This window comes from Nitrospiraceae bacterium (genome assembly GCA_020632595.1).
Lineage (GTDB): Bacteria > Nitrospirota > Nitrospiria > Nitrospirales > UBA8639 > Nitrospira_E.
In genome coordinates, this window is sequence record JACKFF010000003.1 from 1 (window position 1) to 115,343 (window position 115,343).

The 115,343-nt window shown below is 49.8% G+C and carries 95 protein-coding genes, 1 tRNA gene and 2 pseudogenes; 37 read left to right on the forward strand and 61 right to left on the reverse strand.

What is annotated here, in order from left to right; translation table 11 throughout:
- Positions 1-16: 16 nt before the first annotated feature.
- Positions 17-958, reverse strand: a complete 942-nt coding sequence (locus tag H6750_07470; protein MCB9774152.1) for an IS110 family transposase — start codon at positions 956-958, stop codon at positions 17-19.
- Positions 959-1,318: 360 nt separating this feature from the next.
- On the opposite strand from H6750_07470, the gene H6750_07475 reads away from it, so the two are divergent.
- Complete coding sequence (locus H6750_07475; GenBank protein MCB9774153.1) at positions 1,319-2,428, forward strand: DNA-3-methyladenine glycosylase; 1,110 nt, start codon at positions 1,319-1,321, stop codon at positions 2,426-2,428.
- A 294-nt stretch (positions 2,429-2,722) separates the two neighbouring features.
- Positions 2,723-3,202 (forward strand): urate hydroxylase PuuD, encoded by a 480-nt coding sequence (locus H6750_07480; protein MCB9774154.1) that lies wholly within the window; start codon positions 2,723-2,725, stop codon positions 3,200-3,202.
- Between the two features lie 274 nt (positions 3,203-3,476).
- On the opposite strand, the gene H6750_07485 is transcribed toward H6750_07480, so the two are convergent.
- The gene (locus tag H6750_07485; protein MCB9774155.1) at positions 3,477-3,713 is read right to left on the reverse strand and encodes an Lrp/AsnC ligand binding domain-containing protein; all 237 of its coding nucleotides are present in this window, start codon (positions 3,711-3,713) and stop codon (positions 3,477-3,479) included.
- A gap of 257 nt (positions 3,714-3,970) precedes the next feature.
- Between H6750_07485 and H6750_07490 the strand changes: the two genes are divergently transcribed.
- The 7 genes from H6750_07490 to H6750_07520 all read left to right on the forward strand — a co-directional run bounded on the left by H6750_07490 (position 3,971) and on the right by H6750_07520 (position 9,286).
- A complete protein-coding gene (locus H6750_07490) occupies positions 3,971-4,897 on the forward strand; it encodes a cobalamin-binding protein (GenBank protein ID MCB9774156.1) in 927 nt (308 codons plus the stop codon).
- A gap of 146 nt (positions 4,898-5,043) precedes the next feature.
- Positions 5,044-5,547, forward strand: a complete 504-nt coding sequence (locus H6750_07495; GenBank protein ID MCB9774157.1) for a transcriptional repressor — start codon at positions 5,044-5,046, stop codon at positions 5,545-5,547.
- The gene (locus H6750_07500; GenBank protein MCB9774158.1) at positions 5,531-5,959 is read left to right on the forward strand and encodes a rubrerythrin; all 429 of its coding nucleotides are present in this window, start codon (positions 5,531-5,533) and stop codon (positions 5,957-5,959) included. Before H6750_07495 ends, H6750_07500 begins: the two co-directional genes overlap by 17 nt.
- 94 nt (positions 5,960-6,053) lie before the next feature.
- Entirely contained in the window at positions 6,054-7,328 is a 1,275-nt protein-coding gene (locus H6750_07505) for a hypothetical protein (GenBank protein MCB9774159.1), read from the forward strand.
- Positions 7,325-7,906, forward strand: coding sequence for a DUF3501 family protein (locus tag H6750_07510; GenBank protein ID MCB9774160.1), 582 nt, complete (start codon positions 7,325-7,327; stop codon positions 7,904-7,906). The genes H6750_07505 and H6750_07510 overlap by 4 nt, the downstream gene beginning before the upstream one ends.
- A 171-nt stretch (positions 7,907-8,077) precedes the next feature.
- Positions 8,078-8,398 carry an iron-sulfur cluster insertion protein ErpA gene (gene erpA / locus H6750_07515; GenBank protein ID MCB9774161.1) on the forward strand — a complete coding sequence of 107 codons (321 nt, stop codon included), beginning with the start codon at positions 8,078-8,080 and terminating at the stop codon, positions 8,396-8,398.
- A 93-nt stretch (positions 8,399-8,491) separates the two neighbouring features.
- Positions 8,492-9,286 carry a 6-carboxytetrahydropterin synthase gene (locus H6750_07520; protein ID MCB9774162.1) on the forward strand — a complete coding sequence of 265 codons (795 nt, stop codon included), beginning with the start codon at positions 8,492-8,494 and terminating at the stop codon, positions 9,284-9,286.
- Between the two features lie 125 nt (positions 9,287-9,411).
- Here H6750_07520 and H6750_07525 read toward each other — a convergent pair whose 3' ends face one another.
- Complete coding sequence (locus tag H6750_07525) at positions 9,412-9,750, reverse strand: thioredoxin family protein (GenBank protein ID MCB9774163.1); 339 nt, start codon at positions 9,748-9,750, stop codon at positions 9,412-9,414.
- A 78-nt stretch (positions 9,751-9,828) separates the two neighbouring features.
- Complete coding sequence (locus H6750_07530) at positions 9,829-10,302, reverse strand: peroxiredoxin (protein MCB9774164.1); 474 nt, start codon at positions 10,300-10,302, stop codon at positions 9,829-9,831.
- A gap of 394 nt (positions 10,303-10,696) precedes the next feature.
- Here H6750_07530 and H6750_07535 point away from each other — a divergent pair, with 394 nt between their 5' ends.
- Complete coding sequence (locus tag H6750_07535; GenBank protein ID MCB9774165.1) at positions 10,697-13,096, forward strand: PBP1A family penicillin-binding protein; 2,400 nt, start codon at positions 10,697-10,699, stop codon at positions 13,094-13,096.
- Positions 13,097-13,137: 41 nt separating this feature from the next.
- Here H6750_07535 and iscX read toward each other — a convergent pair whose 3' ends face one another.
- The 7 genes from iscX to H6750_07570 all read right to left on the reverse strand — a co-directional run bounded on the left by iscX (position 13,138) and on the right by H6750_07570 (position 18,655).
- Entirely contained in the window at positions 13,138-13,356 is a 219-nt protein-coding gene (gene iscX / locus H6750_07540) for a Fe-S cluster assembly protein IscX (protein MCB9774166.1), read from the reverse strand.
- Between the two features lie 59 nt (positions 13,357-13,415).
- A complete protein-coding gene (gene dnaK / locus H6750_07545) occupies positions 13,416-15,233 on the reverse strand; it encodes a molecular chaperone DnaK (GenBank protein MCB9774167.1) in 1,818 nt (605 codons plus the stop codon).
- A 26-nt stretch (positions 15,234-15,259) separates the two neighbouring features.
- On the reverse strand, positions 15,260-15,982 hold the full coding sequence (hscB, locus tag H6750_07550; GenBank protein MCB9774168.1) for a Fe-S protein assembly co-chaperone HscB: 723 nt from the start codon (positions 15,980-15,982) through the stop codon (positions 15,260-15,262).
- An 85-nt stretch (positions 15,983-16,067) separates the two neighbouring features.
- Positions 16,068-16,421 carry an iron-sulfur cluster assembly accessory protein gene (locus H6750_07555; GenBank protein MCB9774169.1) on the reverse strand — a complete coding sequence of 118 codons (354 nt, stop codon included), beginning with the start codon at positions 16,419-16,421 and terminating at the stop codon, positions 16,068-16,070.
- Between the two features lie 42 nt (positions 16,422-16,463).
- Positions 16,464-16,880: a Fe-S cluster assembly scaffold IscU gene (gene iscU / locus H6750_07560; GenBank protein MCB9774170.1), complete on the reverse strand. Its 417-nt coding sequence runs from the start codon at positions 16,878-16,880 to the stop codon at positions 16,464-16,466.
- A 78-nt stretch (positions 16,881-16,958) separates the two neighbouring features.
- A complete protein-coding gene (locus H6750_07565) occupies positions 16,959-18,173 on the reverse strand; it encodes an IscS subfamily cysteine desulfurase (GenBank protein MCB9774171.1) in 1,215 nt (404 codons plus the stop codon).
- On the reverse strand, positions 18,170-18,655 hold the full coding sequence (locus H6750_07570; protein ID MCB9774172.1) for an Rrf2 family transcriptional regulator: 486 nt from the start codon (positions 18,653-18,655) through the stop codon (positions 18,170-18,172). The genes H6750_07565 and H6750_07570 overlap by 4 nt, the downstream gene beginning before the upstream one ends.
- A 204-nt stretch (positions 18,656-18,859) precedes the next feature.
- On the opposite strand from H6750_07570, the gene H6750_07575 reads away from it, so the two are divergent.
- Together H6750_07575 and H6750_07580 are read left to right on the forward strand one after the other, a co-directional pair.
- On the forward strand, positions 18,860-19,273 hold the full coding sequence (locus tag H6750_07575) for a 2Fe-2S iron-sulfur cluster binding domain-containing protein (protein MCB9774173.1): 414 nt from the start codon (positions 18,860-18,862) through the stop codon (positions 19,271-19,273).
- A 217-nt stretch (positions 19,274-19,490) separates the two neighbouring features.
- A complete protein-coding gene (locus tag H6750_07580; protein ID MCB9774174.1) occupies positions 19,491-21,299 on the forward strand; it encodes a ShlB/FhaC/HecB family hemolysin secretion/activation protein in 1,809 nt (602 codons plus the stop codon).
- Between the two features lie 97 nt (positions 21,300-21,396).
- Here H6750_07580 and H6750_07585 read toward each other — a convergent pair whose 3' ends face one another.
- Both H6750_07585 and H6750_07590 read right to left on the reverse strand, forming a co-directional pair.
- Entirely contained in the window at positions 21,397-21,996 is a 600-nt protein-coding gene (locus tag H6750_07585) for an OmpA family protein (GenBank protein ID MCB9774175.1), read from the reverse strand.
- Between the two features lie 605 nt (positions 21,997-22,601).
- Complete coding sequence (locus tag H6750_07590) at positions 22,602-23,444, reverse strand: DUF928 domain-containing protein (GenBank protein ID MCB9774176.1); 843 nt, start codon at positions 23,442-23,444, stop codon at positions 22,602-22,604.
- A 543-nt stretch (positions 23,445-23,987) separates the two neighbouring features.
- On the opposite strand from H6750_07590, the gene H6750_07595 reads away from it, so the two are divergent.
- Entirely contained in the window at positions 23,988-26,228 is a 2,241-nt protein-coding gene (locus tag H6750_07595) for a CHAT domain-containing protein (protein MCB9774177.1), read from the forward strand.
- A 1,255-nt stretch (positions 26,229-27,483) separates the two neighbouring features.
- Here the strand turns inward: H6750_07595 and H6750_07600 are convergent.
- Both H6750_07600 and H6750_07605 read right to left on the reverse strand, forming a co-directional pair.
- Positions 27,484-30,462 (reverse strand): filamentous hemagglutinin N-terminal domain-containing protein, encoded by a 2,979-nt coding sequence (locus tag H6750_07600; GenBank protein MCB9774178.1) that lies wholly within the window; start codon positions 30,460-30,462, stop codon positions 27,484-27,486.
- 536 nt (positions 30,463-30,998) lie between these two features.
- Complete coding sequence (locus H6750_07605) at positions 30,999-32,873, reverse strand: S8 family serine peptidase (protein MCB9774179.1); 1,875 nt, start codon at positions 32,871-32,873, stop codon at positions 30,999-31,001.
- Between the two features lie 553 nt (positions 32,874-33,426).
- Here H6750_07605 and H6750_07610 point away from each other — a divergent pair.
- On the forward strand, positions 33,427-34,329 hold the full coding sequence (locus tag H6750_07610; GenBank protein ID MCB9774180.1) for an IS1595 family transposase: 903 nt from the start codon (positions 33,427-33,429) through the stop codon (positions 34,327-34,329).
- 198 nt (positions 34,330-34,527) lie between these two features.
- On the opposite strand, the gene H6750_07615 is transcribed toward H6750_07610, so the two are convergent.
- From H6750_07615 to H6750_07670, 12 genes and pseudogenes are all read right to left on the reverse strand, one after another.
- A complete protein-coding gene (locus H6750_07615; protein MCB9774181.1) occupies positions 34,528-35,325 on the reverse strand; it encodes a DUF3800 domain-containing protein in 798 nt (265 codons plus the stop codon).
- Positions 35,326-35,652: 327 nt separating this feature from the next.
- Positions 35,653-35,775, reverse strand: a pseudogene (locus H6750_07620) (hypothetical protein).
- 5 nt (positions 35,776-35,780) lie between these two features.
- The gene (locus H6750_07625; protein ID MCB9774182.1) at positions 35,781-36,086 is read right to left on the reverse strand and encodes a HigA family addiction module antidote protein; all 306 of its coding nucleotides are present in this window, start codon (positions 36,084-36,086) and stop codon (positions 35,781-35,783) included.
- A 172-nt stretch (positions 36,087-36,258) separates the two neighbouring features.
- The gene (locus H6750_07630) at positions 36,259-37,824 is read right to left on the reverse strand and encodes a sigma-54-dependent Fis family transcriptional regulator (GenBank protein ID MCB9774183.1); all 1,566 of its coding nucleotides are present in this window, start codon (positions 37,822-37,824) and stop codon (positions 36,259-36,261) included.
- 170 nt (positions 37,825-37,994) lie between these two features.
- On the reverse strand, positions 37,995-39,965 hold the full coding sequence (locus H6750_07635; GenBank protein ID MCB9774184.1) for an adenylate/guanylate cyclase domain-containing protein: 1,971 nt from the start codon (positions 39,963-39,965) through the stop codon (positions 37,995-37,997).
- A 155-nt stretch (positions 39,966-40,120) separates the two neighbouring features.
- Entirely contained in the window at positions 40,121-41,401 is a 1,281-nt protein-coding gene (locus H6750_07640) for a GAF domain-containing protein (protein MCB9774185.1), read from the reverse strand.
- Between the two features lie 372 nt (positions 41,402-41,773).
- Positions 41,774-44,134 (reverse strand): CHASE2 domain-containing protein, encoded by a 2,361-nt coding sequence (locus tag H6750_07645; protein ID MCB9774186.1) that lies wholly within the window; start codon positions 44,132-44,134, stop codon positions 41,774-41,776.
- Positions 44,135-44,310: 176 nt separating this feature from the next.
- Positions 44,311-45,639, reverse strand: a complete 1,329-nt coding sequence (locus H6750_07650; GenBank protein ID MCB9774187.1) for a GAF domain-containing sensor histidine kinase — start codon at positions 45,637-45,639, stop codon at positions 44,311-44,313.
- A gap of 310 nt (positions 45,640-45,949) precedes the next feature.
- Positions 45,950-46,486, reverse strand: a complete 537-nt coding sequence (locus H6750_07655) for a hypothetical protein (protein ID MCB9774188.1) — start codon at positions 46,484-46,486, stop codon at positions 45,950-45,952.
- Between the two features lie 233 nt (positions 46,487-46,719).
- Positions 46,720-46,917, reverse strand: coding sequence for a hypothetical protein (locus tag H6750_07660; GenBank protein ID MCB9774189.1), 198 nt, complete (start codon positions 46,915-46,917; stop codon positions 46,720-46,722).
- Between the two features lie 1,033 nt (positions 46,918-47,950).
- On the reverse strand, positions 47,951-48,883 hold the full coding sequence (locus tag H6750_07665) for a 3',5'-cyclic-nucleotide phosphodiesterase (protein MCB9774190.1): 933 nt from the start codon (positions 48,881-48,883) through the stop codon (positions 47,951-47,953).
- 144 nt (positions 48,884-49,027) lie between these two features.
- The gene (locus tag H6750_07670) at positions 49,028-49,696 is read right to left on the reverse strand and encodes a Crp/Fnr family transcriptional regulator (protein MCB9774191.1); all 669 of its coding nucleotides are present in this window, start codon (positions 49,694-49,696) and stop codon (positions 49,028-49,030) included.
- A 1,097-nt stretch (positions 49,697-50,793) separates the two neighbouring features.
- Between H6750_07670 and H6750_07675 the strand changes: the two genes are divergently transcribed.
- From H6750_07675 to H6750_07720, 10 genes are all read left to right on the forward strand, one after another.
- Positions 50,794-51,297: a hypothetical protein gene (locus H6750_07675; GenBank protein ID MCB9774192.1), complete on the forward strand. Its 504-nt coding sequence runs from the start codon at positions 50,794-50,796 to the stop codon at positions 51,295-51,297.
- A 234-nt stretch (positions 51,298-51,531) separates the two neighbouring features.
- Positions 51,532-54,990 carry an AAA family ATPase gene (locus tag H6750_07680; GenBank protein ID MCB9774193.1) on the forward strand — a complete coding sequence of 1,153 codons (3,459 nt, stop codon included), beginning with the start codon at positions 51,532-51,534 and terminating at the stop codon, positions 54,988-54,990.
- An 89-nt stretch (positions 54,991-55,079) separates the two neighbouring features.
- A complete protein-coding gene (locus tag H6750_07685; protein MCB9774194.1) occupies positions 55,080-55,955 on the forward strand; it encodes a DUF3237 domain-containing protein in 876 nt (291 codons plus the stop codon).
- 136 nt (positions 55,956-56,091) lie between these two features.
- Positions 56,092-57,009, forward strand: coding sequence for an encapsulin (locus tag H6750_07690; protein MCB9774195.1), 918 nt, complete (start codon positions 56,092-56,094; stop codon positions 57,007-57,009).
- A 35-nt stretch (positions 57,010-57,044) separates the two neighbouring features.
- On the forward strand, positions 57,045-57,485 hold the full coding sequence (locus tag H6750_07695; protein ID MCB9774196.1) for a hypothetical protein: 441 nt from the start codon (positions 57,045-57,047) through the stop codon (positions 57,483-57,485).
- 269 nt (positions 57,486-57,754) lie between these two features.
- Entirely contained in the window at positions 57,755-59,824 is a 2,070-nt protein-coding gene (locus tag H6750_07700; GenBank protein ID MCB9774197.1) for an FAD-dependent oxidoreductase, read from the forward strand.
- Positions 59,825-59,849: 25 nt separating this feature from the next.
- A complete protein-coding gene (locus tag H6750_07705) occupies positions 59,850-60,887 on the forward strand; it encodes a polyprenyl synthetase family protein (protein ID MCB9774198.1) in 1,038 nt (345 codons plus the stop codon).
- Between the two features lie 62 nt (positions 60,888-60,949).
- Complete coding sequence (locus H6750_07710; protein ID MCB9774199.1) at positions 60,950-62,317, forward strand: outer membrane protein transport protein; 1,368 nt, start codon at positions 60,950-60,952, stop codon at positions 62,315-62,317.
- 216 nt (positions 62,318-62,533) lie between these two features.
- Positions 62,534-63,097 carry an isopentenyl-diphosphate Delta-isomerase gene (idi, locus tag H6750_07715; GenBank protein MCB9774200.1) on the forward strand — a complete coding sequence of 188 codons (564 nt, stop codon included), beginning with the start codon at positions 62,534-62,536 and terminating at the stop codon, positions 63,095-63,097.
- Between the two features lie 607 nt (positions 63,098-63,704).
- The gene (locus H6750_07720) at positions 63,705-64,013 is read left to right on the forward strand and encodes an STAS domain-containing protein (GenBank protein ID MCB9774201.1); all 309 of its coding nucleotides are present in this window, start codon (positions 63,705-63,707) and stop codon (positions 64,011-64,013) included.
- 537 nt (positions 64,014-64,550) lie between these two features.
- On the opposite strand, the gene H6750_07725 is transcribed toward H6750_07720, so the two are convergent.
- The 8 genes from H6750_07725 to H6750_07760 form a co-directional block, all read right to left on the reverse strand.
- Positions 64,551-64,626 (reverse strand) — tRNA-Asn (locus H6750_07725).
- A gap of 105 nt (positions 64,627-64,731) precedes the next feature.
- Complete coding sequence (locus H6750_07730) at positions 64,732-64,995, reverse strand: hypothetical protein (protein MCB9774202.1); 264 nt, start codon at positions 64,993-64,995, stop codon at positions 64,732-64,734.
- A gap of 116 nt (positions 64,996-65,111) precedes the next feature.
- A complete protein-coding gene (locus H6750_07735; protein MCB9774203.1) occupies positions 65,112-65,390 on the reverse strand; it encodes a pyruvate ferredoxin oxidoreductase in 279 nt (92 codons plus the stop codon).
- Positions 65,391-65,426: 36 nt separating this feature from the next.
- Positions 65,427-66,131 (reverse strand): 2-oxoacid:acceptor oxidoreductase family protein, encoded by a 705-nt coding sequence (locus H6750_07740; protein ID MCB9774204.1) that lies wholly within the window; start codon positions 66,129-66,131, stop codon positions 65,427-65,429.
- A gap of 29 nt (positions 66,132-66,160) precedes the next feature.
- A complete protein-coding gene (locus H6750_07745) occupies positions 66,161-67,069 on the reverse strand; it encodes a ferredoxin oxidoreductase (protein ID MCB9774205.1) in 909 nt (302 codons plus the stop codon).
- A 67-nt stretch (positions 67,070-67,136) separates the two neighbouring features.
- Positions 67,137-68,348: a ferredoxin oxidoreductase gene (locus H6750_07750; protein MCB9774206.1), complete on the reverse strand. Its 1,212-nt coding sequence runs from the start codon at positions 68,346-68,348 to the stop codon at positions 67,137-67,139.
- Between the two features lie 146 nt (positions 68,349-68,494).
- Positions 68,495-69,052: a carbon monoxide dehydrogenase gene (locus H6750_07755; GenBank protein ID MCB9774207.1), complete on the reverse strand. Its 558-nt coding sequence runs from the start codon at positions 69,050-69,052 to the stop codon at positions 68,495-68,497.
- A 428-nt stretch (positions 69,053-69,480) separates the two neighbouring features.
- Entirely contained in the window at positions 69,481-69,915 is a 435-nt protein-coding gene (locus H6750_07760) for a hypothetical protein (protein MCB9774208.1), read from the reverse strand.
- 137 nt (positions 69,916-70,052) lie between these two features.
- Between H6750_07760 and H6750_07765 the strand changes: the two genes are divergently transcribed.
- From H6750_07765 to H6750_07800, 8 genes are all read left to right on the forward strand, one after another.
- The gene (locus H6750_07765; protein ID MCB9774209.1) at positions 70,053-70,877 is read left to right on the forward strand and encodes a 3'(2'),5'-bisphosphate nucleotidase CysQ; all 825 of its coding nucleotides are present in this window, start codon (positions 70,053-70,055) and stop codon (positions 70,875-70,877) included.
- A gap of 79 nt (positions 70,878-70,956) precedes the next feature.
- Positions 70,957-72,273: a methylenetetrahydrofolate--tRNA-(uracil(54)-C(5))-methyltransferase (FADH(2)-oxidizing) TrmFO gene (gene trmFO, locus H6750_07770; protein ID MCB9774210.1), complete on the forward strand. Its 1,317-nt coding sequence runs from the start codon at positions 70,957-70,959 to the stop codon at positions 72,271-72,273.
- Positions 72,246-73,220 carry a tyrosine recombinase XerC gene (locus H6750_07775; protein MCB9774211.1) on the forward strand — a complete coding sequence of 325 codons (975 nt, stop codon included), beginning with the start codon at positions 72,246-72,248 and terminating at the stop codon, positions 73,218-73,220. The genes trmFO and H6750_07775 overlap by 28 nt, the downstream gene beginning before the upstream one ends.
- Positions 73,217-73,753 carry an ATP-dependent protease subunit HslV gene (gene hslV, locus H6750_07780; GenBank protein ID MCB9774212.1) on the forward strand — a complete coding sequence of 179 codons (537 nt, stop codon included), beginning with the start codon at positions 73,217-73,219 and terminating at the stop codon, positions 73,751-73,753. Before H6750_07775 ends, hslV begins: the two co-directional genes overlap by 4 nt.
- A gap of 3 nt (positions 73,754-73,756) precedes the next feature.
- On the forward strand, positions 73,757-75,160 hold the full coding sequence (gene hslU, locus H6750_07785; protein ID MCB9774213.1) for an ATP-dependent protease ATPase subunit HslU: 1,404 nt from the start codon (positions 73,757-73,759) through the stop codon (positions 75,158-75,160).
- Positions 75,161-75,244: 84 nt separating this feature from the next.
- Entirely contained in the window at positions 75,245-76,138 is an 894-nt protein-coding gene (gene argB / locus H6750_07790; protein ID MCB9774214.1) for an acetylglutamate kinase, read from the forward strand.
- Between the two features lie 5 nt (positions 76,139-76,143).
- Positions 76,144-76,797, forward strand: coding sequence for an isochorismatase family protein (locus H6750_07795; GenBank protein MCB9774215.1), 654 nt, complete (start codon positions 76,144-76,146; stop codon positions 76,795-76,797).
- A 190-nt stretch (positions 76,798-76,987) separates the two neighbouring features.
- Positions 76,988-77,455: a transposase gene (locus tag H6750_07800; protein MCB9774216.1), complete on the forward strand. Its 468-nt coding sequence runs from the start codon at positions 76,988-76,990 to the stop codon at positions 77,453-77,455.
- A 368-nt stretch (positions 77,456-77,823) separates the two neighbouring features.
- Here the strand turns inward: H6750_07800 and H6750_07805 are convergent, their stop codons facing one another.
- The 3 genes from H6750_07805 to H6750_07815 form a co-directional block, all read right to left on the reverse strand.
- Positions 77,824-78,651, reverse strand: coding sequence for a HAMP domain-containing histidine kinase (locus H6750_07805; protein ID MCB9774217.1), 828 nt, complete (start codon positions 78,649-78,651; stop codon positions 77,824-77,826).
- Positions 78,652-79,383: 732 nt separating this feature from the next.
- The gene (locus tag H6750_07810) at positions 79,384-81,525 is read right to left on the reverse strand and encodes a V-type H(+)-translocating pyrophosphatase (protein ID MCB9774218.1); all 2,142 of its coding nucleotides are present in this window, start codon (positions 81,523-81,525) and stop codon (positions 79,384-79,386) included.
- A 467-nt stretch (positions 81,526-81,992) separates the two neighbouring features.
- Positions 81,993-82,616: a pseudouridine synthase gene (locus H6750_07815; protein ID MCB9774219.1), complete on the reverse strand. Its 624-nt coding sequence runs from the start codon at positions 82,614-82,616 to the stop codon at positions 81,993-81,995.
- A 737-nt stretch (positions 82,617-83,353) separates the two neighbouring features.
- On the opposite strand from H6750_07815, the gene hflK reads away from it, so the two are divergent.
- From hflK to H6750_07830, 3 genes are all read left to right on the forward strand, one after another.
- Positions 83,354-84,394 carry an FtsH protease activity modulator HflK gene (gene hflK / locus H6750_07820; GenBank protein MCB9774220.1) on the forward strand — a complete coding sequence of 347 codons (1,041 nt, stop codon included), beginning with the start codon at positions 83,354-83,356 and terminating at the stop codon, positions 84,392-84,394.
- Complete coding sequence (gene hflC, locus H6750_07825) at positions 84,391-85,248, forward strand: protease modulator HflC (protein MCB9774221.1); 858 nt, start codon at positions 84,391-84,393, stop codon at positions 85,246-85,248. Before hflK ends, hflC begins: the two co-directional genes overlap by 4 nt.
- Positions 85,249-85,314: 66 nt before the next feature.
- Positions 85,315-85,977 carry a pentapeptide repeat-containing protein gene (locus H6750_07830; protein ID MCB9774222.1) on the forward strand — a complete coding sequence of 221 codons (663 nt, stop codon included), beginning with the start codon at positions 85,315-85,317 and terminating at the stop codon, positions 85,975-85,977.
- 798 nt (positions 85,978-86,775) lie between these two features.
- On the opposite strand, the gene H6750_07835 is transcribed toward H6750_07830, so the two are convergent.
- The 3 genes from H6750_07835 to H6750_07845 form a co-directional block, all read right to left on the reverse strand.
- On the reverse strand, positions 86,776-87,705 hold the full coding sequence (locus H6750_07835; GenBank protein MCB9774223.1) for a GTP-binding protein: 930 nt from the start codon (positions 87,703-87,705) through the stop codon (positions 86,776-86,778).
- Positions 87,706-87,758: 53 nt separating this feature from the next.
- Entirely contained in the window at positions 87,759-88,517 is a 759-nt protein-coding gene (locus H6750_07840; GenBank protein MCB9774224.1) for an SIMPL domain-containing protein, read from the reverse strand.
- Positions 88,518-88,772: 255 nt separating this feature from the next.
- A complete protein-coding gene (locus tag H6750_07845) occupies positions 88,773-90,002 on the reverse strand; it encodes a TraB/GumN family protein (protein MCB9774225.1) in 1,230 nt (409 codons plus the stop codon).
- A gap of 126 nt (positions 90,003-90,128) precedes the next feature.
- Between H6750_07845 and H6750_07850 the strand changes: the two genes are divergently transcribed.
- Entirely contained in the window at positions 90,129-90,332 is a 204-nt protein-coding gene (locus H6750_07850; GenBank protein MCB9774226.1) for a hypothetical protein, read from the forward strand.
- Between the two features lie 35 nt (positions 90,333-90,367).
- Here H6750_07850 and H6750_07855 read toward each other — a convergent pair whose 3' ends face one another.
- The 3 genes from H6750_07855 to H6750_07865 all read right to left on the reverse strand — a co-directional run bounded on the left by H6750_07855 (position 90,368) and on the right by H6750_07865 (position 93,025).
- Positions 90,368-90,679: a hypothetical protein gene (locus H6750_07855; GenBank protein ID MCB9774227.1), complete on the reverse strand. Its 312-nt coding sequence runs from the start codon at positions 90,677-90,679 to the stop codon at positions 90,368-90,370.
- 52 nt (positions 90,680-90,731) lie between these two features.
- A complete protein-coding gene (locus H6750_07860; protein MCB9774228.1) occupies positions 90,732-92,516 on the reverse strand; it encodes an aminopeptidase P family protein in 1,785 nt (594 codons plus the stop codon).
- 173 nt (positions 92,517-92,689) lie between these two features.
- Positions 92,690-93,025, reverse strand: a complete 336-nt coding sequence (locus H6750_07865; protein MCB9774229.1) for an STAS domain-containing protein — start codon at positions 93,023-93,025, stop codon at positions 92,690-92,692.
- Between the two features lie 410 nt (positions 93,026-93,435).
- On the opposite strand from H6750_07865, the gene recQ reads away from it, so the two are divergent.
- Positions 93,436-95,619, forward strand: coding sequence for a DNA helicase RecQ (gene recQ, locus H6750_07870; GenBank protein ID MCB9774230.1), 2,184 nt, complete (start codon positions 93,436-93,438; stop codon positions 95,617-95,619).
- A 241-nt stretch (positions 95,620-95,860) separates the two neighbouring features.
- Here the strand turns inward: recQ and H6750_07875 are convergent, their stop codons facing one another.
- From H6750_07875 to H6750_07955, 17 genes and pseudogenes are all read right to left on the reverse strand, one after another.
- Positions 95,861-96,637, reverse strand: a complete 777-nt coding sequence (locus tag H6750_07875) for a hypothetical protein (GenBank protein MCB9774231.1) — start codon at positions 96,635-96,637, stop codon at positions 95,861-95,863.
- 544 nt (positions 96,638-97,181) lie between these two features.
- Positions 97,182-97,694 carry a hypothetical protein gene (locus H6750_07880; GenBank protein ID MCB9774232.1) on the reverse strand — a complete coding sequence of 171 codons (513 nt, stop codon included), beginning with the start codon at positions 97,692-97,694 and terminating at the stop codon, positions 97,182-97,184.
- Positions 97,695-97,849: 155 nt separating this feature from the next.
- The gene (locus H6750_07885; GenBank protein MCB9774233.1) at positions 97,850-97,990 is read right to left on the reverse strand and encodes a DUF5615 family PIN-like protein; all 141 of its coding nucleotides are present in this window, start codon (positions 97,988-97,990) and stop codon (positions 97,850-97,852) included.
- Positions 97,956-98,210: pseudogene (locus H6750_07890) on the reverse strand (DUF433 domain-containing protein). The gene H6750_07885 and the pseudogene H6750_07890 overlap by 35 nt, the downstream one beginning before the upstream one ends.
- 378 nt (positions 98,211-98,588) lie before the next feature.
- Positions 98,589-99,077, reverse strand: coding sequence for a peptidylprolyl isomerase (locus H6750_07895; protein ID MCB9774234.1), 489 nt, complete (start codon positions 99,075-99,077; stop codon positions 98,589-98,591).
- 67 nt (positions 99,078-99,144) lie between these two features.
- Positions 99,145-99,846, reverse strand: coding sequence for a ribonuclease H-like domain-containing protein (locus tag H6750_07900; GenBank protein MCB9774235.1), 702 nt, complete (start codon positions 99,844-99,846; stop codon positions 99,145-99,147).
- Positions 99,847-99,960: 114 nt separating this feature from the next.
- On the reverse strand, positions 99,961-100,266 hold the full coding sequence (locus H6750_07905; GenBank protein ID MCB9774236.1) for a hypothetical protein: 306 nt from the start codon (positions 100,264-100,266) through the stop codon (positions 99,961-99,963).
- 158 nt (positions 100,267-100,424) lie between these two features.
- Positions 100,425-100,955 (reverse strand): hypothetical protein, encoded by a 531-nt coding sequence (locus H6750_07910; GenBank protein MCB9774237.1) that lies wholly within the window; start codon positions 100,953-100,955, stop codon positions 100,425-100,427.
- Between the two features lie 802 nt (positions 100,956-101,757).
- Positions 101,758-102,627, reverse strand: a complete 870-nt coding sequence (gene sucD, locus H6750_07915) for a succinate--CoA ligase subunit alpha (protein ID MCB9774238.1) — start codon at positions 102,625-102,627, stop codon at positions 101,758-101,760.
- Positions 102,628-102,677: 50 nt separating this feature from the next.
- Complete coding sequence (gene sucC / locus H6750_07920) at positions 102,678-103,853, reverse strand: ADP-forming succinate--CoA ligase subunit beta (GenBank protein ID MCB9774239.1); 1,176 nt, start codon at positions 103,851-103,853, stop codon at positions 102,678-102,680.
- Between the two features lie 83 nt (positions 103,854-103,936).
- Complete coding sequence (locus H6750_07925) at positions 103,937-105,514, reverse strand: FAD-binding protein (protein ID MCB9774240.1); 1,578 nt, start codon at positions 105,512-105,514, stop codon at positions 103,937-103,939.
- A 21-nt stretch (positions 105,515-105,535) separates the two neighbouring features.
- Positions 105,536-106,252, reverse strand: coding sequence for a (2Fe-2S)-binding protein (locus tag H6750_07930; GenBank protein MCB9774241.1), 717 nt, complete (start codon positions 106,250-106,252; stop codon positions 105,536-105,538).
- Positions 106,253-106,329: 77 nt separating this feature from the next.
- The gene (locus H6750_07935; GenBank protein MCB9774242.1) at positions 106,330-108,576 is read right to left on the reverse strand and encodes an aconitate hydratase; all 2,247 of its coding nucleotides are present in this window, start codon (positions 108,574-108,576) and stop codon (positions 106,330-106,332) included.
- A gap of 76 nt (positions 108,577-108,652) precedes the next feature.
- Positions 108,653-110,479, reverse strand: a complete 1,827-nt coding sequence (locus tag H6750_07940; protein ID MCB9774243.1) for an ATP citrate lyase — start codon at positions 110,477-110,479, stop codon at positions 108,653-108,655.
- Positions 110,480-110,514: 35 nt separating this feature from the next.
- Positions 110,515-111,711, reverse strand: coding sequence for an ATP citrate lyase (locus H6750_07945; protein MCB9774244.1), 1,197 nt, complete (start codon positions 111,709-111,711; stop codon positions 110,515-110,517).
- 417 nt (positions 111,712-112,128) lie between these two features.
- Entirely contained in the window at positions 112,129-112,806 is a 678-nt protein-coding gene (locus H6750_07950) for a methyltransferase domain-containing protein (protein MCB9774245.1), read from the reverse strand.
- A 112-nt stretch (positions 112,807-112,918) separates the two neighbouring features.
- The gene (locus tag H6750_07955; protein ID MCB9774246.1) at positions 112,919-115,153 is read right to left on the reverse strand and encodes an NADP-dependent isocitrate dehydrogenase; all 2,235 of its coding nucleotides are present in this window, start codon (positions 115,151-115,153) and stop codon (positions 112,919-112,921) included.
- Positions 115,154-115,343: the final 190 nt, after the last annotated feature.

The following is a 115,343-nucleotide window of genomic DNA, read 5'->3' on the forward strand; positions in this document are numbered from 1 at the left end:
TTCAATGTCAACTCGCCTAACTACGTATCTCTACCCACTTCGTCTTATGCTGGACCATTGCATTCAGAATTGTCAGCAACTTTCGCATGCAGGCGACCAGCGCCACTGTTTTCCGTTGGCCCGCCATGAGGAGCCGGGAATAGAAGACCGCAATTACCGGATTGCATTTGGTGGCCACGAGTGTCGCCCTATACAGTGCCGTGCGCACAGGGGCCCGTCCGCCCCAACCCGTTCGATGCCCGCGCCGGGTGCCACTGTCCTGATTAAAAGGCGCGATTCCTACGAGGGCCGCAATTGGCCGACGGGACAAGGTCCCCAACTCCGGCAGATCGGCCAGCAGGGTCCGACTCAGCACAGGGCCCACGCCGGGCACACTCTGCAGAAGGTCTTCGTGCTCCTGCCAGACGGGACTTTGCCGGATCGTCGTGGTGAACTCGGTATCCAGGGTAGCCAATTGGCGCTCCAACCAACCGAGATGCTTCTGCATGCTCTGGCGAATGGGTGGTGGGGCCAGGTGCCGGCGATGTTTCTCATCGGTGATCATCGCCACCAGTTGTCGCCGACGGGCCAGCAAGGCGGCCAACGCCGCCGTGGCTTGATCGGGCTGGGCCCGCAGGGCGGGTGGCACGCGAGCCGCAAAGAGAGCCAGCAGGCGGGCGTCCATCGCATCGGTCTTGGCCAACTGCCCCGTCGCTTTGGCAAAGGCGCGCACCTGCCGCGGATTGACCACAATGATCGGCAACCCCGCGTCCACCAACAGGCGCACCACGAGCTGTTCATATCCGCCCGTGGCCTCCACCACGATCCGAGTAGGCCGCACGCGATGCAGCTGCGTGAGCAGGGGCTGCAGGCCGGCCTCCGTATTGTCGACGGGCACAATCGGCTCGGTGGGCGAGAGCGCCACATCCCGTTTGGCTTTCGCCACATCAATGCCTACACAGGACGGTGTCAGTTCCATCAGGACCTCCTCCCGGTTCATGCCTCCCGCGAACGCGCCCAGCCTTGTCGATACGGGCTTCAATGGTCCAGGCAACTGTACGGGCTGAGATGGAGGCGGAGCCTGACGCACCAAGCTTACAACCGGTCTTCTCTGACCAAAGGGGAGTCGGGCTGTCAGGCTCCAGGGTGAATCAAGAGACAACCATCGTCTTTGAGATTCTTTCATGATACAAGGGGAGGTGTAGGTGGGGTAGAGTTTCTCCAGAAGAAGTCAGAGGTATCAAGTTTTTGAAACCTGCGTTAGTAGCCGGAAGTCTCTACCTCAACTAGCCCTCCTTACCTAAGGAGGGAAAAACTTAATCAATTTGATCAAGGGCCCATGACCACACAAAAAGGGAAATCAGCCTTTCTTCCGATACGCCGTCGGCTTCGTTCGAACCAAACCCCGGCCGAACAATTGCTCTGGTCAAAACTTCGCGGCTATCAAATCCAGGGGCTCAAATTTTGTCGACAACATGGAATCGGACCTTACATCGTAGATTTCTTTTGTCCAGAACGCGCGTTGGTCATTGAAGTTGATGGGGATGTACACGCGACAGAAAATACAATAAAGAACGATCGACTACGGGAAACCCATTTACATTCTTTGGGGATCATGATTGTTCGTTACAACAATGAGGAGGTTCTAGGCAATTTGGATGGAGTCTTAGAAGATATAACCTTCCAAATAACCAAAAGCTCTACCTCCCCTAACCCCTCCTTACAAAGAAGGGGAAGGCAAAACGATGACTCTACTTCGAAATTCCCGCCAGTTATCCACCATAGACCTCGGACCTCTCTTACCAATGAGCGAAATCAAAATTCTTTCTCCTTGAGCCCAGTTCGGCAACGTGAAGATACTCCGAACCCTTTACCGCGTATGTTTTTTGAGCGGCCCACATTGAAAGTCGCAAGAGAATTGCTGGGAAAGGTACTGATCAAACAGACGCCCAACGGAATCATCCAGGCCAAAATTGTGGATACGGAAGCCTACGTGGGACCGGAGGATCGGGCCTGCCATGCCTCCAAAGGCCGGACGAAACGGACAGAAATCATGTTTGGCCCTGCCGGCTTCACCTATGTGTATCTGATTTATGGAATGTATCACTGTCTCAATATCGTGACTGAACAAGAGCAATATCCTGCCGCAGTTTTAATTCGAGGACTGGAAATCTTGGGAGGAGATCACCCGCCCGATTTGCCCAGGCGCATCGACGGTCCCGGCCGGGTTTGCCGATTCTTAGAAGTGAATCGCACGCATAACGGACTGGATGCCACAGTCGGCACCACACTTTGGATCGAAGATCATGGCCTAGCCGTTTTGCCAAAACAGATTCAAACTCTGCCTCGAATTGGCATAGACTATGCGGGCGAATGGGCGAACAAATTGTGGCGGTTCTGTCTACCGGCTTCGACTCCCCCAAAATCACGTCGAGTCACCCCGAAGTAAATGCTTTCGAATCCTTTTGCCGGATATCTTGAACAAGATAGCCGGTCTACGTTAGGCTAGGTCACCAGATACATGTTGGCTACGTTCCATAGTCCACATGACACAACCCGCTTCTCATTACGACGAACAATAAAGGAGGAAGACAATGGGCAATCCGCTCGATACGATCTCTGGCACCATCACTGCTGGTTTTGTATTGACTGTGGTCCTGTACGGCCTGGTCAAAATGCTGGTGTGACACCTCATCACCTCCAAAAACATCATTACTCAACCTAACGAATACGAGGACATTTTATGGAAAGTTTATTAGCGTGGGGGCATTTCCTCGCGGGTATTACCTGGATTGGAATTCTCTACTACTTTAATTTCATCCAAGTGCCATTTCTCAAAGTCGTCACACCCGAAACCAAAGCTGAAGCCTTTAAACACCTGGTGCCCAATGCGCTCTGGTGGTTTCGCTGGGGAGCTCTATTCACCTGGATATTTGGTGCCGCCTTACTGATGAATCAGCATCGTATGGGAAGTGCATTTATGCTACAGGGACCGGATGCCGTGATCGGCATGGGCGCCTGGCTCGGGACCATTATGTTGCTGAACGTGTGGGGAATCATTTGGCCCAATCAAAAGAAAGTCCTTGGGCTCAAGGAAGCCACACCTGAAGAAAAAGCCAAGGCCGGACGGATGGCACTCCTGGCGTCCCGTACGAATACCATGCTTTCCATCCCAATGTTATTTTTCATGGCCAATTCCGGCCATGCGTCCGGTTTGTTTTGATCTCGATTATCCCTTCCTAATCTCAGATCAAAAATCTGGATTTCAACAAAAGCCGGGGTCAAAAGACCCCGGCTTTTTCTATACAGCACCCTTGTTTTTTTCGTGGCTCACTAGAAGGACATGGAGGGATTGTCTGCACCAGGAAGCAACAGCCCACAATCCGGAGCAACAATAGCTAGGCTCCATCTAACCCAGAATCCTCAATTCGTCCTGGGGACTGGCTCCAACTTCTTGAGTCCGTCCCCCGCTTCTAGGGCAAGGATAATGGAAGCAACTAATCCTGGACGACGATATGCGTGTCGGTTTCTTCCACTCCGGGGATGGTGTGAATCTTGGCCATGATGAGGTTGGAGAGCGCGCGGTCATCAGGCGCATTGACCAGACCAAAGATATCAGGCTGACCGAAACAGGCATGAGCTTGTTCCACCCCAGAAAGGGCTTTGAGGGTCTCTAAAACATCTTGGACTTTTCCGGCTTTAACTTTCATGAGAATATACGCTTTGGCTGCCATACACACCTCCTTGATGAATGCGAATCAGATTTCGGTGATCAACAGTGAAATTGATGTGGGTGCACAAAGGACATAATCCATATTGCTTTGCCCAGCGAAGTTGAAAGTACATTTGTACCATAGATGGTTGGTAGCTTCCATTCTCTTTCCCCCTCTCCCAAACAGCCCAGGCAACCAAAAAGAAGTTGCGGACGCTCTGCCTTCCTCAGGTAGGATGAGCAATTATTTCTCCCCATTCTTTTCACCTTCAAGGAAATATTGTGGCTTTGCGTATTGTGTCGTTAATTCCTAGCGGGACAGAAATGGTCTGCGCATTAGGTTGCCGTGCCCAGCTTGTCGGCCGGTCACACGAATGCGATTTTCCTACGGACATTACCTCTCTTCCTGTTTGCACTCAAGCCATGGTGGATAGTAAGGGAACGAGCCAAACTATTCATGTTCAGGTTTCCAAACGCCTTCAGTCAGCCCTTTCCTTGTATGAGGTCTTGGTCGACCGGATGCAGGACTTACGTCCGGATGTCATCGTAACCCAAATCCAGTGTGAGGTGTGTGCCGTGAGCGCTGATGAGGTGCAGCGGGCCCTTCGCGACTTGATAGGAATGTCACCCACGTTGATTTCCTTGGGTGCACAGGACTTATCAGGGGTTTGGGACGATCTGACCAGAGTAGCGGACGGCTTAGGACAGCAAGCTGCAGGAGAGGCATTTCTGAAATTGGCCCACCAACGCATCGGCGATATTGCGGACCGATCCCAACAACTTACTCCCCCCACTGTGGCCTGCATCGAATGGATGGAACCGCTGATGGCTGCCGGCAACTGGGTACCCGAACTGATTCATTTGGCGGGAGGGCAATCAATGTTTGGACAGCGGGGAACACACGCTCCATGGGTAACCTGGGAAGCCTTAGCCGCTTCGGATCCGGATTTCCTGGTCTTGATGCCTTGTGGATTTTCCATGGCTCGCATTCAGGAAGAATTGCCGGCCATGACATCACATCCATTTTGGCCACAATTACGAGCAGTGCAAAATCAGAAGGTATACTTGACGGATGGGAACCAGTTTTTCAACCGCCCTGGGCCGCGCCTCGTTGAATCCCTCGAAATTCTGGCAGAGATCTTTCATCCCACCCATTTTGAGTTTGGGCACCAAGGCCAGGGATGGCGGCAGTGGGTTCCTGCATAAGGTTAAATACCTTGAGAAGGCGATTCACGGAAGCACGTCTTCCCAATTTCGTTTTTGCTTGGCTTTCTTCTATGCAGCCGGCGTACTCCGATTGACCGTCTCATGAGGGTTCTGTTAAATAGTAACTATTCCTAAACAGGAATAATATGGAAATTTCTTTTCATGACATCAAGCAAAAGTTTCAGGGATGCGGATTAAAAACGACTCCCCAGCGAACAGCAATTTATGACGCACTCCTCCGCAGTACCACTCATCCGACAGCCGAAGAGCTCTTTGCTGAAGTCGCTCCGAAATTTCCCATGATGTCTCTAAACACTGTCTACTATACACTTGGGGCTTTGCGTACCTGCGGGTTGATTCATGAAGTCAATATTGGCCATACCCGGGCTCGCTTTGATGCCAATCTGTCTCCCCATCACCATTTGATTTGCTTGGGGTGCCAGGCCATTGTCGATGTCGTCGATCCCCGACTCAATTGCCTGACCTCCCCTGCCGGCATTCCCAAAGATTTTGAAATTACGAGTTATCAGGTCGCTTTCCGTGGACTTTGCGGCTCTTGTCGCCGCCAAACGGAGCGCTCCATCAACTATTCATCACCGGGGTTACACCCCACAACCGTCAAAGGAGGACTTCATGGGAAAAGCTCTTAAAGGCACAAAAAGCCACGAAAATTTAAAAGCGGCATTTGCCGGTGAATCGCAAGCGAATCGACGCTACTTATATTTCGCCCGGCGGGCCGACATTGAAGGCTATACCGATATCGGCGGCCTGTTTCGTGATACCTCGGAAGCTGAGACCGGACATGCGTTTGGTCACCTGGACTTTTTGAAGGAAGTCGGTGACCCTGCCACCGGTGTGCCGATTGGCAACACCGAAGCCAACTTAAAAGCGTCAATTGAAGGTGAGACCTATGAATATACCCAGATGTATCCCGGCATGGCAAAAACCGCTCGTGATGAAGGCCTTGAGGAACTCGCAGAATGGTTTGAGACGTTAGCCAAAGCTGAACGATCCCATGCGAACCGGTTTACGAAAGGGCTGGAATCCCTAAAGCAGAGCTGATAGCTCCGGCATTATGACACACGGCGGCGGTCGATCATAACGGCTGCCGCCCTGCATACACACTTTCACAGACTCTCAAACGAAGCCAAAACCTGTGGCAAAATTTGACCTTATTACTCCAGGCTGGACGCGGTCTCAACTCGAAACCGAGACTCGCCGCATTTTCGATGTCTGTGACGGGTGCCGACGATGCTTTAACTTATGCCCGTCGTTCAATACCCTTATTGACCGGATTGATGAGTATGAGAGCGACTCAACGCAGTTCACTGCGCAGGATTTCACGAAGATTGAACAGGAATGTTACTACTGCAAACTCTGTTTCAACCATTGTCCCTATTCTCCTCCCCATCAATACGATCTGGATTTTCCCAGGCTCATGGCTGCCTGGAAAAAACAACGTACGGCTGAAGGTGGGACCTCATGGCGCGACAAGCTCCTAATTCAAACCGATTTGATCGGAAAACTGGGAAGCCTGACCGCTCCACTGACCAATTGGGCCCTTCGCACACCGTGGCTTCGAAGTCTGGTTGAGCGTATGGTCGGAGTGCACAAAAACCGCCAAGTCCTTTCGTTTCAATCCCAGACCTTTACCCAATGGTGGGATCAGCGGAAGTCAGCTCCCGCACGGGCCCACAGCCAGGGCAAAGTCGCCTTCTTCCCGAGTTGCCTGGTGACATATCAGGTAACTGATATTGGAAAAGCTGCCGTACAAATTTTGGAGAAAAACGGCATTGAGGTCGTGGTACCTCCGAACCAGCAGTGCTGTGGGATGCCACGGTTTGACGTGGGTGATACCGATGGAATGGCCAAGATTGCCGAGTCTCAATATCGACTCTTTGCGCCCTATCTCGATCAGGGATATGACATTGTCATTCCAGCACCCAGTTGTAGTCTGATGTTCAAACGGGAATACCCTTATCTCAAACCCACACCTGAAATGAAGCAATTGAGCGAGCGCACGTTTGATCTTTGCGAATATTTAATGCGGCTAAAACGGGAAGGCAGGCTTTCCCTCGATTTTCAAGCTAATCCTGGACGCGTGGCGTATCAAATTCCCTGTCATTTACGTGATCAGAACATCGGATTTAAATCCAAAGAATTGATGGAGTTGACCGGCGCCACGGTTCATCTGATCGAGAAATGTTCCGGACACGATGGAGCCTGGAGTGCCAAGACCGAATTCTTTGATCTCTCGATGAAAATCGCCAAAAAAGCCGTGAGAGAAATTCAAGAGGAGCCATTCGACGTCGTCGCCTCCGATTGCCCCCTGTCGGCACTACAACTGGACCAAGCACTTCAAACTGCACCAACTCAATCGACTCTTCATCCTATTCAAGTCGTTCGTAACGCCTATGGATTAACACCATGAAACTGCTCACACCGCAAGATCTCCTCCCGGCTGCTCAATATGAGGAAGAACGCTCCGCCATTCGGCAAAAAATTATTGCCCTTAAAAAACGGCGCCGTATTTCTGTAGGAGAATTCGTGACACTCGTATTTGAAAATCGGGAAACCCTGCTATTTCAAATACAAGAAATGATTCGCATTGAGCGCATTTTTGATCCGGGGAAAATTCAGGAAGAATGCGACGTGTACAATGCCCTCCTCCCAGATCGAAATGAATTGAGCGCAACCCTGTTTATCGAAATTACCGATTCCGAAAACATTCAACCGCTGCTGGATTCCTTTAAGAATATCGACGAGGCCAATACCGTGGGACTCAAGATTGGCGATACCACAGTTTTTGCAAATTTTGAGGCCGGCCATAGCAAGGAAGATAAAATCAGTGCCGTGCATTTTGTACGATTTTCCACCACCCCAACCTTTCGAGACCTCCTGACCCATGAGGAAATCCCTGCCTTTCTGACTATCCTCCACCCTCACTATCGTACAGAAGCCCCAGTTTCTCAGGAATTGAGGCAGGAATGGCTAAAGGATCTCGAGTGATTCATCATTTTGCCGTGCTTGATTCCCCAACCTCGCAGCTTCTCTATAAATTGACAAGATTAAAAGTCGTGCTTTAAGATGTAAGCTCAATGGTGGATTATTTTCAACCGATTGAAAGGAAAGATGAATCTACAAAAATAATGTGATCATAAGGAGGAGGATACAACGACTATGGTAACAATTACCCCGATCGCAGAGCAGAAAATTAAGGAACTGATTAAGGAAGAAGAAAATTCTGTCGGTTTACGCATTTACGTCAAAGGCGGCGGATGCAGCGGCTATCAATATGGAATGTCTTTTGAAGATAAAACCAGCGATGATGACACAATCATCGAAAAAGGCGACGTGAAGGTCATTGTGGATTCCCAAAGCGCCCCGATGCTCAGCGGCGCGGAAGTGGATTACGTTGATAGCCTGCAAGGGTCGGGATTTGCCATCAAGAATCCTCAAGCGAAGTCCACCTGTGGATGTGGAAGCTCATTCTCGACCTAAAAACATTCTTTCAGAATCCTAACCAATTAGGGCTGGACTTGGACTTCCATAGGTAACCAAGATCCAGCCCTTTTTCTTTTCCAGAGAGACCTCATGCCTAAAGCAACCCTCACCAAACGTCTAGAGTTTTGCTCCTCTCACCGCTACCACAATCCTGAATGGGATGACGCCACAAATCGTGAAGTTTTTGGTCTTTGTAATAATGTCAATACCCATGGCCATAACTATTTATTGGAAGTCACCCTGCAGGGGGATATCGACCCAGTCACAGGGATGATCATCAATTTATATGACTTAAAAATCATTTTAAATCAGGTCCTGGAACAATTTGATCATAAAAACTTAAATCTTGATACCCCGTATTTTTCCAAGAAAATTCCCACGACCGAAAATCTCGCAGTCACCCTTTGGCACATTTTGGAAAAACATCCAGACCTCCCTAATCCGGATACACTTCGTCTTTATGAGGACGAAACCCTTTATGCCGAGGTGAATACGAGTTTCATGGATGGTGCCCTCCAACCTGCTAACGGATCATCGGCCATCATCGCTCGGCACTATGCGTTTTCGGCCCTGAATCAATCCAGGGCGGGTCATACCCAAGGGCATGCTTATGATCTGTGGATTGCCACTAAGGGCCAAATTTCCAGCGACACCGGGCAGGTTATGAATTTACAGACTCTGGATCAAATCGTCAGATCCCAGATTCTGGCACGATTTGACCAGCGAAATATAAGCCAGGATCAGGCCTTTGCCAACACTCCCGTTACAGACTCCGCAATTGCCAAAATCATCTGGGAAACACTCCAGCCCCACTTCCACACCCCTCCCCTATATCGAGTCTCCGTGAGCCAACAACCAGGTGCCGTGGCTGTCCATACTATATAGCCTGAACCTGAAAGCACCGTCATGAAGGCGTGCACCAACTCAATCAGAATACCCTGTTAGCCGAAAAACCCTCTGCAGGCGCCGGACGAAACCAGGATCGGGGGAGGTTTCTCCCAAAACAGAATTTAGGGTTGGATAGAGAACGACTGCCGAATCAAGTCGGCCAATTCCGTGGGTTCTAATTTTCCCTCTTTGGTAAGCACAAGGGTTCCGTTGGAAAAGAAATGGGTGGTGGGATAGGTTTCAAATTGATGTCGCTTTTTAATGGCACGGCACCGACCCGGAACGTGCATTTTAGCCTTTCCAAATCGCACATTCGAATACTGTTGAGCAATGTCCGCAAGAACAGGATCATAGGCTTTACAAGGTTCGCAGGTCGCAATGCCATAGGCTACAACCGCAGCTGAAGCCTCAGTAAAGCCTTCATAATTGTCATCGTTCACATCTTCAACAATACCGGACATCACAGCCTCGCTGTCAAAAATTACAGGCCGAAGGGGTTGGATGAAGTTCCAACCCCTTCGGTCAGAGCATCTTCTTGATTATTTCAACTTCTGCAACGCTTCCAAAATTTCTTTGTCGTCACGAGCGGTTTTGATATCTTGAACTTTCGCATAGGCCACTTTTCCATTTTTATCCACGATGACGGTAGCCCGCTTTGAACAATTCAACGGCTCAAAATACAATCCATAGGCCTTAGACACCGTCCGATGCATATCGGCAAGTAATTGATGCTTAAGATCTAAGGAATCCGCCCAAGCTTTGTGGGAAAAAAAGCTATCACAGCTGATGCCAAAAATTTCGGCATTGACTGATTCAAAATTGGGAAAATCATCGGTCAAACATTTATTTTCTCCGGTACAAACCGGGCTCCAATCCAGAGGATAAAATGCCAGAACCACGTTCTTCTTTCCGCGATAGTCGCTGAGCTTAATATCCTTTTGATCTTGGTCTTTTAATGTAAAATCGGGGGCTACATCTCCGACCTTCACTTCTGGGGCAACATCTGTGGACATAATGACTCTCCTTCGTTGTTATGGAAATGCCGAAAATTCACTTGACCTTTGGTGGTACCATGGGGTGAAAAAGTTTGTCAATCTGGCAGAAGCCCTACAGAATTGTCCATTTAGCCCTAACGAAATTCCTCTCCGGAGGTAGCTTGCTGAGCCCAAAAGCCGCATGGGGCTCAAATCTGCTATCTTCCTCACACCAATTTTCACCACCTCTCATCCTAACAGCGCTGACATATGCCATGGCGGCATACTCACCGTCCAGCCGGAATAAGATATCGATCTTGTGTTTTGGCCTATCTCAGGGTATCGTAAATAAAAGGCCAGTGAAATCTTCTTCCTCCTTGATACCATCCAAAATCTTCCCAATTTCTAGGTCATTGTTGGTCACGCATTCCTTATGAGTAAATTTCAGACGTTTTTTTCCACGCTACGCGGCTGGTCCTGGCTTCGAATAACGATGATCACCACGTTTCTTGCCTTGTGTGTCGGGGTAGGAGGTCTTGCGGGAATTCTCTGGATTGCAACCCGTGACCTTCCCACATTCGATTCCTTTCAGGACTACCATCCGAGTTTAGTATCGAGAGTCTATGCAGATAACGGTGAACTCATTGGGCAATTTTTCATTGAACGTCGTCTGTATACCCCCATCGACAAAATTCCCAAAGCCTTCACACAAGCGGTCATTGCAACAGAAGATACCCGTTTTTTTGATCATCCTGGGCTGGACATTGTCGGCATCGGCCGGGCCGCCTGGACCAATCTCAAAAAAGGTGGTCGGTTTCAAGGCGCGAGCACCATTACCCAACAGTTAGCCAGAGCCCTTTTTCTTTCTCCCGAACGGACGTATCAGCGAAAAATCAAAGAGCTCATTCTCGCAGTAAAAATGGAATGGGTATTGACCAAAGAGCAAATTCTTGAAATGTACTTAAACCAGATTTATTTCGGTCACGGCGCTTATGGAGTGGCCGCCGCCGCCTTAACCTATTTTGATAAAAACGTCTCGGATTTAAGTCTTCCTGAATCGGCATTTTTGGCTGGTCTTCCTAAAGCTCCAAACACCTATTCTCCCTATCGAAACCCGGATCTGGCTAAATCGCGCAAAGAATTGGTCTTAGGGCGTATGGTAGAAGCCGGATATATCACCAACGAGGAGGCGCAGGCCGCCATGGCCACAACCCTAGCCTACCGCCACCAATCCATAGAACCGATTGCGGCCTATTTCCTGGAAGAGGTTCGTCAGCACTTGGTGGATCGGTACGGAGAAACCCTCGTGTATAAGGGTGGACTGCGAATCTACACCACCCTAAACATTGCCATGCAGAAAATCGCGGAAGAAGCGGTTCGTACAGGACTCCGCCAATTAGATAAACGTCAAGGCTGGCGAGGACCGATTGAACATATTGACTTTTCCAAAGATTTCACGCCTCCCGATACTTTTCCGGAGCTACAGAGTCCGAAGGCAGCTCTTGTCCATGGCCTGTACCGAGCGCTTGTGACCAACGTGACCAAACAATCTGCTCAAATCCTGATTGGAAATACCTATAAGGGTTCTATTCTTTTCGAGGATATGCGATGGGCCCAGCGGCGATTGGAGAAAAGCGGAGATGTGGGAACAGCGGTCGTCCGCGATAAAGCTTCTCCCCTCCAACTCCTAAAGGTCGGAGACATTATTGAGGTCGCCCCGAAAAATGGCACTGTCGAGTCGGGCGAATTTGTCTTAGAGCAAACTCCGATCGTGGAGGGCGCCCTCATCGCCATGGATCCGAGGACAGGCGCCGTGCAATCAATGGTGGGAGGGTATGACTTTACTCGAAGTCAGTTCAATCGTGCAGTGATTGCCCGTCGACAACCCGGTTCCGCCTTCAAGCCACTCATTTATGCCTCGGCGCTTCAACAAGGCCTGACACCGGCAACCCTGATTCTCGATGCCCCCGTCGTCTATGAAGACGAGGATTTAGACCGGGTATGGAAGCCGGAAAATTATGAAAAACGCTTTTTTGGAACCATTACGCTTCGTGAGGCCCTCCGCCATTCCCGCAACGCCGCGACCGTCAGGTTGCTTGAACAAATCGGAGTTCCCGAGGTCGTCAATATTGCCAGTAATCTGGGAATTCGAAGTCCGCTCAGCCAGGACCTCTCTTTAGCCTTGGGATCCTCCAGCGTAACCCTCCAAGAAATCACTTCCGCGTATGGCGTGTTTGCGAATCAGGGTTTGTGGCTTGAGCCTTACCTGATTACACATGCCAAGAACCTCAACGGGGAAATCCTGGAACAACACCAGTTCGAACCGAGACAGGCCATGACCAAGGAAAACGCCTACTTGATCACCAACATGCTCATGGATGTCATTCAAAGCGGAACCGGAAGACTCGCCAAATCTATTGGCCGTCCATTGGCAGGTAAGACTGGAACCACAAATAGTTACAACGATGCGTGGTTTGTCGGATATGCCCCGAATTTGGCGACAGGAGTATGGGTGGGATTTGATGGGGTTCGAACACTCGGCAGATTGGAATCCGGAGCACATGCGGCCCTGCCAATATGGACCAAGTTTGTTGATCAAGCGCTGCTACACTCGCCGGTTATGACCTTTCCTATTCCTAATGACATTCAATTCGCCCAGATCGACACCACGACGGGTGACCTGCCGTCCAAGACCAGTCGAAACATCAGTACGGAAGTTTTTCGTAAAGGAACGGAACCAGGAAAAGCGGCTCCTCAAAAGGCGAACCCTATGGATTTTTTTGAGTTCGACCGGTTGAACTCGGATTCATCCAACCAGCTTTCCCCGTTTTGATAGAACTCTTCAGCAGGCCCATTACACCCTATCGCGTGTTCTCAGGACTGGGCATCCTGATACTCTTCATACCAGGCCATTTGAATGGCCTCCAGTTTTTTTTCATTGGACGTTTTGGGATCGTCCTTAAATTCAGGAAGGGCAACCACCCACGCATGTAAATCCGTAAACCTGACCGTTAATGGATCAAGGTCGGGATGCTCCTCCTGCAGCCGAATAGCAATGTCTTCCGTATTTCCCCACATGAATTCCTGAGCCATGATTTCTTCCCCTTGGATGAATGGGTTTTGCCCATGCCGAAAGTCTCCCTGTTGAGGGATTATTTAATGACGTCAGATAATTTCTTACTTTCAAGAGCTTCTTTCAACGTGGCATCCATCAACACTTCGGCCAAATGGTGCGTCGTCTTTTCAACCTCAGTAATTTTCGCACGTATGACACGATGATCGTCCCCGTCTTTCACTTCACTAAGCTGCCGTAAAATCTGACGAATGCCTTCCGCTTCCTTTTCTTGAATTAAATTCGCGGCGCGCCCCAGAGCTTTCTCGGTCGCCACGATGATCGCATTGGCTTCATTCCGTGCTTCTATAATCTGACGGGCTTTGATATCTTCGGTGGCAAATTGGAACGAATCACGAACCATCCCTTCCACCTCATCGTCGGTCAGTCCATGAGAAGGCTTCACCTGAACCGATTGCGCCTCCCCCGTCCGGATATCTCTAGCCGTCACCTGTAGGATCCCATTGGCATCAATGAGAAAATTGACTTCCACGCGAGGGACTCCTGCCGGCAAGGGTGGAAGCTTTAATTGGAAGCGGGCCAAACTTCGATTGTCTTTAACCAATTCCCGTTCTCCCTGGAGGATATGAATATCCACCGAGGTCTGCCCATCGACATAGGTCGTAAACATTTCCTTTGCACTGGTTGGAATCGTGGTATTTCGACGGATCAGCGCACTCATGACCCCGCCCATCGTTTCGATTCCCAATGACAAGGGAGTCACGTCCAGTAACAACAGGTCTTTGGTATGCCCGCCTAAAATATCAGCTTGAACTGCCGCCCCTAACGCGACAACTTCGTCAGGGTTCAGTTCAGAGTGCGGCTTCTGGCCGAAGAGTTCTTCCACTTTTCGCCAAACCAATGGCATGCGGGTATTCCCGCCGACCAGGACCACTTCATCAATCTGACTGGCGCTTAAGCCTGCATCTTTGAGGGCAAGCCGACAAGGCCCAAGGGTTCTTTCCACCAAACCCATCGTTAACGTTTCCATGCTCTCCCGCGTCCATAACTTTTCATACGTCGAATTGGGAAGCTCTATCACCGCCTGAGCTTGGGTTTCATCCGACAACCGGATTTTGACACGCTCCGCCTCTAACCGAACGGTTTGCATTAAATCCGGATTCTCCCCGACCCTAAGGCCTTGAGTTTGAAAAATATCCTCTACCATCACATCGACGAGCAGTTGATCGAAATCATCTCCCCCTAAATGGGTGTCTCCATTCGTCGCCAGGACTTCAAAAATTCCATCTTTTAACTTGAGTATAGAGATATCAAACGTCCCTCCGCCCAGATCATAGATCGCGATCAGACCTTGTGTTTTTTTCTGCAGGCCATACGCTAAGGAAGCGGCTGTCGGCTCATTAATGATGCGCAGGATCTCTAATCCGGCAATCATACCCGCATCTTTGGTGGCTTGCCGTTGACTATCATTGAAATACGCCGGGACAGTCACCACGGCCTTGGAGATGTCTTCCTTTAAATAATCCTCGGCTCGCCGTTTTAATTCTTTCAGAATCATGGCGGACACTTGAGGGGGAGAAAAGGTTTTTTCTCCCATTTCAATTCGAATGACCCCGTTTTTTTCATGCAGCTGATAAGGAAAATACTTCAGGTCGTCCTTCACGTCGGCCAGCCCCTTGCCCATAAACCGCTTCACGGAATAAATGGTGCGGGAAGGATCACGAATTAAATGAGCTTTGGCCGGCTCTCCCACGATCATCCCATTATCAGTTAACCCGACGATGGAAGGGACTTTGGTTTGCCCGTCCGGGCCGGGGATGACATGAGGCCCATCCTTATCCATAAAGGCAATTAACGAGTTTGTCGTTCCTAAATCTATACCAACAATGCGACTCACAATATATTCCTTTTAACTGATGATGATTAGCCCGTGGTTTCGAGCAAATCGTTGACCATATTCCGCACGTATGTTCGATTAGAAAGGATTTCCTGCATAGCGCGCAAAATAGAATTTTTTTCTTCACGCGCCTCCCCTGGAAGAGGAGTGCGTGCTTGCAACTGATCCCATTGTTTGAACTGACCCTGCAGGGACTCTTCCATTTCAGCCTGGCGTTTCTCCAAACGCTCTCGTTCGTCCTGCAACTTTTTCCGAAGGGCCTCAAGCTCAGGTGACGCGCCTTGGGGAGCCAGTTGTCGGAATGTTTCCAAATCCTCTTGCAGCTCAAGAACTTCTTCAAACAAATCCGCCGGGGGATTCGATCGAATATCTTTCACCGCTCCAGCCTCCAACCGGATCAAATATTCCGCCCGCTGAATGGGATCCTTGAGTGTGCGATAGCCGGCATTCAGAAATGCGGAATTGCCTAAACTAATGGCTTTTTCCGATTCATCTTTGGTGGAATAAAAATCCGGATGGAAAGTACGACTTAATTCATAAAATGTCTGTTCCAATTGTTGTTCGTCAATGTTCAACAGACGAGGGAGTTGAAAGCAGGCAAAATAATCCAAGTCCTTTGAAAGCGGCTGAACCTTGACGCATTGCCCACAGAGGTACTCTCCCGTGACTTCAGACTGGCAGTGCCAGCACATACTGCGGGCCATGGGAAGTTCCCGGGCCTTTGTCGCGGTTGAATGTTGATGTTCCATGATTTTCTAGCTCTGACGACTCGGGCATGGGGAACTTCCCCATGCCCGAGTTGTTACATCACTATGTGATTGAAAAAGATTGGACTTATGCTGAAAACGACTCTCCGCACCCACATGTCTTCGTGGCATTGGGATTAATAAATTTGAAAGCACCACTCACCATGTCCTTTTGATAATCCAGGGTCATCCCCTGGAGATAAATGGCGCTTTTGGCATCCACGATCACTTTGACACCATCTACTTCGGTAACGGTATCAAACTCCCCGATCTTGTCATCGAAGTTGACGGTATAGCTCAACCCCGAACAGCCGCCACCCTTAACTCCCAATCGAAGACCACCTTCAGTAATTCCCTGAAGGTCCAATAACCGCTTGACCTCTTTCAACGCCTCATCGGTCATGACAACCGTTGAATTGCTTTCCGTGGTTTTTGTATCCATCACCATTTCTCCCTGCAACAAATCATAAACGGTTCCTTGAGCTTAGGATGAGGTCGTGGCTCCTTCCGACTTAAGCTTTTTCTCTCCCGATTTTTTCTGGTAATCCCCCAGGGCCGCTTTAATGGCATCTTCCGCCAACACTGAACAATGGATTTTGACAGGTGGGAGATTTAATTCATGGACAATATCCGTATTCTTAATTTTTTGAGCATCCTCTAAGGTTTTCCCCTTGAGCCACTCGGTTGCCAAACTGGAGCTGGCAATGGCCGACCCACACCCAAACGTCTTGAACTTGGCATCCACAATAGTGTCGTTTTCGACTTTAATTTGGAGTTTCATCACATCTCCGCATTCCGGAGCTCCGACAACACCCGTTCCGACATCGTCTGCATCTTTTTGAAAACTTCCCACATTACGGGGATTGTTGTAATGATCAATGACTTTTTCACTATAGGCCATGAACTATCCCTCCCTTTGTTGTATGGTATGACATTGTGTTTTTTAAAATCATGGTGAATATATCTGCAGTCGTATCAATTAATGGGCTGCCCATTGAACGCTTTTCAAATCGACCCCTTCCTTGGCCATCTCATAGAGCGGGGACATTTCGCGTAGATGCGTCACAGCCTTGATCATTCGGTCAATGGTGTATTCCACCTCCTCATCGGTATTAAATCGACCGAGCCCGAAGCGGATCGAGGAATGGGCCAAATCCGATCCAACTCCCAAGGCACGCAACACATAGGAGGGCTCAAGTGTGGCCGACGTACAAGCCGAACCCGACGACAGCGCAATTTCTTTGACCCCCATGAGCAACGCCTCTCCTTCGACGTACGCAAAACTAATATTGAGATTGTTCGGCAACCGCTCCGTCGGATGCCCGTTTAAATAGACCTCATCCATACCCTTCATAATGCCTTCTTGAAGGCGATCGCGCATCTTGGCCATACGAACAGACTCTGTTGACATCTCCTGCTCGCATAGTTCGCAGGCTTTCCCGAATCCGACAATGAGCGGCACCGCCAAGGTCCCCGATCGCATCCCCCGCTCATGACCTCCACCATACATCATCGCCTCCAACCTCACTCTCGGTGCCTTACGTCGGACATATAAGGCCCCCACGCCTTTGGGACCATAAATCTTATGGGCGGTAAAGGACATCAGATCAATTCCCATTTCCTGAACATTCACAGGAATTTTCCCCACCCCTTGCGTCGCGTCACAGTGGAAGAGGACACCTTTTTCTTTTGCGACTTTTCCGATGGCCGCCACTGGATTGATGGTACCGATCTCATTGTTGGCCATCATAATCGAAATTAAAATCGTCTGGTCGGTAATGGCATTGCGTACATCATCAGGGCTCACCATGCCGGCTTTATCAACAGGAAGGAAAGTGACTTTGATACCCTTCTTTTCCAGATATTTCGCCGTATCAATCACCGCCCGGTGTTCCGTCGAACTGGTAATGATATGATTTCCCTTTTCCCGGTACATTTCGACCACGCCCTGCAAGGCGAGATTATCCGATTCCGTTGCCCCACTGGTAAAAATAATTTCTTTGGCATCGGCGTGGATTAAATGCGCAATCTGGTTTCTGGCCACTTCCACCGCCTCTTCGGCTTCCCATCCGAAACTATGATTCCGGCTGGCCGCATTCCCGAATTTCTCAGTGAAGAAGGGGAGCATCATTTCAAGCACCCGAGGATCGCAGGGGGTCGTTGAATGATTATCCAAATATATAGGCAACTTCATAATTGAACTCCTTTTGTTTTACGAGATTCCACAATGATTAAGGGGGGCTCGGCCATCATATCTTCAATAGACATGCTACTGAGCAAATGAAAAATACTTTCTTGGACGCGCAACAGAGGCGTCCGGATATTACAATGTTCAATTTGTTCACAAGAGGCATGTTCATCTTTTTCATGGTAACAATCGGCGATCCCCAGTGGTCCTTCAATAGCTTCCAGAACTTGCGCAATGGAAATTTCCCGTGGCTCACGTGCCAGGAGGTAGCCTCCCTTTGGTCCGTTTTGACTTTCAACCATGTCATATTTAGCCAAGGTTTGAAGCACTTTGGCTAACAACTCCAGGGGAATATGATGTTCCTCAGCGATTTCCTTGGTGTTGACGACCCTATTCGGATTAAAAGGACTGGTTTCTCCTGATCGAACCATGGCCATGTATTGGAGAGCCATCAGGGCATAATCTGCTTTTTTCGAAAGCTTCAGCATAATTAAGTAAAAGTATTTTTAGTGTTTATCTGGCCATAATGCCGACTTATATGATCGGGTTTAACATATCATTGACCTCTTGAGTCAGTCAAGACTAAAATGGTCGGAGATCCATTTAGTCGGAATTAGTAAGTACAAAAATAATCGACCACGAGCTATTTTTGAAAAATCATTTTTAAAACATTGATTTATAAGGAGAATTAAATGGGAGGCAGCAATCCATATATTGAGAAAAGCGAAACCGCAGTCGCGAAGAAACCATTCAAACTGACCTTTATTACACCTGAAAAGCCCATTGAAATTGAGGTTGACCCGGAAAAATTCCCTTACGGGGAGACAGGATTGCCTGGGAGCATCCTCGATATCGCGTTGGGAAATGGCATAGATGTGGAACATGCATGCGGCGGAGTCTGCGCCTGCTCGACCTGTCATATTATTGTGAAGCAGGGACTGGACACCTGCAACGAGGCCACGGATGACGAAAATGACCAATTAGATGAAGCTCCAGGGCTTACCCTGCAATCAAGGCTGGGATGCCAGTGCGTCCCGAACGGGGAAAAAGACCTCATCATTGAAATCCCGGCATGGAATAAAAACCTTGTCAAAGAAAGCCACTAAGGGAACACGGTTGTTTACACGAGACAGGGAATGAAAAGTATGTTCTCTTTCACCCTCTCTTTATTTTCCCATTCGAACTTCTTGAACAATGAGGGCCACCCTCAGGAGGGTCCATTACCAGACCTCATCGGGAATCAAATAAGTTCCTAGCAATTATTGACTTCTTCCTGTATAAAAAACCCTGACAGCAGACAACCTCTTCTACCGAATGCCATTCATGGCAGCGAGGAATGCGTTGTTTGGTTCAAGGTCCCTCTCACAGGCATCCGTCAAACGGATTATCCGGGTCGTTGGTATTGGAAAAGGACTGCCTGTTTTCCTCATCCTATCTTTACAATTTTTTCCGGGAGTAGGACAGGATAAACAACTCTACGCGCAGGTCCAGCCAGGATTTGATCCCACCGGACGGTTCGGCCAACACCCGCCTTTAGAGAAAAAAACCGAGCCTCTGCCCCCAAAGCCTGCCCCCGATATCACACTGCCTCCGGTGGAAACCATTCCTGAATTGAAAGGGGCCCCGCCTCAGATTCGGGTTATGATCCGGAAAATTCAGGTTGAGGGGAGCACTGTCTTTTCAGCGGAAGAACTGGCCAAAGTCACAGCCCCATACGAAAACAGAGAGTTGTCCACCAATGATCTGGAGGAACTGCGCCGGGCCTTAACGTTGCTCTATGTCAATAAAGGATATGTAAACTCCGGAGCGGTGATTCCCGACCAGACACTTCAGAATGGAGTCGTCACCATTCAGATTATTGAGGGAAAACTGACGGACATTCAGATCGAAGGCACCAAATATTTTCTACCCTTTTATTTTGAAGACCGGATTGCCCTGAGCAGCGGACCACCGCTCAACATCAATCCGTTGAAAGAAAAGCTCCAACTCCTTCTTCAAGACCCCCGCACGGAACGATTAAACACGGAGCTGAAACCCGGCCTGAAACCAGGCGAGGGTGTCCTCCATGTGCAAGTGGAGGAAGCGTCACCCTTCAATGCCTGGATAGAATTCAACAACTTTCAATCCCCAACCGTTGGCGAGTCGCGGGGTCTCGGCAATATCGCTGTGCAGAACCCGTTTGGATTGGGCGATGCCTTTCGCTTTACCTATGGCCAGTCCAAAGGATTGCAGCCTCTCATCGAAGCCAATTACATCATCCCGCTCACGGCACGGGATACCACCCTGGAGCTGAATTTCCGGTTCAATGACTTTAACGTCGTCACAAAACCATTCGATGATCTGGACATTAAGACCAAGTCCCAAATATACAAAATCGCCTTGCGTCAGCCCGTCTATCGCACACTCAATGACGAAATTGCCCTTTCCCTCATCGGAGAACACCTGGAAAATCAAAGTTTCCTGGGCGGAACGGGATTTTCCTTCCAGCCTGGAGCCACGAGCAACGGCAAGGCTATCGTGTCAGCCCTCAGATTCGGGCAGGAATGGATTCACCGGGAATCCAATCAAGTTCTCGCGGTTCGATCCCGGTTCAGTGTGGGATTGGACGTACTGAATGCCACCAACAATAAACAAAACTCGGATGATCCGGACGGGGAATTTTTTGTCTGGTTAGGCCAGGCTCAATATGTCAGACGGATAGATCCTCTCGGCATCGAATTTCTCGGGGGCCTGACCTTGCAGATTGCCAACGACAGCTTATTCGCACTGGAACAATTTGCCGTCGGCGGCCGGTACAGCGTCCGGGGGTACTGGGAAAATTATTTGGTGCGGGATAATGCGTTTCTGTTCAACCTAGAGTCCCGAATCCCGATGTTCCCCGACTTTTTCGGTCCAAAGGTGTCGGTGGCACTGGCCCCCTTCATTGATGTGGGGCGGTCATGGGAAGCCAAACGCAATACGCCCGATCCGCAGACCCTGGCCAGTATTGGCACAGGAATCCGACTGTCCTTCTTCAATCGGGCACATGCCAGTCTGTATTGGGGACAGCAGTTAAATCACGTGCAGGATCCTCCCGATGGAGGGGTACAGGATCAGGGAATTCATTGGGAATTTGTCCTGGATATTTTGTAGCCCTTCTGAATAGAGAGGCATTCAAGAGGCAGCCGTTTTTTCGAAAAAGCCAATGGGATTTTTTTTCAACCGGGAGGAAGCCGGAGATACCACGTTTTCAGCGGAAAGAGGTGATTGGAGGAGACGCGAGTTGAATGCGTTGCAAATAAGGCGAGCGCTTCAAATACCCTATGGCTCGATCCGAATCCTTTCCGGCAACAAGACGCAATCGGGCCACACACCCCCGTTGAAAACGGTCAACAGCCAGGATAGAAAAAATTCGTTCCGCGCGGAGGTTATCTTCCTGACACCGTTCATTCCCGCTTTGACAGAAAAATGGAGTTTGACCAAAATTCACCGGATGAATTCGCCCGGAGGGAACCCCCAACTGCACCAAAAAACCAGCAAGGGATCTTAGATGATAATCGGCCCGGGCGAAGTTATAGGCAGACGGGCCTCGCGAATCACAATGGCCTTCAATCCGTAATTCCCACCGGTCTTCCTGTTTCAGAAGTGCGACTGTTTCGTGGAGAAACCCTTCGATACCGCCCTGGAGGGAAGAGCGGGCGTCATCAAAGTACACGTCGGCAAATACAGGGTCCTGGTACCTGTCTTCGACCGATAACCCCAAACCCCGCCTCTTCGGCAAAAACGCCACCGGGATAGAGACCGTCAACGCATCATGAATTTCTTCGTCCGCGTCTACCGGAAAATTCAAAAAAGGAGGCGCAACGTCCAGGGTGCCCGCGAAAGATTCGTGAACAGACCCTATCGCTCCCAACAGAAGGGACCCGGCCAGTAAAAACCTGTGAAATCTATTCAGATGGAAGAGGAACATCGTAGCATGAAAGAACGAGGACCCAATTAGTCGCTCATCCGGAAAACGCCTAGAGGTTGAGAGGATTTTGACCACACCCCCTTTGGAGTCAGTATCGGCCCGACAGGATGAAACTTAATTCGGATGAGAGAAACGAGGATTCGCCATGCATGCATGACTCAACAGGGAAAATCCGCAGCTAAAATGGGGTGTGGGGTCTCGTCTAAGACGTGCGTGAACGGGGCGGGATAGCAGTCGAACGGGAAACAATGGACGGAAATAAAAAAACCTGCCCCCGCCGTTGTGGCGGGGACAGGTTCCATAACTGCGGGTGAAATGAAAGGGGGAAAAGAAAACCTGCTCACCTAGGACAGAACGCGCAGGCTCAATAACACACGGGCATCACGGACTGGGGGAAATTTCCGGTCCTGTCAACACCCGCTCAGACAAGACCTTCGTGGACTTGCCCATACACACCTCCAATTCCCATTTTCAAACAGCCGCAGTCATAATCCATGCTGGCGGTCTACCTGCGCCGGCGTATCCAAATCAACCTCTTCAAGCAACAACGCCCGCACATTATGCATCTCGGCATCTGAAGGATGAGATTGAATATTGGTGGAAATCACGCCTATGGCGTCATACCAAAATCCGGCTTGGCCCCATAACCTCGTCGCTTCAACCGGATTGGCGTTCTTCAATTCTTCTGTCAGCGAGGCCGGAACATCACCCACCTCAATAATGCCTCCGCCGATAATATCTGCTGATCGATGCTCGGGATCAGACACCAGAGATACAAACCATTGATAGGTTTTCCCTTTCTCCAGCTTCAGATCGTAATCCGCCACATGAATGATGTGCATCCCGGATTCAGTGGGAGAGGAAAGCCGCTTCTCAATAATCGGCGTCACCCCCGATTCCTCGATAAGGGTAAATTCCACAGGGTAGGTTGTCGGCTTTGATAAATACCACACCAATCGTGGCTGCACCCCACTCGACAATCCTACGTGATCTGGAGCCAGGGCCCACAGTAACGGAAGATCGGTCATAGGACCTCTGGTGCCTCCACCAACCCGTCCTCCCGGAGCCCCTCGTTGTGGAGGTTGGTACAACGCTTCCTTCCGGGATGAAGCCGCCTTCTTATCATCCGATGCTTGTACAATCTGCCGATCAACAGAAGGGAGTGTCTCCTCCAAAAACCCTGGTTCATTGGCTACAGAGGAGACATCCTTCTTATGGGTGCGGCTTACCTGATCAGGGAATTCCGCTCCTCCCATGGCCTGAACACTAAGGCCAAGGGTCACGCCTATGACAGCCACCCACCTGAATCGTGTCACCATCCGGCTCATTATGGTCCTCCTTTCTTGGTCCAGACTGCAATTCCATTACATTTTCACGTGAGACGTTCTCAGTTCTGCTCGTACTCATGAATACAGCTATAAAAAGCAAGCTGCGTTCCACAAGCCAAATTTTCCTCATTGGAAGACAATGGCTTCGAACCCTATGCTATTGCAAACGATTTCATGAATACCCTCTCTCACATGACCTTTCCCTGTTTCGGCGTCTGGCTATCTCACCTGTCTACATCGTGTATTGTGTGTCTACTTTGAGAACAATTTCAAGAGAAAGGAATCCACTCTGACAAGCTGACGACCGAAGGCCTTCATAGTTAAAACCCCTTTCCTCCTCCAAAACCACGAAATCCCTCAAAGCCATCCGTATCAGAAACCCTCGCTTTGACCTTATTGATGACAATTCCTAGAATGCGACTGTTGAATGCATAGATGAATTCGGAGAAGGGGTCGGCCGTGTCCCGAACTTGCGGGTTTCCCAACTTTTCTCGGTATGGTCTCGGGGTTTGGTTCTTCCTTCTGGGAGTCGGCGGGATTGGGATGACGAGTACCGTTGCGGCTGAACTGTCCCCTCAAAATTTGATGGCGGAAGGAAGCCGGCAGTATCAGCAGGGCCAGTTGGAAGAGGCGGCCCGGTCCTGGACTCAAGCCGCCCAGATCTATGAAAAATCCGGAGATCATCCCAATCACATTCAAGCGCTCATTTATCTCTCGAGAGCCCTGCTCGATATGGGCCAATACCAACGAGCGCAACAACTCCTTCGCACAGCCGTTCAATCAGCACAGGAGACCACCCAGCCACGCCTGATGGCCCAGGCATTCAGCCAATTGGGAACCTTGCATCTCAATGTGGGAGAGTGGGATTCGGCCCTCGAGATCCTGCAACAGGGGCTGAAGGTCTCCAGGGAAATCGAAGATCGACCGCTCATGGCTGCCATCCTCAATGATCTGGGCAATGCCCATGCGGTTCGCCGGAACAACACAGAAGCCCTGGCGGCTTATACAGAATCCAGCATTCTCGCTGATTCACTGGATCTCCAACCGCTCTCCATTCGAGCCATGATCAATGCCGCCCTGGTGGAAATCAGGCAGCAGTCCGCACAAAACGGGAGAATCCATCTGCAACAAGCACTGGAGAAAACACGAACACTTCAGGACTCCCACGAAAAAATTCAAAACCTGCTCACCATCGGAATGGGGTTGAGGGACCTCAGCCACCACATCACAGAGGAGCATGCCACGGTATTCACGCAAGCTTCTGAGTCGTTTCGGGAAGCCATAGGCAGCGCAAAAGAAATTGGAGACTGGAAAAATGAATCCTATGGGTGGGGATTTCTAGGAGAATTGTATGAAGAAGGGGGCCGCCATGAGGAAGCCCTCCAACTCACTCGATTGGCGATTCGGACGAGCCAACAGGGCCGGGCCCCGGAAGCCCTCTATCGCTGGGAATGGAACACGGGCCGGCACCTCAAAAATCTGGGTCGCACGGACGAGGCCATTTCAGCCTACCAGCGAGCGATCGAGACGCTCCAACCCATTCGTCAGCAACTGTCTGTCGGGCTCCCCCAGAACCCGGCGTCGTTTCGAGAATCGCTGGGAGCCTTATTTTTTGAAACCGCTGCCCTGCTACTCCAGCAGGCTGACGAAGTGACAGATGCCACCAGAAAAGAAAGGCTCCTGTTCCACACCCGGGATACCATTGAAGCATTCAAGGCCGCAGAGCTCCAGGATTACTTCAAAGACGATTGCGTGGAAGCGAACAGGGGAAGAATTCAAGCCATCGATAAAGTATCCAACACCACGGCGATTATTTATCCCATTCTCTTCCCTGACCGGATGGCTCTGCTGGTCAGCCTTGGAGGAACGATGAAAAAAATCACCGTTCCGGTTCAAGAACGTGACCTGACAGAAAAAATTCACCGGTTCCGGACCTTATTGGAAAAACGGACCACCCATCAATATCTCCCCCATGCGCAGGCCCTGTACGACCTGCTTATCCGGCCGCTTGAACCGTATCTGAGTGAATTCGGGATCCAAACCCTCGTCTTCGTCCCGGATGGTCCATTACGAACCATTCCCATGGGACCACTCCATGACGGAGAAAAATTTCTCATTCAAAAATATGCCATTGCGACGACTCCGGGGCTGACGCTTACCGATGCACACCCCCTTGACCGGGAGCAGGTCAATCTGTTGTCGATTGGACTGTCCGAGGGCGTACAGGGATTTTCACCGCTCCCCCATACGCAACAGGAGATCAAAAAGCTTCAAGATCTCTTTGGCGGAAAGACTCTCTTAAACGAAGAATTCCGCATTCCCAATCTTGAACAGGACATGAAAGAAGAAAACTTCACAATCATTCATATCGCCTCACATGGAAAATTCACAAAGGAACCCAAGAATTCATTCATCCTAACGTATGACAAAAAACTGAGCATAGATCATCTCAGAGAACTCATCGGATTATTTCAATTCCGCAAGGTCCCCCTGGATCTCTTAACATTGAGCGCCTGTGAAACGGCAGCCGGCGACGAGCAGTCCGCACTGGGCCTGGCCGGAGTGGCCGTGAAAGCAGGGGCGCGAAGCGCCTTGGCCACCTTATGGTTTATCAATGACCAGGCATCCTCAATCCTGATCAAGGATTTTTACGTCCGGCTCAAAGAATCATCGCTCTCAAAAGCCCAGGCCCTTCGTGACGCCCAACTAGCGCTACTTGACCATCCTATCTATCGACATCCCAGTTATTGGGCACCGTTCCTCCTGATCAACAACTGGCTCTAGTGGGGCTGTTGAAAAAAGCCGCCAGCGGCGTTCTCGTCCTTTTTCCGTGCTCACGTACTGGAAGTACGTTCTGCGCGCAAAAATGACTGCGGCCTTGCTGGACGAACTTTTTTGAACCGCCCCGAGACCTCTTTATGCAACGAACCTGTGGTTCAATATGCCCTTGGAAATTATTTTTATAGAACACTCCCCTAATCGTTTATCTCCCAGATTGATCCCGAGTTGGGCAAGACGTTTTTTGGCCTTGCGTCGAAAGCCGCCTTTCTCAAAAATCACCCCGTCGATCAACCCGCATGTACCAGATCCGGATTCTACCGTTCCGATGAAACGATCTATCTTCCGCTTCTGTCCGTGTTAATGCCTTGATCCCCTTCCCGGTCACCTCGGCCAGTTCCCACATACCGGTCAGACCTAACTGCTGACATATGCAGCCTCAAGGGGGGACAGTCGTTGACATGGTGACAACACCGTGACCACTGAGACAAACACGAGTGAATAGAACGCCCCCCATTTTGGGGGATTTTTGGCTCGCAAGTGCTTAATTTTAAAGATGAAATCCTCACCACAATGGAATTATCTCCAAACGGCACCATGGTTGCTTTATTAAGAAGTAACCACATCAATTAAACGGAAACACTGAGGAGACTTTTCTCTCAGTCGGAAGAGGTTTCTATCATGCAACTTTACGAGGTTTACCAAAACATCGTCATCGGAACATCGATAACATGTGTAATCGGTCTGGCGGTTGCATGGGTGGTTTTCCTATCAAATCGAGGCAAATAACAAGGAAAAGTGTCGATTGCACCATTCAGCCATTCAATGCCAAAGCTGTAATTCCGTTGGGCCCTTATCACATTGTCATCGTGAGTGAAACGAAGGATCTGTGCCTCAATCGAAGATATCCCTACTTTTCGACATGGAACATGTCCCGACCGAAACAAAAGGTTCAAGAGAATAAAGCCCATCGTTGGGCCATAATTTTCTCAACCCTCGACTCCCCCTCTCTGGCATCCCCGACAGTAGTTATCGGGAATTCATCCGAAATGAGCCCAAGCCAAAAGTTGAGTGACCGATGAAAAATCCCGGCGTGCCGGGGATGAACCAGCTTCGCAATCACACCTAATGGGAATGACAAGCTGTAAGGGAATATGGTTGCACAGGATCAGCCAGGCAGGACGACACGGAGAACTTCGTAAGAAATTATTTTAGAAGAGCGGGTGGGTACAGCGGAAAAAGTTTCTCATCACACGACACATTAGGGACAGAAAGAAGAATTCTCATCACCCTGCCCGAACAGAACGGGAGGAGAATAAGCCGCCAACTGGATAGAGGGAGTTGGGTCTTTGCCAGAATCCACGGAGGGCGTACCGGTATCACCCGACACGCCCGCGGAGGATGAACTCACTTGGGGGAGAAACGGGCTGGCTAAAAATGTACCGGGGGTGGCCGCCACACTGTCGGACTTGGAATCCACAAAGGTACTAAAGTGGCCGCCCTCTCCCGCCACACAGCGGGCCGCATAGAGGGTGGCCACATTCACCGACTGATCAGGCAGAGGCGCGATCGTCCCGCTCAGCACTTGAATGGGCGACTCAATCGTCACCGAGCCGCTGATCCCCGTTTGCGAGGAGGCATCCAACGTACTCTGCGCATCCAATAAGACGGCCTTGCTCGCAACCAGGTCGATATTGCCCCCCTTTCCCGCCACCGCCTTGGCCAGGATCTGACTGTTTTGGAGAATGATGAAATCCGGATCTAAATTGATATCGCCCCCGCCCGTCGTCTCATCACCTTTAACCGAGCTGGAAATGGTGCTGTCGACCAGTTGAATCATGTCGTTGGCGGTGAGCGTGATATTGCCGCCGGAAGCTTGAGCCGCTTCCGTGGTCACGGTGGCCTTGTCAATCAGAATCGTGTCATGGCCGGTAATATTGATGTTCCCAGCGTTGCTCGGACCGCTGCTGCTCGCGGAGACCGTGGCTCCATCACTGAGGGTGAAGTTCTGGCCTGAGGCCAACGAAATCGTCCCGCCTGGCCCTGAGCCGTGATCCGTCCCCGTTGTCCCACTGAACACACCACCAGGCGTTTCGTCCTTCAAAGTCCCGGAAAGGGAAATGGCTCCGGAGGCGTTCACAGTGATCATACCACCCTTGCCTTCGGTAGTCGTGCTGCTATTAATCTGGGCGCCTTTTCCCAGTACAATTGAATTCGTCGTGATGTTCACATTCCCCGCATAACCACAAGGCCCAGAACAATTCCCGCCAAGCGAATTGGTGAAAATCCCTGAGGACTGGAATTCGCCAAAATTCCGTAGATCGCCTACGTTAATATTAGCTGTTTGGCCTGACATGGAAATTTTCTCTGCGTTGATGAAGATGTTGCCCCCAGTACCGCTCGATCCGGTCGAGCTGTTGATTTTGGAGCCTCCATCAACCGTCAGCATGGGAGTCGTAAGCAGGATATCTCCTGGAGCCCCAAAAATTTCATCTCCCCGCCCCCCAAAAGAATTACTTGCAATGGAACTAGGTTTATCCTCATTAGGGTCAGGTGCACCAGGATTAGGATTCAACAGTGAAAGGCTTTCGAACGCGGTAATGGTAATATCCCCGGCGTCCGCATTTTCCTTTGTCGTGGATACGATACTGCTTCCCGAAAGTTCAATGACCCGTCCTGTTATGGTAACCGCACCACCCGGAACAGTCCGGTTTATAGTTTCAAATAGGGAGTCTGACATGGTAAGAATGTCTGCGTTGACGGTCACGTTACCACTTTGAATCCAACCTGTCGTCGAAATATTACTCTGATCAAAATTGATTTCATGGGCCTTCAACGTCACATCCCCAGACCTACCGCCACCAACATCGTTGATGAAATCAAAGGAATCGGTAACGATATCCGAAAAGTATAAATTAATTTTCTCAGTTGCCGAGATGGTAACGTTTCCGGCATTGCTAGCCCCTTCACCGCCACTAAAGAACGAATAGTAGCTTCCGGTACTGAAAAAAGAGTAATCATTAAAAAAGTTATTTGCAGTAATGGACAAATCTCCTCCATTGCCGGTGTTCAATCCGTCGTTGCCGGTGCTGGCAAGAAAGGCTAAAACATCAAAGTTTAGGTCCCCTTTGACCGTTATATTGCCCTGGCTGGCCATAGTTATATTCCCCGCATTTCCCAGTCCGAATGTTTGAGTATCGATAATCGGCAGCAAGCCATTCCCCTCATTCAGGAACTCTTCACTTGGCATCACAGAAAAGTCCATGTTTCCTCCTGATTTTAGCCTAATGTCTCCCGCATTACCCTTTCCGCGCGTTCTGGCAGTTAGAGCAGGACCGTCTACGGCCAAAATGGAAAGGTCCCCGGTAACATCGACGTCGATGGCGGTTGAGGCTCCATCACTATCAACCGTGTCCGCCGAAATGGTTGCATGAGTCATCATCAACTGACCCCCACGAATAATGACGGTGCCCGCCGAGTCGCCTGAGACATTCAAGAGTGTTCCTTCCAACAGAGAAATTTTCCCCATTTTGGTGAATGACTCCCCATTCACGTTTGGTACGCTGGCGTAGGTATCGGCCAATACTTCCCCCGGAGAACCCACACTGGCTAAGGCAATTTTTCCTCCCAGCGCATTCAGGCCGCTGCCAATTGTAATGTCTCCCCCAACAAATGAGAGCGTTTGTCCGTCTGAAACCGATAACGCGCTTCCTTCCACGGATATAGGCGCTGGATTCGCCGCAAGAAAACCAAAAGCCGCGACCGGCGCCACACTCAACAGCGCATCCTGCGCACTCGGCATGGCGGTGAATTGCACTCCGTCACTGAGTTTTAAATAATCTGCGGTCGTGAAATGAGCGGCTCCGCCCACATTCAAGGAGGCATTGGGTCCAAACACAATCCCGGCAGGATTCATCAGGAACAGGTTGGCATTCGCGAAGCCTTGGGTCTGAATGGTTCCGAAAATGTTCGAGGGATTGCCGCCAGTAACACGGCTGAGGATGTTGGTCGTCGGAAGTGCAGAATCATTCAGGAAGTTGGCAATGTTGTTCGTCGGAACTCCGAATTCTCCAAAGCTATGAAACAGGTTTGCTCCACCGCCTGGCCTTGTGCCTCCGGTGATATTATGCTGGACCGCTCCACCAGGAAGATTCACCGGCGCACTGACCTGGGTATTAAGTCCCGATGAGGTGATGGGAGGCGGAGGCACCTGTGCCTCCGCCGCGATACCAACGCTCAAAATTAGGACAACCCATAAAAAGTATTTTAGGGAGCCGCTACACATTTACAACTCGTTTGTCCGCCCCCAGTCGCTACTGTGTCACACATGGTGCCTGAGCCACCGTTATTACAGCCCAACCTATCTTCATAGAGCCAATGGCAGGTCTGATTGGGACTAGATCCAGCACTCAGACACGACCAATGCGACGTACCCTCCGCGGGATCTTTTTTGTGAACACCGGTCTGGCAAGGAGGCGTCTCACTTGGAGGGCCTGCATCACCTGCATCAAGTTTACACCCAGGGGGAGCATTCCCTGGTTGTGCCTTCGCGGCATCCTGGATTCCACCCGTCAACCCAACTACCCAAAATAGACTGCACAGAAGGAAAAGCTTTCTGACAATTCCTACATAGGGGACCACCATGTTTTACCTCCTTTTTAGCTAAAGAATTATGAGGCAATAGGGTCGTGACTTTTATCCGACCCCTTCAGAGAATTGGAAAATCTTTTTTCATATTATTACCTTCTACATGAACTGTTTCTATTCTGTTCATTGCTAACTAATAGCTATAACTTCCGCCAGAGCATTGTCACAATTCAAACGTGTTTCTTTCCCCTGAGAGTTTTTCTTCACTCGATTCCTAAGGTCCGGGCTGGGGTCCCCGGTCTCCATTAGAATCTCTCGGATTTTTTGGGGGGGAAGAAGGTCTTTTTCCTTAGCTTGCCTCACAGCCTGAATCAGAGCCACACACCCTGCTACAAATGGAGCGGCAAAAGAGGTCCCATCTGCTTGCTTAACAGTTGCTTCTCCACTACCAAAATGAAAACCTGTAGTAAAGATACTATCGCCGGGGCTACCATTATCCACGGTATTGGGACCAAAATTTGACCCCACTTTTAATTTATCTTCCATCGTCGTGGCTGTCACCACAATCACATTCACAATATCCGGCTCGGAACCAAATCCCTGCGGATAAATTTTATTTGTCTCATCATCAATATTTACAGAACCCCCGCCAGGAGGGCTTCCCGCCGCAACCACAAATGTGACATCGTTTTCTACTCTTCTGATATGCTTCTTTAGAATTTCTGCTTTATGCAGGTTAGGCGGAACAGACCAGCTGATATTAACGACATGAGCCCCCATCTTGCTGGCGTAATCTATGGCCTCAATAGCGTGATCATACGTCCCGAATTCTCTAGGTGGGCCGTTTATTTCGATGGGTCCGGATATCTCAGGACAAAAAATCTTCACTCCCATCAGCTTCACGAGTCCATTGCCGACTACTCCTAAAGCCTGTAAAGCTTCTGTATTACCCCCACGTGATACGTCATCATTATTTCCCTCTGCTGCAATTTCCCCTGCTATTTGGGTTCCATGTCCATTTTCATCAACAAGGTCACCCTCTGTTTGGTCTCGCGCACAATGGGCCATACTCGATTGGTATTTTGGCAAGGCTAAGATATTCACCCCATGGGTATCATTCATGTACCCGTTGAGATTATTGCCGCTATTTTTTGGATTTACCCATATGTTTTTTTCCAAATCAGGATGTTTCACCATCAATCCCGAATCTATGATGGCTACAATAATTTTTCCGGCTTCGCGTTGAGACCAATTTAATATTCCCTGCTCTTCAAGTTTTTCCCATGCCTTTACCATGCCTATTTTTTCCAAACCCCATAATTTGGAAATCGGCTGTACTAGCCCATCTGCATCGGTTATTTGAGTTTGATTGTCCGTCAGCCAGAAAGCATCGTTTGGAGGCGATTGTCTGTGAGAGTGAAGAACAAGTCTAACGTTTTGTTCGACAATAATCTTATTCATTCCTTTAGTAAAATTTTTTACTCCCCCTATGGTAGGCTTTGATTTTGCGTTAATGGCCCCTATAAGAGCATCCTTCAGAGTCTTTTCTGTCTCCCCTTTATCTGTTTTGAAAACCACTGTCCCTAGGATTGAATTTAATATCTCGGGTTGGGATTTTAAATTGAATTTTTTGAAATCGGTATTGTCAATAATATCTCTTAAATTAGTTAGTGATTGGGCTTGAAAGGCCAATGCCTTATTTTCATCGGGAGTAGGAATAAAAGGAAGTATCTTTTGTAAATCCAATAGGTTTTTATTAGAAAGACCAGATGGCTTATCAATGGAAGGAAGTACCATTTTCCCTGGGTCTTTCCCAAGCCAAAATTTTCGCTGGATTTTCATGACATCTTCTGTGCTACTAAATAATTCCTTTATGGCTATTAGATTTTCAAGTAACTCATCTGGAAACAGTACGACAAACTCCCCCTCTATTAAAAAGCTTTTGGGCTTGGGTTTGGTTATGTGTTGGCCAAGAGCCTCGGACACAGCTCCGGATTCCAAACCTACAAAAAAAATCAAGCTGGCAACTTGCAGAAGATTTATCGCCCTGAGAATTCTCTTCATCCGGCCCCTAGTGAAATAAAGGATAATAAAAAATTCAATGTAATAGTCAATGGTATGTATTTTTCTTATCCAGCAAAATTTTCAAAAAACAACTCCCTTGAATTTTTTAAAATTGTTTGCGAAGAATTTACTCCCTTGGGCCCACATTACCACTTTCAGAAAAATTACAAAGATTACATCCTGGCAATAAAGTTATCTAAGAGCTCATTCTCCCCTCGTTATCCAACCACTCCATTTATTTTTCGTGACCTCATTGCATTTCCCTAGTTTGCTGCGCGGAATTGTTTCATAACCAACTAATTTTTGAAAGAAAGGCAATTGCAATGCCGCATTCAACGCCAACTTTCAGCATTCTCACCTCAACTCGACTAAGCTTCATATTTTCATAAGAGTTTTCTTGAGGATCAAAAGTTAAGAGGTAAAGTCCTGTTCTTGTCCAGCGTGAAATGCGTATCCAATCAGATACGCATTGTATCTGATTGGGGCGATTATGTTGATGTTGACACCGAGGGTTATTTCTGATAGTATTTCCTTAAATCAAGGAGACTGAATCATGAAAACCATCGACGCCTTTGACAAACAATTCCCCACTGAAGATGCCTGCAAAGCCTTTCTGGTTGCGGCGCGTTGGCCATCTGGCATTCAATGCCCACGGTGTCATGGGAAGGATCGCATCTACCATCTGGCGTCGAAACCTTTTCATTGGATTTGTAAGAATATCGGATGTGGAGGGAAGAACGGCTACCGCTTCTCTCTCTTTACTCACACCATTTTCCAGGGAACCAAAATACCTCTTATCCAATGGTTCAAAGTAGGCTACTTGATGCTCGTTGCCAAGAAAGGCGTCAGTGCCTTGCAACTGCATCGGGTGATCTTCGGGGAAGATTCCGGCTCTGATTACCGCACCACTTGGTATATGTGCCATCGGTGGAGAGCCGCCATGAAGGGCGATGTGCTGCCATTGACAGGGGAAGTGGAAGTGGATGAAACCTATGTAGGAGGAAAAGATAAAAATCGCCATCGTAATAAACGTGTTGGGGTGTCTGGGGGAACTGGCAAGGTGGCCGTTATTGGAGCCATCTCACGAAAGGGGATGGTCATTACCAAGGCCATCGAACGTACTGATTCGGCTACGCTTCAAGGGTTTATTCATGAGTCCGTGGCTAGCGATGTGTCATTAGTCGCCACTGACGAGCATTCAGGGTATCGCCTATTAAAGAAAAAAGGCTATCCCCATCAATCGGTGTCACATGCTAAAGGTGAGTATGTGCGTGGCCATGTCCATACTGCCAACCTCGATAGCTTTTGGTCCTTGTTTAAACGTGGGATCATGGGGAGTTTCCATCATGTCAGCAAGCAATACCTTCCCCTCTACCTCAATGAGTTTTCCTTCCGTCACAATGCCCGGCATAGCCCCGATGCTTTCGTGGACTTGATTACGACGAGCCACTACTAGACGAATCAGCATTGCCTCACTACAATATAAGGGTGGCTACCATCCCGCCTACCAAGGTCCAAGACGCCGACCTCAAAAAAGCACTCGAACACGCCGACATCGGTAAGTTTAAAGAAGTGCTACAAAAGTCTTTTGAGAAAGTGCTGATTCCAAACAAGAAGCCAGCCAAAAAGAAGTAGTGGAAGTAGATGTCTGCATCTACAGAAACTGCCCAAGCGGTCTCGTTTTGCTATCAAAGAAATCAAAAAAACATTCCTTGTCTGAATTTTTAATTTGCCGAACTAATTCCTGTATTGGCCAGCGCGATTCGGCAATTTTCCCGCTCCCCCGACGATAGTGATTCAATTCATACGCAACCAAATCGGCTGCCTGCAAAGGTAAAAAATCCAAGTTTGTCCCGAAGGTAAGGGTTCCTAGACGATTTCCTACCTCCAGACATTCGATACATCGGTCAAATAATTCACCGCCTAACCCTTTCGATTTCGCTCGACGGTCAAAGACAATATCAACTTTCTCGTCAGGAAAATGAGCTTCCACGTAAATCCCAACTCCATGAATACTGACTTGAAAACATGCGAAGTAGGGATCATTGAGTTCATTTCTTTTTTGGGCTGGTAAATTTTTGAAATCTTCAACAGGCAAGACCGCTCCCACATAAAAATTCACGTATACATCCATTATTTTCATGAGTTGTCCTAAAAAGGCTCTCCGCTTGTCTTCCGACCATCCCTCAAACTCTCCTCGCTTATGCGCAAAGTGTTTCATGTGAGCTTGTTTCACTTGAAAGCTTTTTAAGACTTCGCCCCATTCCATTTCAAATTGACTCCATGCCTCTTTTGGAGCGACAACGCCACCAACAGAAAATATTGGGGCAGAGGCATCATCTTTGTGCCCGCTATCATCTAAATACGCAGTTAACATCAGGACTACCGGATGCGCCCCTTGCCATAAAAAAGAAAACCTTGAAACGCCAGACGGCTCAATTGAACATTTCATTTTATTTACCTTCTGCCATAGGTGTCAACATCAACATAATCGCCCTGATTGGATACACAATGATTGTGATTCAGCGAGGGAGAATGGCCTTGGGCACTTCACCTGCACAAAGTCTGAAAAGGGACGTTGTCATGAATTTTTTCCTGGCCTCATTTCCCAGGAAACGGAACGAAGACGTACGCCTCAATCCCCCCCTTGAGGCGGGCCTCTCCCTTTAGACAGGGGAATGGGTTTTCGTTTTTGATGTGCTTTTAGAGAAAGAGAGAAGAGTGAACTTGTGGGACTGGATGGGATCTTAAGAGAACATGTCGAAGAGCAATTGGGTGATCAGGGAGATTCGTAGACTTCATCCCGCAAGTGATCGACCTGAATGTTATGTCGTTTGATTTTTTTGATGAGTCCCTGCCGGCTTAAGCCTAACCGTTTGGCCGTTTGGACCTGATTGAACCGGGGGGTTACCCCTGGGCGGTTCCAGCTAGCTCTGGCACACGCTTAACCTTAATTTTCCCTGAATGCTTTTCCGCCTGGGCAAGATCAAAGGCTGCCTGCATCCGCAACCACGTCTCTGCCCCGCCGCCGAACGCCTTTTCCAAACGGATCGCCATTTCTGCGGAAATCCCTGCCTTGCCTTTCACGAGCTTATTCAAGAACTGCCGCGAAACTCCGAGTATCTCGGCCCCTTTTCCTACAGACAGGCCAAGCGGTTCCATGCAATCTTCCCAAACTGATGTTCCAGGATGAGGGGGATTCTTCATTTGCATCGCTCTTCTCCTAATGGTAGTCAATTAAATCCACATCATATGCCTGTCCATTTTCAAACCGGAAAATGATTCGCCAGATTCCTGAAACCCACAAACCCAAAAATCTGCCAAATCGCCTGTTAGGATTGTAAAAGCCCTGTGTCTCGGTAAGGATTTTGGCCGGAATGAGCCATCAGGGGGATTCGTAGACTTCATCCCGCAAGTGATCGACCTGAATATTATGACGTTTGATTTTTTTGATGAGTCCCTGCCGGCTTAAGCCCAACCGTTTGGCCGTTTGGACCTGATTGAACCGGCAGGCCAACAAGGTCTCCTTGATCATGCGTTGCTCCAATTCATCGACGGCTTGATGGAGACTCCGGCCTTTCGGATCTAGGGTGCCTCCGGTCGTTTGGACAGGGCATCGGATGCCTTCTTCGAGCGCTTCCTCGTGTATCGTCGTTCCACGAACCATGACCATTAATCGTTTGATTTCATTCTCTAACTGCCGGATATTTCCGGGCCAGGAATATTCCATGAATCGCTGCATGGCCTTGGCGGACAGTTTTTTTCTGGGTCGATCCATCTGCGCGCTGTAGAGGTCCAGAAAATAATTGACGAGCAGGGGGATATCTGCCGGGATCTCCCGTAAGGCCGGCGTATGCACATGCACGACTTTGAGACGGTAGTAAAGATCGTCTCGAAACGTGCCGGCTTTAATAGCGGCCTCTAAATTTTTATTGGTGGCCGCAATGATCCTGATATCGAGAGGAACCGGCTCTCGCTTCCCCACCGGCTCGACGGCTCGCTCCTGCAGCACCCGTAATACTTTGGCCTGGGCGCTTACGCCCAGATCTCCAATTTCATCCAGAAACAGCGTGCCCTTATTCGCCTGTTCAAATTTGCCTATTCTGGCCTCCACGTCCGTCGCCGTGCCTTTGCTGATGCCGAATAATTCACTTTCGATTAACGTTTCGGGGAGGGCGGCACAATTGATCGCGACAAACGGTTGACGGGCTCGAGGGCTATTGTAATGAATGGCTTTGGCTACCAGTTCCTTCCCGGTTCCGTTTTCCCCGGTAATAAGCACATCCACTGAACTATCCCGGACCTGATCGATGATTCTGATCAGTCGCTGCATGGGCAGACTGTTACCCATCAGCTTTTTCGTGGAGTACTGTCCTTCGACCTCTTTCCACAAATGCGCGTTTTCCTGTTGCAACCGTTCGCGTTCCCGCCGCAATTGTTCCATCACATGGAATTTCTGAAGAGGGATGGCGATGCTATCAACCAATGCCTGAGCCACCATTTCATCCTGGACGGTAAAGCTTTTGCCCTTTTTATTCACGGCTTCAAAGACTCCGATGATGTCTCCGGTTCTGTCCCGAACCGGCAGCGCCAACAGGGTCTGCGTCTGCCGCTTCGTTTGTGCATCGATGCCGGAAAAAAATCTGGAGTCCGATTGCACATCTTTGACATTGATCAACTCTCCGGACGCCACACAGGCGCCCGCAATCCCTAAGCGAGCATCCAGGCGCAGTACCCGACCACTCACAGGCAGGGGAAACCACAGCTCACATTCCTTCCGGTCCAGCAGGAACACACTGATCCCCTCCGCCTGCAGTAACCGGCGTGATTCTTTTTCAATGAGTTGTAACAAGGTTTGTAATTCCTGCTCCTGGTTGATCTGAAGCAGAAATGTTTCAGGAAGATCTATTCTCTTGTGAGAGGTTGCTTCATTTCCGGATCGACTCGCCATGGCGGTGTTCCTGAAAATTCCGTTGACCCCACCCCGCTGGACAGCAGAGGGTATCAACTGTACACATTATGACCAGGTGTGAATGGAGAAGGCAACTACCCGACCAGCCCCCCTTCTCCATTCTCCCGAGGAGGCAATCCTCTTACCACCCAAAATCACAGCCCCAGGGCCTATCCGTTGGCTTGTTCGATGGGAGTCACCGGACGAGTTTCCGGACTGCCCGTCTTCGTGATCAGCCGGTAAACGGAAATGCCATTGGCTTTACCCCTTAGCCTGATCACGCCGACTTCTTTGAGTCTCCACGGATGGTTCCCGAGATAGTGTTTGGTCGTCTCTCCAATCAGAATCCGGCAGGTTTCTTCTTTGGGCCAGGTCTCCAGCGAGTCTTTTTGAAAACTTTCCAACCGGGAGGCAACATTGACCGAGTCTCCAATGGTCGTAAATTTCAACCGTTGTTCACTGCCCAGACTTCCGACGACCACCGGCCCCGTTTGGATGCCTATACGCATTCGCACCGCGGGCAACCCCTGTTGCTGCCATTGAGAATTGAGATGTCGCATTTCCTGTTCCAGAGCCACGGCACAACTGACTGCATGGTTGACATCCTGCCGCTTGTCGGCTTCCGTTTGTCCCAGCCGGAATACCCCGAAATCCGCTTTGATCATGTCTCCGTGATAATCATCAACCATCCCGCCATGATTGGTAATGATTTTCACCATGCGCTCCATGTAGGTGTTGAGCCAGTCCAGGACCGTGTCGGGTTCCATGTTTTCTGCCACAGTCGTAAATCCTTCAAGATCCGTAAACAAGGTTGTTACCACCAATTTTTGTGGGCGCAACCGGCCCTTTTCTAAAAATTGTTCCCGCTTCTCCCAAACAGCTTGAGCCACTTCTGAAGAGACATGCCGGGAAAAAAGCGACATCAGGAGCGCCCGGTCCTGCTTTTCCCGGTTCGAAAGCCAGGCTGTCACCACCATGGCGTTGATGACCAATCCAATGACCGGCGGGATAAACGGGATCCACGTCCCATACATCATTCCGCCCACCACCACTCCGCTTAGCAGCAGCATCCCCATGAGCACAGCCAGAGAGAAACGCCAGGCACCTCGAACCCACACGCCGATGAATCCGCCCCCGAGCACCCATAACCCGATCCAGGCGGCTTCCAGGGAATCTGAAAATGTCGCGATGGGGGCCTGGCCCTCGCCCTTCGCTAAGCGGAGCAGTTGGTGCACCATGTATCCATGCAATTCAAGTCCGGGAATTGGGGGACATACCGTGAGTGTTCCGCATTGAGAGGTATAAAAATAATCTTTGACGCCCTGGGCGATAACTCCAACAAGCACGATGTGGTCCTGAAGCAACTCCGCATTGAATTTTCCTTCCAGTATGGCTCCAAAGGAAATGGTCGGAAAGACGTCCTTCCCCCGTTTAAGATCTAACAGATATTGATATCCCTGGGCATCGGCTTCCACATACCCCCCGTCGTGCGATTCGAAGGGTCGAATGACCGTTTTTCCAAGTCGCAGCCAGTCGGAATTCTCAACGGACGGCTTGGGGACGATCTTCTCATGCTGTAAATATTGGAGGGCCAGCAGCAATGAAAAGGACCGATAGAAATTGGTCCCATCATCCAGGAATAAGAGACCCCGGCGAACGATCCCGCCGGAATCGACGACCACATCGTTAAATCCGGTACGATCCGTGCCTTGCAACATGGCCGGACCGGGAATACCCCCCTTCTCAATTTTTCCGAATTTCATGACCATCAGAATTTCCGGATGCGCCTCAAGTATCCGGTCCAATTCCTGCCGACCGGGCGGCACTTCCAAATCCCGGTAGATATCCACTCCGATCGCTCGAGGGTGGTGTGTCATCATGACGTCCAGGGCTCGGGCAAGGACTCCATCTGTTACCGGCCAATGCCCCAAGGTCCGGATATCCTGGTCCGTAATCGACACCAGCGTAATCGGTGGGGTCGGCTGGGTGTTGGTCGGACGGAGACGCATTGACCAATCGTAGGCTTCCAGTTCCGCACTTTCCATAAAGCCTTCCCCCCGAAGCCCCATCACAGCCAGAAAAACCAGGAGAGTCATGAGCCCGATTTGAAAGGCGGGAGAAGGAAGAGGAGAATGGCCCACAGAAATCCCCTTAACGACTCAAGTACCTTAGGGTGAAAAAGAAAACAGGAAGATATCTGCCAGGTTTTGTTGGGCACCCCAAGCAAGTACAGGCTGAGATCGTGCCATGAACGGGAAGAACGTTGTTCACGCCTCGTACCCGTTTTTCAAAATCCTCAAGAAGACACGTGATCCGAAGAAAACGTCGTCGGCACTTCCATGGGCAAATGAATGTGAAAAACGGTGCCCCTATTCACTTCACTCTCGACCCCGATGACTCCCGAATGCGCTTCGATGACATCCTTAACAATTTTTGTTCCCAACCCGGTTCCACCCTGTTTCCGGCTTATCGCTCTGGCCGTGAATAACGTATCTCGAATTTCGGCGGGCATGCCTCGCCCGGTATCAATCACGGACACGTGAACTGTCTTTCCCATAGCCTCCATCTGTCCCTTTATGGTTATGGACCCACCCTTGGGAACTTCGGAAATGGCGTTATTGACAAGGTTATAAAAGGCATTGAACAGCCGGGGTTCATCGGCTTGCATCACCGGCAATTCCAGAATTCCCTCATGAACCAGGGTTATCCCTTTTTCTTGAGCCGCCAGCTTCAAGGTATCAAACACCGAAGCGACCACATGGTGAAGTTTACAAGGGGCAAAACGTGGAGGACTCGTCAACCCCTTCACACAATCGGCAATTTCTTTCACGCGCTCTTGAATCCGTTTGGCGTTATTGGCCACCATTCCAATGACCTCCAGGCATAATGCATGGGTCACTCGGCCTTTGTCGGGATCAAACCTTGGAAGATCCGCGAAGACGTCGTTCATCTCATCTCTCAGGAGTGACGTCCCACACAGGACCGGCATCAACATATTTTTCACGTCATGCCCAATGTCTCCCAGGATTCGCGCCACTTCCGCCAATTTAGCTTCCTGAAATAATCGCGCCTGCTCGATGGCCAGTGCCGTGAACGCCCCGATGATCATTAAGATGGCCACGTCGTCCTGATTTAACCGGTCCTCCCGCTTGTTCATCACCTCCAGGACACCTATCGGATGTCCTTCCCATCGGTTCAGAGGAATGGCAATCAGGTCCCTGGTGTGGAACCCGCTTAGTTGATCGATTGTCTCAAGGTGACGCTGATCCTCCTTTACATCCTTAATCACCACAGGTTCTCCCGTGGCGAAAACCGATCCCGCAATGCCTTGCGTCCATGGAAATGCCGTTCCGGGTTTGAGTGGTTGGTCACCAATTGAATGGTAAAACACCAATTCCTTCGATTCCGGACTGGCCAACAACACGGAACCGGCTCGGCAGTTCACAATCTCCAAGGCTATCTTTAATCCTTGTTCCACCACATCTTCCACGCTGAGATGCTGAAAAAGCGCCTGGCTTATTTTCCGGGCAGCCTCCAGTTCCCGCTCTTTGCGCTCCAGTTGGCTCGAGGGATTCACATCCGGCTCCGTAATGATGTCAATGTTGACCCAATTTCCACCATGGCCGAATCATATGTTGGGAATTATCAGAAAAGGGTAGCAAAATTTTAGAATAAAAGCTTGTTGGGTTTTAAAGGGATCACGCAAGAAGACGGTGTACCTGATGACAGGCGAACTTTCTCGGACTGGCTCCTGCGCTCGCGGAGTCCGAATAAGTATGACCAAAGCATGCAGACTCTCCTCCTTGATCCTTGAAACAGATTCGTGCTGGACGAGTTTGCGTCTGCGGAGGGTCTCGGTTGACGTCAATCTAACCGATGTGGCCCAAGAGCCTGAAGAGGAATGTATTGCAGTTCTTCTTCCAAGTCAGCGTATACAAGTATAAAGCCATCAGATGCCAGGATTTTCGATTGGATTTCTGGACCCAGGGAAAGGATTCGATCTGGAAGAGTCATGATCGTTGGCACGAAGCGCATCACAGCATGGGCCAGGGCTATTGTTTTCTAGTGTCACCGCTTTATCCCATCGTTCAGGAGGTGGATTGTTGCTGTATTGTTCACAGAGTTGGAGATAAAATTCCGACGGTCCATCTCCCTGGAGAAGGTCAAGACACTGAGAGAACAATTCCCGTGCGATATTCCAATCCTGCATTCTAAATGCCCCGAGACCTTTGGCAAAGATCCGACTCGCGACCATCCGGTTTTGGTCAGACTCCTCCAGGCGACTGATGAGTTCGTGAATGACACACGATTGCTCATAGCCATTCAGCTTAAATTGTCCAAGCTCTCTCCAGAGAAAGGGGGCTTCAAGTCCCTGGATGACATCGCCCGTCACGGCGATTGTCGTTCCCAAATACTTATTCAACCCTTCCACCCGGAAAGCCGTATCCACGACCTCTCCGGCCGGACGGGACTCAGCATAGTCGAAGGCCCTCCCCGTGCCGATGGTAAACTGTCCGCAATGCAACCCGATTCTTGTGGGAAGACGGTATGACCCCACCTCTTGGTTAAACCGGTCAATCGATTTCGCAATATCCAGGGCTGCGAAGCACGCTTGCTTTCTCAGCCCCAACTGATCCTGAGGCGCTTTCCAGATCGCCAGAATCGAATATCCCCTCAGATCGATAATAAGCCCACCATTGTGGCGAACAGCCGTAAAGAGCGCGTTAAAGTATTTCCCCAGTAAACCGCGCAGTTCCTGAGGGTTCAATTTTTCCGATAGGGTCGTGTAATCTTCAACATCGGTAAAGAGACAGGTTCCATAGACCACTTGAGGGCCGCCCTTGAGATTGGCGAGGTCCAGGGACAGCGCATCCACCACACCATTGGGCAGGTAGTCCCCAAAAATCTTGCGCATCTTTTTCCGCTCCTTATCAATCTGATAATAGTTCCATGAAACGGCACTCCCGAACGCTAATGGACCCTGCACCAACAACGGAATCACGAGGGGAGACCACATAAAGACGTTCTCAAATGCATAGACGGCTCCCCCGAGATACAAGAGACTTAAGACTAGGACTGCGCCGAAAGCCATTACCGTTGAAACCATCCGGGAAATTACCCCCACAAGCAGGCCCCAACACAGGAGAAGCCACATCCTGGCACCCAGACCCATAGGTGTGACGGAAGAGTCCTCCAGCATGTTGGCAAAAGCCGTGGCGGCTATTTCCACGCCTCCCGTAAAGACCTCTTTCCCCTGGAAAAATACCGTATAAAACCCATCCCTTGGTTCCTCCGGAAAATTTTTTGAGAATCCCACAAAGACGGCTTTGTCTTTCAGATTCATAAACGCACCCCTGGGGGCGTCGGGTTGGGAATCCAGGACCTGTTCATACGGAATGGTGGAAATGGTCCGTGGAGGTCCATAGAAGTTGAGATAATGGCTGTGCCCGCTTCCGTAAACCTTGATCAGCGCCTCAAGCTGCTTGAAGTTCTTCACTTTGGTTAGGCGGGGTCCCGCATGCCTGAAGGCCTTGAGCATATCTTCCATCAGGCGCGGATCACTCTCAAAGAGTTCTCTGATATTCCGCGCCAACTCCACCAGCCCTTTGCTTGTTCGTGCCGATTCAAAATCCTTGGGAAGTCGGCCGGTGAGTTTGGGGCGGACCTGCTCAAGGAGTTCAATAAACTGTTGATAGACGGGTGAAAAAAACAATTGGATTGCCAGAATGGGAAAAATTGGCGCTTGACCCGCTCCTTGTTGAAACGTCCAATCCTGGGAGAACTTAACCGGATTTTTTACAAGCACAAACGGCCCGGTTCCGGCGGCCGCTTCCTTAAAGGGCACAAATGGCTTGGAGATGTCCACGATGCTATCGGCCTCACCCCGGGCTCCTGACCCCATGGCCATGGAAATGTTCCTGGCGATCAACGGATCCGCCAACACGACATTCCCGGCTTTTTTAATCGCGTTTTCAAACAATCCATCCTCCTCCGGCGATCGGGCTTCCAGAAAATTCACGTCAAAGATTATGACCCTGGCTCCGGCTTGCACCAAGCGCTCCGTCAGCCGCGCATAAAGGGAGCGAGGCCATTCGTCGGGATCGTCAGGGACGTTAAAGTGCGCTGAAGAATCATGATCAATACCAATGATCACGAGGTCACCCGGTGGAGGCCGGACACCTCGCAATTGGAACAAAAGACCTAAGCCAACATCTTCTTCAACACTGCGAGAGAGTGGGACAATACTGAGGGCAACTCCCACCATGCCAATGAGCAGACCAAATAAAGCGGCCTTTATGAGTTTGGCCACGAAGGCTCCCCTCTGATTCCGGCCATCTCATTCCTAAAGATACCGCCAGAACCGTCAGAACCCACTGCTCCCTGTGGGCATTTCCGATCGACCTATCCCACCAGCTTCATCGTTGGCCTCTGAGACGCACACACCAATCAGTTTTCACCATGGAAGCCGAGCCGTCGGGACAACTTTCACATTTTCGGTGGTGGAGGGTGAACAGGAAGATGCAGATAAAACGTTGTGCCCACCCCCAGTTCACTTTCGACATCAATGCGTCCCCCATGGGCATCCACCACATCTTTGACAATTTTGGTCCCCAGACCCGTCCCTTCCTGTTTGGTGGTGATAGCCTCGGCGTGAAAAAGGCGATTCCGCACTTCGGGACACATGCCCCGACCATTGTCCGCAACAGTGACGAGAATCTCCTCCCCCCGATTATCCTCCTCTCCGGAAACCGTGATCAGGCCTCCCCCCGGAAGCTCCGGAATGGCATTGCTGATGAGATTGTAAAAAGCGGTAAAGAGACGGTGTTCATCCGCTTCAATGACAGGGAGTGCGTCCAGACCGTCGGTTTCGAGGAAAACCGCCTGCTCCGCCGCATAGGGTTTCAGAGTTGCGAACACGGCCCTCACCACAGTGGAAATCCGGCAGGGGGCAAAATGGGGGGGACTCGTCACACCTTTGACCACATCGGCAATTTCCCGCACGCGCCGTTGTATCCGCCTGGCATTGCTTACAATCATCCTGGTGAGTTCCTGACAATTGGCATAACTCGTCTCAGCCCCTTTCATCTTCACGTCCATCCAATAAGGAAATTGCTCCTCCAATTCATCCTCCAATAATTGGGCTCCTGATAACACCGGCATCAACATATTCTTAATGTCATGACTGACATCACCCAACATTCGCACGATGACGGCGAGTTTGGCCTCCCGATACAGACGGGATTGCTCAATCGAGTTCGCGGCAAGGGCGGACACAATTGTCAGGATGGCCAGATCTTCTTCATCAAGAAGCGATTCGCGTTTATTCAGGACTTCCAACACACCGATAGGCTTTCCTTCCCACCGCTTCAAGGGCAGTGCGATCATATCCCGTGTGATGTGTTCGGTTAACACATCGATGGCTTCATAATGCCGGTGATCCCGTTTGACATCCGGAATCACGACCGGTTGTCCCGAATGAAATACGGCGCCGGCAATCCCCTTGTCCCATGGAATCGCCGTGCCGGCCTCTACCGGACAGGCTCCAATGGAATGACGGAACACGAGTTCCTCGGAATCCTGATTGGCGAGAAGAATGGATCCGCTCTCCGCTCCCACAACCTCCAGAGCAGTGGTGAGTGTTTTTTCAACCAGCTCATCGGTGTGAAGATTCTGGAAAAGCACTTCCGTCATGCAGCGGGCCGCTTCCAATTCCCGGTTACGCTGTATCAATCGTCGATCCTCTATCCGGCGAGGCTCTTTACGCCGGTCCGGAACCGACATCTGAAACGAGGAGGATTTGCATTCCAATTCCACAGATCTTTCTCCCATGAAGTTGTGTGAGCGATCCCATACAGACTACCCACATGATTTATAAATTTTCATACAACCGGTGAATGCCTGGTTTATGTCCGCGTTGAAGATCACTTGCCTTTCACTCTTCTGGTTGACGTTTTCCTTTACCGATGGATGAACCCGAATGTGCTTTGACTCACTCAACGACCTTCTCAAGAGGAGGCACCCCCAATACAGATAGTCCATAACGAAGGAACATTGAAGCCCCGGCTATTCCTCATTGGATCCCATCTTCAGCATCACGACCATCAACGAATTTGACGACGTGTGATTACATCAGCACTTGTCCTTTTAGTGAAACGATCGATTGCTCCCCGCTAAGGAAAAACCTTCCCCCATTTTTGGAGACCACATCCGCTTGAATGTTAACGATCGGAATCCACCCTTCCGTTCCGCCCACACCTGCATAGAGGAATAAGGCGCCTTCCCCTACTGCGCGAATGGCACAGGTGGAAACATCGCTGGCACCTTTGATGAGGACGACCACAACTGGCTGTTGTTTTTGAATTCCTCCCAGAGTGATGGTGGTGTTTTGATCCAACCGGAGTACCGCTCGATTGGCGAGGGCGATATCCGCCTGACTTTCGTCACCTACCCGAATGCGATCCCCGGCACAGAAGATATCGTTGAGACTCACCGGCTGCCACTGCTCGATGTTCACGCGGCGCACCTCCACTCTGCCATGAACGGAAACGACCGTCGCCACAATCGGATTGCATTCCGCAGCCGATGTGACCGAGGCGGAAAATCCGACAGCCAAGAAGCTGAGGCACAATAGCGAGGGGAAACAGACAGAGACCGCCTTCATGGTCATATTTCACCCGTGTGTAATGTAGGTAAAAAATGTGTGCTATGTTTTCCTCTTTCGATGTTCTGGTAAGCGAAAACCGGGGGATTTTGGGTGAGACTATCCATACAGCATTTCACTCCTCATTCTCTCAGAGTTTCTAGCAACGATCCCGTTGTTTGGATTCGGAGGCTTTGACGACACGAGGCGTCGAATGACGCGAGGGGGGGGAAGCGTACGAAGGGTAGTGTCCTTTACGGGTTCATGGTTCTGTCATTTGGATCTCCTTCTTTTTTTCTGACAATTCGTGGTGCCAAGTCTTTGGTCTCAACACCCTGCCCTTTGTGGCTTTTGACATATTCGATTTCATCCACCCATTGTTCCCATGCTTTGAGAATACCTTTGAAAAGACGGATAATCTGCCGGTTGAAGATGACGGTTTCTTGTTGCATGGGCGTGTTCCTTCTCTCACAGTTCCGCACAACGGGTCATCGAAACGTTCCTATGCCTCAATGACTTGCCGAATCCAGTTTTGCAAAGCCTGAGACATGTGAGGAGGAGGGAGCATCCGTGGTCCGTACTTTCTACCGACTACCTCCCTCTGAATCCGACTCCTTTCGTCATGAATTCCTTGGCGCCAACAAGGAACCAAACCCAGAGAGGCCTGTAGTCATTAGGAAGAAACGATTACGTGTTCAGAAACATGAGCCCAAGCTACGCTCTCTGTATATGTTTCGCCACAACTAAGAATCCTTCCTCATGGATTGGGAGATCGGGCCATAAATATGATTGAAGCTCATGGTTTTTGTGATTTTGATCGCATTAGTTGTCATTGAGGCAACTTCAATACCATCCATATGTTGGATGCTCTTCCCGTTTTTTGAAAAGATAACCACTTGGCGGGAAACAGATATTTCCCTTTTCAAAACATTTCAATGTTAGTTATGTCATTTCAGGCACCACGGATGGTATCCATTTGGATACATAATTTATCCATTTAGATACAGATCTTGGTTGACGACTGTTGGTCTTGAAAGTCCCGAGATCACTCACATTGAGCCTTATGTATGGTCTTTTAGTCAGAATGCTCCATCGTCCCTCACCAATTATTCAGCATACGTCTGGGGGATTACGATTCTTTCTCTGAGAGAGGAAATGAAAAATCCAAATGATCCCACGCAGGAATTGGGAGTGTTGGAGGCGTGGCCGGTTTGAAAACAGAAGGACCAACCCAGGTCAACCGTTTGACTGAGAGGCGAGGCGGGGGGCGATTGGAACATGAATGTGAGGAACAAAAGAGTTGAAAGAAAAAAGTCATTGCTGGGAGTCTGTCTGACTTTGGGAATCGACAGCGAAAGGGTGGCTAAGCGAGGCCAGATTTTGACGATTTTGCCGGTCCATAGTCGGACTATGGGCCAAGGAAGCGACGAAATATGGACCGCCTAGACACGGTTGCAGCCGATTCATCCGAAGTCGGCCAGACTATTAGAATTTCAGTTCCTGGCCTTCTTTCAATATGGTGACGTGGGGGATGTCCAGATGGCTTATGTCATCAATGATTTGGTCTCGTACGGTAGGCTTCATATGGTAGACATATAAGGGCAAATCAGGTTTTCCTATTTTTCGATATTCCTGGGCTAAAAGAGTTGGCGTGAGATGCTTACTGCGAGAGGCCATGTCTTTCATTGAATCGGGAAAGGATACCTCAATGAAGACTCCTTTTAAATTCGGTATCCGGGCGGCCTCTTGCCAAAGGTTATCCGTTACATAGGTATCTCCACTATAAATCCAGGCCACCTCGTCATCCTGAATAATAAATCCAGTGGTTTCGACGGTATGGTTAACCGGAATTGGGGTTACTCTAAGCCTTCCAGGCAAGCGGCATTCCTGTTTGGGCTCTAATTTCTCGCCTCGTAACATGACGTATTGAGATTTTGGAAGATGGAAGAAATTCGGAAAGACCAAATCGTTAAAGACATGCTGCTGAAGTCCAACTAACACCGAAGGTAAACTGGCTACCACGATTTGATGATCCACCCGTCCGGTCATATTATCAACAAGTGGGGGAATGCCCTTTACGTGATCTAAATGCAAGTGGGACAGGAGGATATGCGTGATTCGTTTTTGCTCATCTAAGGTGAGTCCTGATGCTAATGTTCCAGCGTCCACCATCAGTTCTTCATTAACCAAAAACCCCACGCTTCGACATATATGCGGACCGGTCGGTCCACTCAAGAGCAGGTCAGACCCATGGGCTCCCAGTACCCGAATGTTCACAAAAAATCCTTTGAATGACAGCCATGCCCCATATGCTTGCCGTATGAGTGTGCCATATTCAACAAATGCAGGGATGAGCCACCAATTTCCAATCGTAGAATCCCAGGGGGTACCCACCTCTTCGATGGAAGGACAATCCAAAGATCTTTTCTACTGTTTAATTTATTCCATTCCAGTCCTCCTGTCTGTGATATTTATCACATTCTTGGTGTGATGCTCGTCACACGTCGTCAACGCCAAATTTTCTTAAAATCATCAATATCACCAGGGCAAGTCTGTAGGGTTTTATTCCCATAATCTATTGATATATATCGTGTTCCTGGTAACCCTCAGACTTCCGTTTTCTTTAAGAGCCTTAAGGGTCCGACTCAAGGTTTCCCTGGAGCATCCTACCATGTTGGCTAATTCCTGGAAGGAGGGGCGATTGGATATCAATAATTGTCCACGCGTCTCCACTCCATCCTGGAGCTCTGCTAAATTTAGCAGGCATCGGCCCACACGCCCATACATATCAAACATGACAAGACTGCGAACCTGTTCGCTGACTTTTCGCAATCGCTGGGAAAGATTCTTGAGAATTTTCATGGCAATGTCCGGATGATGCTTTAACAGTTCCGTCAATGCCTTTCGCCCCAATAAGAAAAATTCACTCGGCTCCACTGTGATCACTGATGCGGATCGTGGAGCCGATTCCAGAATGGCCATCTCACCGAAAAAGTTCCCTGGCCCTAAGCGCGAGAGGATATATTCCTGCCCGTTTTTCCCGGTTAACAGCACCTTAACTTTGCCTGACAAAATAATGAACAACACGTCGCCTGAATCGCCTTCTTGAAATATCACATTTTTGCCGGGAAAATTTTTGCGACTCCCCGAAGCGGCCAACAGATTGAGTTCCTGATCCGCTAATTCGGAAAAAAGTGGGACATTTTTAATGGCTTGTTTGCACATCACCATGACAGGAAATTTTCTGGTGAGTCATTTATCCCTTGGATTAAGCAGAGATTAGCTCTACTTCGAAAAAAAATGTACGCTAATTCTGACATCAGCCCGTTTTAATTTTTCAAATGGAGCCATCATGCAAAAATCATTCAATAAAGACAACACCCTGGTGTATGGCAACCACAATCCACTTAGCCTCCCCATGGAAACACGCCTGACCGATCATACTGGTGATCATCGCTGAAACCATCGTCGGTATGGCCATATCTTTCTCATGTTTTCAACACATTCCTTCTCATGTCTCTTTTGGCTGATGATAAAGCACCCGCCACAAAAACCTCCTCGAAGAGTCGAATAATCGCGACACACGTCCCAACATGTCATGCACGGTAATGTTCTTCTTGTCAGAAGGGTCGGGAACCTGGACTCGTCCGTAAGGCCAAACACCTGATGCTGAATTGCGGAAGGAGAACTTTGGGACTGCACCCGCCTTCCCCAAGTAGCCAGTGATGTCATCCCCAAGGCTTCCTGCTTCACCTGCGCCGCCAAGAACCTGTTTCTTCCAACACGTCGGATTGCGTTTCGTATAACTATATATTTCCCCTTCCAGATTCATCGCTATTGATATATTTGCATTCTTTAGCTAGCCTAAAAAAAATTCGGATGAATTTTTTGATCATCCAATCATATCGAAGTTGATAACTCCGGTTTTTTGGTATGAGTGAGCTGAATGCCAAAAAGGTATTGATAGAGGAATGAACGAAAACAACTATTCTCCCTGGCTTCCTATTTGTATTCCATGTAACCAGGCCAATAACCATGAGTAGATTGGATGTTTCAGCACATACCGGTATTGATTAGCTTTATTTATAACGTTCTCATTTATCGTTATGGTACATCCCCAGGACAGACCATCAACGACTGCAGGCTCTAGGCATACAAGGGTAGATAGTGCCGTCATTCCAGCAGGGCCAGTTTCAAATCAACCCCGCGGGCCGGAGATTGCACGAGGCAATTCCACGAAACCTCAGTCGGATTTAATTCGAAAAGCTCACGCCGTCCTCCAAGACGAACTCAAATCCCGCACAAGTCTGGAAACGGAGGCCCTGCCAATGGATGCCTTCCCTGGCTTGCAGGATTTCGAATCCACGGTGGAGCCTCTGCACCAACAACCGGGGACGTTGGTTAAAACCTTCATGGATCTGCCGAAACATCGGCCAGAGTCCTTGACCCACATGTCATCCCGACTCACCAGGATTGAAGGGCTCCAGCCTGAGGATCATTTCCAACCAATAGTCCTGCTCAAGATTCCCTTACCCGTCAGTCCAGGGCAAACCGGTCACATAGACTTCACCCTGTTCAATGACGACCCCACAGCAACAGCCGAGCATACCCTCTATACGACCAATCTTGTAGGCATGTCCGGACAGAGAATTCCAGAGACATACATAACCGTGTTTCCAAATCCGGCACGAATCCCTCCAGGGGAATCCATAGACGGGCGCATTGAGATTCACGTTCCCAGCGGCACTTCCCAAGGAAGCTATGGCGGGTTGCTACAGACGGAAGACGTCACCGGGCTCCAAGCCGTGATCCGCCTTTCTGTTGGTTTCTAAGGAAGATTCGGCTTTGGACAGGATGGCTGTGAACCGGAATTTTCTCCACACGTGCATGAACCAGAGCGCGGGAAAAAGGGAAATGGAACTGGACGGTAGCGACAGCGGTATGACCAATCGTTAGAGCGGGGTGAAACCAAGCCTCCGGAGAGTTAGTGTCAATGCATGGGGAGGCTGCGCGGCGCAAAATGCCGCAGGCGATCTTCCTCAGCATTCTGTTCAGAAGGGTTAGGCATGACGTTCGAAGAGATCCTGGACGCGACAATGCGATTGCTTGAGAGCCGCAAGCGCATAACCTATGGGGCCCTCAAGAGACAATTCAGTCTCGATGATGAATTTCTCGAGGACCTGAAGGCCGAACTCATCAAAGGTCAACGCGTTGCGGTTGATGAGGGTGGGGAAGTACTGGTGTGGACCGGCGGGAATGAGGCAACGCCTAGCCCAAATACAGGACAGGGAAACGGAGCGAATACTTCACGAGAAGATCAGGTCACCCACAAAGTTCGGCATTCTACTCAGGCTGAACGGCGCCAACTCACCGTAATGTTCTGTGATCTGGTGGGGTCAACGGCTCTGTCTGAACGTCTTGACCCCGAAGACCTGCGCGAAGTCATAGAGGCCTACCAGGAGACCTGTGACCACGTCATCCAGCGCTTCGAAGGCACAATCATGCAATTCCAGGGCGATGGGATTCTAGTCTACTTCGGGCATCCTATCGCTCACGAGGATGATGCCCAACGGGGAATCCTCGCCGCTCTCGGAATTTTGGATGAGCTCCCAAAATTGAATACCCGCTTGCAGCGGCTTTGCGATGTTGAGCTGAACTTGCGGGTTGGGATCCACACCGGTCTGGTCGTGGTGGGAGAGATGGGAAGATCCGGGTGGCTACAAACGGTGGCGCTTGGGGAAACCCTCAACGTGGCTTCCCGCATCCAAAACCTGACTGACTCCAACACGATTGTGATTAGCGAGGCCACGCTTAACCTGGTCAAGGGTTTCTTCAACGTCCACGCCCTTGGTGAACATACCATGAAAGGGATTTCCCAACCCATAAAACTCTGGCGCGTGCTGGGGAAAAGTGGTGTGCAAAGTCGTTTAGAGGCTGCGGGTAGAAGGCTGGCACCTTTGGTAGGACGTGAGGACGAGGTTGAATGTCTTCGCGAAAGGTGGGGGCACGTCAAGGAGGGCATCGGCCAGGTTGTCATGTTGCAGGGAGAGGCCGGAATCGGAAAAACACGATTGGTGGAGGAGTTTAAAGAGCATCTCAAGCACGATAATCCCACCATTCAGGAGTTACGGTGCTCACCCTTCTACCAACACACCGCCCTCTATCCGGTTATCAATCTATTGGGACAGTGGCTCCATCTCGGACAGGAGGATTCAGCCGACACCAAACTCCGCAAACTGGAGGGTCTCCTCAATGCTCTCAACAATTACCCTTCCAAAGCGGAAGCCGTGGCTCTTCTTGCCAATCTACTGTCCGTATCACTGGACGAGAGCTATGTTCCCCTCAAGTTGACCCCGGAAACTCAACGGCAGAGAACTCTCGAGGTTTTGCGGGATTTGTTATTGGAGACGTCACACGGCCGGCCGGTGCTCTTCATCGTCGAAGACCTGCACTGGGTCGACCCCACGACGCTCGATTGGCTGACCATGGTGGTGAACCAAGCCGCCACAACACGCGTTCTGGTCCTGCTCACCTCTCGCCCTGGTTTTGAACCGCCATGGTCAGAACAAGCAAACGTGGGAAATATCTCCTTGAAGCGATTGAGCGGAATGGATATTGGGGCAGTGGTCAAAGGAGTGACAGGCGGCAAAACATTGCCTCAGGAGATTACCGAGCTGGTCATCAACCGGACCGACGGCGTGCCGCTGTTCGTGGAAGAACTCACCAAATCCTTATTGGAGTCAGGGCTGCTCCGCCAGCGGAACAACGACTATGAGCTCGTAGGATCACTGCCTTTAATGGCGATCCCTGCCACCCTTCAAGACTCGTTAATGGCCCGGCTGGACAGACTCTCGACGGCGAAACCGGTCGCACAGTTGGGCGCGACCCTGGGGCGGGAATTCAGCTATGAGCTCCTTCACGCAGTGTCCCCGCTCGAGGAGACCACGTTGCAGAATGCGCTGACACGACTGGAGGAAGCCGAACTCGTGTATCGGCAGGGTCTGCTCACCCAGGCCAAATACACGTTCAAGCACGCATTGATCCAGGAAGCCGCATACGAATCATTATTGAAAGGAACCCGGCGAAAGCTCCATCTTCACATCGCCGAGGTGCTGGAACGTCGGTTTCCATCCACAGTCGAATCCGAACCGGAGCTTATAGGCTATCACTACACCCAAACGGCGCACCCTCAACGGGCTATTCCCTACTGGCAGAAAGCGGGGCAACGGGCGCTCAAACGGTCTGCAAACCCGGAAGCCATTTCGCACTTGACAAAGGGCCTAACACTACTCAAAACATTGCCCGAAGACCCCGAGCGCGACCAGAAGGAGTTAGCGATGCAGGTTGGCCTCAGCCCGGCCTACATGATTACAAAAGGATGGGGCGCGGTGGAAGTCGAACAATGCTCCAAACGTGCGCAAGCGCTAAGCCAAAAATTAGGAGACGGCCAGAGTCTCTATGCCGCGACATGGGGCTTGTGCTTCAACTACTTCATGCGGGGGCAGTTAAATGTTTCCTTAAAAACCGGGGAAGAGGTGTGCCAGATGGCTTATGCAACTGAACTCCCCATCCTGAAAGTAGGGGCGCATCATGCGATCGGATACTCTCACCACTATCGTGGGGAATTTACTGAGTCACGGAAGCATGCGGAGATGGGAATAGCCCTATTTAACATTGAGCAGGAAAGATCGATCATCGGCCTGTTTCAGTTGTCTTCTACAGTGGCCTTGCACGAGTTCTGTGGTAGCAGCAAGTGGATGCTTGGTCTGCCCGATTCAGGGCTGAAGCATGTCCAAGAAGCTATAGATCTCGCAGAGAAACTCGAACATCCACCCAGCATTGCCTTTGCTTACGGTATCGGCTGCTTTGCATACCATCCGGCCCGGGACTTCGATTGGGTAGAGAAAGCTTCAGACAAAGTGCTGGAGCTTGCCAAAAAGGAGGTGTTTCAACTCTGGGATATCATCGCCCTGATGTACCACGGTTGGGCGATAGCCATGAAGGGCCGCCTTGAGGAAGGCCTTAACGAGATCGAAAGAGGGCTTGAAAAATTTCGACTCACCGGCAATCGGATTATCCTGCCTGACGTTATGACGATGCTTGGAGAGGTTCTGTGGCACGTCGGCCGAATCGAAGAGGCGCTCGCGGCGCTGGACGAAGGAATCTGCGAGGCTACCCATCCCGATCGAAATCAACATTTTATGGAACCTGAACTCTATCGTCTCAAGGCAGAGATTTTTAAACAAAGTGCCGAAATTGAGGAGAACCCAAAGAACGCAGCAAAATTGTTTAAAGATGCCGAAGATTCTTTCCAAGATGCATTGGATCTTACACGTAAGCAAAAAGCCCGCATGCTGGAGATCCGAGCGGCAGTTGGTTTAGGCCGACTGTGGCAAAAGCAGGGAAAACAGCAGAAGGCTCTCCAGATTCTCGAGAATCTCTATAACTCTTTTACCGAGGGATTTGCCACGGAGGATCTCCGGCAAGCGTACACATTGATTGAGGAGTTGAGAAAGTCGCCATAACGCCTGGCCGTTACAGTGTAGGCGGACTAAGCCAAAAAGGAGTGTGAGCCGTTCGAGCCAACAGATCTAAGTCGAGAAGGGAAACGGTAATGCGTTACAACAATGAGGGGCTCACACTGTGGTATGGCTCAGAGGACACGCCGGCGCCCGAAGGAGTGGTGGAATCAGGCGACAACCTCAGTGTCATTGCAGCTGTCTCTCCGGCAAATCCAAGCAATACGGTCAGTCTACTGTATCGTGTCGAGGGAGGATTCGAGCGCACCGTCCGCGCAACCCTGTTGCGAATTGAAAATGGTGCCGGGCAACAGTACTTCAAAGCTGTCTTTCCGAGACTCTCTCCCGGATCGAAGGTCGAGTATACCATTATCGGCGAAAACAGCGGACGGCGGGTTCCGAACCCCTGCGCGATGACGGTTCTGACCCGTCAATTTGAAGTCCAAAGTGCCTTCGCTTCAACCCCTACCCCCGTCGAAGCATCCCAACCAAATCCGGCTGAAGGTCATTTGCCGTTCAGCATCGAATATCTTTCCCATTTTACGATTCATCTTGGCGGTGGCCCTCCTGAGATCATCGGAGAAACTCCGGAAGGAATTAAGGTCAATTGGTACATTAGCAGCGGTGAATTTATCGGACCAAAACTTAATGGAAAGATTAATCACGAGGGCGGTGACTGGATGACCATTCGGCGGGACGGGGTCGGGATCATGGATGTACGTGCCACGCTGGAGACAAGCGATGGAGCGTTGATCTTTATACACTACCCAGGCTACTTCGAATTAGGTGAGAAGGGATACGAAAATTTTTTGAAGAATAAGTGGCCACCCACACCACCCACAAGGACAACCCCTTGGATGATTACCTCGCACCCTAACTACCTATGGGTCAACCGATTACAATGCATCGGAATCGGTCGGGTCATCATGAAAGAACCAATTTATGAATATGACCTGTACGGATTGTTTTAGAACTTGAAGGGCAAGTTTCGAAACCAAACCATGGATACGACTTCAGATTTTCCGAATAACTTTAATAGGCCAACTTGAACCATCGTCTTACTTTTATTTGTGTCCTTATTCATTATTCAGGAGAGGTGAAGAAGCTATGGAACAGGAAATTTTCCCAGGTCAATGGACTGAGGACCAATGGAGCCTCGTACAGCAGACAGTTCGTGATGAAGCAAGCAAGGTACGCGTGGCCGCATCATTTTTGCCACGCAATGGGCCTTGGCCATCAGAAACTGATTCAGTCCCAACACAGGATTTTTTTGACAACCAGCCTAATCCCCTACCAGGTGGCCCCCCTAACCGCCTGGCAGTTGACGACCGGACAACGCGACCCCTTACAACCATTTCCGTGAATGTTCAAATCAGAAACTCGCAAATTGCCCAACCGGACCTTTCCAGCGCGCTCAGCATGTTTCGGCGCGCCGCGAATATTATTGGACGGATCGAGGACGGTTTGATTTTTCAAGGTCAGAACTCAGTGAACCCTTTTAATAATGCGCAATTCCCAAACCTACCTAATGTTTTCCAAGTTTCGGGCGGAGCGATATGGAGGGGACTCATAGACGCTGCAACCCGTCAAGGGTCTGGACAGCAGCCGTTTGATAGTTTGCGTGATCAGAATGGCACGCTTGCGTATTCTCCAGACGCGTTCGTGAGGGACATTACGCGGGGGATATCAACACTAGAAGAAGGAGGATATCTAGCACCATTCGCCCTAGTTCTAAGTAACGATCTCTTTGAATTGGCCCATACGCCAACTGATTCGCTTGTGATGCCTGCCGATCGAATCAAGCCAATTCTCAACGGTCCGTTATTACGTTCCAGCACGATACGACCTCTGTATGGAGTTTTAATGTCCACGGCTGCTGATCCTGTTGATTTGGTATTGGCCAGTGATATCTCGGTTAAACCTGTCCAGGTCACAATGGAGCCACGTCACGTCTACCGCGTGTCCCAGCGTTTTACCCTTCGCATTAAGCAACCAGGAGCCCTTTTGGCTTTTGGGCCAGAATAGAATTGCAATTTTTCTCAAGAAAGGTATTAAGAGATATGACAAAAGTAAAGAAAACGCCCGTCCAAAAGAAGAAAACACCTTCCAAAAGAGCGCCTGCAAGCAAGGGAGGCATCGAAATGCCTGACCCAACCCAATCGACACAGAAACCCATTTTGAAACCCGTGCCTGATACAAAGAAAGAGGGCCCTTTCCGCTACTGCCAGTGTGATAAGGGTAAGCTAGCCGTTAAAATTAGAAACCATGGCGGAGATATGCCTAGCGTTCCTAAAATCAAAGTAAAGGTAGACTACAGACAATATGGGCACGAAGTAGTAGAGGATTTGGAGGGGTTGAAAAGCGGAGATGAAACTAAACAATTAGAATTCAATCCCCCACAGGTGGCCTTCGATCCAGACTGTGAGTTCGATATCAATATTTATATAGGAGAAAATTTGCACCGTACGACCGGTGGAATATGCCCTGGGGAAATTCACTGATTCCCCAAATTGTAAGGACCCTAAACAAAATGGCTCCCAACAAAGTCACAGAAAGTTGGAAGTAGACCTTTTCCATTCGGAATAAGGGCAAGCTGCTGCATGGCAGTTGATTGCGACGTTAGATTTTTTGTGAATAACCACAGCAGGTGAAACCAGAATTGAGAGAGAAAAGTGGATTCATGAGTCAAACATATCTTAGACCCGTGAAGATACTTTTAGGTCAGGACTTGTCGGAAATGTATTTCAACTAGTTACCAGGAATCGGTGAAATGTCCAAAAAAGTCATTATTCTCGGTGGAGGTATCGGCGGTATGAGTGCGGCACATGAGCTGGCTGAGCGAGGGTTTGATGTCGAAGTCTTTGAACGACAAGAGATCCCCGGGGGAAAGGCTCGCAGCATTCCCGTGCTTGAATCCATTGATGACCGTGGGAGCCAGGGCACCCAGGGGCCGGCCATTGCGAAATGGCGGCGGATGAAAGGGCATGAGTTAGGGCCCCACGACAAGGCTCCCTGGCTTCCGGGCGAGCACGGCTTTCGGTTTTTCCCAGGTTTTTACAAACACATCGTGGATACCATGGACCGGATTCCTTACGGACAGGGCAAAGTTTCTGACAATCTGGTCAAAACCACTCAGCTGTTACTGGCCAGGGAAGGGGCAGACGAAATGGTCCTTCCCTCCCGATTCCCACAGACTCCCCAGGATCTTAAGTCCTCTTTTGATGCTGTCCTCAAGGTGCTATCTGATGAAATTGGCGTATCGCTCCATGAGATGCAGCTCTTTGGAGGGCGGGTCTGGCAGATCGCGACCTCCTCCCACGAACGCCGGCTGGATGAATATGAAAAAATCGGGTGGTGGGATTTTATTAAAGCTTCGCAAGGTTCAGAAGACTATAAAAAATTCTTCGGGCACGGAATCACCCGCTCTCTCGTCGCCTCTCAAGCTCACCTTGCCAATACACGCACAATCGGGAACATCTTTCTTCAACTTGTCTTTGACATTATTGACCCGACCATCCCAACCAGCGACCGTTTACTCAACGGACCAACGAACGCGGTATGGATTCGGCCATGGTTGAACTATTTAGAACGTCGCGGTGTGAAATATCACCTGGATTGTACGGTTCAGTCCATCAGTTATTCCCACGGACACGTGCAGAGTATTACGGTGGAAAAGGGTGGGACAACAACAACCGTGGCGGGCGATTATTTTGTAGCGGCACTGCCTGTTGAACGAATCGCACCCTTGATCAACCTGAAGCTTCAAGAAGCCGACCCACGGCTGAGCCATCTATCTGAGTTGGCGAAAAATGTCGCCTGGATGAACGGCATCCAGTTTTACATCACGCACCCGTTGCCCATTGCCCACGGCCATGTCATTTTTGTTGACACACCCTGGGCTCTCACCTCAATTTCCCAGGGACAGTTCTGGCCTGATTTTGATCTGGCCAAATTCAGCGACGGGGATACACGGGATATTCTCTCGGTCGATATCTCCGACTGGGAAACCGAAGGCGTGCTCTATGGGAAAAAAGCCAGCGACTGCACCCGTGAGGAAATTGCCATGGAGACCTGGGAGCAACTCAAGCGCAGCCTCAACGATATGCATGGAAGGATGGTCCTGCGGGATGAAGACTTGGACCATTGGTTTTTGGATCCGGATATCCGCCATGACCCTGAGGAAAGAAAGTTAGAGGAAAACGTCGAGCCACTTCTGGTGAATCTTAAAGATACCTGGCGTCTGAGGCCCGATGCCGTGACGGCCATTCCAAATTTGTTCCTTGCGGCCGACTATGTGCGAACTCATACCGACCTGGCCACGATGGAGGCGGCCAATGAGGCCGCCCGAAGAGCGGTCAATGGCATACTGGACCGCAGTGGGTCAGGGGCAACCCGCTGTCGCGTATGGGCACTTCATGAGCCTGAGATTCTCTTACCCTGGCGTGAATATGACCGGGCACGGTGGGAACAGAACCTGCCATGGGAAGACCCATTAGCCCTCATCAGTATCGCGAAACCGATACTCGAGGTATTTGAAAAGACAGGCACACTATCCAGCATTAACAGTCGTTCGTTCCAGCGTTTTTCTGAAAATTTTGAAGTCGCCAACAACTTGACAGGGCTTGTGAACGACAACCAGACGTCCCCGATAGAAAACCTGCTGGAGGTGACAAAACCTGTACACTCGATCGTCGAGGATATCAGAGGAATGATTCCCTCTGATGGTGGGTTAACAGAAGTACGTCCAAGCTCAGGAGTACAGGACGAAGAAATGAAGGGGTGGGAAGGTGAAAGGAAGCCACGGCAATCTGGCCGACTGCGAATCATACAAAAACAGTAGGAAACCCCGATAGGATTATCGAGCGATGGATTCTCAAGACTACAACACATTTCTTGAACGGTTGGGCGACTACCGCCGCCAGACGATCGAGGCTCTGCAACGATCGCTCCCCGACAAAGAGCCACGTCGTTACCTCTACGTCCCGGTGCGGGAATATCTGGAACGTTCCGGAAAAGGGCTTCGCCCTGCTCTCTGTCTAGCCACCTGTCGAGCCTTTGGTGGCCGCATTGAGGATGCCCTTGAATCCGCAGCCGCAATTGAAATGCTCCATAACGCCTTTCTCGTTCACGACGACATCGAAGACGGGAGTGAGTTTCGACGCACGCATCGAACCCTGCATACGCAATATGGGATTCCAATCGCCGTCAATACCGGGGACGCGATGCAAGCGCTCGGCATGGGTATCCTGAGGAAAAATTACTCTAGGCTTGGCCCCAAGCTGTCATGGCAGATTTTTGAAGAATTCTACACCATGCTAATGGAGTCGTTTGAAGGACAAGCGATTGAGCTGGGTTGGATACGAGACAATCGATGCGATATTTCAGATGAAGACTATCTCCGCATGACCTTGAAGAAAACCTGCTGGTACAGTTTTATCCATCCCTGCCGAATTGGCGCACTCATTGCCCGTCCTGAAGACAAGAATCTTGACCGGTTCAACGCGTTTGGCCAGTACCTTGGCTCGGCCTTCCAGATACAGGACGATGTGTTGAATCTGATAGGGAGTCGGAAGAAATACGGTAAAGAAATCGCCGGGGATCTGTACGAAGGCAAGCGGACGCTCATGCTTTCCCACTTGTTTGAGAACGGCTCTCCTGAGGAGACCGCGAAATTGAAATCCTTTCTAGCCAGGTCCCGCAATGGCAAATATGCCGATCAAATTGATTGGGTAAGAGAGTTGATGAACACACATGGCAGCATTGAATACGCACGATCCAGTGCACGCGGACTCCGTGACGCGGCCGAACAGGCCTTTGTTGACGCGTATTACGATGCGCCGGAAAGCGAGGACAAAGCCTTCATTCAGCAAAGTCTCCATTACATGATTGACCGAACCTCCTAATTGCCCTTGGCCCTGGAGAAACGATCCTTGAGGCCGAGGAACCGCAAAAGAAAGGAGCCCAGGTGAACGACCTTTCATTAAACCCTAAGAGAATGGTCTCCTACGCCGGATTTTTGGCAAGCGCCCTCTTTTTTTTGGCCACCCAGGGGATCGCGTATGGTGAGGGATGGCGACTTCCATATCAGGGCGCCGCAGCGGCTGGTCAAGGAGAGGCCTTTATCGCCCAGGCTGATGATGCGTCGGCTTTATATTACAACCCCGCAGGCCTTACCCAGTTGAGAGGCGTCCAGGTCCAATTTGGCGCAAATTTCATTACCGGGAAATTCGAATATACCAGTCCAACGGGCCAACAGGTCGATGGAAACCTCCGGCAACCTGTGGCGATGCCGCCCCCAAGCCAATTTTATTTGACCGCAAACCTTAAGGACTTGGGCTTCACGGCCCTTGGGCCTCTCACAGTAGGAATCGGATTGAACTCCCCATTCGGGCTCGGGTCCAAATGGCCCGATGACGCTCCGTTCTCGAACGTCGTAACTGAAGCCACCGTCCCTCTCCTGGATATCAAACCTACCCTGGCCTATAAGATTCATGAGATGGTCTCTCTCGGAGCCGGGATGGATATTTATACATTTGCGAAGTTCATTGGTGAAGGTCAGGCTGAACTGAAAACCCAATCGACCGAAATCAATGGAACCGACACGGCCGTCGGATTCAATGTGAGTGCACTCTTGACCCCCTGGCGAAATAGCGCGGGGGAACCTCTCGTGAATTTCGGATTGGTTTACAGACATCAGGCAACGCTCCATCTGAAAGGGGACTTTCTCGTGAACGGTAAAAAGGTTGACGATGCCGTGACGACGCTTCCACTCCCATGGATTCTGAGCGCCGGGCTCGCCGTATGGCCGATTCGGGACGCCGCCCGCGCCTGGAAAGTCGAAGTCGACGTGGATTATGTCGGATGGAGCCAATATCAGAGTTTGGACATACGTCTTTCCAACGCGCCAAATATTTCGCAACCCACGAATTGGGAAAACACCTACACATTCAGCGCCGGCACCGAATACAAATGGCTCAAACTCACTTCACTCCCCAATTGGGAAATTGCCCTCCGGGGAGGCTATCAACGCTCTAATGCAGCGGTCCCGGCAAGCACGTTCACCCCTGCTATTCCTGATTCCAATTGGAACATCTTTGCGACCGGACTCGGATTGAGATGCAAACGGGGATCACACTTCCTGGGATTCATCAGTTGCGGGGATTCTAACCCTCACTCAGGCTACCTGGAAGCCATTGTTTTGGATCTTGCGTTTCAATGGGCGCTCTGGGAGACCCGCACAATCAATGGGAACGAAATTAGCCCCACCATCAATGGTAAGTACAAAACGAAAGACTGGTATATCGGATCGTTCAGTATCGGTCTGATTTTTTAAGGGACACAGCAACATTTTGCACACCACCAGTATATGGAATTGGTTCGCATTGACTGAGGCTACATTCTTTTATAGAGCACTCGGTGTAAATCTCTCTGTATCGTTGTAGAATGCCTTGCAATTGTCTCAGCTCAGGAGGAGATTCGACACCAAACTCATTTAGAAATGGGAAATGACGGATACCACATGAACGTCAAGGAAACTGGACCAAGACAAATGACATTTTCCCAATCAGACATGTTAATACTTGTCGATAAAAACGATGAAGTCATCGGCTTTCAGGAGAAAGAGGCCTGTCATGATGGCGCCGGCCAACTCCACCGTGCCTTCTCCGTGTTCCTGTTTGACCAAACTGGAAAGCTTCTTTTACAAAAACGCAGCCACCACAAGCGACTTTGGGGAGATTTCTGGTCAAACAGCTGCTGTAGCCATCCGCGACCGCATGAGAATACCCGCGACGCGGCCGAAAAACGTGTTCGGGAAGAATTGGGCGTCGATTCGTGCCTGCACTTTCTCTTCAAGTTCGAATATCGTGCACGCTACGATGGACGTGGTTCAGAGCACGAACTTTGCTATGTGTACGCCGGTCTCTTAGCCGGAGAGCCGAAGGTAAATGAGTTCGAGGTAGGGGCATGGCGAATGATCTGCCCACAATCACTCGACCAAGAACTCGTTGAAAAGCCGGGCGTCTTTACACCATGGCTCAAGTCCGAATGGCCGCGCCTACGAGGCAGTCACTGGAACACCGTAAAAGGTCTCTTGTCCTCAGAAAATGGCTAAGCCAACGATCAAGGAAGGCTTTAAGATTCCTATTATTTCGGACTTGTTTCATTTCTCAGTTTTTAGCCATTAGTTTCATGAAATCTGAAGATGGCGTTTGGCTTGGGCCCAACTGTTTTCGATGTCATGAACTTGATTGTGGGTATCTGCAAAAAGTTTGCTGTGGTTAATTCGACAGTGCTTGAATTCTGAGGCATTAAACACATTGCAACTGCGCAAGTCGTTGTTCAAGACCATGCTAACCGGCACGAGCAATTCCCATATTCTGTAAAACTGGCTTTTGGCATCGAAATTTTTTGGATGTATATCCGTCGCCTTTTAAGAATAGAAATGACTTGGCATTTGACCCTGGTACATCGCCTGTGTTCGGCACTACAGATCCACTGAAACATACGGTGAAGCTGAATTTTTCAACAAAGAGCTTGGCGGGAGTTACTTATACGCGCAGATATTAGAATGATCTAAGGAAATAGCCCTGAAGAGAAATCTCAATCGTCCGTGTCATCCCCTTTGTTCATTCTAAAGAGGTACAGGATTCGATTCTTTACCGGTCTTTCTAAACGCCACTAGATTGCAAACCCATATGTCTTGTTAGAGAAGGATGGTTATGCAGGGCGAAATGCCATTCCCAAAGGGCTTTTGGCGACTCACTCTTCCACGGAAGTTTGATAGGGAAGCTCAAAAAGAATTCGAGATTAGAATCCAACAGATCCTATCGGGTGGCTATACGAAGTTGGCGCTGGATCTCAATCCTGTGGCATTGATTAGTAATTCTGGATTAGGCCAAATTGCTATGACCTGTTTAGATCTCAAAGCAAAGGGTATTCAGGTGCGCTTTGTTGGGATTTCACCAAAAATCAAAGGTATGCTGGATCGACATGGACTCTCTGATCTTCTTGCCGCTGCAAACATCTAGTTAGTTATTGCCCTCTTAAAAATACCATTCTGTTTGATTTGTACAATCTCTTTTGGTCAATTCTGGAAACCGAATCATGTCGACCAATGGAATTTTCACTGATTCACAGACTCATATAATGGGACTGTTGAAAAAAGCCGCCAGCGGCGTTCTCGCGATTTTTCCGTGCTCACGTAAGACGCGTACGCTCCGCGCGTAAAAACGGTTGCGGCCTTGCTGGACGGACCCTTCGGGAAGACTCAGGGCATGCTTTTTTGAACCGAACCGGAGCCTTTGATGAGCAATCTAATCCTGGGCAAATTTGTCCTTGAAAATCTTAATTATTCAACACTCCCATAATCGATTGACAGCCAAGCTTGTATAGGCGGGAAAGGCCAGGATAAGGATGACATGCTGTCCACTACACCAGATCGGATTCCGAATAAAAACTGGCCAGCAAAAAATTGGTAGTATGGGGAAGGAAGTGCAAAGCTACATGTTTAGATCCGGTCAGACTGGATAATCAACCGGCGGCATTAACATGGAGCCCATTGAAATTGGCTCCTCGGGCAGGACTCGAACCTGCGACCATTCGGTTAACAGCCGAACGCTCTACCAACTGAGCTACCGAGGAACGAATATTTTTTAAGTGCGAATACTTTTCTTGTGAAGGATGATCATAGCGTGACTGCCGGATTTCTTCAAGAACCGATGAACCCTTTTAAAGACTTTTTATGCCTTAGAACTGAAAATCGGCAGAATCCTCTTCACCCTCATCTGCCTCCGACGCCCCCCCTTCGGATAACTTCACATAGTGGCGTGCCCAGGATAAATAAATATTAGCGCTGTCTTTCATTGCATCGGTACCTTTGATAAGTTTACCGACAATTTCCTGATCTCCCCCACTGATTTCAATCTCTCGTGCTTTGGTTTCTAACGCATGATGAAAATTTTCCATCTGTTCCGTCAACGTCTGCACATGTTGATTTAAATCGGTACTCATTTAATCTTACCCCTACATCCTGTGCATCCATTAATGGATGACGGTTCGTCTAACAAATAAAAAAGCCCTACGACCAATCACAAGACGGAGATCGTAGGGCTTTTCGTCTTTTAGAATTATCCCTGATAGGCTTGACCCAATTCCGCAGCTTCTCCAGCCTTATCCATTAAGGTCCCATCTGAATTCACGGCGACCATTTCAATCGCTTCGTGTTTAGCGGCGTCACATACGACTTTACAGAGCTCACACCCCTTGCACCGCTCAATATGCACTTCGGCAATCATTTTGTCTGAATTGAGATCCAGACAGTTGGCCTCCGGACAATACATAATGCAGAGCCGACAGCCTTTTTTCGCCACACATTTCTCATCTGTCACTTGAGCAACATTATACATCTATCTATCTCTTTCCTTCGCTGAGGTTCTCGGTATTTATGCGGCCGTGGCTTCTCCGACCATCAATTCCACGTTGTTTTTCTCAGCCCATTCTGCTGCTATTTCATAGGATCGGGCTACCGTATCGAGGTTCTTCTTTAACAACATTTCTTTTTTGGCAAACTTCTTCTTAATGGCTTCGTCCAGGGTTGCCGTACCACCAGAGGCCACGAATTTTTTCCCGAAGCGCTCCTGTAAAGCCAGGTCCAATCCATTCATGGAAACACACTTTGTGATCCCGGCCACGGAACCAATCATGGTCATGTTCGTTGCCAATTCAGTCCCGGCGATTTCTAAGGCAATATTCGTCCCTGGAATATTAAAGACCGATACATTCAGGTCTTTGAGTCGTTTCACGTCTTCATCGGACAAGAGAGGCATGTCAGTATTGATGATCACAAGCCCACCCTCTTTAATCCCGGAATAAAATGGCATCGTATAACTCTTCCCCATCGTAATAACCTGAGGATGAAACACTTGGATCACATCTGGAAACACCAGCTCGCCCCTGTCGTAAATTTTTCTGAGTCCGATTCGGCAATAACTTTCGGCCGGAGCCATACGCTTTTCGGCCCCAAAAAATGGATTCGAAATGGCAAACTTCCCATCTTTGGATGCAGCCATAGCCATGACATGTGCCGCAGTCACGGCACCTTGCCCTCCCAGACCTGACATTCGGATATTGATTCGACGTATAATCATGGATTAGCTCCTCTCACATGTCTCTCCGTTTATGCTGTTTGGCCGGCAAGTTGCTTTTTGGCTGCAGCTTTTCGTTCTTTTTCTTTCGCTGCCAATTCGGCCAATAATTCCTTAGCCGGTTCGCTTACATACTCTTTATAAGCAAACCGTTCCGTTGGCTTTTCAGAATCACGCATTTCCTGTAAGCCTTCCATGCTGTTTTTTCCAATTTCCAGGATACATGGGGTATATAATTGGAGGTAAGTCGGTCCAATTTCTCTCGCAATATGCACAGCATTTTTAATCACTTTTTCAATGAGATTTGGTTTGCTGACCGTGCAATTCACCACATAATGGCAGCCGGACTCCCGGGCAATTTCTGGAAGGCGAACTTTTTCAAAGGTTTTGCCTACCGGGGCCATCTTGGCAACAAAACCCTTTTGCATAAGCCCACTCTCTTGACCACCTGTATTGGCATATAGCTCGTTATCGAAACAAATGGTGGTAAATTTTTCCTGACGGAACCAGGCCTGCAAGGTCATGTCCAGACCAATATCCACGGTAGCTCCGTCTCCTGCTAACACCACGACGTCTTTATGGCGGTCAGGGAACCGAACCGTCAACGCCCGTTTTAACCCGGACGCAATGGCATTCTGATTGCCGAACAATGAATGGATATTGTGGACCGCCACATGTGGAAATACCAAACTGGTACATCCTGTTGAGCCCACCATGACGGTATCCTCAGGACTGGGTAATGACGCGAGGATATAGCGGAATGCCATGGACTCTGGACATCCGGCGCAAAGAGAATGCTCTTCAATAAGTTCCTTTGCGTTACCGATATCCTTCCATCCTCGTTGTTCATTCCCATACGTTGCCCGTTTGACCAGATCCTGGTATTCAGCGGGCATGATGTCAAACAACTCCTCTGCGATTTTTATTCGTTCTTTACTCATGAGTTTCTCCTTATAATCGTGATCTGCTTGAGACCCATATTTTCACAAAGTGCTTTCCGATTGTCCATCAACCCCCACGCCCAGCCAACGTAGGTGCCTTGACCCCTAACACAGTTTTGATTTCCGCGGCGATGATTTCAGGCGGCATCGTCATTCCACCACACACATGTGGGCCCGCATGAATCCGTTCATTATTCGGAATCGTTGCGCTCACTTCACGGGCTAACCATCCAATGACATTAAATTCAGGAACAATAATGTGCTTGGCATGCTTAGTGGCCTCCCTGATCTCATCTCCAGGCCATGGCCGCAAGGTTTTAACCTTCACTAAACCAACCCTAATTCCTTCCTCTTCCAACATCGCAATCGCTTCACGGCTTTGCGAAACTGCGGTTCCCGAGGCCACCACAATAACATCTGCATCGGTATTTTCGGTGTCAATCAGTCCATCCATCCAACGGATGGTGTGCTTCCTCGACCGTTCAACAGCGGCCCATACCTCCTGCTGCCAGCTTGCATGAGTGGCATAACTAATATAGTTACTTTTCATTACAAAAGGATCCCGCATCATTCGAACAGGAGGACATTCCATATCCATACACGGAACCGGCGATCGATAGGGATCGTAGGGAGGCAAACACATGTCGACGGGAGTTAGATCAACCATATCTTTTGTATGGGTCACAAAAAAACCATCGCAGCATAAGGCCAATGGCAAATGAACATCAGGCTCTTCCGATACCATGTAGCCCTTGAGAATCCAGTCATAAAAATCTTGAGCTGTTTCCGCATGCCACACCAGCATACCCGTTTGCATTAAGTAGGAAATTTCTAAAGTATCCGGCTGAATGGAGAGAGGAGAGTTGATGCCACGGCAGGTCACAATCATCTGAATAGGCAGCCGCGCTCCGGCCCACATGGGGAAATTTTCCATAGCCCGCATGGTGCCTGGTCCCGCCGTGGTGGTAAACACTCTGGCGCCACCAAAAGCGGCTCCCGCGCATTGAGACATGACGGCAAATTCGCTTTCCCCTCGGAAGTAATCACCAATATATCCTTCAGCAAAGAGTTCTCCACACAAGGCGGCAGCTTCACTTTGAGGGGTAATGGGATACGCGACCATTATGTCACAGGAGGCTCGCCGTACAGCCTCTTTTATGACTTCACTTCCAGTAAAGAAAGACGGTGTTCTTGGCGCCTCATTCATCATGTGCCAAGGATCGGTATACACCTGTTCTTTTTTGTTTTTTTGTCCTATGAAAGAAGCTTGAGCGGCCATGATTTTGACCTCCTTTGTCTGCTTCAGGGTGAAAGACTTCCGATTTTCTTAAACGATAATATAAATATGGAAAATCATAGATGAAAGTTTATCAGAACCAGTCATTTATCTCTTTCATGTATGATAAAAATCCCGAACAATTACACTTAATGTTTCGCTGGAGGGGCGACCGTTCCCTTCAATTTCTTCACCCAATCCGCCAATCTGATTATCTTATCGGCTGTCGCATCACGAACGGATAACATCGCATCTTCATGACCAGCTTGAGCACACATGGCAATCGTGTAGCAGTTCGTACCACCACGAATGATCTTGAGAGAAAGATTGGCCTGATGACAATGAACGCCCACAAACATGCAGGCATCAATTTTATTATGCCAGATAGTCAAATTAGGGTGGTTTGGATTTATTTCGATTTCAGGATTAATTTTAGGATATTTCGGTCTATAGTCCGGCATGGGAATCAACATAGCATGTTGACAAGAGGAATCCACACATTCTTTGATGGTTTCATACAAATGACGGATAGCTTTGGCTTTCTTGGCGGCCTTGTCATTCCATGCCCACAGAACCAATGGGCCCGGAAAGATCGTGGGCACTTTTGCCGCAAGAAACTGCCTGGCAGCCTCCTCCAACGCTTCCTCTTCGGAAACTATGCTACCATGAATATGTCCTTGTCCTGGATCGGGAAGCCTGATCCCCATTGAGGCCGCAGACGGTGGCAAAAAATGTTCGGGGCCTGGCATTACCCTATAAGAAGTTGTCATCGTACCCTCATGTCTCCATTAAAAAAAATTGGACAAATACTATCCGCTTCACCTGCCTACTGTAAGAAGGCAATAAGGAAATCTCAAGATCGAAAAAGACCCACCTGTCCAAAATATTGGACTTTTTGAGAATATACTATGAGTCTTTTGCCCTATAAATCAAAATTTTCCTAAATAACCTAGGTTAGTATAGGAAGGCGCTATAAATATTGTCAATTTGACAATTGTTGATAACAGACGGAAAAACCAATTTTTTAAAGTGAGAGTCCTCGTGGCTATCAACCTGTTCGTTGGTTTGAAAAAGAAAAGACCCAAAAGTTATGAGGAGAGAGAAAAACCACGGCAGGCAAAACGGAAAACATGGCCTATCTGGCTCTGACTTTCAAAATGGCATACCGCCACCTTGCTTCTCCAATAATTTTTGGAATCGTGGGAAAAGGCATGGTGAGAGAAAAGTCTCTCGCCTGGTTCGGAGGAATTTCCAAAGAGATCTCTGCGGCTTCTTGCCCAACGATTTCACATTCTGTCATATGGCAGTCCTCAATCGTAGCCTGGATAGTCACAGAAATTATGGTAAAGATTTGAGCTGTATTTTCAAGCCTCCCGGTCAGCACAAACGACCGGGAGTTCAGTCCGGGTCGAACATCCATGTGAGAAAGTTGGGCCTGGCTGGGAGGAATCCGCTGAAATTCCAACTCCCGTTCCTGAGTATCCTGCCAAATAATGAACCCGATAGCCCCAAACATGACCACCAGGATCATCCCCAGAACGCGACGCAATTTTGGCAAATACGTCGCCATGAAAATCATGATTAATATCAACAGAACAATGGCAATAGGCAGCATAAATTTTACAGGCAGTTGGTGGGAGAAAACTTCTTCTTCCTCTCTACTCCCCTATCGGTTTCCTGAATCCCCTTCTTTTACCCGAGGAAGCAATGTCCGACTTTTCTCATGAAATTGATATCGCCTCTCACCTGGCTCGGAAGGCAGGGGAGGTTATCATGAACATCTATCAAAATGATTTTGCGATCATGTACAAGGGTATTGACGATCCCGTCACTAAGGCCGATCAACAGGCCAATACCCTTATCGTAGATGAATTACACACCCATTTCCCACAGGATTCCATCGTGGCGGAGGAAAGCACCCTCCCCTCCAAATCTTTGACGACAGGCCGAGTCTGGTACATAGACCCCCTGGATGGAACAAAAGAGTTTATTGCACGCAACGGGGAGTTTTCCATCATGATCGGACTGACCATAGATACTCACACCAAACTCGGCGTTGTCTACTGGCCTACCCGTGACCACCTCTATGTCGGCCTGACAGATCAGACGGCTTGGATGGAACACAACGGGATTTGCCAAAAACTCTCAGCCCTCCCATCCAAAAGCCCCAATAAGCTCTCACTCGTCACCTCTCGATCCCATCGATCCCCAATTCTTTCTATCATTCAACAATCATTGCACATCCATAAGGAACAACAGCTGGGAAGCGTGGGACTGAAAATCGGCCAGATTGCCCAAGGAAACGCGGACCTCTACATTGAACCGAGTCCGTATACCAAGGCATGGGATGCCTGTGCGCCTGAAGCTATTTTGCGGGGAGCCGGCGGGTGTTTTACCGACATCCACGGTAAACCCATCCAATATGGACTCAATAACTTTCGCAATCTTCATGGGTTGGTCGGAAGTACTCCAGAGATTCATCAACGTGTCATTCAAGCCTTGACGGGTCGATGTTACTCGTGTGAAGGTTGACACCTTTTTCCGGCAATTCTTAGAATTCATCCCTTAATACTTTCTCAGCCCCTTTGACCACTAGCACTCTCACACAATCATGAGAACAGACCTTGTTATTATCGGAGGCGGCCTGGCCGGATCGGAAGCGGCCTGGCAGGCGGCCAACGCTGGAGCCAGAGTGACCCTGTATGAAATGCGGCCTAAAGAAGAAACAGCCGCACATAAGACTGAACATCTGGCCGAGATTGTCTGCTCAAACTCCTTGGGGTCGAATGATCCTCTCAGCGCTCCTGGAATGTTGAAAGAGGAAATGCGGCAATTGCACTCCTTGATCATCCGAGTTGCCGACGAGGTGCGGATCCCGGCAGGAACGGCATTAGCGGTGGATAGAGACCAATTTGCCTGCAGGGTGACCCGGGCATTAGCCGAACACCCGAATATCAAGATTCTTCGAGAAGAAATCCATGGAATTCCCGATGATGCGCTGTGCATAATTGCCACCGGCCCATTGACCTCACCAAAATTGTCTGAGGCAATCATCCAGTTCACCCAATCGAAAAACCTGTTTTTCTTCGACGCCATCTCTCCAATCGTGGATGCGGACTCACTCAACACAGACCGGACGTTTATGGCATCACGATATGAAAAGGGAACGGCGGATTACGTGAATTGTCCCATGGACGAAGAAACCTATAACGCCTTCTATGACGCATTGATCGAAGCTGAACGGGTCCAGCCAAAGTCTTTCGAGAACGTGCCGTATTTTGAAGGGTGTCTCCCGATTGAGGTCATGGCCGACCGTGGTCGCCAAACCTTATTGTTTGGTCCCCTAAAGCCTGTGGGATTAATTGATCCCAAAACCGGCCAACGGCCCTATGCTGTGCTACAATTACGTCCGGAAAACGCTCATGGCTCCTGCTATAATCTGGTAGGGTTTCAAACCAAACTCACCTACCCGGAACAACGCCGAATCTTCAGAATGATTCCTGGCTTGGAGCAGGCTGAATTTTTACGCTGTGGAAGCATTCACCGAAATACGTATATCAATGCACCGATCCTCCTCCAAAGCACTTTGCAGGTAAAAAAACAGCCACGTATCTTTTTTGCCGGACAATTGGTTGGGGTAGAAGGCTATGTGGAAGCTGCGGCCAGTGGAGGGATAGCTGGAATCAATGCCGCTCGCATCCTATCAGGACGTGCTCCGGTCACCCCACCGCCTTCTACCGCCCATGGAGCATTGCTCCATTACATTACGACGTGTGAGCCAAAATACTTTCAACCGATTAACTCAAACTTTGGGCTATACCCGCCACTTGATACACCGGTGCGAGACAAACAGAAAAAACGACAACTCATCCAAGAACGGGCCACTACCCATTTCAAAGCATGGATGACGCAATCCGAGCTTTCGTAATGTACCTTCAATTGGAACGGGGAGTTTCGCCTGAAACACGCCGCAGTTATCAGTCCGACCTCAAACAATTCATGGCGCACATTCGACACACACTTTCCGGGAGCGATCTTTCAGAACCTGGCGCCATTGACTCACTCCATATTCGATCCTATCTCAAGAGTCTCAGCGATCAAGGGTTAAAAAAAACCTCCCTTGCCAGAAAACTGGCGTGCCTCAAAAGCTTTTTTCGTTTTTTAGTTGAAGACGGACGGATTTCGCGTAATCCAGCCTCCAACGTTCGTTCGCCTCGACAAGGGACACGTCTTCCCACCGTCCTCACCAAGGACGAAGCCAATACCCTGTTAGATTCGTCAGCTTCCCAGCAATGGATTGAGCTGAGAAACCACGCCATTCTAGAAACTTTGTATGCAAGTGGGGCCCGGGTATCAGAACTAGTCGGGATAAATTGGGCGGATGTGGATCTAGAAACCCGATCGATCCGACTGCGGGGCAAAGGGAAAAAAGAGCGGATGGTGCCTATCGGCACCGTGGCAGCTGACGCCATCCTGGAATATCAACGTCATCCACCCCATAAGAAAAAGATTATACAATCCGGAACATCGGCCCCACCGGTGCCCTACTCGGGATCACACCCTCTTTTTCTCAATGCTCGAGGAGGACGGTTGACCGCCAGAAGCGTCGAACGCATGCTGAAGCAAGAGACCGAACACCGCTTCACTAAGACGGTCACTCCCCACACCCTGCGCCATTCCTTTGCCACCCACCTCCTCGATGAAGGAGCCGATCTGCGAGCCATCCAGGAACTCTTGGGCCATGCCTCGCTCGCCACAACCCAAAAATACACCCATGTGGCCACTGACCAACTCATGGCCGTTTATGACCGGGCACATCCCCGATCCGGCTCTTCTCACTCCGTACCCCCAGAAGGAGACCCTCTCAAACCATGAAGATTCGATCCACAACGATTCTATGCGTACGCAAGGGGCCTATAGTAGCCATGGGCTGTGATGGGCAAGTCACCGTCGGCAGCACCATTATGAAAAGTAACGCCAAGAAACTCCGGAAAATGCATCAAGACAAGGTGCTCTCCGGCTTTGCCGGGGCGACCGCGGATGCGTTTACCTTATTTGAAAAATTCGACGCCAAGCTGGAAGAGTATCGAGGGAATCTGACCCGAGCAGCCGTTGAACTGGCGAAGGATTGGCGAACCGATCGGGTCCTTCGACGACTAGAAGCGCTATTAGCGGTGGCCGACCGCGAGCATTCATTTATTATTACCGGCACAGGTGATGTGGTCGAACCGGAAGACGGGATTTTGGCCATTGGATCAGGGGGACCTTACGCGTTATCTGCGGCTCGCGCCCTCCTGGCTCACACCGAACTGCCACCGTCCCAGGTTGTCGAACAGAGCATGAAGATCGCCGCCGGAATCGACATTTATACCAACCATCACATTGTTATTGAGGAGTTATTGTCATAACGTATGGAACAAGAGACTTCACCAACACCCAAAAAATTGGACTCCCTTACTCCACGCCAAATCGTGGAGGAGTTAGACCGCTACGTCATTGGGCAACGGGACGCCAAGCGCATGGTCGCCATCGCCTTGCGAAACCGCTGGCGGCGCCAACAGCTCAGCCCGGAACTCCGTGATGAAATCGTCCCGAAAAATATCATCATGATTGGCCCTACAGGGGTCGGGAAAACAGAAATTTCCCGACGAGTCTCTAAATTAGCAGATGCGCCATTCATTAAAGTTGAAGCTTCCAAATTCACCGAGGTGGGGTACGTCGGCAGGGACGTGGAATCTCTGATTCGTGACCTCACCGATTTATCCATTAATATGGTCAAAACGGCTTATCTGGAGAAGGTTCAAAAAAAGGCTGAAGACCTAGCCGAAGAGCGGGTCTTAGATATGCTGCTTCCGCCCTCGCCGTCGAGCCCCTCATTTGAGCCCACTGAGGAGTCCGCAGGGGCTTCCACTCAACAGAAACAGGATCAGCAGGACTCCACCCGCTCAAAACTGCGCCTCCAGCTGCGCGAAGGCAAGCTGGATAATCGGATGGTGGAAATAGAAATTAAAGAACGAGGAGGACTTCCGGTTGGAATCATTTCCAATATCGGGGGAATGGAAGATCTTGAGCACAACCTCCGGGATATGCTCGGCGGCATGATGCCGGGCAAAAAGAAAAATCGCCGGATGAAAGTCTCAGAGGCCCTGAAATTCATGGCCCAGGAAGAAGCGCAAAAACTTATTGATATGGAAGAAGTCACCAAGGAGGCTATTACCCGCACGGAACAATCGGGAATCGTCTTCCTGGACGAGATTGACAAAATTGCCGGACGGGAGAAACACACAGGCCCCGACATTTCCCGTGAAGGTGTGCAACGAGACCTTCTCCCGATCGTGGAAGGGTCAACGGTCAACACCAAACATGGCCCGGTCAAAACCGATCATATTTTGTTTATTGCCGCGGGAGCATTTCACGTGGCCAAACCCTCCGACTTGATTCCGGAATTACAAGGCCGGTTCCCTATTCGTGTAGAACTGGAACCCCTCACGAAAGATGACCTCATCCGCATTTTAACCGAACCCAAAAATGCTCTCGTCAAACAATATCACGCGTTACTGAGCACAGAAGGGATCGCGTTGGAATTTACCAAAGACGGGATTGAAGAAATTGCAGCAACCGCTGTGCAGGTGAATGACCGGACCGAAAACATCGGCGCACGACGGCTCTTCACGATCGTGGAACGGTTATTGGAAGATGTCTCGTTTGAAGCCCAAGATCTTCAGGAAAAGGAGGTCGTAATCAATGCCCAGTATGTGCGGGATCACCTTCAAAGTATTGTGAAAGACGAAGACCTCAGCCGGTACATTCTGTAAAATCAATACATCTGTTATGATGGCCAGATTTCCAATTCGCCTTTGTTATTCAACCCAAAACCCTGGAGCCCATAAGTAGGTTGCATGAACAAACTGATTAAAAAAGCGGACATCCTGATTGAAGCACTTCCCTATATTCGGACCCTGGCCGGGAAAACCGTGGTCATCAAATATGGGGGGAGCGCAATGGTTCAGGAGGAACTCAAGGAAGGCTTCGCCGAAGATGTCGTCTTATTAAAATATGTTGGATTGCAACCGATTATCGTTCATGGCGGTGGGCCACAAATTAACGAAATGCTGGATAAATTCGGCATTGAGGCAAAATTCCTGCATGGAGTTCGGGTCACGGATCAGCCAACCATGGAAGTCGTCGAAATGGTCCTCGGTGGAAAAATCAACAAGGAAATCGTGTCGTTACTGAACCAGCATGGCGCCAAAGCTGTCGGACTCACCGGCAAGGATGGTCGCCTTCTGACCACAAAACCATTTAATCCCAAGAGCCTGATTCACACCTACAGCGGATCAACCGACGTGCTGCACCCTGAAGACTACGGCCTCGTCGGCCAAGTCAGCCATGTCGATACCACCTTGCTGCAGACGCTTCAAGAGGCGAATTTCATTCCGGTCATTGCGCCAATTGGAGTCGACGCCAAATGGCAAACGCACAACATCAATGCCGATCTGGTAGCAGGTAGCGTCGCTGCAGCGGTTCAAGCCGAAAAATTACTGGTCTTGAGCGATGTCAAAGGCATTCGTGATGCCAATAACCGGCATGTCTCCACTCTCTCCAAAAAAGACATGGAACGCATGGTCAAAAAGCAGGTCATCAGCGCAGGCATGCTCCCCAAAGTTCATGCCTGTTTAACCGCCCTTCAGGGTGGCGTCCGTAAGGCGCACATTATTGATGGACGGGTGGCTCATGCGGTGTTACTCGAAATTTTCACCGACAAAGGCATCGGGACAGAAATTCTGGCATAACAAACATGAAACTTTCCAAGCATTCCTCCCCATCGGATTCTTCTCCTCTTCAAACCTCGACCGTTCCCCAACCCGATCAGCATTCCGCGCTCCTCTTAGTCGACCTACAAAATGACTTATTTCCGGGTGGGGCACTGGCCGTGCCCGAGGCAAACAGCCTTATTCCTTTTATCAACGCCTACATTAAGCACTTCAGCCGGCAAGGCTGGCCCATATTGGCAACCAGAGATTGGCACCCGGCAAATCACAGCTCCTTCACCGAGCAACAGGGGCCTTGGCCGGCCCATGGAGTCCAAGGATCACGCGGAGCTCAATTTCATTCCGACTTGGTCCTTCCTCCCGGGATGATGGTCATTTCTAAAGGAACCGATCCGAAGAAAGATTCGAAATCCGGCTTTGATGGTACGAGCCTGGCCGACCGACTGGAAGATCTTAACGTCCAAACATTGTTTGTCCTGGGACTACCGACCGAGCATTGCGTCAAACACACGGTTCTCGATGGCTGTCAACGCGGACTTCGAGTCGTCTTGCTCACTGATGCCACAAAGGGTAGCTCCCTCCAACAGGATGGCTCCGCGAATGTGCTCCAAGAAATGACCGATGCCGGCGCCTGTCTCGCGAATAGTCGCGATATCGGGATCCCCGCCTCTTTCGGCTAAACAGATTTTGTTCCACTCCATTAGGTGCTATACGGATGGTGATTTTCGCCAGGCTTCGACCTGGGAAAATTGCTCGGTCAACACATCCGCACTTTCGTCATTTTCTCCCGGGAATCATTCTTTTGATTTTTAAACGGATGGTGCACATTTATCCTCAAGAGTTGCAGGGAGAAATCCGAGAAGTGGATTCATGAGGCCAAAGGGTAGTGCAGCAAAACTAGAAACGAGACGCCGATTGGCGGCCAGTCTCTTGGCCAAAGGACGAGGCATTCGCGAGGTCGCACGAACGATCGGGGCGGCGCCGTCGTCCGTCAAGCGATGGAAAGATGCTCTCGAACAAGGGGGGAAAAATGCCTTAAAGTCCAAACCCCATACCGGTCGTCCATCCCGACTTTCGCCCACACAACGCCAACATCTCCTCCTTATGCTCAAACGAGGACCACAAGCCGCAAAAATGCGGAGTGATCATTGGACCTGCCGCCTGATTGGACGAATGATTCGCCAATGCTTCGGGGTAAAGTATCACCCCGACCATGTGAGCCGGATTTTGCGAGGATTAGGTTGGAAAAATAAAATGAAAATCAGCCCGATAAAAAAAATCAGGAGGACGCCACAACCACGCCTTCGGCGCTTAGGGCAATCCCGCCGCCATCGATAAGAAATTTTTCGATGGAGGGTACTTCGATGCGCCATGACCGGGAGGTCAGTTTCAACCACCGGCCAATATCTCTTGCTTGCTGCCTTTCTCGATATCTTCTCAACTTTCCTTAGAGATCCTCCTTTCCCTGCCATTCACCACCACGTTTCGCTCAGAGAACCTTTCTGCCTCTTTCTTAAGAGATCAGGCCCCAAAGAAATTTTCCATGCGCTTCCGCACCATGTGTGTCGCTTCGCCGAGTACTGAACGAAGATCCCGGACGCACACTCCCACTAACCACAACTTCAGGAAACCATTTGAAGCAGGTCAAGGCCTCTGCAAAGGAGCCGACTGATTATTGGAAAGAACACGTCTTTATTTTCTTCGATTTATCCTTCTTTCCCTTCTCCCTCCTCGACAATGATCGCCCGAGGAAAGTACACCCGAAAGGTCGAGCCTTGACCGGGAATTGAATCGACTTCAATGTTTCCTTGATGCCGGTCTATGATGCGACGCACAATGGCCAAACCCACCCCTTGGCGAACCTCCGGCTCCACAGCAGGACAGGAGAACCCCTCAAAAATTCCGGTATGATGGTCTCGCGCAATCCCGATTCCATTATCCCCAACAGAATAGACTGACCACCCATGCATTGTTTTACCGGAGATTATAATTTCTCCAGCACGTGCAGGATCGAGATATTTCTGGGCATTATCAATCAAAATCGAAAACACCTGAGTCACTAACACCTCATCACCCATACAATCCGGAAGATCCTCAATTCGCACTAGAACTTTTCTGCTCTTGAGTTTCCTCTCCATGGAAGTCACGATTCCCATCACAAGTTGATTCACATCCAGGCCCTCCCACCGAAGGCCAATCTGCCCAAGCCGGATAAACTGAAGAAGTCCCGACGTGATACCACGCATATGATCCACCTCACCCTGAATATGCCGTACTGCCTCGGGAATATCTTCTTTGGGGAGAGGACCGAGTGCCTCCCGCGCATAATCGGATAAGACCTCATCCTCAAACAATGCATTCAGCCGACTGCATGCCATCGTGATTTTCTGACAAGCCTCCTGGATAGTTGTCAGTGAAACAGGAAGATCCTGGGATATCACCTGTAACAACAAATCGACATCTGTGGGGGAAACCGCCTCAGAGTTTCTCTTCCTCTGAAATGAAAAATCTCCCGGTTGTTCGGGTGGCTCCATACGGGGTGACTCCTTTCCGCCGGCCATCTCAGTCCTTGAGAAAACCTGCCTACCGGAACTAGCCAGGACATAGACCACTAGAGAGGGATCGCCATGTCCCTCCGAAAGTGTTGTCCCTCACATTCTAAACCTACCGGAACAACCACAAATGAGAAAAACGGGAGTGCCTCATGGGGCTTCTCATTATCACCAAAACAGAGATCCCCCTCTCACAGATTTACAACATCAATTTTTGTGGTAATGAGGCCAAAAAATGAGGGGAAAAACCATTGGAATGACCAGCCTGGTCATCCACAATCAAGGAAAGAAAAAGGGGATGAAAAGAGGGATAAAAACTGGACAAGGGATGAAATATTAACGAACAAAACATCAAGATAACAATGAAGACAACAGACAAAGGCAAGGTCAGTTTCGCTCTATACGATAAAATAGAAACACCATCATGGGAGTGTTGAATAATTAAGTTTTTCAAGGACAAATTTGCCCAGGATTAGATTACTCATCAAAGGCTTCGGGTCGGTTCAAAAAAGTCCGTCCAGCAAGGCCGCAGCCGCTTGTGCGCGCGGAGCGTACGCGTAGTACGTGAGCACGGAAAAATGGCGAGAACGTCGCTGGCGGCTTTTTTCAAAAGACCCATCATTTACATTCACCATTATAACAAGAATGCCAGCATTCGGCCCAACAAAACATAAAGAAACTGCGGTTCTGTTGGGCGCCCCTGCTTTCTGAAAATTACTTTATCAACAGCCCCCCATACTGGACGAAAAATGGCACAAACACCAATGACAGAATAGCTGAAAGCTTAATCAGGATATTCAATGAGGGACCTGAGGTGTCTTTCAGGGGATCACCCACAGTATCACCAACGACTGCGGCCTTGTGGGTGTCCGTGCCCTTGCCACCCAAATTTCCAGCCTCAATATATTTCTTTGCATTATCCCATGCCCCGCCACTATTCGATGAAGAGATGGCAATGACCCCACCGGCAACAAGGGACCCGGCAAGCACACCAGCGACCGCTTGAATGCCAAACAGGAATCCAGTGATCAACGGCGTTCCCATGATCAGAATGCCTGGCGCAATCATTTCTTTCAGGGCAGCTTGCGTTGAAATGGCGACACATTGCTCATAATCCGCCTCAGCCTTTCCTTCCATGAGGCCGGGAATCGTGCGGAACTGCCGTCGGACTTCTTCAATCATCTTATAGGCCGCCGACCCTACCGATTTCATGGTCATGGCGGAGAAATAGGCGGGCAACACGGCACCGATAAACAACCCGGTATACACTAAGGGATCCAATAAATTAATACTGCCTAACAGATCAAAATCGGGACCATGCTGTTCCTTAAGCAATAAGTCCGCCCTGGTGAGAAACGCCGCGAACAGGGCCAATGAGGTCAGGATAGCCGCACCGATGGCAAAGCCCTTGCCAATGGCAGCGGTCGTATTGCCCGCAGCATCCAACACATCCGTCCGCTTGCGGACGTGTTCCGGCATACCAGCCATTTCAGCGATACCCCCGGCATTATCAGAAACCGGTCCATAGGCATCAATGGTGAGTGCAATCACCAGTGTGCCCAACATACCAAGGGATGCGATGGCCACCCCATACATGCCGGCCAACATCCACGGGATATAGATGGCAAGACCAATGGCGAGATAGGGACCGACGGCACTCTGATAGCCGAGTGCCAGACCAAATATGATATTCGTGGCCGAACCCGTTTCGCACGACTTGGCCACTTCACGCACAGGAGCATAATCATGAGAGGTATAGTATTCAGTCATCAATCCCACGGCGAGCCCCGCAATCAAGCCTGACAGGAAGCAAAAATACACACCCAAATCGGTATAGGCCTGCCCACCAATTTCAAAAGTATCCGGAAGCATGGCCTTGGTGACAAACAACATCACCACGGCCATGAGCGCACTGGAGATAATCAGCATCTTTTTCAACGCAGGACCAACCTGGTCTTCGGAATTGACCTTGATCATCATCAGGGTGAGAAGGCTCACGGGGATGCCGATGGCGGAAATAAGGATCGGATATAACAACGCGTCAACCATTCCGGAAAAGGCGACTGCGCTTATCACCATCGCAGCACAGGTGCTTTCCGCACAAGAACCAAAGAGATCGGCCCCCATTCCCGCTACATCACCCACGTTATCGCCCACGTTATCGGCAATCACCGCAGGGTTGCGCGGGTCGTCTTCCGGAATCCCCGCTTCAACTTTTCCCACCAAATCAGCCCCGACATCGGCGGCTTTTGTGAAAATACCGCCACCCACGCGGGCAAATAACGCAATAGATGAACCCCCGAGACCGAAGCCGGCGATGACTTCCATCAAAATATGCGTCGGGAGCTGAGCCGGCATGATACTTTTGAGCCCAAGATAGATAATTAACAGTCCTAAGACCGCCAAGCTGACTAGTCCAAACCCCATCACGGAGCCGGAATGCAGGGCAACATTAAATGCGGTGGAGAGGGATTGGTTGGCAGAAACGGTCGTTCGTACATTTCCTTGCGTGGCGATCTTCATCCCGATGAAACCCGAGGCGATCGAAATGATGGCGCCAAAAATGAACGCAATAGCCGTATACAGCCCTTCATTCACATAGTCGGTGTGATGATCATCAATTAACACCGCAATGATGGCGGCAAACACCACCATGAAGATGGCCATAATTTTGTATTCCTGTTTCAGGAAGGCCATGGCTCCGGTGGCAATAGCCGAATGGATTTTCCCCAGACGCTTCCGGGTTTCCGGATCGTCGACACCCATATCAATGGGGATCTTCAGGACCGATGAAGAATAGTAATACGCAACAGCTAATCCAAGAACAGACAGAGCCAGAATAATAGTTACCGACATGTTGGGAATATCTCCATTCTTATGTAAGTGACCAATCGTGAATTATTCGCACCGGCTCAACAGGAACTGTAGGATGAGACCGCCGAATTCTGGAAATGAGCTAAGACCATACGGCACAACCTCTGACCCGACCGTCTATTTGCTCACAAAGAAATGCCCCATTTTCGAATTACCTTCCTTCTATCGTTCTAGCTTGGGGACAAAACAGCGCGCGAGGGGTTGCCCTGGACCGACCAGACACCATCATGACATCGGCCTGATTTAAAAATATGTCATGCCGCCGTTCCGCCGGTCATCAACTCATGTTTATTAGATGACGAGCGCCGAATTTTACCTGTCTGGACAACAATGTTCAAGGTAAAAACCCTAATAACCATTTTTATCGACACCATCACCATATCCAGAGTCAAACATGTGGGATCCTTCAGGCTCCTGCCATTTATTTCATCCGAATGGCGTTTTCCTATTCATGCACGCGCTTCAGAAGTCCCTAAGACACCACGCAATTCTCCTGTTCGAAGCTCCCTCCATTGTCCTGGCGCGAGAGAGCCCAACCGAATCGGCCCGATGGCAATACGAACAATCCTTAGAGCCGGATGTCCCACTTGAGCGGTCATATGTCGAATTTGCCGGTTCATGCCTTCCTGAATTTCCATCCGCAACCATGCCGTAGGAACGGATTTGCGAAAGCGAATAGGGACCGGACGAGGATAGACATCCGGCTCCTCATGAAGAAGCTGCACCTTAGCCGGCCTGGTCCTTTTGCCCTTGACCATAACGCCTTCCCGAAGCCCCACGAGTGCTGAGTCATCCGGAATACGTTCCACTTGCACCAAATAGGTTTTGAAAACTTTTTGAAATGGCGAGGTCAGCCGATGAGCCAGACCTCCATCGGACGTCAGCAAAAGCAGGCCCTCACTATCCATATCCAATCGACCGGCCGGATACACCCGTGCCTCAGCCACATAGTCGGCTAAGGTCGGGCGCCCTTCAGAATCGGTAAATTTTGACAGGACCCCGTAAGGCTTATGCAGTATCAGATGCCGGTGGGGTAATTGCGAGGATATCCCGGCTTGAAATTTGGATTTCATTAGTCTGTGCGTCCGGTCAATCAAAGAAGACCTTTCCTAACTGTCCCCCATGACACTTCCTCTGACTTGTTCAATCTTTCCAGGGAGAACATCCGACAGGAGTGATACCACAAAACTTCACCTTACCGGACGCCGTATCTACCACAAACATTCCTCCCTGAACTCCCTCAACCCTCATTCCTTGGTCACGACCAGCTATAGGATGCTCATTGCTGGAAACGACAGGACATGAAAAAGCCCGGCTCACCCCCACAACACTGACAAGAATCAAACAGATAACAAATAGTTTTCTCCATGTCGTCATAAACATCCCTCTAAAAAAAATTAAACCTATTTCATCGTTGCCAAATCACCATGCCCTCAGCAGTTATTGGATCAACATCAACCACCGATGGGCAAGTAAGAATCGCCTCCCAACTGACTATGGTATGGAGGTCTTCAATCCGGCCTCCTTTCACTTCAAATATCTTATAAAAAATCAGGCCATACAAGTTTGGAAATTTCTTCATTCATTACTGAAAGCCAATCCAAGTCCCTGATGAGGCCCACTTAACAAAAATAGGCAATAGAACAAATCCATACCCGACAGAGCGCTGCAGCACTGCACTCCCTATCCATTTGGAATAGGATTCATTGATCTTTTATTGCCCCATTCAAAAATTTCTGTTACCGTGGTTCACGTAACTACAGTAATCACCTCGCACGTCCCGCTTGTAACTCAAATATAGGACTAACGTATGGCATGGGAACCTAAAGATCCGTGGGGAGGAAGCGGTCAAGACCCCCTCGATGAAGCGCTTCGGAAGGCACAAGACCAACTCACCCGACTCGTGCCCGGCCGGGGTTTCAAATCAATTATTTACATCGTCTTGGCAGTCCTGGCTCTCTGGCAATCGGTGTTTATTGTGGCCCCGGACGAGCAAGGGCTGGTGAAACGGTTCGGCGATATTGTTCGTGAGGTTGAATCCGGACCACATTTTAAAATTCCATTTGTGGAAACCGTTGACACACCTAAGGTTGAAAAACTCCATCGGGTAGAAGTGGGATTCCGCACCGATCGAGGACGTACCCAATTCGTTCCCAAAGAAGCCCTCATGTTGACCGGCGACATGAATATTCTGTCTCTCGAGTTCATCGTCCAATATAAAATTAAGGAAGCTAAAAATTACTTATATAAAGTCGCCGATGTCGAGTCGACGATTCACAACGCCGCTGAAGCAGCCATGCGGGAAGTCATCGGCAAAAGTAAAATTGATGAAGCGTTAACGATCGGCAAAGCCCAGATTCAGCAGGAAGCTCAGGACCTGCTTCAAGGCGTCCTCGATCAGTACCTGGCGGGCGTGCAAGTGGCCACAATCCAACTCCAGGATGTGAATCCTCCCGAGGCCGTGGCCGCGGCTTTTAAAGATGTCGCCAGCGCCAAGGAAGACCGTGAAAAGCTCATTAATCAGTCTCACGGCTACCGAAACGATCTAATCCCCAGAGCAAAAGGGGAAGCGGCTCAAAGCATCAACCAGGCCAAAGGAAGCGCACAGTCACGGATTGCACGTGCGGAGGGGGAAGCCAAGTACTTTCTCCAGACTCTTAAAGAATACAAACTGGCCAAGGATGTCATCAGTAAACGGGTATATATTGAAACGATGGAAGAAGTCATGGCGAACACGGAAAAAATTATTCTGGACTCTAAGGCGGCCGGCAACGTCCTGCCCTTCCTTCCGTTAGACCGCCAATCCGGCTCGCGCGGAGCAACAACCACGCAAGGAGGGGACTCCCGATGAAACAAAATCTCCTCATGGGTGTCATCTTAGTTTTTGGACTGCTTTTGGTATTAGGTCTTTCTCCATTTTTTGTGGTCGACCTAACCGAGACGGCTATTGTGGTCGCATTGGGAAAACCTGTCCAAACCATCACGGAACCAGGATTGAAGTTTAAGATTCCCTTCTACCATCAAGTCACCTTCTTCGATAAACGCTATTTGGACTATGACGCTCCCGCTCGAGATGTCATTACCAGTGATAAGAAATCCCTGGTGATCGACAACTTTGCCAAATGGCGCATTGTGGACCCCTTAAAGGTCTACCAGGCCTTTCAGACTCAACGAGGTGCGCTCCAGCGACTGGACGATATTATTTATTCGGAATTGCGGGTTGAGTTGGGCCGCCATGAACTCGGTGAAATCGTCGCCGCGAACCGGGCATTGATCATGAAGGTCGTATCGGATCGATCCAACGAAAAAGCTTCGGCGTACGGGCTTGAGGTTCTAGATGTACGCATTAAGCGCGCGGACCTGCCTGAGCAAAACGAAAAAGCGATATTTCAACGGATGCAAGCCGAACGGGAACGCCAGGCCAAGCAGTATCGAGCAGAGGGAGAAGAAGAAGCCCAAAAAATTCGCTCCGAAGCTGAGAAAGACAAGCAAATCATTCTGGCCGAGGCTTACAAAACCGCACAGGAACTCCGTGGAGACGGTGAAGCGAAAGCCTACAAAATCTATGCGACCGCCTACGAACAAGGCCCGGAGTTTTTTGAATTTATCCGAACCATGGAAGCTTACAAGAAAACATTCGCGAGCAATACGACGTTGGTTCTTTCTCCGGATTCGGAATTCCTCAAGTACCTCAAAAAACGGTAAACACCTAAAAATCAACCGCCCTCAGGCAGACGATCCGTTTCGTCGTTCATCCCCGACACTCTCCTCATGGCCAATCCTGTACATATTGAACGCCTCATCAAGGGAGGAGTTGGAGAATGGAACAAATTTCGACGGACCAATCAGACGATTCAACCCGATCTGAGCGGAGCCGATCTTTCCGGATACGACTTTACCGGACTTGATTTAAGTCATGCCAATCTGGAAGGGGCAGACCTCTCAGACGCCTATCTTTTTCATGCCAACTTAACAGAAGCCAACCTCTCCGGCGTGAATCTCACCGAAGCCGATGTGCAGGAGGCCAATCTGATCAAGGCTAATCTCTCACATGCCACTATGAGCAGGATTGATTTGTCTGGAACCGGGCTCATTGCCTGCACCCTGGAGGGCGCGAATCTAGAGGGGGCCACTCTTACACGTGCTTCGCTTCCATGGGGAAATCTTACCCGTGCCAACCTGGCCAAGGCCAAGCTCCACTTAACTGATTTGCGTGAGGCTCAACTCGTACAGGCTAATCTGGAAGGGGCCTCACTTCAGGATACATCCCTGACCGGAGCGAACTTACAGGAAGCCAATCTCCAAGGCGCCACCCATGTCTCCATCGATCTTCTCGCCAAAGCCAAAACACTTTATCTGGCCAAACTTGATCACGCTCTCCTTGCACAGCTTCAATCAAATGCTCCAGGACTCTTCACCAATCCATTAGATTAATCCAGCCCTCGACCCTCTCTTTTCCTACTCCGCTCCAGCAAGATAAAAAACTGCTCTGCACGTCACAGAGATCATCAGTGACGCACCACATACGCGCGGCAGATTGCCTATCCAGTATGTAGAAGGATTTGTACTTTTCTGGAAGGCAGAACCGACACAACAAATGTGGGTCTGTTGAAAAAAGCCGCCAGCGGCGTTCTCGCCATTTTTCCGTACTCACGTACTACGCGTACGCTCCGCGCGCACAAGCGGCTGCGGCCTTGCTGGACGGACTTTTTTGAACCGACCCGGAGGCTTTGATGAGTGATCTAATCCTGGGCAAATTTGGCCTTGAAAATCTTTATTATTCAACACTCCCAATGTTGACCTCTCGATAAAAGATGCATAAAGAGCTGCACCTCGAAAGCAAGACATATTCCCTAAAGGAGCTTCGAATGGATACATGGTGCTCGCCTCTTTCCTGGGACCCCAGGGGTCAGGAATGAAATCTCCCGGAATCTGACCTGACGACCAGCTTTGCGTTCACAGCCGCTGATCGGCACCGCTTGGTAAGAAGAGTTTAGGCGTAGACTTGCGGAGACAGAGGAATCAGACACGCAGGAAGGAACGTTGAAGCGGGAGGGGTAGGAGAGTCAACATTGATGCATCCGTCGTACACTCACGCTATGCCGAAAGCAGGAGGGTGTTCAGACAACACCATGCGTGCTTTTGGGTAATCGACAATAATAGTTGATGATACCCACAAGTCCTGCTTGAATGAGAATCCGATCCGTGGAGAAACTGGTAAGACCGACGTCTCTATTTTCGACGGATGGCGACCAGGCGGCCAAGCATTTCTTTAGGAAATTGCGAAGGAGGCAAACTCAGATCAATGCGGGGACCAACACCTTGAACCAGCTTCGGACCTTCTGAGGTGTTCACGATGCCTTTGATGCGAAGGGCTTGCAGTGGTTGAAGTTGTTGAATAAGCTGTTCAGGTGTAAGGTCGTCAGAAAAAGAGAGTTCCTCTGCCTCAAATTCCTCATGCGTGTGAGGAAGGAGTTCGGGCTTTCGTTGAGAGTTGGGTGAAGCCTTTTTCCCGGGAAGGGAAGGAAAAACAATCGTCGTGTCGATTTCACCCTGAATGCTTCGAATCACTGGAGCACCAGGGGCCATATCCTGAAGAAGGTGCTCCAAGCGACCGATTGAGTCGGATGAAACTAAATCGACTTTATTGAAAACCAACAGATCCGCCGAAGATACCTGTTGCTCAAACGTGCCCTGCAGGTCCCGCCCTTGAGCCACTTGTTCGGCATTGACGACAACCAACGCTAAACTTTCACCCACCCACTCCGTGACGGGCTCCCGCCAAAACGTCAGGAGCGTTTCGAAGGGCAATGCCACGCCGGATGTTTCCACCACGACTCGATCCGGACGAATGGTTTCCCACAGATTTTGCAACGTGTTGAGTAATTCACCGGAAAGCTGGCAGCACACACACCCGCCTTCCAGTTCCACATAGCCTGGACCGCCTTCTTCTTGAAGCAAGGCCCGATCAATGCCTAATTCACCAAATTCATTGGAGATCACAGCCAATTTCAGACCCTGTTGTTGGGCATCGGCAATCAAATGCTTGACAAGCGTCGTCTTGCCGGCCCCAAGGAAGCCGGACACCACCAAGGCCGGAACGCCAAGGTCCGGCCCAGCGTTCCCAGTTCGTGCAACAGCTTCTGGTTTTTCATTGTTCATGGAGGGAATGCTCATGCCCACTAGGGACCGGAGGCGGATAAAGACAGGATTGCCTACTTCTGACTGATTTCATACACCAAGAGGACGGAGCCACGTATCGAGATTTCACCTGCCGACACCGATGCATCTCCCCCGCTATCCATCGCCATTGCCATGCGGTATCGACCCTCAGGAGGGGATGGAGAAACGCCACCCTCCAAGACATTGATTAGACGAACCAATTTGAGGTTCAAGGCCTGAGCCAATGCTTCAGCTTTGGCTTGGGCTTGGGCAGAGGCCTGTTTCAAGGCTTCAAGCTTGGTGGGTTGTTCATTTTGCAAGCCCCAGGCAATGCCTGAAAATTTGTTGGCTCCTACCTGTAAGACCCGGTCAACGATCTTTCCCACCACCTCTAGACTACGCACCTCCACATTGACGTGATGGACGACACGATAGCCGATGATACGGGGAACACTGTTCTCTAACGTTCCATCGGTTGGACGTCGCGGGGATGGTGGATATTCAGGAATCACATTCAAGGACGTCGTTTGAATGAGCTCAGAGGGAATATTTAACCGTCGGCATTCCTCCAAGACCTTCACGACCCGCTCCTGATTCTCCATTTGAACATCGGATAGCTTTTCTCCGGCTGTTTCGACCGCAAAACTCAACACCGCTTTATCCGGAGGCACATTGATCGCCCCCTCTGCGGACACGGTTAATCGTGGAAGACCCTCATCATTCGTTTCCGCCCACCCGGATACCGGGAGCAGCAGCAAAAATCCCAGGACCACACCATTCAATATTTTTGAGGCATTCATGGTCTTATACATTGACAAACCCCCTGAATGTTTTTGAGAATGGCTTCTAGTTATGACCAACACCGGTTCGATTCCTCCCCTGACACCTTCTGCCCCGGATCTGCCGGACCGTCTCTGCACCTGGTGTCAAACTTCTATGCTGAAACGTCTCGTCGGCGATGGCAGATTTATTCACTATACCTGCCCGAAATGTATTTTCCAGCATACGTCGAAAGTCCCCGCGCCCCAACACTAGCCTCACGGCGCATTACTTTGTTTTGCCCTTGATTAAAATAAATTGGAAACAATGCGGGTGCCCCCTACCCACGTGCCGATAAGGCTCCCGATCGTGGGAAGGAGAAAAGCCAAAAATACTCGCAGGAGTCGACTCTTCCACCACTTTCGTGGAATGGCAATATCCTCCGCCACGGTTTGAAACTCCCGCACCAGAGGCGGTTGCAAATAGGCCTGGATAAATGCCGTGACATACCCGACTCCGATAACGGGGGTGAGACTGGTAAACGGTGCCGAGATAAATGCAGCGGCGATGGTGAGCGGATGAGCCATGGCCAACAACCCGCCAATCCCACTGGGAATACCATTAGCCAAAATCCAAAACAATAAATTCTCTCCCGCAGCACTTAACCCTTTTTGCCATCCAATCCAGGCAATGGACCCCACTATCAGAACCGGGATACTCCAACCCACTGCCTTCCACGCCGGAGAAACGGGCGGGATGCTTTCAAGCTCTTCCAAGTCCACCTGCTCCCGGCCATTCAATGTGCGGCAAATGCCTTCCACATGCCCGGCGCCAACCACCGCGACAATCCGGGTCCCTGAGGCATCGGCAATTTTTTTGGCTAAATAGTGATCCCGCTCGTCAATGAGCACCGTTTTGAGCGTCGGCACCTCTTTCCCTAAGTCCTTCATCATTTCTGAAAGCACATCCTGCTTTTTGAGATTCCGAATCTCCTCTTCGGAGACTTCAGTGGTGTCGAAGATACTCAGCATGAGCGAGGAAATTAAGAGACTTTTTCGCCAGAATGGTGTGTTGCGCCAGGCCCGACGCATTGTCACCCGCACGTCCCGGTCAGCGAGGGTCACGGGAATATCATGCTTTTCGGCCATACGAATGGCCTCCAGCATTTCGGTGCCTGGAATGACGCCCAATTTATCTCCCAACCGCTTTTGGAAGGAAGACAAAATAAGATTGACCATCAGCGTACTGAGCTGCTGTTTCCGGATGATTTCCTTGAGGTCTAACGATTCCCATCGGTTAGGATGCGAAATGGCTTCAAAACGCTTGGCATCCAATTCGACACAGACACAATCGGGATGCTCCTGTTCAATGACGAGTTTGACCAAATCCACGGATTCTTGTGACACATGGGCCGTGCCAATCAGGATCACGGTCTTCCCATACACGGACAGACACAAGACATCGGCTTCATACTGCCCCACCAAACCTGTGGGTGATTCCGACACAATTGCTGGTGGGGTATAATCTGAATTTTTCATGGGCACACCATGACATATCCGGCAAGGAACTTGTCAAGCCTCATGGTTATCGACCACAATATTCTCATTACATTGACTTCAGTGACTATCAACAAACCATTCCAGCACGACGACATGGAGGTTTGAGTGCCATCCGAATCTCAACGACCCGTTCAACGTCCCCCCGTGTGGATGTGGATCAGTGCCGATGGAGGACGATGGCGGATCAATCATACACCAAACGGCGTGTGGTCCTGTCGGATAGGTCTTGGGGGAAAACGCGTTGGATCTTGGAAAACCGGACTTCCTCCTAGTCTGGACTCCTGGCCCAAAGGCAAAAATCAGGAATAAAGAACTCGCCTTGCACTGAGATTCTCGTCTAAAACTTACAAGTCAAACAGGAAATTGACATTATCCCCGCCAAAGGCTTTGACCGTTCCCTCAATCACTTTTTCGTTCTCTGAATACACCCACACCGCCACATCCGATAATCCGGTCAGTCGCTTCATCTGTTCCATGAGGACCAGAATGATTTTCCGCCCTCGTTCGCGATCGGCCGACAAACGATGAAACAGGCCCTGGGTTACATGGAGTTGGAGAAGATGGCCCTTCACAATCACTTTGGTAATCTCAGGATTTTGCCCCATTTGGGTTTTAATGGCATCCACGATCTCTTCATTCGATTTTTGGGTCTTCATAAATAGCTCCAGTTTGACGATGTTGCGAACAGCATGGAGAGAATTGGCGGATTTAGATGAGAGGTTGCGTCGCCAGCTCCAACCAGGCACGCGTATCGGTATCCACGAGGGATTGGAGATCCGCCCACACACGGGCATGATAGGTGTCCACCCACTGACGTTCTTTAAGCGATAACAATTCCATGGCGATGAGGGCTCGTTCAAATGGCACAATTGTCAGGGTATCAAAGGTCAGAAACCTCCGGGATGAGTTTTTGAAGGACTCATCCTCCACCACCGTCACCAGGTTTTCCAAGCGAATCCCATAGGCACCGGTTTTGTAATAACCCGGTTCATTTGACACAATCATCCCCGGCTTCAGGGCGACCGCATTGGCAGCCTTCCCGATCCGTTGTGGGCCTTCATGGACCCCTAAAAAACTCCCGACACCGTGGCCTGTCCCATGATCGTAATCCAACCCCATTGTCCATAGGGGCGCCCGTGCCAGCGCATCCAATTGGCTACCTGTGGTCCCTTCAGGAAATCTGGCCGTGGCCAGAGCAATATGGCCTTGTAACACGCGGGTATAACGATCACGATGTTCGTCCGAAGGAGGTCCAATCGCAATGGTCCGGGTGATATCGGTCGTTCCGTCCAAATACTGCGCTCCGGAATCCACCAGATATAATGTCCCGGACTCCAGACGCCTATTCGTCTCCGGAGTCGAATGATAATGCACAATAGCGCCATTTGACCCTGCACCCGAAATTGTAGGAAAGCTGCAATCCTCCCACAACGCCTGCTTTCGGCGACAGGCATCGAGATAGTCCACGGCCTCTAATTCAGTCACCTGTTCCTTGGGACCTTCCCGGGCCAGCCACGCCAGAAACTGACACATGGCCACTCCATCCCGTTGATGCGCCGCATAGGCTCCTGCAATTTCTACGGGATTTTTACAGGCCTTCGGGAGCACACAGGGATCATCTTTATGCACAAGATCAGCCCCACTCCGGGTTAATGTGGTGAAAATCCAGGAATTGGTTTTAGCCGGATCACACAGCACCCGATTCCCATGGGTCCCCAACTGTTGTAAGCCGGCTTCAAATTCCTCCGGTAGTGCAAAGGAAATGTCCGGACCCAAATGTGCTTGCAAGCCCGGGGTGATTTTTTTCGGATCGACAAACAGGGCGACCCGACCGGTGGCGTAGAGAATAGCCTCGCACAATGGTAGTGGAGTATGAGCTACATCCGAACCGCGAATGTTCAACAACCAGGCAATGGAATCGGGTGCCGTAATGATGGCCGCATCGATCCGGTGTTCCAAAAACCTCCGGCTTACTATCTCACGCTTAACCTGGGAAATTTCCCCCGAAAACTCCAGCAGATGAGGCTTGATCATACCTGAGGGTGGTTGAGGCCGATCATGCCAAACGCCATCGATCGGATTCGATGCACAGGGGACGAGTTGTGCACCGACTCGTTTAGTTGCGGTCTGAAACCGTTCGAGATCCCGCGGGGTATGAAGCCAGGGGTCATAGCCGATGCGATCGGTTGGTGTTGCACGAAGTGCCAACCATTCTTCTGGTGAAATTTCTCCACTATTGTGAAGCGTAAAGCTTTTCTCATCAACCTGATCAGCCACTTGAAGCGTATACCGGCCATCCACAAACATTGCGGCTTCATCCAGTAAGACAATCGCCGTCCCCGCCGAACCGGTAAACCCGGTCAACCAGGCAAGCCGCTCTGCGCAGGGAGGGAGATATTCATTTTGATATTCATCCGTATGCGGCACCACAAAGCCCGTCAATCGTTGACGGACCAGCTCCGCTCGTAGCGCCAGAAGATGTTCACATGCCATCACAACTTTCCCATTATCCTAAACTTTCCGGGTTGACTTCTTTCCTTGAGCGAGCCCTTGCGAGAATAACACATTCGCTACTGCCTGCCGATTGTTTAAACACATGCACCTCGCATACGAAAGATCGTCTACCATCATTTTAAACGATGAAAAAGGGAAGCGCACCCGAAAATCTAATGAATGGCTTGCAAGGCAGTCTCTTCGGTGGGATACGTCGGAACCAGTTGGGGAAAATTTGCGTCTTCCAGTAAGGTTTTCACCGGCTGTTGGGGTTCGACGACGCTCATGGCCATATGATTGTCATTCAAGTCGAGGTAGGCGAGTACCAGCCCCCCCAACCCAATGGTGTCCATGAACGTAACACCCTCCATATTAAAAATGATATGCTTGGCGCCGGAGAACCTGGCGGATTTCACCATCCCCTGGAACACTTTCCGGGAGTACACGGTCACTCGTCCTGAAATCATCAAGACCAGCGTTGTATCTTGCATTCGTTCGGCTACTTGCATTTTGACACCAGGGGTTATTTTGTTATTTTCGGCAATTTCCTCCGATTCTTGCTGAATGCCCCTGATTTCCTCATGATGTCGAGGGTCTTTTACAACACACAGGTAGACAGCCTCATGATGGAAAGAGCATTATGGCGGATCTTGGGCCGTCCACTGGCAAAAAATAACATACCGAAATTACGAAGAAACTGAGAGAAAATACAGAATATCGTGCCTGAGCGGCAGAAAGCTGTCGGAGTGGTCAAGGGGAAGGCAGCCCCGAGGCTCATTGGGGAATGTTCCCCCCACACAATGATCTTCGCTGCAGATCAGAAAATTCCTAACAACACTCTCCAGGAACATCTCCTACATTTGCGACAACTTCAATTGTGAAGAACAACTTATCCCCTCAACAAACCGACTCCCTGCACCTGCACTCTTCAACACCACCTCACCTCCTCTCTCTGTTAAAAGAACATTTTGGTTTCACGGCCTTTCGGCCTTTACAAGAAGAGATCATTCGGGATGTCCTCGCTGAGCGCGACGTGGTAGCCCTGTTACCCACGGGAGGAGGAAAGTCTCTGTGCTTTCAATTACCGGCGCTGGCACGCTCTGGCCTGACAATCGTTGTCTCGCCGCTCATTGCGCTGATGAAAGATCAAGTGGACGGGCTCCGAGCCAATGGCATTGCTGCAACGTATCTCAACTCATCTTTGACCGCGAAGGAATCCCAGATTCGCTTGAGGGGTCTGCACCAGGGAAACTACCGCCTCCTCTACATGGCACCGGAACGCCTCATGGTCCCCGGATACATCAGCCTAATCCGAAATTTTCAGGTCAATCTGCTGGCCATTGATGAAGCCCACTGCATCAGCGAATGGGGCCATGATTTCCGGCCGGAATACCGGAGACTTGTGGAACTCCGAGATCAGGTCCCGAACCTCCCGATCATCGCACTCACCGCCACCGCCACAGAGCGGGTGCAAAAAGACATCGTCACACTTCTGCGATTGCGTGATCCAGCCTGCTACGTCGCCAGTTTCAACCGGCCCAATCTGACCTATCAGGTCCAGCCAAAGGACAACCCGTTTGGACAAGTCCTCGCATTTCTCCGGAAACGCCCCAAGGACTGCGGAATTTTGTACTGCCAGAGCCGGAAAACCACGGAAAGTGTGGCCGATCGTTTACAGCATTATGGCCTGAAGGCACTGCCCTATCATGCCGGCCTGAGTGCCGAGGAGCGCACGCGGCATCAGGAATTGTTCCTGCGAGACGAAATCCAGGTGATCTGCGCCACCATTGCCTTCGGCATGGGAATCAACAAGCCTAACGTGCGATTTGTCATTCACTACGATTTACCAAAAAACCTCGAAAGCTATTATCAAGAGACCGGGCGTGCCGGGCGGGACGGCCTGCCAAGTGAGTGTCTCCTGCTCTTCAGCGCAGGGGATACGGTCAAGCAGCAACGCTTCATCAATGAAAAACCTAACTTCCAGGAGCAGCAGATCGCCAACAGGCAATTACAGGAAATGGTGCACTATGCGGAATGTGCCACATGCCGGCGTCGCACCTTGCTCCAATATTTTGGAGAACAGGTTGAATCCGAAAACTGTGGCGGATGCGATAACTGCCTGACGCCCAGGGATATTTTCGACGGCACAGATGCCGCGCAGACCGTACTCTCTTGCGTTGAAGAGATACGCGGAACAAGTGGATTTAGCGTCGGACTCAATCACGTCATCGCCGTACTCACCGGAGCCAACACCGAGAAAATCCGTCGATGGCGTCATGACCAATTAGCCGGTTACGGGAAAGGGGGAGCCCACCGGAGGCCCGAATGGGCTGCGATCAGCCGGGAACTCATCCGACTGGGATATCTCCAACAAACGGCAGATCCATTCACCGTGGTGGAAGTCACCGACCAGGGTCAGCATTTCCTTCAAGACCCCAAGACGCTCATGCTCACAACGCCCATGAGCACACCGGAACGCAAGGCGCTCTCTGGCGGGGACCTTGATCACGATGAGATGCTCTTCACTCGCCTCCGCCAACTGCGAAAAACGATAGCCGACGAGCGTGATGTGCCGGCCTACGTCATATTCTCCGATGTGGCACTACGGCAAATGGCACGCGACTATCCAACCAATGAACAGGAATTCCTCCAGATTAGTGGAGTCGGGAATCGGAAATTACAGGAATTTGGGCCTACGTTTCTGGCAGTCATCGCAAGGCACTTGGAAAATTATGCTCCCCTGACTATTCCAAAAGAGCCGACTCCCCCACCGGAACCACCGGTCTCTTCCAAAAGAAAGTCGCTTGGGGATACCGTCCATGATACGTTGCGCTTTTTTCGGTCGGGGCATTCCATCGAACAGATCGCCACTAAGCGCGGCCTAGTCACCAGCACCATCTATGGACACCTGGAACAGGCCATCCAAGCCGGTGAGCGGGTAGACCTCACCCAACTGTGGACACCGGAGCAGGAATTAGAAATGACCGCGGCTTTTGAAAAAACAGGGTTTGGCAATCTCACCGGCGCCAAAGAGCTACTCGGCAACCTCTACGATTTCGGCCAACTCCGGCTCTTCCGCGCCGTTCATGGCAAAAAGGGGTAATAATTCAATCAGATCCCTTTTCAGGCGTTTGTTATTCCAAGTGGGTGCCTACCACGAGCGTATTGGAGAATAGTGGGGAAGGGTTTCACGTTGTCTGCAAGTCGAAATATCATATGAGAGTCCCCGGCAGGCGGGGCTGATTTATGTTGAACCCGGGTTTGCTTCTGCGACATGAAAAAGGTCATACCAGGACGAGCCCTTTTATCCGCAGAATAAAAGGGCTCGCTCATGAGCAATCACACTAAGGGGTGAGGTTAATTTCGACGTTGAAGAAGTAGTCGTTGGCGCCGTTTCCTGGCCTCATCGTATCCACGGCAGCACTCGGGTCGGCTTCCCCTCCCAAGGGTATGGCAATAGCATCATTCGGTTGATCAAGAAAACTATCAAATAGTATTTGTTCGGGTATTGTTCCTAACCGTGCTATTTCCAGTCCACCTGGAGTTTCCCAGTTGAAGAGCGAACCTGAAGCAGATTGTACGATGACGGAATTGGGTGTGGCGGAAAAAACGTTGGTAACCACCACTGGAGTGGAGTTGAGATTGCCAAGATCTGGACAATCGGCGTCGGGGGGAAGCGAGCAAGGGTCAAACGTCTTAGGGTATTGGCCGAATTCAACAGTGTCGCCTGCATTAATCACACCGTCCATGTTGGTATCAACAAGCTCCGAGATTTCAACGTCGACTTGCGAGTCGTACGTTCCATTCCGGTCTGTGTCGGTGTATGCCCGGGAAAAAACGTTCCGTGCGATGACCTCGTTGCATTCTGCATCCAGAGTGATCGTTCCAGCACCATTTGAACTTGCGGGGAATATATCCCCGTGTTTGGCCAGGTGATTCTGGACTGCGTTCCCACTAACGGAAATTTTCTTAAAAACCCCTTCATCCGCGTCAAAATGGCATATCTCCACTTTTGGCATCTTGGCAGCTTCAACGTGCTCCGTTGCTAGAATACACAAACCCGCAAAAGCTGCGCTGAGCCATACCGATGATTTTTGCCCTCTTCGATCGACCAAATTCATAACATCCTCCAAATGTGTGGTTATGAATCATACATCGGTTGGTTACCCAAAAAAGGAAAGTACCACGGAGCCAAATAATTTCACCCACGGCCGAAAATAGTAAAATACAAGCGGACCCATCCTCCCATTAGTGAGTCGCGGACGTACTGGCTTGGGATGCTTCAACCAATGGTCAAGGCCAAAGCCCCTAAGTGGCATCAAAAACACTACACTTATTTCAAGGGGATTTTCTGTAGGCGGTATCGCCAATCAACGGGTATGAGCGGCCAGTGCTATCAATAAGGACTTGGAACAAGCTATACAAGCGAGTGAGCCGGTAGACCCACCCCTCTCCGGACACCAGAGCGGGAGTTAGAAATGACAGCGGGTTTTGGGAAACCAGGGTTTGAAAATCTCACTTGCGCCAACCTGCCATGCGGCGATCTCTATCACTACGGCCAACTCCTCTCCCGCGTTTTTAGTAGGGAAAGGGGGCCATGAGAAACTTCAATCCAACCTAAGGGATTTTACACTTTCATTCTGTTTCCACTTTATTGTGTGCTCTTTAATAACGGTCAAGTAGGGATGTCGTAACTCTGGCTATTTCGTTCTCTCGTGTGTATTCATATTTTGGATAGAACACCCAATATTCCTTTGGCAACTGAGAATCTCTGCCAAACTCCAATTTCAAAACCTCACCGTGCTCTTCTATTGCGATTTTAATTCGTTTCGTTGGATGGGTATGATGCGCCTGGAAAGGCCTATTATCCATGTTGTGTAGCATAGCCAAGACTTCGGCCTTCTCTTTCGCAAATTCGTCATTTATCAATATTTGGTAACCATCTCCTATGTCTGCTAGGAAATCTCTCGCCTCCCGATAGGAATAGAAGGACAAGATTTCGCTAAACAAAAAAGCGGCAAGAAAAGGGATGACAAACGCGAAAATGACCACACCTTGGAACCTGAATATTTTTTTGCGCCTCCATAACAAGTCTCTGATACCCAAAACAAAATAGATCAGTAGAGCAATGAATGCTGACACGTTCAGCACAGTTATAGCTTGATCAATCCAATACAAACAGGGTCTCCCCAATAGGCAACCTGCGAGGCTTCTAGTTGGTGAATATGTTTTGTGGAGCCATTTTCTATTCTTACTTGAATTACTTTTGTTGGATGTCCACGAAGGAGACTTCTATGCAAGAAACCGGAATCTTTAGAAACGATGATGAAACTCTACTCCAAAGCTAATTGCCAGATGGCTTCATCATCTTGGCCGGTTAGGCCAAAACCCTTGATATTTTTGGAGCCGGAAAAAACGAAGTCGAGAATGGGAGCGAGTTTAAAAGAAAGATTCTGGTCGAAAAGTAGCTTCATGGCAAGGCGCAGAAAGCTTCTTCTCACGATCGGCGGCAAACCAAATACTGGCATGAATATCATCTTTGGTATAATTCGGAAAATTACTGATAATTTCGTCCTCGGTCATCCCTGAAGCCAAGTATGCCAGTTCATCCGAGACCGTGATCCGCATGCCTCATATGTAAGGATTCCCACTACGTTTCCCATGTTCGATGGTGATGATATCTGCGTAGTTTATAGTCAACATGGTACCCCGAGGTTACAAAAATGCCAACACATTGACCAATTTTTCGCATGGAATAAAGCCTTCTTGCCTGCGTATGTCACTCTCCGACGCCTGCCGTCCAGGCCCTAATGGTGGACGCTCTTATCTACCGGCGGGCCTTGTCTGAATGCAGCGAGCTGGACCGCTCTTCCATGACTTGCGTCCACCATATCTGATGAGACAGGACGTGGCGTCACTGGTTTTGGCTACTTTTGCCAAAACAAAAGGAGGCCGTCTGCAGGGGCGAAACCCTGCATCTACCGTACATTTAAAAATACACGGCTAGAAACAGAAACATGGAACAGAGCTTGTTGATCAATTAAATGATATCCCTTACATGCCTATGACGATCTAATGATTATGGCCCCCATCATGTGAATGCCCATGCTCAAGTTCTTGCTTTGTGGCTTCCCGCACACTCAAAACTTTAATATCAAAGTTGAGCGCGATACCGGCAAGGGGGTGATTCGTATCAATGGTGACGGTATCCCCATCTACTTTCACCACCATAATTTGCTGCGTCGTGCCATCCGGCGCCTGCGCCTCAAAGACCATTCCCGGTTCAACCGAATCTACTCCCTCAAATGCAGCCCTTTCGATGCTCTTGATCCCGTCAGGAATGACCTCTCCATAGGCATCGGCAGGCTCAATCCTGACCTTCAGAACATCACCCTCTCCTTTACCGGCCAGCGCTTTCTCCAGCCCGGGGATGATATTCCCCGCACCATGCAAGTATACCATAGGCTTTGACCCATCTGAACTATCCAACACCTTACCGGCATCGTCAGTGAGCTTATAATTGACGCTGACCACCGAATTCTTCCCAATCAATACAGACATAATCTCTCCTTCCTTTTCCTATTTTTTTTTATGACTATTCACGCACGCAAAGGTGTATCTTCCACGCTCACCACCAGACCGTAAATTTTGATCGCGGCCATGGCTTATCCATCCATGACGTGTCAGGCAAAGGCAACTTGGAGGCTTCTTGAACGGTCAGCCATCCACCAGGCAATTCAAAATGGGATGTTGTGCCACGTCCGGTTATCCAACTAATTTTTTTCGCTTGTTCACTGGCTTCGGCCACATCCAACGTTAACCGACAATCCTGAGCCACATAATCCAGGACCGTCTGAAAGTCGCCATCCTTCCACAGCTTCGGGGCGACGGAGCCATCCACATTCGCGGGTTTACTCACACCAATGGCCTTCGCCGCGGCGTTGAGCTTAATCGGGAACCCTTTTCCGCAAAAGAAGTGATACATCATGTCCACGTGGCTCATCGCCAATTCACGGCAATCATCAACCTGGCCGGATTCTTCCGCCACAATCACAAAATCGAATCCCAGCCCATTGTGGGTGATGATGGTATAGCCCTCCTGCAATTTTCTTTTGAGATGCTCGACAAAGGCCGTGACATCCGCCTTGGTCATTTGCGGCGCAGGAGATCCATCTGGATTTTTCGAGTAAAATGTCACAGCCGATGATTCATCGCTGCACCAGGTGGCCATACAGGTGATGCCGAGAGGCCGATGATCATGTAAATCACCGAAATTTTCCGGCAAAATTTTTGCCGTTTCGATATCAAAGGCCAGATATTTACGGGACATTCGTCAACCCTCCCCACAATGGAACCGGATGGCCTGATTAAAGGTCATCATATCGACCGCCATCCCACGATTGTTTTGGGTTTTCAGGAACAATGCGGTGTTAGTGGTGTTTGATCAACACGGCGTTTCAGAAACAGCTTTTTGAATGACACCTTCGGCATCGAGTTCAAACGTTTTATGACACTCATACGAAGTGCCATACACTTCACCCCCCAATGGATGACGAGTTATCCGTTGAATATATTCCAACCGTTGTCCGCCGTCAGGCAAAGCCGTCTCTTTAGTCGGCGTCCCCATCACCCGAATAAGCTCTTCACGATGCACGCCCTTCCATCCATATAGTTGTTCCTGAGGGAAAAGACCGCAGCCCATGGCAAAAACACCTAAAAATGCTACAAAAATAAACGACAATCTTTTCACTCGTACATTCCAATCATCAGGTTCGACAGAATTGTTCTCTCTCATTACTTCCCTATACCGGGAAAGACTCATTGGCGGCGTATTACGTATTTAATTTCTGAATCGGCATTGCCCGTCTACAATCCATCCTTAGGACCTGAAGTCTCTCCCATCTGAAATTAACAGGTTAAATGGCGGCAAAACCACCATACCCGAGGATAAGGAGATATTTCCACTAAACGCGTTTCCGAATCTTTGGGTGTCGGGAGTTGCGATTGGATAGGAAGACCGGCTAAATCGGGATAAAGTGAACGAACTTCGGCTTTTGCGTCCTCTAAATCAGTTTCCACGAAAACCTCAACCAACCGAAGATACGTCGGGGGATGTATTTTCACTTCCCATTTCCCCAGATAATTCAATTCACCCTTCCTTACCTGGAACGTCAAATTCAATTGGGCCATAGATCGGAAAGCCCCTTCATTGATCTGGAGCCGCACCAACTCATATTCACCCGGCGGAAGTGCGAGAAAAAATGGCGAGTCCGCAGACTCGATATCCACCCGGAACCGTTCCGTCGTAGAGTGATTCATGAGCTCAAAAAATCGAACCTGTGGCGTATACCATCGGGTCGTCTGGCCGGTGAGGCTGGCTTGAACCTGCCCATAAACGATTGTTTGATCCGCTGAAAGACTGGCAGGCAACGGCGCCATTCTCGTAGCACATCCGAGGAAAGAAAAGACTATTCCGAGGACTACCATCAGGCTTCTTATTTCTTGCATGACCAAATAGCCTCTCGCGTTTTTCATCAATCGGTCTGAAAAGAAATTTTTGGCCTCAACAATACTACTTTCTTCTTGTGTGAACGAAATTGCATGCACCACATACCGAAAAAGCGGCCTCCCGGGTTCACCTGGTCGCTCGAAGTCAGTAAAGCAGAAAGCGGGCACCCAACCAAGCGTTGCACTTCCGCTTTTTTATTATATCAGAGGGATGATGTGTTCCTGCCGTGACGATGACACGAACCGTGTCCGATTTTTGTTCATGATGATGAATGATCATCATGAACGATACGCCCATTAAGATATTCGATAATGTGCGCCAATTTCTCAATGGAATTGACAATCAGGCGCATTGAATCCACCTGAATGCAGGAGGGCCCGCTATGCCAGATTTCAGGCCATGCGGATTCGTGTGTACTACGACGCCGGCCCGGCAAAGCGAGAAAGGGCTACTGCTCGATTTTCAAGGAAATCAAAGGCTATTCGCAGATTCAATAGCCAGCCAGCAGTTCCTGCGCGAGGAGACGACTCACCAAGGAGCCTTTGATGATGTGAATGGAATGTACGAAATCAATGGCGTCGATAGGTGAGCAAATTTGAGAATCAGACGGTCTGATGGAGGACATGCGTGGCACGTCTCAAAACCTGACTTCAGGAAGCTTATGGATTGAAAAACTACCGGACCTTTAAAAGAATGGGCACATGAGAGTGCCCGGAAAGAAATATCGACTGATCAACCCAGCACCGACTTCACCGTCTCGCCAATTTCAGCAGGGTTTTTTACCACCCGCACTCCAGCCGATTCGAGGGCGGCCATTTTATCGGCTGCAGTGCCTTTTCCTCCGGTGATAATGGCGCCGGCATGGCCCATCCGTCTTCCGGGAGGTGCCGTAATTCCGGCAATGAAACTCACGACCGGCTTGGTCATCTCTTTTTGAATATAGGCCGCAGCCCGCTCCTCGGCATCGCCGCCGATTTCCCCAATCATCACGACCGCTTCCGTTTCCTCGTCCTCCTGGAACATGTGCAACAAATCGATATACCCGGTGCCGATGAGCGGATCGCCACCGATGCCGACGCAGGTCGTTTCGCCAAGACCTAAATTAGTCAGCTGATTGACGGCTTCGTAGGTTAAGGTGCCACTTCTTGAAATGACCCCGACACGCCCTTTTTTATGAATGAAACCTGGCATAATCCCGATCTTGCACTCCTCGGCCGTTATAATTCCCGGACAATTCGGGCCGATCAGACGTGTAGTCTTCCCATAGAGCGCCCTTTGGACCCGAACCATATCATTGACAGGAATCCCCTCTGTAATACAGATGATCAGCCATATGCCGGCATCGGCGGCTTCTAAAATTGCATCGGCGGCAAAGGGAGGTGGCACAAAAATCAATGAGGTGGTGGCTTCAGTCTTCTTGACGGCTTCACGAACGGTATTAAACACCGGGATGCCTTCTACTTCCTGACCGGCTTTGCCAGGCGTCACGCCGGCCACAACTTTCGTTCCATACGCCTTGCACTGGGTCGCGTGAAATGACCCTTCTTTGCCGGTGATCCCTTGAACGACAACCCGGGTATTTTTATTCACCAAAATGCTCATGCCACATCACCTTTCACCAATCAAGGAGAATATTTCCACGATCAGGTTAACTATTTCTTTTTTCTGAGAGCGACAATACGTTGAGCGGCTTCCCAGAGGTCAGCGACCCCTTCGACCTTCAAACCTGATTCGGCTAGAAGCTTTCGGCCTTCTTCCGCATTGGTTCCTTGAAGTCGAACAACAACAGGTAGCTTGATGCCGACTTCCTTCGCCGCATCAATCACTCCATGGGCAATACGCTCGCACCGTACAATCCCGCCGAAGATATTAATGAATATGCCCTTGACCTTTTTGTCTTTCAACAGAATGCGAAATCCGGCTGCGACCGTCTCTTTTGTCGCCCCACCGCCCACATCTAAAAAATTCGCCGGTTCGGATCCCGCCAACTTAATGACGTCCATGGTTGCCATCGCCAAACCCGCCCCATTGACCATGCAACCGATGTCACCATCAAGTTTGACATAGTTCAGATTATTGCTACCCGCTTCAATCTCCAACGGTTCTTCTTCGTGCAGATCCCTGAACTTTTGAATATCAGGATGTTTAAATAGCGCACTGTCATCAATGGAGACTTTTCCATCCAACGCGACCAGACGCTTATCCGTGGTAATGACCAATGGATTTATTTCCACGAGCGATGCGTTTTTTTCCATGAACAGGCGGTACAGATTTTCCAACATTTGAAAAAACGGCTTCACCACTGCCGGCTCAAGCTCTGGAAGTCCCAAGCCGAAGGCCAGATTTCTTCCATTGTATCCCTGGAATCCAACTGCCGGATCAATGGACTCTTTCAGCAATTTGTCTGGTGTATGTTCGGCCACTTCCTCAATGTCCATGCCACCTTCCGTACTGGCAATAAACGTCGGAAAGCCTGACTCACGGTCGACCAGTAAACTCAAATACAATTCCTTAGCAATCCCTGCACCTTCTTCAATCAGTAAACGCCGAACTTTTCTGCCCTTGGGACCTGTCTGATGGGTCACCAGAGTTTTCCCGAGAATTTCCTTAGCCAGTTCCGGCACTTCAGTTTTATTTTTGGTTATTTTCACCCCGCCGGCTTTGCCTCGTCCACCTGCATGAATCTGCGCTTTCACCACAAATACGGGGGTATCAAGAACTGAGGCCCATTTTTCAGCCGCTTTGACGTTTTTGATTTCCTTGCCTTTGGGTACAGGAATCCCAAACTGCGCAAAGAGCTGTTTGGCTTGAAACTCGTGAATATTCATAAATCCTCTTCGTAGGTTCTACAGCTCAAATCGGAACATTCGGCGATGACAATATCCCGTTTGGTGATCAATCGACTTGACAATTACTTGTTGGTGTAAGCCGGCAAGACCATCGGTGAAATGATGCTAGCGGACACATGATGCCGTTTGGCTTCGGCTCGAAACCGCTTCAGATGGTCTAAGGTCAACGCACGTTTCGGCAGAGACTTGGACCGCTCTGCAGCAAAAATACCTGTTCGCTTGCCAAACACCATTAAGTCCAACAAAGAATTCCCCATGAGCCGGTTTCGCCCATGTAAACCGCCGGAGGCCTCTCCAGCCACGAATAAATTGGCCACAGGCGTTTCTCCATTCACATCAATCTTGACGCCCCCATTTTGGTAATGCAGCGTGGGATAGATCAGTACCGGATCTTTCCGGATATCGACCTGGTAACGCTCATACTGCCGAACCATCGCGGGAAAATGTTTATCCAATGTTCCGGGTCCATGTTCCACATCTAACAACGGCGTATCCAGCCAGACGCCTACCCTACCTGATGGTGTTCGAACGCCTCGCCCCTCTTCACATTCCCGAATGATCGACGAGGACACAACATCACGGGTATCCAATTCGTTCACAAATCGCTCGCCCTTCCCATTCACCAAATGGCCACCCTCAGAACGAATGCCTTCTGTCACCAGTGCACCGACTAATTGCTCAGGATACACCCCACCTGAAGGATGATATTGAAAGGTATCGATTTGAACGAGAGGCACGCCGAGACGATAGGCCAGGACCAGGGCATCCCCTGTCGCCCCGAAATGATTGCTGGTTGGAAATCCCTGAATGTGCAACCGGCCAATTCCGCCTGTTGCCAGAATCACCGTTTTAGCCGCAACGACGATAAACCGATTGTTGTCTAAGTCTTTCAGCACCGCTCCCGTGCAGGCCCCATCGGCATCGCTTAACAATTCCACCGCAGCGACAAATTCCAACAATGGAACCTTCTGGTTCAGCACTTCGTCTTTCAACACTCGCATGATTTCCAAACCGGTATAATCGGAGCAGGTTAACAGCCTGGCCTTTGAGCTTCCTCCCCCTTTTTTCACATGCAGATTTCCATCAGCATCCCGATCGAATAAGACACCCAATTCCAACAGCCATTTCGCAATAGACGGTCCCTCTTCCACCATGACCTTTAACAACTGGTGGTCATTTTTCATGTGCCCGCCCTTTAGGGTGTCCAAGAAATGCTGGACAGGCGAATCGTCAGAGCCGACGGCAATTTGCATCCCTCCTTGGGCCATAACCGAGTTGGAATCCCCCAGGCGCAACTTGGTGGCTAGTAACACATTGGCTCCCTGGGCGTGGGCATGGAGCGCCGACGCGCACCCCGCCCCTCCTCCACCAACGACAAGAACATCCACGGTGTAATCCGGAGTGAGATTAAGGTCTGACGGGACCGGGCTCTCCCCTTCCAACAGAGTCGCCACTTCGGTCACAGTTGATTGACCCGCATTCGGGCCAAAAACTATGGGACGGTAGGCATGAGCCCGATGATCAGGATGGTATTTCTTGATAAGGCTATCCCGTTCGGCTGGAGAAAGCTTGGGAAAACTTTTAGACCGACGGGCGTCTCGGGTTTGATGAACTAAATTTCTCTGATCGGTAAGTTCCATGAGAAAAGCAAGAAAAACAGCTTAGGTTGTGGCGGCGGAGGTATTTTGTAATTCCTCATCGGACAACTTAAGGATACGATCCCATTCCTGTTGAAAATGTCCATCGGTAATCTCCTGAATACGTTTCGATAGGCCTTCAGGTTTTTCGGTGAAATGCACGCCTTGAGCGCGGCTGGCATAAAGCGCGACAAGATTGGGAGCAATATCAGCGATACAGACGGGCGCGCACATTCCACACATAACACAATCCATGAACATTTCAGAGACCGCTTTAAAATCGCCAAACACCGCTTTCCACACCCCTTCCCGCACGTCAATATGTTGCGGGCAAGCTTCAGTGCAGGCATTGCAGTTCCGGCATAAGGGAGCTTCAGGATAGAGCGTAAACAAATCCTGCTTAGGATCTTTGAGCTCAAGAAGGTTGTAGGTTGCTTTTCTCGCCGGAAAAGCCGGCATAAACGAAAAGGACATGCCATCCTCGACTGCCATCGAACAGGCCAAACAGGTTTTGACCTTTGGATCGTCTTTCGTACGGTAATAGGTCGCACAGGCTCCACAGAACCCGCCTAAGCATCCAACTCCACGAATCACATCCTGCCCTGCATACCACAGGGCCTTGATCAGGGTGATACCGGCGGGAACCTGGAACGGCTTCCCTTCAATCTCCACCGTAACCATCTTGGGTTGGAGACGCTCTTCTTGCTCCAAAGTATTTTTCTTATCCAATGTGTCCGGCATAGCTCAGAGATAGTACCTTATACGATTGACAAATTTCTCGTCGTGCGTTTCAACCACCCGGCCCAATTAAATGGGTATTAATTTAACGCATTCAATGCGGACCCAGCCTTAAACCAGGTGATCTGTTGTTCGGTCATACTATGATTGGCCTGAATGACCACTTCCTGACCGTTCTTCTTGTGAAGAACGACTTGCACTGGCTTGCCTGGCGCTAGCCCACTTAACCCTTTCACACTGATCCGGTCTTCTTGTTCAATTTGATCATAATCCTTGGGATTCGCAAACGTCAGCGGAAGAATGCCTTGTTTCTTGAGATTAGTCTCATGAATGCGAGCAAAACTTTTTGTCAGGACAGCTTGGACGCCCAAAAATCGTGGAGACATCGCCGCATGCTCACGGCTGCTCCCTTCCCCATAGTTTTCATCTCCCACCACAAACGACCCCAAACCTTTTTCTTTATACCTTCGGGCAATTTGCGCAAGAGTCAATCCTGACTCTCCGGTTAAGACATCATTGCCTTTTCCCGCCTCGTCTGAAAAGGCATTGTTGGCTCCAAGAAACATGTTGTCACTGATCTTGTCCAAATGTCCCCGGAATTTGAGCCATGGGCCCGCGGGAGAAATATGATCCGTCGTGGTCTTTCCTTTGGTTTTTATTAATAGCGGCAACTTTTCAAAATCTTTTCCATCCCATTTTGGGAAAGGCTTTAATAACTGCAATCGCTCGCTGGTAGGAGGAATGTCCACTTGAAGCTTCGATCCATCCTCAGCAGGTTGGACAAAACCTTCTTCCCCTTTGGCAAAACCCTTGGCCGGCAATTCATCCCCCTGAGGCGCCTCAAATTTGAAGTCTTTCCCATCTGCGGTTTTTAATGTACCCGTGATCGGATCAAAGCCCAGATCACCTGAAAATGCATAAGCCGTGACCACTTCAGGACTGGCCAGGAACGATAACGTCTCACTCACCCCATCATTCCGCCCAGGAAAGTTTCGGTTAAACGTACTGACAATGGAGTCGGCTTTACCTTTCACGGCATCCGCGCGTTTCCATTGACCAATGCAGGGTCCACAGGCATTTGCCAGGACGGTGGCTCCCATACTTTCAAAGGTCTCCAAAAATCCTTCGCGTTTCATGGTGTGGTAAATCCGTTCTGATCCCGGGCTGACCAGAAAAGCCGTTTTGGCTTTAAGCCCAGCTTGCAACCCTTGCTTGGCAATATGCGCCGCGCGACCGATATCTTCATATGAAGAATTCGTACAGCTTCCGACTAATGTCGCTTTTAATTGAACGGGATAACCTTTTTCTTTGGCTTCCGCTGCCATCTTTGAGATGGGTCGTGCCAGGTCAGGGGTATGCGGTCCCACAACATGCGGCTCAAGAGTGGACAGATCGATTTCGACGATTTCATCAAAGTATTTTTCCGGAGACTGATAGACCTCCGGGTCCGCAACCAACATGCTTCGATTGGCTGCGGCCAATTTGGCGATATCGGCCCGCTCCGTGATATTCAAGTACGCTACCATTTTTTCATCGAACGGAAAAATAGAAGTCGTGGCTCCCAGTTCAGCTCCCATATTGGTAATCGTGCCTTTGCCTGTCGCACTGATGGTTTCCGCCCCAGGGCCAAAATATTCCACAATCTTATTGGTTCCACCCTTCACCGTCAGGAGGCCACAAATATACAAAATGACATCTTTTGGCGATGCCCAGCCATTCAGCTTTCCGGTTAACTTCACCCCGATGAGTTTGGGATGGAGAACCTCCCATGGAAGACCCGCCATCACTTCCCCCGCATCGGCTCCACCGACGCCAATGGCCAACATGCCCAACCCCCCACCGTTTGGCGTGTGTGAATCGGTGCCAATGATCAATCCTCCAGGAAATGCATAATTTTCCAACACCACCTGATGGATGATCCCGGCCCCAGGCTTCCAGAATCCGATCCCATATTTCTTCGCGGCCGAGGCCAGAAAATTATAGACCTCCCTGTTTTCATCACATGCCCGCAGAAGATCTTTTTCCGATCCGACTTCAGCCCGGATCAAGTGATCGCAATGGATCGTACTCGGAACAGCGACTTTATCTTTCCCCGCTTGCATAAACTGCAACATAGCCATTTGGGCCGTCGCATCTTGCATCGCGACTCTATCGGGACGAAGAGCCAACATGGCTTTTCCCCGTTCCCAGACTTGGGTATCGAAATTATCCGCATGGCTGACCAGGATCTTTTCTGTCAGCGTGAGAGGCCGCCCAAATTTCTTGCGAGCTTTGTCCACAATTCCCGGCATTGAAGCATATAGTTTTTGGACCATTTCTAAGGACATAGCACCTTCTCCTGGGTTCAGTTCAACATGGATAAGATTGATAAGATTCGACCAAATAAGTCCATTCACACCCTCATTACTTTAACGGTGGCACCTCGCGCCGCTTTGGAGAGGCATAATTTACCAGATAGTCAAATAATCGGATGAGCCTACTCCCTTGCCGCTTTTGATCCGTCCAATGTCCAATCATTCCGATGGTTCGCGACAAAATGAAGAAGCCATTGAGGCTATCAACCGGAAAACCAATATCGACTAATACCGCCGCCATAGTTCCATCGACGTTGAGAATGAGATTATCTTTTTTGACAGCGGTCACTTTTTCCACTTCCAATGCAAAATCCAAGTGCGGCGTGGCCATGTTCAAACTTTTCACATATCCAACCAACTCCTTCACCCGCTTATCCGGATTTTTCAAGCTTTTGACTCGATGCCCGATTCCCGGAACCGGTCCCACATTTTTCTTCATGTAGACGAGGAAATCATCAACCGAAAGTTTGTTGTCGATCGCGTATTTGAACCATCGCCCCGCGTCCGTCACCGCCCCGCCAAATCGCGGACCGATCATAATCATACCGGCTGCGACGGCTTGAGATAATCCGATTCCAGCACAAGCGGCGATAATCGTCGTCAAGGCTCCACTCACACATGGGCCATGATCAGCCGACAGCATGATAATGCGTTTAATGATTTCGGCTTCTTGTTTGGAGACAAGGCGATTGTCCCATAGCAAGCCGATAACATGGGGGATGTCATATCCGTTATTGATCAGTTCAGAAGCCGGATACCCTTGGTAAAGCGGTTCGTCACCCCGGTCGTCACTGATTGTGGAACGAATCAGCGGCGTTACCAGCACTTCCCCCTCCTTCATACTCTCTTGAACCGTTTTGGGGAGCCTGGGCATGTCCGCTGGAGACAAATCCGGTATGGGCTTGACCTGACCGCTTTTCAGTAATTCCTCGTGAGTGGCCTTGATAGCCGGCCCTAGAGCACCAAAGGTATCGGGCACAATCGCGCCGGCCTTTTTCAGAGCTTCAGACTTTGCCCGCGCAGACCCCTCACCCTTCAATCCTTCTTTCGCCCCAGCATGCCCGAATTTCATACCCTTTGGAAGACTCTCCTGGCAGAACCCTGATACGACCGCGAGTAATTTAATCCGTCGTTTCTTGGCGCCATACCATTCGGCGGCCCGTTCTTCCAAATCTCCGCCCATCTCCCCGACAATGACCACCGCTTTGGTTTGCGGATCATTTTCAAACATTTCCAGGTAGCTGACATAGTCAGTTCCCGGGTAAGCATCACCACCGATACCGATCGCCGTCGTGATGCCGTCTGCAAATTGGGAACATATCCAAATAATCTCGTTCGACAATCCCCCGGACTTGGTGACCACGCCGAAGGAACCAGGACGATATAGTTTGCATGCCACCAAGTTATCAAACGCCCCCCCTATCACTCCGAGGCGGCATTCTCCTGCCGACACCACCCCAATTGAGGAAGGGCCATTAAAGGTCTTCCCAAGCTTACGGGCATGCTTCCCCAAAAGCTTGGCATCTTTTTCCGGCACCCCTTCGGTAATCATGGAGACCGTTTTAATATGCGGGTCGTTCAAGGCTTCCATGGTGCCGGCATAGGCCCGGTCTGCTCCGATATAGACCAGACTTGTGTTAATCTCCGGGTGATTGGCCGTCGCTTCGGCGACGGTTTTATAAATGGGGATCATTATTAACTCGGTCCCACAAATGATCTCGTTGGTCTTCCCCGCATCGGGAGGATAGACGAAGGCAGAGACATTTAATGGTTGCTTAATCATGTACCGGAACTCAGCCATACGACGAGCGGCATTCACTCCGGCCACCCCCCCTTGAATGACGACATGCGTGTCTTTCGTTGCAAGAATACTCATCGAAACGGTCTCCTACATCCTCAAGGTCTAATAGGTTATTTTGCGGCCATGGCCATATCGACAATGTCCGTTAACGGTGTTTTGCGGTCAAATACCTGGATATCAAATCCCTCATCCTGGAGCGCACGCATGGCCGCTAATCCCTGCAATTCGTTTGGACCACCCCGGCGCACCCAAATCTTGACACCCTCAAGCTTGCCTTCCGCTTTAGCCTTTCGAAACGCATTGATAATGCCACCAAAGGTCTTTTTGACATCAGTAAAATTCGCAATCGCTCCACCCACAATAATATGTTTGATGCCAGGCAACGAGCAGACTTTTTCCGTCAGAACTTCCACTGCCCAGTCCGGTGGATCGCCTGAATATTCCGCATAATTGGCAAGTTTGCCACCACGAGCCACCACCGCATCCGAATAATAAACGCTGGCTCCACCACCGGCAGGTAACATCGCGATATTGCCCCCGGGAATTTCGATGAGCTTGACCGAGCCTTTCACCTTGGCATCAACCGCCATGACCTCCTCTTCATTTTTGGTGTAGGCACGCCCAAATTCAGCCGCAAACGGAAAAGTCCAGTCCTTATGCCGGAACTTAGCATCACCGTCCAGAAGGGTCACCGCATCCAGCGCCACAAGTTCTCCTTGTGCACTGAGCACAACCGGATTCACTTCTAAGTATTGAGCATCTTCATTATCAAAACAGGCATATAATTTCTTTAAAAATTCCGACATTTTGGCCGCCGTATCACCGGAAAACCCCGCATCTTTTACCAGGGCGGAAACCGCTGAATCCGATAGGGTCTCGCCGGTTTCGATAGAGATATGCTTGACCTTATCCCAATTAGATTCCACTTCGATGCCACCACAAGTTGCGACCAGGAGGTCCACTCCATCGCGCGTTGATTTGGCCGCGGCATAATATTCTTCTTTGTGATCAACCGCCTCGGAAACAATCACCTGCTTAATTGTCAGGGTTTCCAGTTTTTTACCAAGCATCTCCCGGACAGCCACTTTTGCCTCGGCTAAATCCAAGCCCACTTTGACTAACCCCAATTTAAACCGAGAGCCAAGTGCTTCATGCGCTTTGACTACCAGTTTATTTTTTGGGAGCCAATCATTGACCTGAGATAATTGGTCAAATTCCTCACTCGAGGTCACGACAGCATAGTTGGGAGTTGAAATCCCCCATTTTCGCAATAAGCCCATTCCCGGGCCTTCAAGAACTTTTGCCATAATCCAACCCTTCCTTCAGGGACCCATCATAATGGTTAAGGACAAACGTAGCACAACCCGCCTGCCGCGCGGAACGGTGCATTGTACGAATGCCCTTATCCCGCTGCAATCAATCAAAAGACCCATGAACCCCTTTCAAAAGTCCCAGTGCCACCACGTGGAATGCCCATAAGAACACCACCACACCCTTAAAGAGAAAACCTATTTAAAATTAGTTAGTTGAGATGAGAAGACCCCATCACTGCCTTTAGCCCAAGGCTTCCTTAAACCGAACCGCAATAGCCTACACTCGCCCCAGCCATGAGAAAACACCTGTCATGCCCAGTCATTTATCTTGTTGCTTTAAAAAGCCATTAACTTTACTCACTAAATTTTTGAAATTCGGACAACCCTCGTTTAAGAGGCCCCTCCTCTTTGTCAAAATGCCTCCTGACTCCTGCGACTTAATTGGTAAAAAAACCCCTTCTTTCCCACTCCCCCTTCTTTTCGGAATGGCCAGTTGAGCGGGATCTCTTCTATTGCCACAATAAATTTCTCTTTAAATTCACGTTCGACGGTATCGAGCCCCAGTCTATTTGGATCACAAAACATGGCTTTTCCCTTTTGGGTAAGCACCTGCCCAAGAATATGAGAAATACCGGCTAAAATTCCCTCGTCATAAAATACTTCACTGCCTATTACCAAATCATAAAAGCATTTTTTGGGTTCAATCTTTTCCGTCAAATTCAACAGGCATGTGTCAAAATTGCTGATATGATTCAGACGACAGGATTCCTTTGCTGCTTCAAGCGTAATAGGCACCATATCTGAAAACATGGTAAATGCCCCGAGCCGAGCAGCAACCACTCCGGCCAACCCTGTTCCACAGCCAATTTCCAGGACCTTGCCCCCTTGCAGCTTTGATGGGAAAAATTGATGAATGAGACATTCGGATAAGGCCACCTCAGAGGGCCAAATTCGATCCCAGTATCCCCATCCGAGGGATTCGTCATCTCGTGCATCTAATGGGGTTTCAAGAGAGATGTCTCGCTTGGTCTTACGGACAATGGGAACATCTCCGATTTTGGGAAGGGTCACAACTTTCACATGACTCACCGGAAATATCTCCCACTGCAAAAAGCACGAGCCGGGCTCCGTTTGGAACCCGGCTCGTTGAACACACCCCCAGTACAGGAATAATACCGGAAGATCAGCCTACGTTGAGAACCTAGGCTAAGCGACTTAAGATGGCATTGAAAGTCGCGCTGGGACGCATGGCGGCCATTACCTTGGTCGGATCCGGACGATAATACCCGCCAATATCCTGAGCCCGTCCCTTTGCCGCTTTAATCTCCTCAAGAATTGTATCAACTTTGGACTCCAACTCTTTTGCGATCGGGGTAAACTGCTTTTTCAAGTCCTGATCATCATTCTGGGCGGCTAGTTCTTGCGCCCAGTACAGGGCTTCGTACACATGACTTCCTGCATTATCCAGTTGCCCCAATTCACGTCCGGGGGACTTCCGGTTGTCCATGAGCTTTCCGGTAGCCCGGTCCAATGTGTCTGCCAGAACTTTGGCTTTTCTGTTATTTTTGTTTTGGCTTAAATGGGCAAATGACTCAGCTAACGCGAGAAACTCTCCGAGTGAATCCCAGCGTAAATGTCCTTCTTTGACAAACTGCTGGACATGCTTCGGGGCCGACCCTCCCGCTCCCGTTTCGAACAGTCCTCCGCCATTGATAAGTGGAACGATGGACAGCATTTTGGCGCTCGTACCTAACTCCAAAATGGGGAATAAGTCAGTGAGATAATCCCGAAGCACATTTCCAGTGGCCGAAATGGTATCGAGGCCTTCCTTCGCACGTTTGAGTGAGAACTTCATGGCATCCACCGGGGCCATAATTTGAATGTCCAGCCCTTTGGTATCGTGATCCTTAAGGTAGAGATTGACTTTTTCAATGATTTGGGCGTCATGAGCCCGATTGTTATTGAGCCAGAATACCACCGGCGTCGAAGAAGCTCTGGCCCGGTTCACAGCCAACTTGACCCAATCCTTAATAGCAACATCCGTTGTATAACAACTGCGCCAGATATCGCCTTTTTCGACATCGTGTTGCAGCAAAACATTCCCTGCCCCATCCAGGACCCTGACTATGCCTTTCCCAGTGGATTCAAATGTCTTGTCATGTGATCCATATTCTTCGGCTTTTTGTGCCATTAACCCCACATTGGGTACGCTACCCATGGTAGACGGATTAAATTCGCCATTTTCGCGACAAAAATCGACTACGGCCTGATAGATACCGGCATAACTCCGGTCAGGAATGATGGCTTTCATGTCATGTTCTTTGCCATCCGGTCCCCACATTTTCCCCGAGGTTCGCAGTGCAGCCGCCATGGATGCATCAATGATGATGTCACTCGGGACATGAAGGTTGGTAATGCCCTTGTCGGAATCCACCATCGCGAGTGCCGGTCCATTTTTGAGGGAGGCCTGAATGTCTGCCTCGATTTCCTTCTTTTTGGCCTCCGGTAAATTTTTAATTTTGGCCAGGATGTCACCTAATCCGTTATTCGGGTTGGCCCCCAATTCGGCAAACGTTTTTTCGTGTTTTTCAAAGACATCCTCGAAGAATGCTTTCACCGCATGACCAAACATGATGGGATCCGAAACTTTCATCATGGTGGCCTTCAGGTGTAACGACCACAAAATTCCCTTCTGTTTGGCATCCGCCACTTGCTCTTTAAAGAACTGCCGCAATGCCTGGCAGCTCATCTTGCTGGCATCCAGCACATCACCCTTTTTAAGGGTTAATTTATCTTTCACGACGGTTACGCTACCATCGTCCGCCACAAATTCAATTTTTCCCTTTCCAGCCGCTTTCTCGGATATGGTTACGGACTTTTCATTGCCGAAGAAATCTCCGGCCGTCATGTGCGCCACATGCGTTTTGGAATCTTTTGTCCATTTACCCATTTTATGAGGGTTCTTTTTGGCATATTGCTTGACTGAGGCTGAAGCCCGACGATCGGAATTTCCTTGCCGCAGCACCGGATTGACCGCGCTTCCTTTTACTTTGTCATATTTGGCTTTAATATCCTTTTCTTCCTCGTTTTTGGGATCTTCAGGATAGTCAGGGATCGCATAGCCCTGAGATTGCAATTCAGCAATCGCACCCTTAATTTGTGGGAGCGATGCACTGATGTTTGGTAATTTAATGACATTGGCCTCTGGCTTCTCAACCAGTTCACCTAATAGAGACAGATCATCCGGCTGACGTTGCTCAGGCTTGAGCTTGTCAGGAAATTGCGCAAGAATTCTTCCCGCGAGGGAGATATCTTTGGTGCCAACGGTCACACCTGCCGCTTTAGCAAATGACTGAATGATTGGAAGAAACGATCCGCTGGCCAGCTCAGGCGCTTCATCAACTTTCGTGTAAATAATGTCTGGTTGTACACTCATGGCATTTACCCCGTTAAAGGTTAACTAAGAACACATTTTTCCTGAAAAAACTCGTCTCAAACACGCCATCGGGGAATTCTACAAGCGGTTAAGTTGAAATTTGTAAACCAATCCCCATGCCGTGACAAGAAAACTATTGTAAGAATGGGGTTACCCTTCTGCAATCAATCAAAGGACCCATGTCGCCACG

What these genes read in the sequence shown, in the direction of transcription:
- sucC (MCB9774239.1), bottom strand. Translation starts at nt 103,853, where the DNA reads ATGAATATTCACGAGTTTCAAGCCAAACAGCTCTTTGCGCAGTTTGGG.
- H6750_07625 (MCB9774182.1), bottom strand. Translation starts at nt 36,086, where the DNA reads ATGCAAATGAAGAATCCCCCTCATCCTGGAACATCAGTTTGGGAAGAT.
- H6750_07805 (MCB9774217.1), bottom strand. Translation starts at nt 78,651, where the DNA reads ATGGAGCCACCCGAACAACCGGGAGATTTTTCATTTCAGAGGAAGAGA.
- H6750_07830 (MCB9774222.1), top strand. Translation starts at nt 85,315, where the DNA reads ATGGCCAATCCTGTACATATTGAACGCCTCATCAAGGGAGGAGTTGGA.
- H6750_07595 (MCB9774177.1), top strand. Translation starts at nt 23,988, where the DNA reads ATGACGAGTACCGTTGCGGCTGAACTGTCCCCTCAAAATTTGATGGCG.
- H6750_07675 (MCB9774192.1), top strand. Translation starts at nt 50,794, where the DNA reads ATGGATGCCTTCCCTGGCTTGCAGGATTTCGAATCCACGGTGGAGCCT.
- H6750_07750 (MCB9774206.1), bottom strand. Translation starts at nt 68,348, where the DNA reads ATGGCCGCTCAAGCTTCTTTCATAGGACAAAAAAACAAAAAAGAACAG.
- argB (MCB9774214.1), top strand. Translation starts at nt 75,245, where the DNA reads ATGAACAAACTGATTAAAAAAGCGGACATCCTGATTGAAGCACTTCCC.
- H6750_07580 (MCB9774174.1), top strand. Translation starts at nt 19,491, where the DNA reads ATGGCAGCGAGGAATGCGTTGTTTGGTTCAAGGTCCCTCTCACAGGCA.
- H6750_07740 (MCB9774204.1), bottom strand. Translation starts at nt 66,131, where the DNA reads ATGATTATACGTCGAATCAATATCCGAATGTCAGGTCTGGGAGGGCAA.
- H6750_07760 (MCB9774208.1), bottom strand. Translation starts at nt 69,915, where the DNA reads ATGGCGACGTATTTGCCAAAATTGCGTCGCGTTCTGGGGATGATCCTG.
- H6750_07535 (MCB9774165.1), top strand. Translation starts at nt 10,697, where the DNA reads ATGAGTAAATTTCAGACGTTTTTTTCCACGCTACGCGGCTGGTCCTGG.
- H6750_07835 (MCB9774223.1), bottom strand. Translation starts at nt 87,705, where the DNA reads ATGAACAATGAAAAACCAGAAGCTGTTGCACGAACTGGGAACGCTGGG.
- H6750_07815 (MCB9774219.1), bottom strand. Translation starts at nt 82,616, where the DNA reads ATGAAATCCAAATTTCAAGCCGGGATATCCTCGCAATTACCCCACCGG.
- H6750_07895 (MCB9774234.1), bottom strand. Translation starts at nt 99,077, where the DNA reads ATGTCTGTATTGATTGGGAAGAATTCGGTGGTCAGCGTCAATTATAAG.
- H6750_07605 (MCB9774179.1), bottom strand. Translation starts at nt 32,873, where the DNA reads ATGAAGAGAATTCTCAGGGCGATAAATCTTCTGCAAGTTGCCAGCTTG.
- H6750_07500 (MCB9774158.1), top strand. Translation starts at nt 5,531, where the DNA reads ATGGGAAAAGCTCTTAAAGGCACAAAAAGCCACGAAAATTTAAAAGCG.
- H6750_07555 (MCB9774169.1), bottom strand. Translation starts at nt 16,421, where the DNA reads ATGGATACAAAAACCACGGAAAGCAATTCAACGGTTGTCATGACCGAT.
- H6750_07565 (MCB9774171.1), bottom strand. Translation starts at nt 18,173, where the DNA reads ATGAAGTTGCCTATATATTTGGATAATCATTCAACGACCCCCTGCGAT.
- H6750_07495 (MCB9774157.1), top strand. Translation starts at nt 5,044, where the DNA reads ATGGAAATTTCTTTTCATGACATCAAGCAAAAGTTTCAGGGATGCGGA.
- H6750_07840 (MCB9774224.1), bottom strand. Translation starts at nt 88,517, where the DNA reads ATGTATAAGACCATGAATGCCTCAAAAATATTGAATGGTGTGGTCCTG.
- H6750_07670 (MCB9774191.1), bottom strand. Translation starts at nt 49,696, where the DNA reads ATGGTGATGTGCAAACAAGCCATTAAAAATGTCCCACTTTTTTCCGAA.
- H6750_07945 (MCB9774244.1), bottom strand. Translation starts at nt 111,711, where the DNA reads ATGGCAAAAGTTCTTGAAGGCCCGGGAATGGGCTTATTGCGAAAATGG.
- idi (MCB9774200.1), top strand. Translation starts at nt 62,534, where the DNA reads ATGACATTTTCCCAATCAGACATGTTAATACTTGTCGATAAAAACGAT.
- hslV (MCB9774212.1), top strand. Translation starts at nt 73,217, where the DNA reads ATGAAGATTCGATCCACAACGATTCTATGCGTACGCAAGGGGCCTATA.
- H6750_07910 (MCB9774237.1), bottom strand. Translation starts at nt 100,955, where the DNA reads ATGGCGCCGTTGCCTGCCAGTCTTTCAGCGGATCAAACAATCGTTTAT.
- H6750_07525 (MCB9774163.1), bottom strand. Translation starts at nt 9,750, where the DNA reads ATGTCCGGTATTGTTGAAGATGTGAACGATGACAATTATGAAGGCTTT.
- H6750_07930 (MCB9774241.1), bottom strand. Translation starts at nt 106,252, where the DNA reads ATGCCGGACACATTGGATAAGAAAAATACTTTGGAGCAAGAAGAGCGT.
- H6750_07615 (MCB9774181.1), bottom strand. Translation starts at nt 35,325, where the DNA reads ATGAAATGTTCAATTGAGCCGTCTGGCGTTTCAAGGTTTTCTTTTTTA.
- H6750_07900 (MCB9774235.1), bottom strand. Translation starts at nt 99,846, where the DNA reads ATGTCCCGTAAATATCTGGCCTTTGATATCGAAACGGCAAAAATTTTG.
- H6750_07610 (MCB9774180.1), top strand. Translation starts at nt 33,427, where the DNA reads ATGAAAACCATCGACGCCTTTGACAAACAATTCCCCACTGAAGATGCC.
- H6750_07925 (MCB9774240.1), bottom strand. Translation starts at nt 105,514, where the DNA reads ATGGAACTTACCGATCAGAGAAATTTAGTTCATCAAACCCGAGACGCC.
- H6750_07940 (MCB9774243.1), bottom strand. Translation starts at nt 110,479, where the DNA reads ATGAGTATTCTTGCAACGAAAGACACGCATGTCGTCATTCAAGGGGGG.
- H6750_07855 (MCB9774227.1), bottom strand. Translation starts at nt 90,679, where the DNA reads ATGAAGACCCAAAAATCGAATGAAGAGATCGTGGATGCCATTAAAACC.
- H6750_07690 (MCB9774195.1), top strand. Translation starts at nt 56,092, where the DNA reads ATGGAACAGGAAATTTTCCCAGGTCAATGGACTGAGGACCAATGGAGC.
- hflC (MCB9774221.1), top strand. Translation starts at nt 84,391, where the DNA reads ATGAAACAAAATCTCCTCATGGGTGTCATCTTAGTTTTTGGACTGCTT.
- H6750_07795 (MCB9774215.1), top strand. Translation starts at nt 76,144, where the DNA reads ATGAAACTTTCCAAGCATTCCTCCCCATCGGATTCTTCTCCTCTTCAA.
- H6750_07470 (MCB9774152.1), bottom strand. Translation starts at nt 958, where the DNA reads ATGGAACTGACACCGTCCTGTGTAGGCATTGATGTGGCGAAAGCCAAA.
- H6750_07775 (MCB9774211.1), top strand. Translation starts at nt 72,246, where the DNA reads ATGGATGACGCAATCCGAGCTTTCGTAATGTACCTTCAATTGGAACGG.
- sucD (MCB9774238.1), bottom strand. Translation starts at nt 102,627, where the DNA reads ATGAGCATTTTGGTGAATAAAAATACCCGGGTTGTCGTTCAAGGGATC.
- H6750_07745 (MCB9774205.1), bottom strand. Translation starts at nt 67,069, where the DNA reads ATGAGTAAAGAACGAATAAAAATCGCAGAGGAGTTGTTTGACATCATG.
- H6750_07520 (MCB9774162.1), top strand. Translation starts at nt 8,492, where the DNA reads ATGCCTAAAGCAACCCTCACCAAACGTCTAGAGTTTTGCTCCTCTCAC.
- H6750_07510 (MCB9774160.1), top strand. Translation starts at nt 7,325, where the DNA reads ATGAAACTGCTCACACCGCAAGATCTCCTCCCGGCTGCTCAATATGAG.
- H6750_07530 (MCB9774164.1), bottom strand. Translation starts at nt 10,302, where the DNA reads ATGTCCACAGATGTTGCCCCAGAAGTGAAGGTCGGAGATGTAGCCCCC.
- H6750_07935 (MCB9774242.1), bottom strand. Translation starts at nt 108,576, where the DNA reads ATGTCCTTAGAAATGGTCCAAAAACTATATGCTTCAATGCCGGGAATT.
- H6750_07860 (MCB9774228.1), bottom strand. Translation starts at nt 92,516, where the DNA reads ATGGCATGTGAACATCTTCTGGCGCTACGAGCGGAGCTGGTCCGTCAA.
- H6750_07655 (MCB9774188.1), bottom strand. Translation starts at nt 46,486, where the DNA reads ATGAAGGCGGTCTCTGTCTGTTTCCCCTCGCTATTGTGCCTCAGCTTC.
- hflK (MCB9774220.1), top strand. Translation starts at nt 83,354, where the DNA reads ATGGCATGGGAACCTAAAGATCCGTGGGGAGGAAGCGGTCAAGACCCC.
- H6750_07765 (MCB9774209.1), top strand. Translation starts at nt 70,053, where the DNA reads ATGTCCGACTTTTCTCATGAAATTGATATCGCCTCTCACCTGGCTCGG.
- H6750_07865 (MCB9774229.1), bottom strand. Translation starts at nt 93,025, where the DNA reads ATGCAAGTAGCCGAACGAATGCAAGATACAACGCTGGTCTTGATGATT.
- iscU (MCB9774170.1), bottom strand. Translation starts at nt 16,880, where the DNA reads ATGGCCTATAGTGAAAAAGTCATTGATCATTACAACAATCCCCGTAAT.
- hscB (MCB9774168.1), bottom strand. Translation starts at nt 15,982, where the DNA reads ATGGAACATCAACATTCAACCGCGACAAAGGCCCGGGAACTTCCCATG.
- H6750_07800 (MCB9774216.1), top strand. Translation starts at nt 76,988, where the DNA reads ATGAGGCCAAAGGGTAGTGCAGCAAAACTAGAAACGAGACGCCGATTG.
- H6750_07755 (MCB9774207.1), bottom strand. Translation starts at nt 69,052, where the DNA reads ATGGGGATCAGGCTTCCCGATCCAGGACAAGGACATATTCATGGTAGC.
- H6750_07810 (MCB9774218.1), bottom strand. Translation starts at nt 81,525, where the DNA reads ATGTCGGTAACTATTATTCTGGCTCTGTCTGTTCTTGGATTAGCTGTT.
- H6750_07695 (MCB9774196.1), top strand. Translation starts at nt 57,045, where the DNA reads ATGACAAAAGTAAAGAAAACGCCCGTCCAAAAGAAGAAAACACCTTCC.
- H6750_07590 (MCB9774176.1), bottom strand. Translation starts at nt 23,444, where the DNA reads ATGAGCCGGATGGTGACACGATTCAGGTGGGTGGCTGTCATAGGCGTG.
- H6750_07475 (MCB9774153.1), top strand. Translation starts at nt 1,319, where the DNA reads ATGACCACACAAAAAGGGAAATCAGCCTTTCTTCCGATACGCCGTCGG.
- H6750_07700 (MCB9774197.1), top strand. Translation starts at nt 57,755, where the DNA reads ATGTCCAAAAAAGTCATTATTCTCGGTGGAGGTATCGGCGGTATGAGT.
- H6750_07735 (MCB9774203.1), bottom strand. Translation starts at nt 65,390, where the DNA reads ATGTATAATGTTGCTCAAGTGACAGATGAGAAATGTGTGGCGAAAAAA.
- H6750_07705 (MCB9774198.1), top strand. Translation starts at nt 59,850, where the DNA reads ATGGATTCTCAAGACTACAACACATTTCTTGAACGGTTGGGCGACTAC.
- H6750_07720 (MCB9774201.1), top strand. Translation starts at nt 63,705, where the DNA reads ATGCAGGGCGAAATGCCATTCCCAAAGGGCTTTTGGCGACTCACTCTT.
- iscX (MCB9774166.1), bottom strand. Translation starts at nt 13,356, where the DNA reads ATGGCTCAGGAATTCATGTGGGGAAATACGGAAGACATTGCTATTCGG.
- erpA (MCB9774161.1), top strand. Translation starts at nt 8,078, where the DNA reads ATGGTAACAATTACCCCGATCGCAGAGCAGAAAATTAAGGAACTGATT.
- H6750_07630 (MCB9774183.1), bottom strand. Translation starts at nt 37,824, where the DNA reads ATGGCGAGTCGATCCGGAAATGAAGCAACCTCTCACAAGAGAATAGAT.
- H6750_07680 (MCB9774193.1), top strand. Translation starts at nt 51,532, where the DNA reads ATGACGTTCGAAGAGATCCTGGACGCGACAATGCGATTGCTTGAGAGC.
- H6750_07875 (MCB9774231.1), bottom strand. Translation starts at nt 96,637, where the DNA reads ATGAATTTGGTCGATCGAAGAGGGCAAAAATCATCGGTATGGCTCAGC.
- H6750_07570 (MCB9774172.1), bottom strand. Translation starts at nt 18,655, where the DNA reads ATGCTGAAGCTTTCGAAAAAAGCAGATTATGCCCTGATGGCTCTCCAA.
- H6750_07660 (MCB9774189.1), bottom strand. Translation starts at nt 46,917, where the DNA reads ATGCAACAAGAAACCGTCATCTTCAACCGGCAGATTATCCGTCTTTTC.
- H6750_07685 (MCB9774194.1), top strand. Translation starts at nt 55,080, where the DNA reads ATGCGTTACAACAATGAGGGGCTCACACTGTGGTATGGCTCAGAGGAC.
- hslU (MCB9774213.1), top strand. Translation starts at nt 73,757, where the DNA reads ATGGAACAAGAGACTTCACCAACACCCAAAAAATTGGACTCCCTTACT.
- H6750_07885 (MCB9774233.1), bottom strand. Translation starts at nt 97,990, where the DNA reads ATGAAGCTACTTTTCGACCAGAATCTTTCTTTTAAACTCGCTCCCATT.
- H6750_07845 (MCB9774225.1), bottom strand. Translation starts at nt 90,002, where the DNA reads ATGAAAAATTCAGATTATACCCCACCAGCAATTGTGTCGGAATCACCC.
- H6750_07955 (MCB9774246.1), bottom strand. Translation starts at nt 115,153, where the DNA reads ATGAGTGTACAACCAGACATTATTTACACGAAAGTTGATGAAGCGCCT.
- H6750_07575 (MCB9774173.1), top strand. Translation starts at nt 18,860, where the DNA reads ATGGGAGGCAGCAATCCATATATTGAGAAAAGCGAAACCGCAGTCGCG.
- H6750_07730 (MCB9774202.1), bottom strand. Translation starts at nt 64,995, where the DNA reads ATGAGTACCGATTTAAATCAACATGTGCAGACGTTGACGGAACAGATG.
- H6750_07485 (MCB9774155.1), bottom strand. Translation starts at nt 3,713, where the DNA reads ATGGCAGCCAAAGCGTATATTCTCATGAAAGTTAAAGCCGGAAAAGTC.
- H6750_07480 (MCB9774154.1), top strand. Translation starts at nt 2,723, where the DNA reads ATGGAAAGTTTATTAGCGTGGGGGCATTTCCTCGCGGGTATTACCTGG.
- trmFO (MCB9774210.1), top strand. Translation starts at nt 70,957, where the DNA reads ATGAGAACAGACCTTGTTATTATCGGAGGCGGCCTGGCCGGATCGGAA.